The 115,343-nt window shown below is 45.4% G+C and carries 78 protein-coding genes, 2 tRNA genes and 1 rRNA gene; 68 read left to right on the forward strand and 13 right to left on the reverse strand.

Annotated features, from left to right (window positions below):
- Positions 1-168 precede the first annotated feature (168 nt).
- From rrf to der, 6 genes are all read left to right on the forward strand, one after another.
- A 5S ribosomal RNA gene (gene rrf / locus AAE250_RS19155) occupies positions 169-279 on the forward strand.
- Between the two features lie 159 nt (positions 280-438).
- Positions 439-1,023 (forward strand): YceD family protein, encoded by a 585-nt coding sequence (locus AAE250_RS19160; RefSeq protein WP_294599358.1) that lies wholly within the window; start codon positions 439-441, stop codon positions 1,021-1,023.
- 12 nt (positions 1,024-1,035) lie between these two features.
- The gene (gene rpmF / locus AAE250_RS19165; protein ID WP_002562387.1) at positions 1,036-1,221 is read left to right on the forward strand and encodes a 50S ribosomal protein L32; all 186 of its coding nucleotides are present in this window, start codon (positions 1,036-1,038) and stop codon (positions 1,219-1,221) included.
- A 125-nt stretch (positions 1,222-1,346) separates the two neighbouring features.
- Positions 1,347-2,354, forward strand: a complete 1,008-nt coding sequence (locus tag AAE250_RS19170) for a beta-ketoacyl-ACP synthase III (RefSeq protein ID WP_294599356.1) — start codon at positions 1,347-1,349, stop codon at positions 2,352-2,354.
- Positions 2,355-2,437: 83 nt separating this feature from the next.
- Positions 2,438-3,319: a GTPase Era gene (era, locus tag AAE250_RS19175; protein WP_294599353.1), complete on the forward strand. Its 882-nt coding sequence runs from the start codon at positions 2,438-2,440 to the stop codon at positions 3,317-3,319.
- A gap of 48 nt (positions 3,320-3,367) precedes the next feature.
- The gene (gene der, locus AAE250_RS19180) at positions 3,368-4,681 is read left to right on the forward strand and encodes a ribosome biogenesis GTPase Der (protein WP_294599350.1); all 1,314 of its coding nucleotides are present in this window, start codon (positions 3,368-3,370) and stop codon (positions 4,679-4,681) included.
- A 391-nt stretch (positions 4,682-5,072) separates the two neighbouring features.
- Here der and AAE250_RS19185 read toward each other — a convergent pair whose 3' ends face one another.
- The gene (locus AAE250_RS19185; protein ID WP_294599347.1) at positions 5,073-5,843 is read right to left on the reverse strand and encodes an ABC transporter ATP-binding protein; all 771 of its coding nucleotides are present in this window, start codon (positions 5,841-5,843) and stop codon (positions 5,073-5,075) included.
- 47 nt (positions 5,844-5,890) lie between these two features.
- Positions 5,891-6,634, reverse strand: a complete 744-nt coding sequence (locus AAE250_RS19190; protein ID WP_294599343.1) for an MlaE family ABC transporter permease — start codon at positions 6,632-6,634, stop codon at positions 5,891-5,893.
- Positions 6,635-6,710: 76 nt separating this feature from the next.
- Here AAE250_RS19190 and lptB point away from each other — a divergent pair, with 76 nt between their 5' ends.
- Positions 6,711-7,466 carry an LPS export ABC transporter ATP-binding protein gene (gene lptB / locus AAE250_RS19195; RefSeq protein ID WP_294599339.1) on the forward strand — a complete coding sequence of 252 codons (756 nt, stop codon included), beginning with the start codon at positions 6,711-6,713 and terminating at the stop codon, positions 7,464-7,466.
- A gap of 75 nt (positions 7,467-7,541) precedes the next feature.
- Here the strand turns inward: lptB and AAE250_RS19200 are convergent, their stop codons facing one another.
- The gene (locus AAE250_RS19200) at positions 7,542-7,790 is read right to left on the reverse strand and encodes an RNA recognition motif domain-containing protein (RefSeq protein WP_294599336.1); all 249 of its coding nucleotides are present in this window, start codon (positions 7,788-7,790) and stop codon (positions 7,542-7,544) included.
- A gap of 432 nt (positions 7,791-8,222) precedes the next feature.
- Between AAE250_RS19200 and tig the strand changes: the two genes are divergently transcribed.
- From tig to AAE250_RS19290, 18 genes are all read left to right on the forward strand, one after another.
- On the forward strand, positions 8,223-9,578 hold the full coding sequence (gene tig, locus AAE250_RS19205; RefSeq protein WP_294599332.1) for a trigger factor: 1,356 nt from the start codon (positions 8,223-8,225) through the stop codon (positions 9,576-9,578).
- 132 nt (positions 9,579-9,710) lie between these two features.
- Positions 9,711-10,373, forward strand: a complete 663-nt coding sequence (gene clpP / locus AAE250_RS19210; protein WP_294599329.1) for an ATP-dependent Clp endopeptidase proteolytic subunit ClpP — start codon at positions 9,711-9,713, stop codon at positions 10,371-10,373.
- Positions 10,374-10,375: 2 nt separating this feature from the next.
- Positions 10,376-11,620, forward strand: a complete 1,245-nt coding sequence (gene clpX, locus AAE250_RS19215) for an ATP-dependent Clp protease ATP-binding subunit ClpX (RefSeq protein WP_294599327.1) — start codon at positions 10,376-10,378, stop codon at positions 11,618-11,620.
- A 174-nt stretch (positions 11,621-11,794) separates the two neighbouring features.
- Positions 11,795-13,978 carry a DNA helicase RecQ gene (recQ, locus tag AAE250_RS19220; protein ID WP_294599325.1) on the forward strand — a complete coding sequence of 728 codons (2,184 nt, stop codon included), beginning with the start codon at positions 11,795-11,797 and terminating at the stop codon, positions 13,976-13,978.
- Between the two features lie 330 nt (positions 13,979-14,308).
- Positions 14,309-16,639: a Kelch repeat-containing protein gene (locus AAE250_RS19225; protein ID WP_294599323.1), complete on the forward strand. Its 2,331-nt coding sequence runs from the start codon at positions 14,309-14,311 to the stop codon at positions 16,637-16,639.
- Positions 16,640-16,896: 257 nt separating this feature from the next.
- Entirely contained in the window at positions 16,897-19,596 is a 2,700-nt protein-coding gene (locus AAE250_RS19230; RefSeq protein ID WP_294599322.1) for a GH116 family glycosyl-hydrolase, read from the forward strand.
- Between the two features lie 149 nt (positions 19,597-19,745).
- Positions 19,746-22,877, forward strand: coding sequence for a SusC/RagA family TonB-linked outer membrane protein (locus tag AAE250_RS19235; protein ID WP_294599320.1), 3,132 nt, complete (start codon positions 19,746-19,748; stop codon positions 22,875-22,877).
- A gap of 18 nt (positions 22,878-22,895) precedes the next feature.
- The gene (locus tag AAE250_RS19240) at positions 22,896-24,827 is read left to right on the forward strand and encodes a RagB/SusD family nutrient uptake outer membrane protein (protein ID WP_294599318.1); all 1,932 of its coding nucleotides are present in this window, start codon (positions 22,896-22,898) and stop codon (positions 24,825-24,827) included.
- Positions 24,828-24,848: 21 nt separating this feature from the next.
- Positions 24,849-25,595, forward strand: coding sequence for a DUF3823 domain-containing protein (locus AAE250_RS19245; protein ID WP_294599315.1), 747 nt, complete (start codon positions 24,849-24,851; stop codon positions 25,593-25,595).
- A gap of 94 nt (positions 25,596-25,689) precedes the next feature.
- Positions 25,690-27,441 (forward strand): GxGYxYP domain-containing protein, encoded by a 1,752-nt coding sequence (locus AAE250_RS19250; protein WP_294599313.1) that lies wholly within the window; start codon positions 25,690-25,692, stop codon positions 27,439-27,441.
- A gap of 293 nt (positions 27,442-27,734) precedes the next feature.
- Positions 27,735-29,210, forward strand: a complete 1,476-nt coding sequence (gene guaB / locus AAE250_RS19255; protein WP_342289300.1) for an IMP dehydrogenase — start codon at positions 27,735-27,737, stop codon at positions 29,208-29,210.
- Positions 29,211-29,305: 95 nt separating this feature from the next.
- Positions 29,306-30,865, forward strand: a complete 1,560-nt coding sequence (locus AAE250_RS19260) for a peptidylprolyl isomerase (protein WP_294599309.1) — start codon at positions 29,306-29,308, stop codon at positions 30,863-30,865.
- A gap of 57 nt (positions 30,866-30,922) precedes the next feature.
- Entirely contained in the window at positions 30,923-31,771 is an 849-nt protein-coding gene (locus AAE250_RS19265; protein WP_294599306.1) for a peptidylprolyl isomerase, read from the forward strand.
- Positions 31,772-31,781: 10 nt separating this feature from the next.
- Positions 31,782-33,149, forward strand: a complete 1,368-nt coding sequence (locus AAE250_RS19270; protein WP_294599305.1) for a peptidylprolyl isomerase — start codon at positions 31,782-31,784, stop codon at positions 33,147-33,149.
- Between the two features lie 26 nt (positions 33,150-33,175).
- Positions 33,176-34,891, forward strand: a complete 1,716-nt coding sequence (locus tag AAE250_RS19275) for an OstA-like protein (RefSeq protein ID WP_294599302.1) — start codon at positions 33,176-33,178, stop codon at positions 34,889-34,891.
- A 4-nt stretch (positions 34,892-34,895) separates the two neighbouring features.
- Positions 34,896-35,186, forward strand: coding sequence for a hypothetical protein (locus AAE250_RS19280; protein ID WP_294599301.1), 291 nt, complete (start codon positions 34,896-34,898; stop codon positions 35,184-35,186).
- A gap of 3 nt (positions 35,187-35,189) precedes the next feature.
- Entirely contained in the window at positions 35,190-37,070 is a 1,881-nt protein-coding gene (gene mutL / locus AAE250_RS19285; RefSeq protein WP_294599299.1) for a DNA mismatch repair endonuclease MutL, read from the forward strand.
- Between the two features lie 267 nt (positions 37,071-37,337).
- Complete coding sequence (locus AAE250_RS19290) at positions 37,338-38,534, forward strand: OmpA family protein (protein WP_294599296.1); 1,197 nt, start codon at positions 37,338-37,340, stop codon at positions 38,532-38,534.
- A 97-nt stretch (positions 38,535-38,631) separates the two neighbouring features.
- On the opposite strand, the gene trpS is transcribed toward AAE250_RS19290, so the two are convergent.
- Positions 38,632-39,726: a tryptophan--tRNA ligase gene (gene trpS, locus AAE250_RS19295; RefSeq protein ID WP_294599294.1), complete on the reverse strand. Its 1,095-nt coding sequence runs from the start codon at positions 39,724-39,726 to the stop codon at positions 38,632-38,634.
- Between the two features lie 88 nt (positions 39,727-39,814).
- Entirely contained in the window at positions 39,815-40,456 is a 642-nt protein-coding gene (locus AAE250_RS19300) for an HU family DNA-binding protein (protein ID WP_294599292.1), read from the reverse strand.
- A 334-nt stretch (positions 40,457-40,790) separates the two neighbouring features.
- Between AAE250_RS19300 and AAE250_RS19305 the strand changes: the two genes are divergently transcribed.
- From AAE250_RS19305 to tsf, 14 genes are all read left to right on the forward strand, one after another.
- Positions 40,791-43,109 carry an outer membrane beta-barrel family protein gene (locus AAE250_RS19305; RefSeq protein WP_294599289.1) on the forward strand — a complete coding sequence of 773 codons (2,319 nt, stop codon included), beginning with the start codon at positions 40,791-40,793 and terminating at the stop codon, positions 43,107-43,109.
- A 283-nt stretch (positions 43,110-43,392) separates the two neighbouring features.
- Positions 43,393-43,878: a hypothetical protein gene (locus AAE250_RS19310; RefSeq protein ID WP_294599287.1), complete on the forward strand. Its 486-nt coding sequence runs from the start codon at positions 43,393-43,395 to the stop codon at positions 43,876-43,878.
- A 265-nt stretch (positions 43,879-44,143) separates the two neighbouring features.
- Positions 44,144-47,365 (forward strand): carbamoyl-phosphate synthase (glutamine-hydrolyzing) large subunit, encoded by a 3,222-nt coding sequence (gene carB / locus AAE250_RS19315; RefSeq protein WP_294599285.1) that lies wholly within the window; start codon positions 44,144-44,146, stop codon positions 47,363-47,365.
- A 125-nt stretch (positions 47,366-47,490) separates the two neighbouring features.
- Complete coding sequence (locus AAE250_RS19320; protein ID WP_294599281.1) at positions 47,491-48,054, forward strand: sugar O-acetyltransferase; 564 nt, start codon at positions 47,491-47,493, stop codon at positions 48,052-48,054.
- 126 nt (positions 48,055-48,180) lie between these two features.
- Positions 48,181-48,255 (forward strand) — tRNA-Val (locus tag AAE250_RS19325).
- A 32-nt stretch (positions 48,256-48,287) separates the two neighbouring features.
- A tRNA-Val gene (locus tag AAE250_RS19330) sits at positions 48,288-48,362 on the forward strand.
- Positions 48,363-48,517: 155 nt separating this feature from the next.
- Complete coding sequence (purB, locus tag AAE250_RS19335) at positions 48,518-49,864, forward strand: adenylosuccinate lyase (RefSeq protein ID WP_294599278.1); 1,347 nt, start codon at positions 48,518-48,520, stop codon at positions 49,862-49,864.
- A gap of 142 nt (positions 49,865-50,006) precedes the next feature.
- Positions 50,007-51,512, forward strand: coding sequence for a pseudouridine synthase (locus AAE250_RS19340; RefSeq protein ID WP_294599275.1), 1,506 nt, complete (start codon positions 50,007-50,009; stop codon positions 51,510-51,512).
- A 29-nt stretch (positions 51,513-51,541) separates the two neighbouring features.
- Positions 51,542-52,945 carry an asparagine--tRNA ligase gene (gene asnS / locus AAE250_RS19345; protein WP_294599273.1) on the forward strand — a complete coding sequence of 468 codons (1,404 nt, stop codon included), beginning with the start codon at positions 51,542-51,544 and terminating at the stop codon, positions 52,943-52,945.
- A gap of 151 nt (positions 52,946-53,096) precedes the next feature.
- Complete coding sequence (locus AAE250_RS19350) at positions 53,097-53,588, forward strand: DUF4488 domain-containing protein (protein ID WP_294599270.1); 492 nt, start codon at positions 53,097-53,099, stop codon at positions 53,586-53,588.
- Positions 53,589-53,879: 291 nt separating this feature from the next.
- Positions 53,880-54,341, forward strand: a complete 462-nt coding sequence (gene rplM, locus AAE250_RS19355) for a 50S ribosomal protein L13 (RefSeq protein WP_294599267.1) — start codon at positions 53,880-53,882, stop codon at positions 54,339-54,341.
- Positions 54,342-54,347: 6 nt separating this feature from the next.
- On the forward strand, positions 54,348-54,734 hold the full coding sequence (gene rpsI / locus AAE250_RS19360) for a 30S ribosomal protein S9 (protein ID WP_195358294.1): 387 nt from the start codon (positions 54,348-54,350) through the stop codon (positions 54,732-54,734).
- 192 nt (positions 54,735-54,926) lie between these two features.
- Positions 54,927-55,763 carry a 30S ribosomal protein S2 gene (rpsB, locus tag AAE250_RS19365; RefSeq protein WP_294599262.1) on the forward strand — a complete coding sequence of 279 codons (837 nt, stop codon included), beginning with the start codon at positions 54,927-54,929 and terminating at the stop codon, positions 55,761-55,763.
- Between the two features lie 149 nt (positions 55,764-55,912).
- Positions 55,913-56,905, forward strand: coding sequence for a translation elongation factor Ts (gene tsf, locus AAE250_RS19370; RefSeq protein ID WP_294599259.1), 993 nt, complete (start codon positions 55,913-55,915; stop codon positions 56,903-56,905).
- An 89-nt stretch (positions 56,906-56,994) separates the two neighbouring features.
- Here the strand turns inward: tsf and AAE250_RS19375 are convergent, their stop codons facing one another.
- On the reverse strand, positions 56,995-57,342 hold the full coding sequence (locus tag AAE250_RS19375) for a translation initiation factor (protein ID WP_294599257.1): 348 nt from the start codon (positions 57,340-57,342) through the stop codon (positions 56,995-56,997).
- 111 nt (positions 57,343-57,453) lie between these two features.
- Between AAE250_RS19375 and AAE250_RS19380 the strand changes: the two genes are divergently transcribed.
- From AAE250_RS19380 to AAE250_RS19405, 6 genes are all read left to right on the forward strand, one after another.
- Positions 57,454-59,958 (forward strand): DUF5686 family protein, encoded by a 2,505-nt coding sequence (locus tag AAE250_RS19380; protein ID WP_294599255.1) that lies wholly within the window; start codon positions 57,454-57,456, stop codon positions 59,956-59,958.
- Between the two features lie 105 nt (positions 59,959-60,063).
- Positions 60,064-60,720, forward strand: a complete 657-nt coding sequence (locus AAE250_RS19385) for a redox-sensing transcriptional repressor Rex (RefSeq protein WP_294599253.1) — start codon at positions 60,064-60,066, stop codon at positions 60,718-60,720.
- Positions 60,720-61,337, forward strand: a complete 618-nt coding sequence (locus AAE250_RS19390) for a fumarylacetoacetate hydrolase family protein (RefSeq protein WP_294599251.1) — start codon at positions 60,720-60,722, stop codon at positions 61,335-61,337. Before AAE250_RS19385 ends, AAE250_RS19390 begins: the two co-directional genes overlap by 1 nt.
- An 82-nt stretch (positions 61,338-61,419) precedes the next feature.
- A complete protein-coding gene (ispF, locus tag AAE250_RS19395) occupies positions 61,420-61,908 on the forward strand; it encodes a 2-C-methyl-D-erythritol 2,4-cyclodiphosphate synthase (RefSeq protein ID WP_294599248.1) in 489 nt (162 codons plus the stop codon).
- Position 61,909: 1 nt separating this feature from the next.
- Positions 61,910-62,926, forward strand: coding sequence for a metallophosphoesterase family protein (locus AAE250_RS19400; RefSeq protein WP_294599246.1), 1,017 nt, complete (start codon positions 61,910-61,912; stop codon positions 62,924-62,926).
- Positions 62,927-63,160: 234 nt separating this feature from the next.
- Positions 63,161-64,216: a Gfo/Idh/MocA family oxidoreductase gene (locus AAE250_RS19405; RefSeq protein WP_294599244.1), complete on the forward strand. Its 1,056-nt coding sequence runs from the start codon at positions 63,161-63,163 to the stop codon at positions 64,214-64,216.
- Between the two features lie 24 nt (positions 64,217-64,240).
- On the opposite strand, the gene AAE250_RS19410 is transcribed toward AAE250_RS19405, so the two are convergent.
- The 4 genes from AAE250_RS19410 to AAE250_RS19425 form a co-directional block, all read right to left on the reverse strand.
- Complete coding sequence (locus AAE250_RS19410) at positions 64,241-65,092, reverse strand: exodeoxyribonuclease X C-terminal domain-containing protein (RefSeq protein WP_294599241.1); 852 nt, start codon at positions 65,090-65,092, stop codon at positions 64,241-64,243.
- A 46-nt stretch (positions 65,093-65,138) separates the two neighbouring features.
- A complete protein-coding gene (locus AAE250_RS19415; protein WP_294599240.1) occupies positions 65,139-66,047 on the reverse strand; it encodes a DMT family transporter in 909 nt (302 codons plus the stop codon).
- Positions 66,048-66,068: 21 nt separating this feature from the next.
- Complete coding sequence (locus tag AAE250_RS19420; protein ID WP_294599238.1) at positions 66,069-67,358, reverse strand: ATP-binding protein; 1,290 nt, start codon at positions 67,356-67,358, stop codon at positions 66,069-66,071.
- Positions 67,359-67,448: 90 nt separating this feature from the next.
- The gene (locus AAE250_RS19425; RefSeq protein WP_342289306.1) at positions 67,449-68,483 is read right to left on the reverse strand and encodes a porin; all 1,035 of its coding nucleotides are present in this window, start codon (positions 68,481-68,483) and stop codon (positions 67,449-67,451) included.
- A 310-nt stretch (positions 68,484-68,793) separates the two neighbouring features.
- On the opposite strand from AAE250_RS19425, the gene AAE250_RS19430 reads away from it, so the two are divergent.
- Together AAE250_RS19430 and AAE250_RS19435 are read left to right on the forward strand one after the other, a co-directional pair.
- Positions 68,794-71,076 carry an exo-alpha-sialidase gene (locus AAE250_RS19430; protein ID WP_294599234.1) on the forward strand — a complete coding sequence of 761 codons (2,283 nt, stop codon included), beginning with the start codon at positions 68,794-68,796 and terminating at the stop codon, positions 71,074-71,076.
- 120 nt (positions 71,077-71,196) lie between these two features.
- On the forward strand, positions 71,197-75,216 hold the full coding sequence (locus AAE250_RS19435) for a hybrid sensor histidine kinase/response regulator transcription factor (protein ID WP_294599232.1): 4,020 nt from the start codon (positions 71,197-71,199) through the stop codon (positions 75,214-75,216).
- 24 nt (positions 75,217-75,240) lie between these two features.
- On the opposite strand, the gene AAE250_RS19440 is transcribed toward AAE250_RS19435, so the two are convergent.
- Complete coding sequence (locus AAE250_RS19440) at positions 75,241-76,656, reverse strand: alkaline phosphatase (protein ID WP_294599229.1); 1,416 nt, start codon at positions 76,654-76,656, stop codon at positions 75,241-75,243.
- Positions 76,657-77,036: 380 nt separating this feature from the next.
- Between AAE250_RS19440 and AAE250_RS19445 the strand changes: the two genes are divergently transcribed.
- The 14 genes from AAE250_RS19445 to AAE250_RS19510 all read left to right on the forward strand — a co-directional run bounded on the left by AAE250_RS19445 (position 77,037) and on the right by AAE250_RS19510 (position 99,069).
- Positions 77,037-80,237 carry a SusC/RagA family TonB-linked outer membrane protein gene (locus AAE250_RS19445; protein WP_294599227.1) on the forward strand — a complete coding sequence of 1,067 codons (3,201 nt, stop codon included), beginning with the start codon at positions 77,037-77,039 and terminating at the stop codon, positions 80,235-80,237.
- Between the two features lie 11 nt (positions 80,238-80,248).
- Positions 80,249-81,994, forward strand: a complete 1,746-nt coding sequence (locus AAE250_RS19450; protein ID WP_294599225.1) for a RagB/SusD family nutrient uptake outer membrane protein — start codon at positions 80,249-80,251, stop codon at positions 81,992-81,994.
- A gap of 198 nt (positions 81,995-82,192) precedes the next feature.
- The gene (locus AAE250_RS19455; RefSeq protein ID WP_294599223.1) at positions 82,193-86,329 is read left to right on the forward strand and encodes a glycoside hydrolase family 2 TIM barrel-domain containing protein; all 4,137 of its coding nucleotides are present in this window, start codon (positions 82,193-82,195) and stop codon (positions 86,327-86,329) included.
- A gap of 178 nt (positions 86,330-86,507) precedes the next feature.
- Positions 86,508-90,530 carry a glycoside hydrolase family 2 TIM barrel-domain containing protein gene (locus AAE250_RS19460; RefSeq protein WP_294599221.1) on the forward strand — a complete coding sequence of 1,341 codons (4,023 nt, stop codon included), beginning with the start codon at positions 86,508-86,510 and terminating at the stop codon, positions 90,528-90,530.
- Between the two features lie 111 nt (positions 90,531-90,641).
- Positions 90,642-91,715: a tRNA 2-thiouridine(34) synthase MnmA gene (mnmA, locus tag AAE250_RS19465; protein WP_294599218.1), complete on the forward strand. Its 1,074-nt coding sequence runs from the start codon at positions 90,642-90,644 to the stop codon at positions 91,713-91,715.
- Positions 91,716-91,738: 23 nt separating this feature from the next.
- Complete coding sequence (locus tag AAE250_RS19470; protein WP_294599216.1) at positions 91,739-93,106, forward strand: S8 family peptidase; 1,368 nt, start codon at positions 91,739-91,741, stop codon at positions 93,104-93,106.
- Between the two features lie 17 nt (positions 93,107-93,123).
- Positions 93,124-94,359, forward strand: coding sequence for an exodeoxyribonuclease VII large subunit (gene xseA, locus AAE250_RS19475; RefSeq protein ID WP_294599215.1), 1,236 nt, complete (start codon positions 93,124-93,126; stop codon positions 94,357-94,359).
- Positions 94,360-94,430: 71 nt separating this feature from the next.
- Positions 94,431-94,835: a hypothetical protein gene (locus tag AAE250_RS19480; RefSeq protein WP_294599212.1), complete on the forward strand. Its 405-nt coding sequence runs from the start codon at positions 94,431-94,433 to the stop codon at positions 94,833-94,835.
- A gap of 62 nt (positions 94,836-94,897) precedes the next feature.
- Positions 94,898-95,305 (forward strand): hypothetical protein, encoded by a 408-nt coding sequence (locus tag AAE250_RS19485; RefSeq protein WP_294599210.1) that lies wholly within the window; start codon positions 94,898-94,900, stop codon positions 95,303-95,305.
- Between the two features lie 54 nt (positions 95,306-95,359).
- Positions 95,360-95,572 carry an exodeoxyribonuclease VII small subunit gene (xseB, locus tag AAE250_RS19490; protein ID WP_294599207.1) on the forward strand — a complete coding sequence of 71 codons (213 nt, stop codon included), beginning with the start codon at positions 95,360-95,362 and terminating at the stop codon, positions 95,570-95,572.
- 52 nt (positions 95,573-95,624) lie between these two features.
- The gene (locus AAE250_RS19495; protein ID WP_294599204.1) at positions 95,625-96,644 is read left to right on the forward strand and encodes a branched-chain amino acid aminotransferase; all 1,020 of its coding nucleotides are present in this window, start codon (positions 95,625-95,627) and stop codon (positions 96,642-96,644) included.
- Between the two features lie 131 nt (positions 96,645-96,775).
- Positions 96,776-97,534, forward strand: a complete 759-nt coding sequence (gene trmB / locus AAE250_RS19500) for a tRNA (guanosine(46)-N7)-methyltransferase TrmB (RefSeq protein WP_294599201.1) — start codon at positions 96,776-96,778, stop codon at positions 97,532-97,534.
- Positions 97,535-97,861: 327 nt separating this feature from the next.
- Positions 97,862-97,990 (forward strand): iron-sulfur cluster assembly protein, encoded by a 129-nt coding sequence (locus tag AAE250_RS19505; RefSeq protein ID WP_446715776.1) that lies wholly within the window; start codon positions 97,862-97,864, stop codon positions 97,988-97,990.
- A 2-nt stretch (positions 97,991-97,992) separates the two neighbouring features.
- Positions 97,993-99,069, forward strand: coding sequence for an Mrp/NBP35 family ATP-binding protein (locus AAE250_RS19510; RefSeq protein WP_342289302.1), 1,077 nt, complete (start codon positions 97,993-97,995; stop codon positions 99,067-99,069).
- 82 nt (positions 99,070-99,151) lie between these two features.
- Here the strand turns inward: AAE250_RS19510 and AAE250_RS19515 are convergent, their stop codons facing one another.
- Positions 99,152-101,194, reverse strand: a complete 2,043-nt coding sequence (locus AAE250_RS19515; RefSeq protein ID WP_294599196.1) for a TonB family protein — start codon at positions 101,192-101,194, stop codon at positions 99,152-99,154.
- 79 nt (positions 101,195-101,273) lie between these two features.
- A complete protein-coding gene (locus AAE250_RS19520) occupies positions 101,274-101,636 on the reverse strand; it encodes a BlaI/MecI/CopY family transcriptional regulator (protein WP_294599193.1) in 363 nt (120 codons plus the stop codon).
- Between the two features lie 639 nt (positions 101,637-102,275).
- Between AAE250_RS19520 and AAE250_RS19525 the strand changes: the two genes are divergently transcribed.
- From AAE250_RS19525 to AAE250_RS19555, 7 genes are all read left to right on the forward strand, one after another.
- Complete coding sequence (locus AAE250_RS19525; RefSeq protein WP_446715775.1) at positions 102,276-102,827, forward strand: RNA polymerase sigma-70 factor; 552 nt, start codon at positions 102,276-102,278, stop codon at positions 102,825-102,827.
- 66 nt (positions 102,828-102,893) lie between these two features.
- The gene (locus AAE250_RS19530) at positions 102,894-104,096 is read left to right on the forward strand and encodes a FecR family protein (protein ID WP_294599190.1); all 1,203 of its coding nucleotides are present in this window, start codon (positions 102,894-102,896) and stop codon (positions 104,094-104,096) included.
- A 158-nt stretch (positions 104,097-104,254) separates the two neighbouring features.
- Positions 104,255-107,572 (forward strand): TonB-dependent receptor, encoded by a 3,318-nt coding sequence (locus AAE250_RS19535; protein ID WP_294599188.1) that lies wholly within the window; start codon positions 104,255-104,257, stop codon positions 107,570-107,572.
- A 25-nt stretch (positions 107,573-107,597) separates the two neighbouring features.
- Positions 107,598-109,394 (forward strand): RagB/SusD family nutrient uptake outer membrane protein, encoded by a 1,797-nt coding sequence (locus AAE250_RS19540; protein WP_294599185.1) that lies wholly within the window; start codon positions 107,598-107,600, stop codon positions 109,392-109,394.
- A 37-nt stretch (positions 109,395-109,431) separates the two neighbouring features.
- Positions 109,432-110,277, forward strand: coding sequence for a discoidin domain-containing protein (locus tag AAE250_RS19545; RefSeq protein WP_294599182.1), 846 nt, complete (start codon positions 109,432-109,434; stop codon positions 110,275-110,277).
- A 141-nt stretch (positions 110,278-110,418) separates the two neighbouring features.
- Positions 110,419-111,090 carry a zinc finger Ran-binding domain-containing protein gene (locus AAE250_RS19550; protein WP_294599181.1) on the forward strand — a complete coding sequence of 224 codons (672 nt, stop codon included), beginning with the start codon at positions 110,419-110,421 and terminating at the stop codon, positions 111,088-111,090.
- A gap of 373 nt (positions 111,091-111,463) precedes the next feature.
- A complete protein-coding gene (locus tag AAE250_RS19555) occupies positions 111,464-115,321 on the forward strand; it encodes a TIM-barrel domain-containing protein (protein WP_294599179.1) in 3,858 nt (1,285 codons plus the stop codon).
- Positions 115,322-115,343 lie beyond the last annotated feature (22 nt).

Here is a 115,343-nt window from a genome sequence, read left to right on the forward strand (position 1 = left end):
TGACGTTGATAGGATGCAGGTGTACAGGTGGTAACATCATAGCCGAGCATTACTAATTGCCCGTTCACTTTTTGTCTTCCGGGTATGGGGGATATATACGTTCAGCAAGAGCTTTACTTCAGTTATAGCTTATAATTTATAACTGTTCTTACATCATGTCTACCTTATTCAGGTGACTATAGCACCGGGGTTCCACCTCTTCCCATTCCGAACAGAGAAGTTAAGCCCGGTCACGCCGATGGTACTGCGTAACAGTGGGAGAGTAGGTAGTCGCCGTTTTAGAGAGAAGCCTCCATATCGATTGATGTGGGGGCTTTCTTGTTTTGCTACAGTTCAATATCTGGCGATTAAGCATAAAAAAATGAATATTTTACCCTAAATGCTACATTATGAGGATAATTATTCGTATCTTTGTCGCCCGAATAAACTAAAGAAGCTTTGGGAAAGTTTGATAAATACAAAATAGACTTGAAAGGTATGCAGGCAGATTCATCTAAGTATGAGTTTGTACTGGACAACCTTTTCTTTGCCAATATTGATGGGCCGGAGGTTCAGAAGGGTAAAGTCAATGTGGTATTAGTTGTAAAGAGAACATCTCGTGCTTTCGAATTGAACTTTCAGACAGACGGTATAGTGTGGGTACCATGCGACCGTTGTTTGGACGATATGGAACAGCCTGTCAGCTCTACTGATAAGTTGCTGGTAAAGTTTGGCCATGAATATGCCGAAGAAGGTGATAATCTCATTGTCATCCCCGAAGAGGAAGGCGAGATTAACGTGGCCTGGTTCATGTACGAGTTTATTGCTTTGGCCATACCGATGAAGCATGTACATGCTCCTGGTAAGTGTAACAAAGCGATGAGTAGCAAGCTGAATAAGCATTTGCGTACCACTCCCGATGATGAAATGTCGGAGGATAGCTTTGCTGCTCCGGAGGAAGAAAGTGAACTGATGAATGAAGAAACCGAAATGCCGGTTGATCCGCGTTGGGACGAATTAAAGAAAATATTAGATAACAATTAAAGATTAAAGAAAATGGCACATCCTAAGAGAAGACAGTCAAAAACAAGAACTGCAAAGAGAAGAACTCATGATAAAGCAGTAGCTCCTACACTGGCTATTTGCCCGAATTGCGGTGAATGGCATGTATATCATACTGTATGTGGCGCATGTGGTTACTACAGAGGTAAACTTGCTATTGAAAAGGAAGCAGCTGTATAAATTGCAGGCAGTTTGACTAAAACTTATACTTAAATATCGGGCGTCTGAAAAGATTTGTACATTGAATGAGCAAACCTTTTTAGACTACCGTTGTTTAAGTATTCCTATACGTAAACAAGATTTTAATGGAAAAAATAAATGCAGTAATTACAGGAGTCGGAGGATATGTACCGGATTACGTCTTGACAAACGACGAAATCTCCAAAATGGTAGATACCAATGATGAATGGATTATGACCCGTATCGGAGTAAAGGAAAGACGTATCCTGAATGAAGAAGGATTGGGAAGTTCGTACATGGCGCGTAAGGCTGCAAAGCAATTGATGCAACGTACCGGTTCCGATCCCGATGATATCGATTTGGTTATTGTCGCTACTACTACTCCTGATTATCATTTCCCCTCTACTGCTTCCATTTTGTGTGATAAGCTTCGGCTGAAGAATGCATATGCTTTTGACTTACAAGCAGCCTGCTGCGGTTTTCTCTATGTAATGGAGACAGCGGCCAACTTCATACGTTCCGGAAGATATAAGAAGGTTATCATTGTGGGAGCCGACAAAATGTCGTCGATGGTGGATTATACTGAACGCGCTACTTGTCCTATTTTTGGTGACGGTGCTGCCGCTTTCATGTTAGAGCCGACAACGGAAGATGTAGGTATTATGGATGCTATCTTGAGAACAGACGGTAAAGGGTTGCCGTTCCTGCATATGAAAGCAGGCGGTTCTGTTTGCCCTCCTTCTTATTTCACGGTAGACAATCACATGCATTACATCTATCAGGAAGGCCGTACGGTGTTTAAATATGCGGTATCCAACATGTCGGATGTCAGTGCTGCTATTGCTGAAAAGAATGGCTTGACAAATGAAACTATCGACTGGGTGGTTCCTCATCAGGCAAACCTCCGCATTATCGATGCAGTGGCAAACCGTTTGGGAGTTCCTCATGAGAAGGTGATGATTAACATCGACCATTATGGTAATACAAGTGCCGGTACACTTCCACTTTGTATCTGGGACTTTGAAGAAAAACTGAAGAAAGGCGATAACCTTATCTTTACGGCATTCGGCGCCGGTTTTACTTGGGGAGCCGTTTACGTGAAGTGGGGATACGACGGAAAGAAACAGCAGTAACGGTTGTTGCTGAAAATATACGATAAAAACGCATCCTATTTCGATTCGATGCGTTTTTTTGTCTCAATTCAAATACTAAAGTCATGCATAAAGCAGGTTTTGTGAACATCGTGGGGAATCCCAATGTAGGTAAATCGACATTGATGAATGCTTTGGTAGGTGAGCGTATTTCCATCGCCACCTTCAAAGCCCAGACTACCCGTCATCGGATTATGGGTATCTATAATACGGACGATATGCAGATTGTATTCTCGGATACACCGGGAGTGCTGAAGCCTAACTATAAGTTGCAGGAGTCTATGCTGAATTTCTCTACTTCGGCACTGACGGATGCAGATGTATTGCTGTATGTGACGGATGTGGTTGAGACGCCCGACAAGCATAATGATTTTGTAGAGAAAGTGAGCCGCATGGAGGTTCCGGTACTGTTGCTCATCAATAAGATTGATTTGAGTAATCAGGAGAAGCTTGTGGAACTGGTAGAGGCATGGAAGGAACTGCTTCCGAAAGCAGAGATTATTCCTATTTCGGCCACCACGAGGTTTAATGTGGATTATGTGATGAGACGGGTAAAGGAACTCTTGCCCGATTCACCGCCTTATTTTGATAAGGACCAGTGGACCGACAAACCGGCACGTTTCTTTGTGACTGAGATAATCCGTGAGAAAATACTATTGTACTACGATAAGGAAATACCTTATTCGGTAGAGGTGGTAGTAGAACAGTTTAAGGAAGAAGCGAAGAAGATACATATCAGCGTGGTGATTTACGTGGAGCGCGATTCGCAGAAAGGTATTATAATAGGCAAGCAGGGAAAGGCTTTGAAGAAAGTCGCTACCGAGGCTCGCCGGGATTTGGAGAAGTTCTTCGGGAAGACGATTTTCCTGGAGACATTTGTGAAGGTTGATAAAGACTGGCGCAGTTCGGACAAGGAATTACGCAATTTCGGTTATCAGCTGGACTAAGAGTTATTCATACGACTGTGACAGTCGCAAAAACAAAGAGTGTGAACTATGGGAAATTTAGTTGCAATCGTAGGACGTCCCAATGTGGGAAAGTCTACATTATTTAATCGTCTGACCAAAACACGTCAGGCAATTGTGAACGAAGAAGCGGGAACAACCCGCGATCGTCAATACGGCAAGACCGAATGGTTAGGGCGTGAGTTTTCAGTAGTGGATACCGGTGGATGGGTAGTGAATTCCGACGATATCTTCGAAGAAGAGATCCGCAAGCAGGTGCTGATGGCAGTAGAAGAAGCTGACGTGATTCTGTTTGTGGTGGATGTGATGAACGGAGTTACCGACCTCGACATGCAAGTAGCTACTATATTGCGCCGTGCCAATAAGCCGGTGTTACTGATTGCCAATAAAACCGATAACAATGAGTTGCAATACAATGCCCCTGAATTTTATAGTTTGGGCTTGGGCGATCCTTATTGTGTCTCGGCCGTGACTGGTAGTGGTACGGGAGATATGATGGACCTTATTGTCAGTAAGTTCAATAAAGAATCGGATGAGATTTTGGATGAGGATATTCCCCGCTTTGCAGTAGTAGGACGCCCGAATGCCGGAAAGTCTTCCATCGTCAATGCTTTTATTGGAGAGGACCGTAATATTGTGACGGAAATAGCAGGAACTACGCGTGATTCTATTTATACCCGCTATAATAAATTCGGCTTTGACTTCTATTTGGTAGATACTGCGGGTATCCGTAAGAAGAATAAGGTGAATGAGGATTTGGAATATTATTCTGTAATCCGTTCTATCCGTTCCATTGAGAACTCAGATGTTTGTATCTTGATGCTTGATGCTACGCGAGGTGTGGAGAGCCAGGATTTGAATATCTTCTCTTTGATTCAGAAGAATGCCAAAGGCTTGGTAGTAGTGGTGAATAAGTGGGATTTGGTGCAGGATAAGACTGTGAAAGTAATGAAGACTTTTGAGGATGCCATCCGTAACCGTTTTGCCCCGTTTGTGGACTTCCCCATTATCTTTGGTTCGGCAACGACCAAACAGCGTATCTTGAAGGTCTTGGAAGAGGCGCGTAATGTATACGAGAACCGTATGGTACGTATTCCGACTGCTCGTCTGAACGAGGAAATGCTCCCGCTGATCGAGGCGTATCCGCCTCCTTCAATCAAAGGCAAATATATCAAAATAAAATATATCACGCAGTTACCTAATACTCAAGTACCTTCGTTTGTATATTTCGCAAATCTTCCTCAGTATGTGAAAGAGCCGTACAGACGTTTCCTGGAGAATAAGATGCGCGAGAAATGGAATTTGACCGGAACACCGATTAATATTTATATCAGGCAGAAGTAAGAGATGAATAAATATGTAGGAAATGCTTTAAATGTTAAAAGACAAGAATTTTATGTTTAAACATTTCGTAGAAGATTTAGCAGTGAACCAAAAGCTAAAACAGCCCTAGGCATGGTGTTGGACGGGGTTTTGAGGGGAATAGTTATTGTTGAGTAATTCCTCTAAATTTCTGTTCATTATAGCTTTCTGTGGTTTTTTTTATTGCATAGTTTTATGTACCTTTGCCATGTAATTGAAATTGTGCTTCATGCTTTTAATGAAGCAATGAAGACAATCAAAATATATCGTGATGATATAAGTCAATTCTATTAACTGGTTTTATGAGGATGAGACATCTGGAACGTGTGTTCCGGATGTCTCTTTTTATAGGGGTAGGGAAGACTTCAGGCTGTTAGCCTTCAATGTTTTGAAGCTCTACTTCTCTTACCTTTTGGAATAAGTCTGAAGCAAAGACGAAATTGTTCAGGCGTTCGTTGGTGGAGGTGAAGATATCGTCTTTACTGCCTTCCCACTCTTTGCAACCTTCGTAAATGTAGATAATCTTTTCGCCGATACCCATTACGGAGTTCATGTCGTGGGTGTTGATGAGGGTAGTCATGTTGTACTCTCGGGTGATGTCCTGCACCAGTTCGTCGATGACAAGTGATGTTTTGGGGTCCAGGCCGGAGTTCGGCTCGTCGCAAAACAGGTATTGAGGGTTCAGGGCAATGGCGCGGGCAATGGCTACACGCTTCTGCATACCGCCGCTGATTTCTCCGGGAAATTTATCTTTGGCTTCAATCAGGTTGACGCGTTCCAGACAGAACATGGCACGGCGGGTACGGTCGCGCAGAGTGTCGTTGCTGAACATGTTCAAAGGGAACATGACATTGTCTAGTACTGTCATGGAGTCGAATAAGGCGGCGCTTTGAAAAATCATTCCCATTTCCCGGCGGAGCGCTTTCTTCTCCTTTTTACTCATGGCAAGAAAGTTACGGCTGTCGTATAGCAGTTCTCCTCTGTCCGGCGTTAGCAGCCCTACGATGCACTTCATCAGTACAGTCTTTCCTGAACCACTCTGACCTATGATTAGATTGGTTTTCCCATTTTCGAAAGTGGCATTAATATCTTTCAGTACCTCTTTTTCTTCAAATGACTTATAAAGTCCTTTCAGTTCGATCATTCTTTGTTTAATTAAGAATTGAAAATTGAGAATTTTGAAATTTCTCCTTATCCCATCAGCAACTGCGTCAGTATCAAGTCGGCAAACAAGATAAGTACGCTGCTGCATACTACGGAGTCGGTGGATGCTTTTCCTACTTCGATGGACCCACCCTCGACCGTATAGCCGAAGAAGGCCGATACGCTGGCAATGATGAAGGCAAAGAACAGGGACTTGATGATACCGCACCAAATGAACCATTCCACAAACATGTATTGCAGACCGTATTCCAAATCGACAGCCGACATGATACCGCCAAACCAGCAGGTACAGAAAGCACCAATGATGCCGGCAAATATACTGAACGTTACCATCAGCGGAATGGTTGTCACCATAGCTGCAATTTTAGGTAGAATCAAGTAATTGGCAGAATTGACTCCCATGATTTCAAGTGCATCTATCTGCTGGGTTACCCGCATGGTGCCTAGCTCGGAAGCAATGTTGGAACCGACTTTTCCCGCAAGAATCAGACACATGATAGAGGATGAGAACTCCAGCAGCATAATTTCGCGGGTAACATATCCCACTGTCCAACGGGGCATGAAAGGACTTTCGATGTTCAACTTGATCTGTATGGTGATTACGGCTCCGATGAAGAACGATATCAACAATACGATGCCGATAGAATTTACACCGAGCTGTTCTAACTCGTTGACATATTGGCGGAAAAACATACGCATACGTTCGGGACGGGCAAATACACGGCCCATCAGTATGATATATCTTCCCACTGTTCTGAATGCTTTAATCATAACTCATAAGTATTTGTGTGCAAATGTACATCATTTCAGCTTATTTTTGCTACATTTGCGGCAAAATAACGCAAGTATGGAAGAAAGCAGAATGGTGCTTCGCACGGAAGATTTGGTTAAAAAGTACGGTAAGCGTACGGTGGTGAGCCATGTTTCCATTGATGTGAAGCAAGGTGAGATTGTAGGGTTGCTGGGACCGAACGGTGCCGGTAAGACAACCTCGTTCTATATGACCGTGGGGCTGATTACTCCGAATGAGGGCCGCATCTTCTTGAATGACCTGGATATTACGAAATATCCGGTGTATAAGCGTGCGCAGACGGGTATTGGCTATTTGGCACAGGAAGCATCCGTGTTCCGCCAGATGAGTGTGGAAGATAACATTACATCTGTGCTTGAAATGACTGATAAACCTTTGGAGTATCAGAAGGAGAAACTGGAAAGCTTGATTGCTGAATTTCGTTTGCAGAAGGTGCGAAAGAATAAAGGTAACCAGTTGTCCGGTGGTGAGCGCCGTCGTACGGAGATTGCCCGCTGTCTTGCCATCGACCCTAAGTTTATTATGCTTGATGAACCTTTTGCCGGAGTCGACCCTATTGCCGTAGAAGACATTCAGCAGATTGTGTGGAAGCTGAAGGACCGTAATATCGGCATTTTGATTACCGACCATAATGTACAGGAAACATTGAGCATTACCGACCGTGCCTACTTATTGTTTGAAGGTAAAATCCTTTTCCAGGGTACTCCGGAAGAGCTGGCCGAAAACAAGATTGTGCGTGAAAAATACTTGAGTAATAGCTTCGTACTTCGTCGGAAAGACTTTATGAAATAGTGGCTCTTTCGTTCAGCCATTCCTATAATAAAAAAAGACCGCTTTTGGCGGTCTTTTTTTCATTCTCCTTTATAATTAGTATTTCGGAGGTCTTGCTTCTTTCACTACCATTTGGCGTCCGAAGAATTCGGCTCCATCCAGTTCAGAAATAGCTTTGGCTGCAGCAGCGCCGTCTTCCATTTCTACAAAAGCGATGCCTCTGAAACGTCCGGTTGCGCGATCATTGATAAATTTGATAGAAGATACTGCACCGTAATCTTCCATGACCTTCTGCAGGTCACCTTCCTTAACGCGGTAGTTAAGGTTTCCAACATAAATGTTCATAATGAAAAATGATAAAATAAATAAATGAATAAAACTCTCTTGGAAGGTGGGCTGAATAATAAAAGGATTAAAACGACAGAGAGTTTACAAAAACGTTTTTTGAACGGAAGTAAAAACTATGTAATAGAAATCGAGAAACTAATGCACCATCATTCCGCAGCAAAGAAACATATAATATTCCGATTAACAATGTTTTTCAGCAATTATTTTTTCATTTTTCTTTCGAATATGGGCTCAAGGTCTTTAAATAATTACTATTTGTTTTTCAACTGATGACAGAATCCGGTTTGATTCTGTCAGGTTATGTGTTGTATTTGTAGGATGCAGGGAAATAATTCGGCAATGTTTTTTGATAATTGAAAGAATAACGCTAATTTTGCACCCTCATTTGAGATATGGAATAAAGTATAAATCAAATAAATAATTGTCAGAATGAACGTTTCATTGCAAAACATTGACAAGGTAAGCGCATTGCTTACTGTAAAGCTTGAGAAAGCAGACTATCAGGAAAAGGTAGACAAATCATTGAAAAATTTCCGTCAGAAAGCTCAGATCCCCGGTTTCCGTAAAGGTATGGTGCCGATGAGCCTGGTTAAGAAAATGTATGGTAAGTCAGTAATAGCCGAAGAAGTTAACAAGCTGCTTTCCGATGCAGTATATAAGTATATCCAAGACAACAAAGTTGAAATACTGGGCGAACCTCTGCCGAACGAAGACAAGCAGCAGGAAATCGACTTCGATACAATGGAAGAATTCGAATTCTTGTTCGACATTGCTCTGGCTCCTGAATTCAAGGCTGAGGTCAGTGACAAAGATAAAGTAGACTACTATACGATTGAGGTAACGGAAGATATGGTGAACAACCAGATCAAAGCTTATACTCAACGCAATGGTAAGTACGATCAGGTGGATGTTTACGAAGATAACGACATGCTGAAAGGTTTGCTTGCCGAACTCGATGAAGAGGGTAATACAAAAGAAGGCGGCGTTCAGGTGGAAGGTGCCGTTATGATGCCGTCTTACATGAAGAATGACGAACAGAAGGCTATCTTTGCCGGTGCAAAGGTGAATGATGTACTCGTATTCAACCCGTACACTGCTTGGGATGGAAACGATGCCGAACTGTCTTCTTTGCTGAAGATTGAGAAAGAGGCTGTTGCAAATATGAAATCTAATTTCAGCTTCCAGGTAGAAGAGGTTACCCGCTTCGTACCCGGCGACTTGACTCAGGAAATCTTTGACCAGGTATTTGGTGAAGGTGTAGTGAAGACCGAAGAAGAATTCCGTGCCAAAGTGAAAGAAGCTATTGCCGCTCAGTTTGTTGCCGACAGCGACTATAAGTTCCTGATCGATGCACGTAAGGTGTTGATGGAGAAAGTAGGTAAGCTGGAATTCCCGGATGCACTGCTGAAGCGCATCATGCGTCTGAACAACCCCGATAAGGATGAAAAGTTCGTAGAAGACAATTACGACAAGAGCATCGAAGAACTGACCTGGCACCTGATTAAAGAACAGTTGGTGAAAGCTAACGATATCAAGGTTGAACAGGAAGATATCACCAATATGGCTAAAGAAGCTACCCGTGCACAGTTTGCACAATATGGTATGATGAGCGTACCCGATGAAATTCTGGAAAACTATTCCAAAGAAATGCTGAAGAAGAAAGAAAGCATCGAAGGCTTGGTAAACCGTGTTGTTGAAGCCAGATTGGCCACAGCACTGAAGGCTCAGGTGAAACTGGACAATAAGACAGTTTCAATGGAAGAGTTTAACAAGATGTTTGCATAAGACTTTGCCAGCCTGCGGCTAAATTTTATAAAGAAACACAGAGTTTGACAAACTATAACTCTGTGTTTTTTTGTGTCTCTGTGTTCTTTTTCGTTTCTTTGCAACTATATTAAATTTAAAAACAGCAAGAAAATGGATGAATTTAGAAAATACGCCACCAAGCATTTAGGTATGAACAGCTTGGTGCTGGACGATGTGATTAAGTCACAAGCCGGTTATTTGAATCCCTATATCCTTGAAGAGCGTCAGCTCAACGTTACACAGTTGGACGTATTCTCCCGCCTGATGATGGACCGCATCATCTTCCTCGGTACGCAGATAGACGACTATACTGCCAATACATTGCAGGCGCAGTTGCTTTATCTGGATTCGGTAGATCCGGGTAAGGATATCTCTATCTATATCAACTCGCCGGGCGGTTCGGTATATGCCGGCCTGGGTATTTACGATACCATGCAGTTCATCAGCAGTGATGTAGCCACTATCTGTACGGGTATGGCGGCCAGTATGGCAGCTGTGTTGCTGGTAGCAGGTGCCGAAGGCAAGCGCTCTGCATTGACCCACTCCCGCGTGATGATACACCAGCCGATGGGTGGTGCGCAGGGACAAGCTTCGGATATTGAGATTACAGCACGTGAAATCCAGAAGTTGAAGAAAGAACTTTATACTATTATCGCCGACCATTCTCATACTCCTTTCGACAAGGTATGGGCTGATTCAGACCGTGACTATTGGATGACGGCTCAGGAAGCCAAAGAATATGGTATGGTAGATGAAGTGTTGATTAAAAAATAAATATGGCAGATTCAAGAAAGAATAAAAACAGATGCAGTTTCTGCGGACGCTCTGAAGATGAAGTCGGTTTCCTCATTACGGGGATGAACGGTTACATCTGTGATAGTTGTGCTACCCAGGCCTATGAGATTACTCAAGAGGCCTTGGGGGCGAACAAAAAGGGCGGTGCCACGAAGCTGAATCTGGAAGAACTTCCTAAACCCGTAGAGATTAAGGATTTTCTTGATCAGTATGTCATTGGTCAGGATGACGCCAAACGTTTCTTGTCGGTATCGGTGTACAACCATTATAAGCGTCTGCTCCAGAAAGACGGTGGAGATGATGTGGAAATTGAAAAATCCAATATTATTATGGTAGGTAGTACAGGTACGGGTAAGACGTTGCTGGCACGTACCATCGCCAAACTGCTGCATGTACCTTTTACGATTGTAGATGCAACGGTGTTGACCGAAGCCGGTTACGTGGGTGAGGATATTGAGAGTATTCTGACCCGTCTGTTGCAGGTGGCAGATTACAATGTACCCGAAGCCGAACAAGGTATTGTGTTCATTGACGAAATAGACAAGATTGCCCGTAAGAGCGATAATCCGTCTATCACCCGTGATGTGAGCGGTGAAGGTGTACAGCAAGGATTGCTGAAACTTCTGGAAGGTTCAGTGGTAAACGTTCCGCCACAAGGTGGACGTAAGCACCCTGACCAGAAGATGATTCCGGTAAATACCAAGAATATTCTGTTCATTTGCGGCGGTGCTTTTGATGGCATCGAGAAGAAGATTGCCCAACGCCTGAACACCCATGTGGTGGGATATAGCGCTGTACGCAATACGGCTGTTATCGATAAGAATAATATGATGCAATACATTGCTCCTCAGGATTTGAAGGCATTCGGACTGATACCCGAAATCATCGGCCGTCTTCCGGTATTGACCTATTTGAATCCTTTGGACCGCGCAGCACTGCGTGCTATTCTCACGGAGCCGAAGAACTCTATTATCAAGCAATACATCAAGCTGTTTGAAATGGATCATGTGAAGCTTACTTTTGAAGATGCTGTATTTGAATATATCGTTGATAAAGCGATTGAATACAAGTTGGGTGCCCGTGGTTTACGCTCTATTGTGGAGACAATCATGATGGATGTTATGTTCGAAATCCCGTCCGAACACAAAGATAGCTTTGTGGTGACACTGGATTACGCAAAACGCCAACTTGAAAAAGCAAATATGGCAAGACTACAAAGTGCTTAAAATCAGATGGTAATACAGAGTGAAACCGACTTTTTTGTTTTTTATTGAAAATATTCGGCGGATTATGCTTGAAATTTAAGAAGTTGTTTATAACTTTGTTAGAGCTCTTCATTCGAAGATATACCGAAGGGCAACTATTTAAAGTTAACTCAATAAACAACAACCTAATGAATCATGGCAGGGAAGAAGACTAATTTGACAGACCAGCTGAAGAAATACTTCGGGTTCGACACTTTTAAAGGAAATCAGGAAGCAATCATACAGAATCTGTTGGCAGGTAACGATACTTTCGTGTTGATGCCTACTGGTGGAGGTAAGTCCTTATGCTACCAGTTACCTTCTTTAATGATGGAAGGCACGGCTATTGTAATCTCTCCTCTGATTGCTTTGATGAAGAACCAGGTCGACGCGATGCGTAACTTCAGTGAGGAAGATGGAATAGCTCATTTCATCAATTCTTCCTTGAATAAAGGTGCGATAGATCAGGTCAGGTCCGATATCATCAGTGGTAAAACGAAGTTACTTTATGTAGCTCCGGAATCGTTGACGAAAGAGGAGAACGTGGAATTTCTGAAGACGGTAAAGATCTCTTTCTATGCCGTAGACGAAGCCCACTGTATCTCTGAGTGGGGGCATGACTTCCGTCCGGAATATCGCCGTATCCGTCCTATTATCAATGAAATTGGAAAAGCTCCGTTGATAGCGTTGACTGCGACTGCTACGCCTAAGGTACAGCATGATATCCAGAAGAACCTGGGTATGGTGGATGCGCAGGTGTTCAAGTCGTCATTCAACCGTCCGAACCTCTATTATGAGGTACGCCCTAAAACAACTAACGTAGATAAGGATATCATCAAGTTCATCAAGAACAATCCCGAGAAATCAGGCATCATCTATTGCCTGAGCCGGAAGAAAGTGGAGGAACTTGCTGAAATCCTGCAGGCAAACGGCATCAATGCCCGCGCTTATCATGCCGGTATGGATTCTGCCACACGTACACAAAACCAAGATGACTTCCTGATGGAAAAAATTGATGTGATTGTGGCTACCATTGCTTTCGGTATGGGTATCGACAAGCCTGACGTACGTTATGTGATCCATTATGATATCCCCAAGAGTCTGGAAGGATATTATCAGGAGACCGGACGTGCCGGAAGAGATGGAGGAGAAGGACAGTGTATTACTTTCTATACCAACAAGGACTTGCAGAAGCTCGAAAAGTTCATGCAAGGCAAACCTGTGGCAGAGCAGGAAATAGGCAAGCAGCTTCTGCTGGAGACTGCTGCGTATGCCGAATCGTCTGTATGTCGCCGAAAAGCATTGCTTCATTATTTCGGTGAAGAGTATACAGAAGAGAATTGTGGTAATTGTGACAACTGTTTAAACCCCAAAAAACAAGTGGAAGCTCAGGAATTATTGTGTACCGTGATTGAAGCTATTCTCGCGGTGAAAGAGAATTTTAAAGCGGACTATATTATAGACATAATACAAGGTAAAGAAACTTCGGAAGTGCAGGCACATCTGCACGAAGACCTCGAAGTGTTCGGCTCGGGTATGGGCGAAGAAGACAAAACATGGAATGCTGTTATCCGTCAAGCTCTTATCGGCGGTTATCTGAGTAAAGATGTCGAAAATTATGGTTTGCTGAAAGTGACGGAGGAAGGTAAGAAATTCCTCAAGCATCCAAAGTCGTTCAAGATTACAGAAGACAATGACTTTGAAGAGGTGGAAGAGGAAGCACCGGCACGCGGCGGTGGCGCCTGTGCGGTAGACCCGGCACTCTATTCTATGCTGAAGGATTTGCGTAAAAAGCTATCCAAGAAGTTGGAAGTTCCTCCTTATGTCATCTTCCAGGATCCTTCTTTGGAAGCGATGGCAACTATTTATCCGGTGACATTGGATGAATTGCAGAATATTCCGGGTGTAGGCGCCGGCAAGGCGAAGCGTTACGGAGAAGAATTCTGTAAACTCATCAAGCGTCATTGCGAGGAAAATGAGATTGAACGTCCGGAGGACTTGCGTGTACGTACTGTAGCCAACAAATCTAAGATGAAAGTAGCTATTATCCAGGCTATCGACCGCAAAGTTGCATTGGATGATATCGCTTTGTCTAAAGGTATCGAGTTTGAGGAACTGTTGGACGAAATAGAGGCTATCGTTTATTCCGGAACTAAGTTAAACATCGACTATTTCCTGGAGGACATCATGGACGAAGATCATCTGCTCGATATCTACGATTACTTCAAGGAGTCTACTACCGATAAGATTGATGATGCGCTGGATGAGTTGGGAGACGACTTTACAGAAGAAGAAGTCCGTTTGGTGCGCATTAAGTTCATTTCCGAGATGGCGAACTAAAGAGTTAAAATACATTTTTGTTAAAACCGGGCTTATCTTCCATAAGTCCGGTTCTTTTATTCTATATTTGTCTGATTAATAAATAGACTACTACATGACAGGAAAATGAGAGTAAGAATAGGATTTTTCATAATATTACTTTGTTTTTTTTGCTTGCGAGGCAATGCGCAAGGGATCGAGTTCAATACGTTTGAATCTGAAACCATACAAAAGACAAGCTATTCTGTATTTGATGAAAATCCTCTGACCTTTAAAGGAGACTTCTCTATTTCATACGACCTGGCAATTCAGGATTACGGTTCTTTCGGGTATATTTTCCGTTTAAAAGATTTGAAAACTGAGAAGAGCGATATCTATAGTTTCGTATTCTCTTATGATAATGATGAGCGGAGTTATCTGAAGTTCAATATAGAGGCTAAAGAATGTATAATAGTAGATACCTTACATAACAAGACTCTTGGTGCCCGGCGCTGGATACCCGTGAAAATATCATTTTTCCTTAAAGCAGATTCGGTATGCCTCGCTATTGACCGGCGGCAATATAAATCAGGAGGGCTGGGCATGCCTGGAGAGATGACGCCTTCCATCATGTTCGGCAGCAGTAAGTTTTCCGAAGAAATTCCTTCTTTTGCCATTCGGAACTTAGTCATTTCGGATGCTACCCAGGAAATAGAGTTTCCCTTAAATGAAAGTACCGGTACCTCTGTACACGATAAGCAGGGAAAAGTACGTGGAAAAGCAATTAACCCTATCTGGTTGATTAATAAATCTTATTATTGGAATTTGCTTCACGAGCAAGTGTCCGAAACTACAGCTGGCTATAATTATGATTCCCGATCTGATAATTTTGTCTATTTCAATAAAGACTCTCTTTATACTTTGGATATACGCCGGAATATTTGGGAAGGTGACGTACACCGGCCTCTTCCGATGAAGATGTATTTGGGCACAAACTTCTATCATCCTGATACTCATTCTGCCTATATCTATGAAGTGGACAACCATCTGGACTCCTGCACCATCTGCTCTCTGAATGTGCTTACGGGAGAGGTAGAGAAGGTCGATGATAAATTCTTGTCTTCACAGCGGCATCATCATTCTTCCTATCTGGATACGATTCAAAACAAGTTTTACATTTTTGGAGGCTTTGGTTCTCGCAAGTACACCAATACTTTGGAAGTGTATGATTTGAACCGGAAAGCGTGGAATACGGTTAATCTGAAAGGAGATTTTGTTGCTCCCCGTTTTTTCTCTTCTATGGGGGCTTTGAACTCTGATGAGTTGCTGTTGTTTGGAGGAACCGGCAATAATAGCGGAGACCAGAGTCTCGGAAAGATATATTATTATGATCTTTATAAAATAAGCCTGAGAGATTCGACTATACAGAAAGTACGAGATTTTTCATATCATGGAACTCAGATTGTTCCGGTGAGAAACCTTCTCTTATCCGACGACAAGACGGCTTTCTATACATTGTGCTATCCTATGCAGGAGGCTTCTTCTCACCTGCAGCTATATAAGTTTTCTTTAGAAGATGATTCTTATGAGGTGCTGGGCAATTCCATTCCGATGGAATCGAAAGCTATTTTATCGAATGCCAACCTTTACTATAACAATAAAACGAAGGAGTTCTATTGTTGCACGCAAGAGTTTGACGAGCATGGCGGTGAGTCTTCTGTTACCCGGTTTTATTCTTTGGCAGCACCGGCTATTGCCGAGAATGCGCTGTTGTTATATTCTGCAAAAGAGACATTTCCTGTAGGGGTTGTTCTTGTAACTGTTGTTATAGTATTGGTGTTGATTATAGCTGTGGTGATTTATCTGAGAAAGAAGAAAGCAGGGCGGCAGATTCCCGAAACAATATCCGATCTTGAGGGTGTGCATATTCAAGCTAAAGATAAAAGTGCATCACAGGCCAATGCGTTGTACTTGTTTGGTGAATTCACAATGCTTGATAAGAAGGGAAGAGACATAACCCATCTGTTCAGTGCCAAAATAAAACAGTTATTCCTGCTTACTTTTTTAAACGGTATAGGAAATAAAGAAGGTATTACTTCGACCTACATCTACGGGTTGTTATGGCCTGAGAAAGAACTAAGCAGTGCCAAGAACCTGAAAGGCGTTACGATAAATAGATTGAGAAAGATATTGGATGACCTGGAAGGCATTGAACTGGTGTATACTAATAGCCGCTATTCTATCAAACTGTCGGAGAACTTTTACTGTGATTACCAGAAATACCTTGAACAGATAGATAAAATCAGGCAAAGTGACGCATCGCAGGAAGTCAGTCAATCCTTAATAGAAATATTATCACGTGGGAAATTTCTGAAGTCAGTTGATGAATCCATGTTCGACAGCTTTAAGAGTGAACAGGAATATGAGCTGCACAAAATATTGATGATCGAACTGAACAACCTGTACACCAAAGGTGCGTACGAGCAGGTGGTTCAATCGGCAGAGATTTGGTTGAGGTTCGATTCTTTAAGTGATACAGCTTTATGGTATTTGCTGAATGCTTATCATAAACTAAAGAAAGAGGATCAGGCCATGAAGAAATACTATTTATATATTGCAGAATATAGTAAAAGCATGGGGAATAACTATCCGCATTCTTACTCTGATATTATTCACAATGATTTAAGGATGAACTTTCAATAATTGAAAAGGCAGGGCGGATTACCTTCAATTGCAGGTCTCTATCTTTGAGACCTTTTTTTATGCTCACTTTTTTATGTCATAGAGCATGAAATTGCTTGATTAACCAGGTAATTAATGAAATAACTCTTAGAATTAACCTCCGATTAACCCTGATGTAATCGCTATTGTAATCTATCAGCATCTATTTTTGCTTTCGTAGCGATAACGAAAGTAGAACAGATTCATAACTTCTATTATTAATCTTAAAAAACACATGTATGAGTAAAAGAACCTTTGTTTCTTTAGCTTTTTGCCTCGCAGGAGTATTTGCTTTACACGGGCAGGAAGAAAATCAAAACAATTATGGTGTCGACGAGGCTAACACAAAGTTCAACCTTCAAAGTGGAGTGTTAGGTGGAGAAACCAATTATGACTACCTTTCATTAAAAGACCATGAAGACACAAGTGGAGTGCCATTGGGAGGTATCGGGGTAGGTAATATTAATTTTGCCCCGAGTGGCAAGTTCACCAGAATAGGAATAAACAATATCCATACTCCTATAAAGCGCTCGGAATATTCTTTCTTTTCTTTGTGGACACGTAAGGGCGACGAACAGGAAGCTGTCCGCCTGGTCAGAGACCACCGTACTCTGTATGGAATGAAAGGGGTGGAACATACTCAATATAAAGGTTTGTTTCCCACGGCGGAGCTGAGTTATGAAAATAATAATCTGAAGGTGGCGCCCGTTATCCGTGCCTATTCAGGGTTGGTGCCGCACAATGTGAAGGATTCTTCTTTGCCGGTAGTATGGTTTGAGGTCGATCTGTTATCTCAGGAAGATATGGAGGCTGCACTGGCTTTCTCTTGGGAAGATTTCATCGGACTGTTCAGTGACCCGAGAAGTTTGGACGGGTTTGATAACGGTCAGTTATTGAGCGAAGGAAGAGCTAATATAAATAATGGAGAAAACTGGCCCTTGCGCGAAAAGGCTAAAACTTATGTGGAACCCTATCAGTTGGAAACCCTGAAAGGGCTGATACAATATGCTGCGGGCAGTCTGCAACCTCGTAAGCTGACTTTCCAGAATTATGTGAACCAGGTTGTGGTTGCAGTAGAAGGTGAAAAGAACGTATCTTATCTTCCTTCCTGCTCTGCCAATTCCGATGCATGGGAACAGTTCCGAACAAACGGGGAATTTACTTTGCTGCCTGCTAAGGAGGTGTTGACAGAGCAGTCACAGTCCTCTTCCGCATCCGTACTGGCTGTTAAGACACAGCTAAAAGCCGGACAAAAGAAAACAATCCGTTTTATGCTTGCTTGGTATGCTCCCGAACTTCATATTGATGCGGCAGTTGCTCCGATAGGTAGCTACTGGCCGTGTGGAGCCGATTATAATAAGTACTATCATAATTATTTCAAGACCATGGATGCTATGTTGAGCTATGCTGCCTCCAACAGAGCAAGAATAGCCCGGCAAACTACGGAATGGCAGAAGCCGGTTCTTGAAAGTACCCTTCCGGATTGGTATAAATTCAAATTGATCAATAGCGGATACGTCATTTATACCAATATGGTGCTTACCAAAGGAGGTGATGTCATGGTCAACGAAGGAGCTATGGGTGGCTTTGCCGGAACAATGGACCAACGTCTGAGTTCACATCCCTTCTATCAGAAATTCTTTACCCAACTGGACCGTTCGGAGATGGATATTTTTGCAGATGCTATGGACCCGGAAGGATATATACTCCACTTTATCGGACATTACTATGTAGGTATGGGCACTATCGGCGGACGTGTACCGACCGAGAAGGGGTGGATGCTGGACAATGCTTCCGGTTGGATTATCCAACTCGTGAAGGATTATGAGCAGACCGGCGATACCGAGTATCTGAAGAAACACCTGACGGGCATTAAGCGTGCCATGAAGTTTCTGTATGGCCGCATGCCTGCGGGTAGTACGATTCCTGTCGGCCCCACTACTTATGACGATTTTTCTCATCCTCCCTTGTATTCTTATTATGCAGGTGTATGGCTGGCTACGCTGAAAGCTTATGAAGCTGTAGGAGAAGCGGTTGGAGACAAAACAATTGTAGAACAGGCGCAGCAGCAGTTTGCCACCTCACAGAAAGAAGCTATTCAGAAATTGTGGAACGGACGTTTCTTTGCTTATGGTTGTGAACCGGATGGTTCCAAAAGGCTGGATAATGTGTTGTTTACCGGTCAGTTGGCAGGTCAGTTCCTGAGCCGCTATTGTGGATGGGGAGATGTTTACCCGATGGATATTGTGAAAGCATCCATTGTATCCCAGTGCAAAATATCTCTTTCCAAGTCTCCCGATTATTATGCCAACAAGGTGTGGGATATTAATCTGAACCGGGGTATCGATAACAGAGGTTCACAATGCTGGCCTTTCTACTTGGAAAGCTATACAGCCCTGGCCGGTATGCAGGCCGGATTCTACGACGATGCTATGGACATCATGAAGCATATCCAGCTGGTGCACTTGCGCAAAGGCTGGACATGGACACAGAACTTATGGAATCCCAGTGATATAACCTATATGACGGCTCCGGTAACTTGGTTCTCTACCGACGTGCTGGCTGGTGCCGGTGTCAATATTCCCCGGAAGGAATTGCGTCTTGCTCCTGTTGTAACCGATGACGAGGCAGTCAATATCCCTCTGTTCTATCCGAACTTCTGGGGAGTGCTGACTGCCGATCCTCAAACGAAGTCCATCACTTTCAGAATTACGAAGAAGTATGGTAAGGAACGAATCTCCTTCAATAAAGTGATATCGGAACCTGCCGGACTTCCTTCCTGCGAAAAGAGACAAATTGAAATTAAAGAATTTGTAGTTGAAGAGGGAAAGATATTGGATTTGAGTTCGTATTGGGACCGTATTATCGACAACCGCCTGGAAGCCCCTGTGCTTCCGCAGGCGGATAAACAAGACTTTCGTTACGTAACAATAAAATAAGAATGTTAACCCTAAAATAGAATGCCTATGTTAAGAGAGAAGATGAAATGAGACCCCACACCGTATCCACTGCAAAGTTGGATACGCAATATCCAGAGAATTTTTATGTAATTGTATAGTTAAAATCTTTTGTTAATATGATAAAACACATGAATCATTTAGCACGTACCCTGTTAGGGTGCATCATGTTATTGTGTACTACAATGGCATATGCACAACATGCACAATTTAAAGGGCAAGTGATTGACCAGGAAGGCAATCCGTTGGTTGGTGCAACTGTTGTGGTGAAAGGAGCTAATAATAAGAATGCTGTGGCAGACCTGTCCGGTGAGTTTGTATTGCAAAACCTGGAGAAGAATGCTGTTCTTCAGATATCTTATATCGGTTTCCAGACTCAGGAGATCAAGGTAGGGAGTGAAAATCCTATTAGAGTGATACTGAAAGAGGATGAAGCTGTTTTGGGCGAAGTCGTAGTTGTGGGATACGGTACCCAGAAAAAGCAAACGCTGACAGGAGCCATCTCTACTCTTAGTGGTGAAAAGGTGCTGAGCACCAAAAGTACCAGTGTTGCACAGAGCCTGCAAGGAAAGATTGCCGGTGTGCAAATCCGCCAGCAGGACGGTCAGCCGGGTTCATTCAGCTCCATGGTACAGATACGTGGCTTTGGCAGTCCGTTGTATGTTATTGACGGAGTAGTCCGTGACAGTGGTGACGGTGGATCTGAGTTTCAGCGTATGAATCCGGAAGACATTGAAAACATCTCTGTTCTTAAAGACGGTGCTGCAGCTATCTATGGTATGAATGCCGCCAATGGTGTGGTAATCATTACCACAAAGAAAGGAAGAAAAGGAAAGGCACGTTTCAATTATAACGGTTCGTTTACGGCTATCTTCCCGACTTCTATGATGAAGGTTATGAATGCTGCGCAATACACGGAAATCTCTAACGAGCTTTCAATGAATGCCGGTACGGGACCTAATATCACTCCGGAGGAACTTGCCAAATGGCAAGCAGGAGGTGCCGGTTACGAAAGTACGGACTGGCTGGATGCGGTGTTCAAAAATAGTGCAGGCAGCCAGCAACATACCCTTTCAGTAGAAGGCGGTAGTGATAAGATGACCTATTATGCCAGCTTCGGTTACGCCCACGATGGTGACTTGACAAGAGGAGGCGACTTCAACTACGAGAGATACACCATGCGCAGTAACTTTACAGCCCAGTTGTCCAAGTACCTCAAGGCAGAAGTCAACGTGTCCGGAAGATATGATATGACGCATGCTCCCATTCAGGGAATCTTCGACTTGTTGTTCAAGTCAACATTGATGCGACCGACGTCGGGAGTGTATGCTAATAATAATTCCGAATATTACAATGCAGCTTATCCTTTCCTGGATAACCCGGTGGCTGGAATGAATGGTGACTTGACAGGTCTGAATACGAGCAGAGGACGCAGTTTGCAGTCATCCGCATCATTGACCTATGATGTCCCTTGGGTAAAAGGCTTGAAAGCTAAGCTGATGGCTTCTTATGATGCTAATGATAGCCGTACGTCACACGAAAGAAAGCTTTACCAACTTTACAGCTATAATTCACAGAGCGGTGCGTATGATGTATCAAAAACGATCAATGATCCGAGTAGTTTGTACGTGAGTGTGAATAATGGTAACAACCTTAATATTCAGGCTCAGTTATCCTACAGCACTACTATTGCACAAGACCATAATATCTCTTTGATGGCTACATACGAGATGAACCACGGTTGGAATGATAATATGTCTGCTACCCGTGAATATGAGATTTATTCCAAACCGATTCTGGACTTGGGTTCCCAAAGCAATATCCAGAATTCAGGCAGTTATGGCGAAACGGCTAATATCTCTTATTTGGGACGTCTGAACTACGATTATAAAAGTAAGTATTTGCTGGAAGGAGCTTTCCGTTACAATGGTTCCTACCGTTATGCACCGGGCAAACGCTGGGGCTTCTTCCCGGTAGTAAGTGCCGGTTGGAGACTGTCTGAAGAGTCTTTTATCAAAGATAATATACCGTTTGTCAGCAATCTTAAGTTAAGAGCTTCCTATGGAGAAACCGGTATCGACGCAGGTAATGAATTCCAATTTATCGAAGGCTTCACGATGGGCTCGAAGGGATATGAATTTGTTGACGGTGTACAGACCAATGGAGTCCTCACTCCGGCACTTATCAACAAGAACCTTACCTGGATTACGACGCGCACCTATGACCTTGGTATGGACGTAACCTTGTGGGATGGCTTGCTGGACTTTACATTCGATGTTTATCGCCGCGACCGCGACGGCCTGCTGGCTACCAGAGGCAGTCAGCTGACCAATACCTTCGGTGCTTCCCTTCCCGAGGAGAATCTGAATGCCGACCGTACGGAAGGTATTGAATTTACTCTTGGACATCGGAATAAGATTGGAGAGGTTTCGTATGGTGTACAGGGAAACTTCAACTTCGCCCGTAGCAAGATGACCCGCCAGATACATGGTGAATACGAAAGCAGTTGGGATGTATGGAGAGCGGCTACTGAAGGCCGGTGGAACGGCATCGGCTGGGGATATACCACCGCAGGCCAGTTCCAGAACTACGACCAGATTTATAATGCACCCGTACAAAGCGGAGACAGAGGTAACACTATGATTCTGCCGGGCGACTATTATCTGAAAGACGTGAATGGCGACGGTTATATCGATGGCAATGACTTGAAGCCCAAATTCTATGGTCTGAATATGCCGGCTCTGAACTATGGTATCACGCTGACTGCCGGATGGAAATGGTTCGACTTTATGGCTTTGTTCCAGGGAGCCTCATGCTATTCTATCCAGATACCCGACAACTTACGTAATTATGCCCCTTGGGAAGGTAACTCATCCGCTTACCTGTATGACAGATGGCACAGGGAAGACCCGTTCGATGCGAACAGTGCATGGATTCCGGGAAGATTCCCCTCTGCCCGTGTAGCCAACTACAACCCGATGGGTAACAACGCACAGGAGACAGACCGGAATACGGTGGATGGAAGCTATCTCCGCCTGAAGAGTATAGAAGTAGGTTATACCCTGCCGCAACGCTGGATCACCCATGTCGGTTTGGAGCATCTGCGTGTGTACGTCAATGCGTATAACATCTTCACATTCTGTGATTCTTATCTGAAGAAAGACTTGAAGCTGGACCCGGAGAAAACCGCCGGACAGGATAACCGTATGATGAACTATCCTCTGTCTTCTTCAATCAACTTCGGTGTAAATGTCAGCTTCTAATATTAAAACACATTGGATATGAAAAATATAAAATATTACTTGATAATAGCTCTTTCGGCTGTATTTACGTCATGTACGGGCTTGCTGGACATTGAACCTAATAATAAGTTGACTCCTAATGAGCTGTTCAACAACCCTAACGGCGCCAAAGCTTTTATGGCGACTATTTATCGCGATTTGCCCATCGAGGACTATATGTTCATGCCGGGTACCAGTGGCGAAGGCGGTTTCAATAACCCTACCGGAAACATCGGTCTGCTGTGGTATGCCAATATCTGTGAAGAAGCTGTTCAGAGCCAGTGGGGCGAACAATCTCCGGGCTACGTTATCCGTGCAGATTACTTTAATCATGGATATGAAACGCTTCGCAACATCAATTTGCTGAAAAGCATCATCCCTACACTGGACATCCGCGATAGTGAAAAGAAAGAGTTGGAGGGAGAGGCTGCATTTATGACTGCTTATGTCTATTTCTACCTGGCCGAAAAGTTCGGTGGAGTTCCTCTTATCAAGGAACTGCAGGAGTATGACCCGGCCAATCCTGGTGCTCTGGTCGTTCCGCGCAGTACAGAGTTCGATACGTGGGACTATGTGATGCAGCAATGCGACCTTGCCGCCGCGCAACTTCCGTCGGAGCGTTCGGACAGACGGGCAACCAAATGGGCTGCGTTGGCTTTGAAGTCACGTGCAGCTCTATATGCCGCTTCTATTGCAAAGTTCGGCGAACTGGCACCGATGGAAGGAGAGGCTGTAACGAAGGGGCTTGCCGGAATGAAGCCCACTGACGCTGCTTATTTCTACCAGCATTGCATCGATGCTTCCTGGGCCATCATGACCGAATCGAACCACAAACTCTATAAACCCAATCCTGCCAATCCGAAGGAAGCGGAAGAGAACTATCGCAGTATCTTTATTAACCCGAATCAGACCGATGGCGAAGCTATCTTCATTAAAGGTATCGTGAAAGAGGGTTCCGAGTTTGCCAGCAGTCTGAACTACTTTATCGAACCTTATCAGACACAGGGACAAGGCAAAATGTCTCCCGCCCTTAACCTGGTAGATGCTTATGAGGACTATACCGACGCTCCGGGTGTCCGCTCGGATGCCAAAGTGAAGACGCGTGTCAACGACAACTTCTCCAATGCAGGTTTTGATAATGGCTATAATGACTACATCAAGGTGAACAAAGATACTCCTTACGACTTGTTCAACGGCGTGGCCTATGGCGACGAGAAGAAGGCGAAAGATGCCCGTCTGTGGGCTTCCATCATCCTGCCCGGTACGGAATGGAAAGGTACTAAGATTGTGATGCAAGGTGGTGTGATTGAGCCGGACGGCACCGAAATGTATCGTGTACCGGCTACAGTGACCGGGAAAGACGGTAAGACTTACTATTCCCTGGGCGGTGAGAAGCATCAGGTTTCCGGTTTCTGGCCGGGCGACGGTACTCATTCCATGTCGGGCTTCCTGATGAGGAAGATGATTAGCGAAAGCATGCCGGCGCAATACCATAAGACTACGCTGGATTACATCGTATTCCGCTATGCAGAAGTTCTGTTGAACTACGCGGAAGCTGTGTTCGAGAGTGGACTGGGTGATAGGGCGGCTGCCGTTAAGGCACTGAATGATGTCCGCAGAAGGGCTGCTCATACAAATGAAATCGACTTGACAAGAGAGAACGTCAGAAACGAACGCTTTGTGGAACTTGCTTTCGAGAACATCCGTATCTGGGACTTGCGTCGTTGGAGAGTACTGCACACAATCATGAACAACTTCTCTCATGACATTCTGGTTCCGATGCTGGATTTGCGCGATGACAATCCTTCGATGATCTTTGTGCGTAAAACCACAATGGGTGCAAGCCTGAACGGTCCTAATAATTATTCCATCTCCGAATACTACGAAGATGTGCCGCGTAATGCAATTAACCAAATGATTCAGAATCCTTAATCTTTTTAATTACTACAGAATATGAGAAAGATAAAATACATGATAGCCGGGATCGGCGCAGCACTCATCATGGGAAGCTGCGAACTTGATAATTTTGATGGCCCGGATGCACAAGTATACGGTGCGGTGATTGATGCGGAAACAGACGAACTGATTCAGCAGGAAATCGGTACGAGCGGCGATGCAGCCACCGTGCAGGTCATAGAGTATGGTTATGCCATTCGCAAGGTGCAGCAATGGAAGCTCATGGTGAGCGGAGAGTACAGGAACAATCTTGTTTTCTCCGGTACGTATGATGTCATTATGAACAACGGAAACTTCGTGAAGCTGGATACGATTAAAGGTTACCGGTTCCACAAGGGAGAAAATCAGCTCGATTTCAGGGTGATTCCGAACATCCGTATCAGAGAGGCAGCTGTGAAGAAAGAGAATAATGCCATCGTGGCTACCTTCAAGTTGCAGTATGGACACAAGGTGGGCAAGGCCGAGAAGATTGCTTTGTTTGCCCAGTCGGACAAGAACCCATCCAATTCTTTCAACCTGGCGCGTATAGAGACTAATATCGAAGGAGATGATATCAACTTTGAGAGCAATAGCCAAAACGCCGGTAAAGTATTTACCTTGACTTTAGACCTGAATTCCGACGAAGGCAAGAAGCTGAAGGCCGGACAGAAGTACTTCTTCCGTATCGGTGCTTTGCCGAAGGACTTGGGCGAAGGGGTACAAGCCAAGTATAATTATTCTTCGGTATTTGAAGTACAGTTGTAGTTCATAGACCGGTTTATATTTTCAATAGGAGTTTTTTTATAGTGTCTCTTCTCTCCCTTGCAGAGGGAAGAGACCTTTTTTATCAATTCAGACTATGAGATTTTTTATATGTTTCTTGTTGCTTCTCAGTGGCTTGAAGATGGCGGCTGCAGATAAAGAGGAGTACTACGTGCCCGAAATGAAGGTTAAGCCGGCGCGGTATTGGGCTTGCACGGGGGTGATTTCTGTGAGTAGCCGTAACAGTGTGGACGAGACAGACAAAATGCGCGGATTGCAATACCACCTGCTGTGCCAGTCTTTGGCCGGTTTGGCCAATCGTGCTGTAGATGAGGGTAAAAGCAAAATAGCCGTTTGGCTGTACGATCGCGACAGGAGAGATTCCTATGAACTTTCCGAACAGGCTTTGGAAGACATGGGAGTCCATAAGCAAGGTATGCAGAACGGGCTTGAACTGGCTTGCAACACCTATGCGCCATCCGATGGTATGGCCGTCCAACTGAAGAACTTGTTCGACGGCTATGTGCTGACGGATGTGAGGAACAATCCGGAGAGTGCCGTTGTGGCCGCTGTGGCTTCACACGTCTGTAATGCCATCATTGTAGACGTGCGCGATAAGGATTATTATGAAGCAGCGGGCTACAGGATGAAGTACGACGCTACGGCAAAGACTACGGCCGATGCCTGGGCAGAGTTTAAGGATCAGTGCAGCAACGAAGCCCTGGTCATCATGCCCGCCCTGACGGGCGAGTTACGCGAGTTTGCCATTAAGAACCGCCTGTTTGTCCTCAATCTGAACAGAAGCTCCCAGTCTCCTCCTCAGGAGAAGAACACGCAACTGCTGAAGGAGATACTGGCATGGCTGAAGCCGAATGCACCCGTATTCGGTTGGGAACAGAATGTAGGCGAAGATGAGTTCGTAGGCCCTGTGTCCGAGAGCGGCCACCCCATGGTGCCTTGCGATTGGAGTTACAACCATTCCCTTACTTCTTTGCTCTATACGGAGCGGCAAGAATCGGCCTTGGCAAAAGTCATCGATCCCCGCTCTCTGAATTTCGGCGAGAAGAAGAACTATGTTTCCTTCTTTCTTTCCGATGGCGACAACATACAGTGGATGATGCAGAACTTTGCTCCCGATTACTATAATGTGCCCGAGGCTGACGAAGTCAGCATGACCTACGGGCTTCCGGTGTCTACGCTTGCCATGATGGCGCCTGTCTGGCTGAAGTCCCTGATGAATCGGCAACCCCGCAATTGCTCTGTGATGGAGACGTTGGGCGGCGGTTACTATTATGTAGATACATACAGCCGTAACGGGCATCGCGCGGAGAATCTGCAAGTCGTGGCCGAACGTCTGGCAGCCCACATGCGCCGGCATCGTGTCAGGTTGCTGGGTGTAATGGCTATGGACGTAAAGTCGGATGCAGCCAAAGAGGCTTTTCAGGCTTATGCCGATGCCAACGACCAGTTGGAAGGCATCATTGCTTTGCAGTATTCCCCCTACGCCGGGGGCGAAGGCGAGGTGTTCTGGGTGACGAACAAAGCGGGTTATGATATTCCCGTCATCACTACCAAGTACTCCATCTGGGACCGGGTGCACGAGTACGAAGGCTCCCCGTCGGCCATTGCCTCCAAGCTGAAAGCCGGGGCGCAGGAAGAAAGCTTCTCGGCAGTGTGTGTACATGCTTGGAGTCATTTCGGAGGCATCCGGGGAGCCGGCGCCGCCAAAATGTGCGCCGAGCAGCTCGATGAACGCTTCCGGGTAGTGAATATGCAGGAGCTGGTGTGGCGCTTGCGTATGAGCCGACATCCCGAGCAGACGCAAGAGTACTTGAATAATACCTATTAAGGAGGATTGATTGAGCCTGACTTCAATATGAAGGATACCCATCAGCGAAACAAAGCATGTATTATTGCAAGGTTCTGCAAAGGTGTTGCAGCGATGCTGCAAATGTGTTGCAGTAACGCTGCACGGGTATTGCAGTGATGCTGCAAATATGTTGCAGTGACGCTGCGAAGTGTAACAGTGGTACTGCAAAATGGAGTAGTTACTATTTTATATACAAAAAAGTATTCATAGCTTTTCCTGTCTTGAATAAAAAGCGTATATTTGCACGCAATAAATTTTAAACGCATAGCCCTATGTCATTTATTGCTGATAAGATTGTAATGGATGGGTTAACGTACGACGACGTATTGTTGATTCCCGCTTATTCTGAAGTACTGCCTAAAACTGTCGAACTCTCGACAAAGTTTTCACGAAACATTGAGTTGAAAATCCCGTTTGTAACTGCTGCGATGGATACGGTTACCGAAGCGAAAATGGCTATTGCCATTGCCCGTGAAGGTGGTATCGGTGTGATCCATAAGAATATGTCTATTGAAGAACAGGCACGTCAGGTGGCCATTGTGAAGCGTGCGGAGAACGGTATGATTTACGACCCGGTGACTATTAAGAGAGGTTCTACCGTGGCAGATGCCCTGGCCTTGATGGCTGAATATAAAATCGGTGGCATTCCGGTGGTAGATGATGAAAGATACTTGGTGGGGATTGTCACCAATCGTGACCTCCGTTTCGAAAAAGAACACAGCAAACGTATCGATGAAGTGATGACGAAAGAAAACATCGTTACTACAAATCAGACTACGGACTTGGAGGCTGCCGCACAAATCCTGCAGGAGCACAAGATTGAGAAACTCCCGGTAGTGGATAAGGAAAACAAACTGGTAGGCTTGATTACCTATAAAGACATTACCAAAGCTAAGGACAAACCGATGGCTTGTAAAGACAGCAAAGGGCGCCTTCGTGTTGCTGCCGGAGTGGGTGTAACGGATGATACGCTGATTCGTATGCAGGCATTGGTAGATGCCGGAGCAGATGCTATCGTAATTGATACGGCTCACGGACACTCTGTCTATGTGATTGAGAAACTGAAGGAAGCTAAGAAGCGTTTCCCGAATATTGATATTGTGGTAGGTAATATTGCTACCGGAGAAGCTGCAAAAGCATTGGTCGAAGCCGGTGCTGATGGTGTGAAGGTAGGTATCGGCCCGGGTTCTATCTGTACAACCCGTGTGGTTGCCGGTGTAGGTGTTCCCCAGCTTTCTGCCGTATACGATGTGGCAAAAGCATTGAAAGGTACTGGAGTTCCTTTGATTGCCGATGGTGGTCTGCGCTATTCGGGCGATGTTGTGAAGGCTTTGGCTGCCGGTGGTTACAGTGTAATGATCGGTTCGCTGGTTGCCGGAACGGAAGAATCTCCGGGTGAAACGATTATCTTCAATGGCCGTAAGTTCAAGTCATATCGCGGCATGGGCTCTTTGGAAGCGATGGAACATGGTTCCAAAGACCGCTACTTCCAGAGCAGCACGAGCGATGTGAAGAAACTGGTACCCGAAGGCATTGCTGCCCGCGTGCCTTATAAAGGAACTTTGTATGAGGTGATTTATCAGTTGACCGGTGGCTTGCGTGCCGGCATGGGATATTGCGGTGCTGCTAACATTGAGAAGCTGCACGATGCCAAGTTTACCCGCATCACAAATGCCGGTGTACTGGAAAGTCATCCGCACGATGTAGCCATTACCAGCGAGGCACCTAATTACAGCCGTCCTGAGTAAAATAGTAACAAAATAAAAGTGAATGCCCGAGAAGAGATAGCCTCTTTCCGGGCATTTTGTTTATATTTGCACGGGCATACAAATAAATAGGATGTATGATGTTTATGGTTAGACTGTTTTTCACCTTTACCCTTCTTTGGTTCGGATTGGCGGCTTCGGCGCAACACGACCCGGTGCTGATGCGCATCAATGGAAAAGAAATTCTTCGCTCGGAGTTTGAGCGTGCATATCATAATGACAATCCCTCTGCCAATGCGGATCGTAAGGCATTGAACAATTATGTCGATTTGTTTGTGAACTCCAAACTGAAAGTTGCGGCTGCTGAAGCTGCCGGAATCGATACCACCCGTGCTTTCCGGGAAGAGTTGGATGATTACCGCCGTCAGTTGCTGAAGTCTTATCTGACGGATGAAGAAGCTGCGGAGCGTGCTGCCCGGCAATCCTACGATAAAATGAAATCCGGCCAGCGTACGGGGCAAGTACGTGTACAGCATATCTTTAAATACCTCCCTCAGAATGTTACCAGCCATGCGTTGCGTGAAGCCGAATCCAGGATGGATTCTATTTATGCGGCACTCCGGCAAGACGGCACCGGAACGCGTTTCGACGCATGCGTCAAGTTATTCTCCGATGAGAAAGAGCCCTTCTGGGTGAGTCGGTTGCAGACACCTGTGGAGTTCGAAGACGTAGCTTTCGGCTTGAAGGCCGGAGAGATTTCACGTCCGTTCTTTACTCCCCAGGGCATCCATATCGTCAAAGTCCTTGAGCAGAAAGAATTGCCGCCTTTTGAGGAAGTGAAGAGCGACATCATCCGTCGCCAGACGCACCGTTATGAAATGGATAAAGGTACACAGGCGCTGGTCGGAAAGCTGAAAGAGGAGTATCACTATACGCCGGATAAAGCAGGCATCGATGAACTGGTGTCTAAAGGGAGCACTACCCGAACATTGTTTACACTGGGCGATAAAGCATATACCGGAAAAGACTTTGCACGTTTTGCTGCTGCCCACCCCGAAGGGGTACGCCGGCAGTTGGACGGTTTCATCACGAAGTCGGTCCTTGATTATGAGAATACCCGTCTGGAACAGAAATATCCTGAGTTCCGCCAACTGGTGCAGGAGCACCGCGACGCTCTGCTGCTTGCTGAAATCACGAAACGTGAGATGGGCGAACGCAGTGCGTCGGATGAGGCCGGGCTGAAAGCCTATTTTGAAGCACATCGCTCGGATTATCATTGGGAAAAGCCACGCTATAGAGGCATTGTACTGCATTGTGTTACCAAACGTGTGGCAAAGCAGGTACGTAAGTTCCTGAAGCAACTTCCGGAAGACGAGTGGATGGATGCCATCCGTCTGACTTTCAATGCTGGCTCCGAACCAAAGGTACAAGCCGAACAAGGATTGTTTGCTCCCGGCGATAATGCTTATGTAGACGATCTGGTCTTTAAAGGCAAGGACGCAGCTCCGGTTTTGTCATTCCCTTTTACCGCTGTTTTAGGCGAAAAGCAGAAAGGGCCGAATGAATATCAGGAGGTGCGCAGGCAGCTTGCAGCCGACTATCAGAACCATTTGGAAAAGTCTTGGATGGCAAAATTGCGTGCTGCCGGTAAGGTTGAAATTGACCAAGAGGTTTTAAAAACCGTTAATAATCAATGATGCAACCGATTAAAACACTATCTTCGTACCTCAAAACAAAGTAAATATCAGTTGGTGATGCGAACAACCTGCTTGGGGCTTTTGATTTTCCTTCTCTGTGCGGCGTGCAGCGAGCAGTACGACCACAAAGGGCGGACACCGTTAGTGGAGTTGGACGGCAATTTCCTTTACCGGGAAGATTTGCAATCGGTACTTCCTGCCGGTTTGTCCAAGGACGACAGTTTGTTGTTTGCAGAACATTATATCCGTAATTGGGTGGAAGATATTTTGCTGTACGACAAGGCACAGAGCAATATCCCCAACAACGAGGAAATAGATAAACTTGTAGAGAATTATCGCAAGGCATTGATAATGCATACTTACCAACAGGCTTTAATACATCAACGGCTATCAGAGGAGATTTCAGAACAAGAATTGACGGAGTACTACGAAAAGAACCAAGCGCTCTTTAAGGTGGAACGTCCGTTGATGAAAGGCTTGTTTATCAAGGTGCCTTTGACGGCTCCGCAATTGGCCAACGTCCGGCGTTGGTACAAGTCGGAAACCCGTGAAGCCGTAGAGCATCTGGAGAAGTACAGTTTGCAGAATGCCGTGAAGTATGAGTACTTCTATGACAAATGGGTGCCGGTATCGGAGATGCTGGATGTAATGCCGCTGAAGGTGCCCGATGTAGAAGGATATCTGGACAAGAACCGCCATGTGGAGCTAAAGGATACGGCTTTCTACTATTTTTTGAATGTGAGCGATTATCGCCCGGTGGGGGAGCAGGAACCTTATGAGTTTGCCCGCACCCAGGTAAAGGACATGCTGCTGAACGTGAAGCAGGTGGAATTTATGAAGCAGGTAAAAGACGACTTATACCAGCGGGCGGTGAAAAGAGATAAGATTAAATATTATTTAGAATAAGACACCAAGAATGAAAAAGTGTATGAACTTTAAGCTTGTAATTTTATTTGCCTTGACGCTATTAGCCGGTTCTACCGTTTATGGACAAGACAACGTGATTGACGAGGTAGTGTGGGTAGTAGGTGACGAGGCTATACTGAAGTCCGAAGTAGAGGAGGCACGCATGAATGCCATATATGAAAATCGTAAATTTGACCGTGATCCTTATTGCGTGATACCGGAGGAAATAGCCGTGCAGAAGTTGTTCCTTCATCAGGCTGCGCTCGATAGTATCGAGGTATCCGAGTCTGAAGTTATCCAGCGTGTGGACTATATGACGAACATGTACATCGCCAACATCGGTTCGCGCGAGAAGATGGAGGAATACTTCAATAAGACTTCCAGTCAGATTCGCGAAACGTTGCGCGACAATGCCCGCGAAGGTTTGAAGGTGCAGAAGATGCAGCAGAAACTGGTCGGAGAGATTAAAATTACCCCTGCCGAGGTGCGCCGCTATTTCAAGGACCTGCCGCAAGACAGTATTCCTTACATCCCTACCCAGGTGGAGGTGCAGATTATTACCCAGCAGCCCAAGATCCCTTTGGACGAGATAGAAGACGTGAAGCGTCGTCTGCGTGAATATACGGAGCGCGTCAACAATGGGGAGAGCTTCTCCGTGCTGGCCCGCATGTACTCCGATGACCGCGGTACTGCCATCAACGGTGGAGAGATGCCGTTTACCGGACGTGGTTATCTGGACCCTGCTTTTGCCAATGTTGCCTTCAACCTGCAAGACCCGAACAAGGTATCCAAGATTGTTGAGTCTGAATATGGTTTCCACATCATCCAGCTGATGGAGAAGCGTGGCGACCGTATCAAGGTACGTCATATCTTGTTGAAGCCGCATGTGCCCGAAGAAGCGCTGACAGCGGGTTGTGCACGTCTGGACTCCATTGCCGACGATATCCGTAGCGGTAAGTTCACTTTCGAGGAAGCTGCTTCCGTGCTTTCTCAGGACAAGGATACACGCAACAACCACGGTTTGCTGCCCAATCCCAATACGAATACTTCCCGTTTCGAGATGCAGGAACTGCCGCCCGAGATTGCCAAAGTGGTAGATAAGATGAAGGTGGGCGAGATTTCCGAGGCATTCACCATGATTCCGCAGAAGACCGGAAAGGAAGAGTGTGTAATTGTGAAGTTGAAGAGCCGCACAAACGGCCATAAAGCAACGATAGCCGATGACTATCAGAACCTGAAGGAGATTGTGATGGAGAAACGTCGTGACGAAATGTTGGACAAGTGGATCCGTGAGAAGCAGAAACACACCTACGTTCGTATCAAGGACGGTTGGAAGAATAACTGTACATTCAAGTATCCGGGCTGGGTTAAAGATTAATCCGGCAGGATTTACATCGATTTTGTATGCAAAAGAAGAATACAAGAACTCATTTCTTGAACAAGCATAGATACCTCTTGGCAGGTATTCTATGCTTGTTTGGCATCTGTCTGCTCAGTGCCCAGGACAAGAAGAAAGCTGCTGATGCCCCCAAAAAGACAGAAGCAGTACAGCAGCAGAAAAAAGATACGCTGGGAAAGAAGAAGACCCGTGTCGACTTGCTGTATGCCGACGAGGCGCAGGCCGACAAGCAGCTGCGTCCCGATGTGCAGGTGCTCATCGGCTCCGTGAGGATGAAGCACGACAGCATGTATATGTTCTGTGACAGTGCTTTGATTTTCGAGAAGATCAATTCAGTCGAAGCATTTGGCAATGTGCGTATGGAGCAGGGCGACACGCTGTTTATCTACGGTGACTATCTGTACTACGACGGCATGTCGCAGTTGGCCATGTTGCGCGAGAACGTGCGTATGATTAACCGTAATACGGAGCTGACGACCGATAGCCTGAACTATGACCGCCTGTACGATATCGGTTACTACTTTGAAGGCGGTACGCTGACCGACGAAGAAAATGTGCTCACCTCCGAATGGGGAGAATACAGCCCTGCCACCAAGCTGGCCGTGTTCAACCATCATGTGAAACTGGTAAATCCGAAGTTCGTGCTCACTTCCGATACCTTGAAGTACAGCACAGAAACCAAGATTGCCACCATCCTGGGTCCGTCCAATATCGTGAGTGATGAGAACCATATCTATTCCGAGCGCGGTGAGTACAACACCACTACCGAACAAGCCGAGCTGCTGGACCGTTCCGTACTGACCAATGACGGCAAGAAGCTGACCGGCGATAGTCTTTTCTATGACCGTAAGCTGGGGTATGGCGAAGCCTTCGACAATGTGCAGATGAACGACACTGTCAACAAGAATATGCTTACCGGTGATTACTGCTTCTACAATGAACTCAGTGGGAGTGCTGTAGCCACCAAGCGTGCCGTAGCCATCGACTACTCGCAGGGCGACAGCCTGTTCATGCACGGCGATACCCTGCGTCTGGTTACCTACAATATGAATACCGACTCCATGTATCGCGAAATGCGTGCCTATCATAAGGTGCGTGCCTATCGTACGGATGTGCAGGCCGTATGCGATTCGTTGGTATATAACTCCAAGGACTCTTGCATGACAATGTATACCGACCCCATCTTGTGGCACGGAGAACAGCAATTGCTGGGCGAGGAAATAAAAATCTATATGAACGACAGTACCATCGACTGGGCACATATCATCAACCAGGCTTTGACTGTGGAGAAGAAAGACAGCATCCATTACAACCAGGTATCCGGCAAAGAGATGAAAGCTTACTTCATAGATGGCGATATGCGTCTGGTAGAAGTGAATGGCAACGTGCTGGTAATCTATTATCCGGTGGAAGAGAGGGACAGTTCGTTGATTATGATGAACTACTCGGAAGGCGGACTTCTGAAGATGTATCTGAAGGAGAGAAAGATGGAGCGCGGAGTCTTTATCGGCAAAACCACCGGTACGGCTTATCCTTTGAGCCAGATACCGCCTGATAAAAGTAAACTGCCTTCTTTTGTCTGGTTCGACTATATCCGTCCGCGCGATAAGGACGATATCTTTGAGTGGCGAGGCAAAAAAGCAGGCGAAGTATTGCAGAAAAGTGACCGGAAACCCGTAACTTCGCCAAGAAACATGCATATTAAACGAAATACAAAGTAGCGCTATGGGAATGTTTACAATGCGGAAGCCCCGCGGCTTTAATCATCGCTACATCTATGTGGATGAGCGGAAAGAGAAGTTGGCGAAGATGGAAGAAAACGCCAAGCGTGACTTGGGTATGCTGCCCGAGAAGGAATTTTCTCCCGAAGATATCCGTGGAAAGTTTATCGAGGGAACTACTCATCTGAGACGTCGCAAGGAGAGCGGACGCAAGCCTGTGCATTTAGGAATTATCCTGGCTGTCATTGCCGTGCTGCTCTATTTGTGGTATGCCATCACTAACGGAATTATTTAAACTATGAGCGATATCATTCATTTGCTGCCCGATTCGGTTGCTAATCAGATTGCTGCCGGAGAGGTGATACAGCGTCCGGCATCTGTTATCAAGGAATTGGTGGAAAATGCAATTGATGCCGAAGCACAAGAAATACATGTATTGGTAACCGATGCGGGCAAAACCTGCATCCAGGTGATAGACGATGGAAAAGGCATGTCCGAAACGGATGCGCGCCTCTCCTTCGAACGTCATGCCACCTCCAAGATACGCGAGGCGGCCGATCTGTTTGCCCTTCGTACCATGGGATTCCGTGGCGAAGCCCTGGCTTCCATTGCCGCGGTGGCGGAAGTCGAGTTGAAAACCCGTACTGCCGATGAAGAGCTGGGTACGCGGCTGGTGATTGCCGGTTCCAAGGTAGAGAGCCAGGAGGCTGTCTCCTGTCCTAAAGGGAGCAATTTCTCTATCAAGAATCTGTTCTTTAATATCCCTGCCCGCCGTAAGTTCCTGAAGGCAAACTCTACGGAGTTGAGCAACATCCTTACGGAGTTCGAGCGTATTGCATTGGTACATCCCGATGTGGCTTTCTATCTGTATAGCAACGATACGGAACTGTTCAACCTGCCCGTCATGCCTCTGCGCCAGCGCATCATGGCTGTATTCGGCAAGAAGCTGAACCAGCAGTTGCTGTCGGTGGATGTGAACACGACTATGATTAAGATTTCCGGTTTTGTGGCCAAGCCGGAGACGGCGCGCAAGAAGGGTGCCCACCAATACTTTTTCGTAAACGGGCGCTACATGCGCCATCCTTACTTCCACAAGGCGGTGATGGATGCTTACGAACAATTGATTCCTGCTGGTGAACAAATCTCCTATTTCATTTACTTTGAGGTAGATCCGGCCAATATCGATGTGAATATCCATCCTACAAAAACTGAAATAAAGTTTGAGAACGAACAGGCCATCTGGCAGATACTGTCGGCTGCGGTAAAAGAGTCTTTGGGCAAGTTCAGCGCTATTCCTACGATAGATTTCGACACGGAAGACATGCCGGATATCCCTGCCTTTGAGCAGAGCCGTCCGATAGAGCCCCCGAAGGTGCATTATGATACGGACTTCAATCCGTTCAAGACGTCTTCTGCTTCTTCTTACGGGGGCGGTGGAAGCTATTCCCGTCCGAAGGTGGAGTGGGAGGGACTTTATTCCGGGTTGGAGAAAGCCAGCCGGATGAATGAGCCTGTGGTGGAAGAACCTTTTGTTGAAGATGTACCACCCGTTGCTGCTCCGGCAAGTGAGGCAGATGAAAAAAGGAACCTTTACAGTAGCGAAGCAACCTTTGAGAAAGGTGCCCAACATCTTCAGTTCAAGGGACGCTTTATCCTGACTTCCGTAAAATCCGGTTTGATGCTGATAGACCAGCACCGGGCACACGTACGGGTTTTGTTCGACCGCTATATGAGTCAGATCAGCCAGAAACAAGGCGTGTCACAAGGTGTTCTGTTCCCCGAAATCATTCAGTTACCGGCTTCGGAAGCTGCCGTGCTCGAAAGTATTCTGGACGATTTATCGGCGGTAGGTTTCGACCTCAGTCCGCTGGGAGGTGGTAGCTATGCCGTCAATGGAATTCCTTCGGGCATAGAGGGACTGAACCCGGTGGATTTAATACGCAATATGGTGCATACTGCCATGGAAAAAGGCAATGATGTGAAAGAGGAAGTGCAAACCATCCTTGCCTCTACCTTGGCCCGCGCCGCTGCTATTGTCTACGGCCAGGTACTGAGTAACGAAGAAATGTCCAACCTCGTAGATAACTTATTTGCTTGTCCTTCTCCCAACTATACGCCGGACGGACGCACCGTGCTGGCGACGATTAAGGAGGAGGAAATCGAGAAGCTATTCAAGTAATAATTGAGCGCACCAAAGCCTGAAAGGCTTTCATCTATCAGCCCAGGGCAACACCCTGGGTAATAATGCATCTCTATCTTTGCGCCCTGAAAGGGCAAAAGCTTGTGTATAGTTTCTTATGCCCCTTCAGGGCGTAAGGTGAGGGGACGCTCTTAACTTTCTCTTTCTTATCTTTTTCTCCTTTTTTGAACATTTTACTTTTATCGGTGTTAATTACTCAGTTTGAATGATAACGAATTTAATTTAACCACTTAACGATTAAAGTATATGAAAAAGATTCTAATGTTGCTGGCTGTTGCCGGCTTGTCTTCTGCTGCTATGGCGCAGCAGGGAACAGAAGTTGTAGAAGAGGAAGTTGGTGTTATCCAAGTTCAGGATAAGTATCAAGTAATTACTAATCCGTTTTGGAGTAACTGGTTTTTCTCTATCGGCGGCGGTGCCGAAGCAACTTTCGGAGATAATGATAAAGCAGGAAGTTTTGGCAAGCGCATCAGCCCGACACTGAACTTCTCAATTGGTAAATGGTTCACTCCCGGACTGGGATTACGCCTTCAATATAGCGGCCTTCAAGCCAGAGGCTATACGTACGATGCAGGTGCAGACTACGTAAGAGGTACACAAATGAAGGACGGTTACTATAAACAACGTTTCGACTACATGAACCTGCACGGCGACGTGATGTTCAATCTGAATGCTCTTTTCGGAGGATACAATCAGCATCGCGTGTATGAAATTATTCCTTATTTAGGTGCCGGTTTCACCCACAACTATACGAAGCCTCACCGCGAAGCACTGGCTGTGAATGCCGGTATCATCAACCGTTTCCGTATTTCGAATGCAATAGATATTAATCTCGAACTGAGCGCAATGGGTGTTGAAGATAAGTTTGACGGTGAAGTTGGCGGCGACCATGGTTATGATGGCGTGCTGAGTGCAACCGTCGGTTTGACATACCGTTTCCCGGCCCGTGGGTTCCGTCGTCCGATGCCTCAGTTGATTTCTCAGGTAGAGTTGGCTGCCATGCAGGCACAGTTGGCCGAAATGGGTGCTGCCAATCAGCAGTTGCAGAATGCATTGGTTGCTGCACAGAATCAGCCGGTAGCCGAAGTTTCTGAAACGGAAGTGATCGTTCCCGATCCGGATATTGCACCGCGTACCGTATTCTTCAAGATTGGCTCTGCCGAGGTTTCTCCGCGTGAAGCGATGAACTTGTCTTACTTGGCCGACCAGATGAAGGAATTCCCGAATGCGACTTATACCGTGAACGGTTATGCAGACTCTGCAACCGGTACTCCGTCGTTCAATCAGGAATTGAGTTTGAAGCGTGCACAGGCCGTTGTCAATGTATTGGTAAAACAGTATGGCATTTCTGCCGACCGCTTGAAGATTGATGCAGGAGGTGGTGTCGATAAGTTCGGACAACCGATTCTGAACCGCGTGGTATTGGTGAAGTCAGCTAATTAAACTGCGGAAGTAATAGAAAAAAGGAGGATGTGTTGTTGCCGACACATCCTCCTTTGGTATTGGATAAACCTTAATCCGCGTTTAAAAAATAAATTGGTTATTCTCCGCTAAACTTCTTCACCTGCTCCGCAATCAGCTCTGCATCATCAAAGTAGTTTATCTTCATTGCCTTGCGTACATCGTCCAGCGTTGCAGCGGCAGCCTCGCGGGCTGTGTCGCAGCCCTTCTTCAACATTTCGTAGATACCCGGAATATCCTTCTCAAATTCCTTGCGGCGGTTACGGATCGGCTCCAACGTCTCTTGCATCACCTCATTGAGGAATTTCTTCACTTTCATATCGCCCAGGCCACCACGCTGATAGTGCGCTTTCAGTTCATCCAGGTTCGGATAATCGGGCAGATAGCGTTCAAAGTGTTCTTGGCAGCAGAAAGCATCCAGATATGTAAATACGGTATTTCCTTCCAGCTTGCCCGGATCTTGTACGCGCAAGTGGTCGGGGTCGGTGTACATGCTCTTCACCTTCTTCTGTACCTCGTCGGCAGAGTCGGAAAGATAGATGCAGTTGCCGAGGCTCTTGCTCATCTTCGCCTTTCCGTCCGTTCCCGGCAGGCGCAGGCAAGCAGCATTTTCGGGCAGGAGAATTTCCGGCTCCACCAGCGTCTCACCATATATATAGTTGAAGCGGCGGACGATTTCGCGTGCCTGCTCCAGCATCGGCTCCTGGTCTTCGCCTACGGGTACCGTCGTTGCCCGGAAAGCGGTGATGTCCGCAGCCTGGCTGATGGGGTAAGTGAAGAAACCTACGGGGATGCTTGTCTCAAAGTTGCGCATCTGTATTTCGGTCTTTACCGTCGGGTTGCGTTGCAGGCGGCTCACGGTCACCAGGTCCATATAATAGAATGTCAACTCACAGAGTTCCGGTATCTGAGACTGGATGAAGATGGTGCTCTTCGTCGGGTCCAGCCCGCAAGCCAGGTAGTCCAGGGCTACCTCGATGACGTTCTGGCGTACCTTTTCCGGGTTGTCCATATTGTCGGTCAACGCTTGCGCATCGGCAATAAAGACAAATATTTTGTCGTACAGTCCTGAGTTCTGCAACTCTACTCTTCTTCTCAATGAGCCCACATAGTGTCCTATGTGCAGGCGTCCTGTGGGGCGGTCGCCCGTGAGGATGATTTTTTCTTTTGCCATATCTATATTTATTTTTTTCTTGTCTACTTCTAAGCAGTTTGCAAAGATACTATTATTTTCATCTATAGCGAGTGGTGTTTCTGTCTTTTTAAAGATTTCCGGCTTCCTCCCTCTTTATATATACTTTGTGGCTCCCATACCCGCTGGTTCCGATGCCCGTCCCCGGAGTATGCGCCCATTTCCGCAGTTCCACGGTGGCGGTGGCTCGTACTAATCCCGTCAGCTGCTGGTAACCTCTGACGGTGAGGTAAGGATGCTCGTTCAGATACTGCTGCGCAAGGGATAATCGTTGTTCGGCAGTGTATTTATTTGATGAGCACGCGGGCTTCCAGGGGGCGCGTTGCAGGTGACACCATTCATTGGTTTCTTTTAACAATGCTTTGTCCACGCGGAAGTTCACTCCACCTACGTAGATACTTTTGGCATTTCGTTTGGTGGCGTTCTCTTCCGGCTTTTCCCGTTCTTTATCCGGAAACAGCGCCAGCGTCGGGGTGAATACGCCTAGACCTTCTATTTTTACTGAACGCCCCAATCCCATTTCGTGTGCCAGTGCTTCGCCCAGTTCGCAAATCACTCCTTCGGTGACTCCTTTGGAAAAAGCGCACTTCATGGCGATGTATTCGGCGAGCTCGCGGGTACTGGTTTGTCCCGTCATCACCATCTGCGGATAGGTGATTGTTTCGCCCGTTCCTTTCAGGTCGGGCATTTTTTTCATTACATAGTTGGGCATTGCTTATTCTTACTTTGGTTCATACGATGTTTAGTTGTTTTCCTTGCAATGCAAACTTGTCTGCTTCGCAAGGAAAACTTAGAATATAACCTTTATTCCTAAGAATATAGCTTTTATTCTTAAGAATAAAGCTTTTATTTCTAAGAATAAAGGTTATATTCTAAGTTACGATAGGCACAAAGGTAACTCTTTGTTGCGGGGAAAACAAGTTTTGTTCCTGTCTTTCACATTTTTGCTTCTTCCTTTTTTCTTTTCTGATATCTTTCGATAATTTTGCGCCTTATTATACTCCTATTTGAGTATTTAACACTTTACTAAACACACATAAATTACTATGAAACGAGTAATCCTGACAGCCGTCGGACTGGTTGCACTCATAAGTTTGAATGCGCAAAACATCACCGGAAAAATAGTAGACGAACAAGGCGAGCCGATGGGTTTTGCCAATATCGTCGCCCTCTCTTTGCCCGACTCGGCTTTTGTGTCGGGCACCATTTCGAAAGAAGACGGAACATTTGCCTTTGACGTGGAGGAGAAGGCACAACTGCTACGCTTCACTTCCATCGGTTACGATACGTACTACGCACCGCGCAAGTCCGATATGGGTACCGTCAATCTGCAACCTTCCACTGAAATGCTGGGTGAAGTGGTGGTGAAGGGTACACTCCCCAAAACCCACATGAAAGGCGACGCCATGGTGACGGGCGTGGCGGGCACCGTGCTCGAAAAGGCAGGAAGCATGGAGCAATTGCTGGACCGCATCCCCAATGTGACGGCCTATGGCGGTGAGATAGAAGTCTTTGGCCGGGGAACGCCCGAAATCTATATCAACGGACGGAAGATGACGGATGCCATGGAACTGGAACGACTTAGTTCCGATAATATCCGGAACGTGGAGGTTATCACCAATCCGGGTGCCCGGTACAGCGCCAGCGTGAAGAGCGTTATCCGCATCACCACCAAGCAGATAGAGGGTGAGGGATTCGGTTTTGATGCCCGTGCCATCTTTAATTATAGCAACTACACGCAGTGGGACGAAACGGGACGTTTTAATTTCAACTACCGCAAGGGCGGTTTCGACCTTATCGGTATGCTTTATATGTCGAATACCACAGCTTGTGACTACAAAACGCTGAAACAATATACCTATTTGGACAATACGTGGGAGCAGACCAATGAAATATACGGTGAGACTCCCCGTACAAACCCGTATGGCAAGCTGGGCTTGAACTATATGTTCAATCCCAACCACTCCATCGGAGTGAGTTTCAGCTACGACCGTTATCCGGGCGGTGACTCCTGGATGGATTTGGCGAGTACCGTTGTCCGCGACGGGGAGCTTGTAGAAAACTCTACCAGCAATCTGACGCAAAATGAACGGGAGACTATTATGCAGGCGAATCTTTATTATACCGGCAAGATAGGCGAATGGAGCATCGACTTTAATGCCGACTGGTACTGGAATAAAGACGATTCGCCCATCTCTACCGCAGAACAATATCAGGAAGTAGGGGGTACGCCGGAGAATCAGACCATCGATACCAAAACCTTGAAGCGAAGCCAGTTGACGGCTTCCAAACTGGTGTTGTCTACTCCCCTGTGGGAGGGCAAGCTGGACTTCGGAGGCGAGTATTCTTACTCCAAACGCAAAACTACTTACACGGTGCTGCCTGTGGGCTTTATCGACGACGACCGCAGCCGCATCCAGGAAGGTATGGCTTCGGCATTCGTGGAGTATGCCCGGCAGATAGGCGCCGTGCAGTTGCAGGCAGGTTTGCGGTATGAGAATATCAATTTTGACTATTACGAGGATGGAAAATACTTGCCCGAGCAGAGTCGTGTATTCAATAATCTGTTCCCTACCGTTTCGCTCTCTACTACGCTGGGAGACGTTGATTTCCAGTTGGGCTATGCTACCGACGTCAATCGCCCTTCTTACTGGCAGTTGAGAAGCAGTGTGCTCTATGCCAACCGCTATACGTACGAAACGGGTAATCCCTTTCTGGTGCCGCAAATCAATAATAACGTCAATTTCGGTGTGGCCTGGAAGTGGTTCAGCATGAATGCTGTTTATTCGCATATCAGTGACCCTATTACCAGTTATAGCGATACTTATAAGGATGAGCCGAGTATGACATTGTTGCAAACCATCAATGGCAGTGCTTACGACCAGGTGAATGCGTCGGTTACCTTCCAGCCCAAGGTGGGCATCTGGAGCCCTTCGCTCACAATGGCTGTGACGAAGCAATGGTACGACATGGAGGTGCATGGAGGCAAGTCCGTCAGCAATCCTATGGGTACGTTCCGTTTCAACAATACATTCGATACGAAGTGGGTGATGCTCTCCATCCTGATGAATGCTGCCACCGAAGGAAATACGGAGAATATAAGAATGGAGAAGGGGATGTTCCGCACAGACCTCTCGCTGTACAAAGCGTTCTTGAAAGACCGTCTTTCTGTTCAGTTCGATGTGCGCGACCTTTTCCGGAGCGGGCAGGTACCAGTTACTATTTACTCGGGCACCAAGCATAGCATGTACTTCTCACATAAATCGGAGCGCGAAATGAGAATCACGCTGCGCTACAAGTTCAATGTGTCGAAGAGTAAATACAAAGGAAGCGGAGCGGGGCAGGAGCAGTTGAGACGAATGTAAAGAATGCATTCATATTGTGATGAAATATGCCCTATTCTGAAATAAGCTATGTTAAAAAACTGATTAGGAGATGATTTTTGTTTGGCGGATGTGTTGATGTATTGATGTATTGATGTATCTTTGTAATATGAAAACTTCTCCTTACCCCCAAGATACATTAGTTATCAAGAAACCGTCTAAGGCTCTTGTTGACTTGATGGACAAACTGAGAGATAGAAAAATGTCTCGGTTGGAAGAACTGCGCAATAAAAAAGACTTCTACTTTTCAAATAAAAAATAATCAATGAAGATTACATATCCTATCAGTACGGATGATGGCGATGGATATCTTGTGCTGATGGAATCCTTTGAGAAATCTGTGTTGCCGGATGATATTATAGAGGCATTAGGTAATGTGGAGATTGTAGATGTTACTTTGGAAAGAGTTTCCGGGGCACATGCGACGCCACCCAGTATATTATTTGAGATATCTAACTTTATTGCAGGCTTTCTGCTGGATAATGAAAATACTATCCTCTATTTCTATTGTGATGATATGCACGATATTGCCAGGCGAGATCAAAGTATGACACCACAAGAATTCAGGAGTCATTTGTTTTCTAAGATGTTTGACCGATATACGTTTTCCCATAATATGGTCAGGTTTATAAATACTTCATTAAGAATAGAATCAGATAGAGATGTTTATATACACTTAATCGCAAGGGAATCGCATTTGTCTTATGTCAATGCTATCAAGTCTGCTATTACCGAAATGTCTTTAAAGTAATCCTGAAAAATCCTTTCCCGATTATTTGTTCTTTTCGTAAATAAGTCGTTACTTTGCAAAAATTTTAAAACGACTATGCAACCGCAGGAAATGAGAAGCAAATATAATCTCCGTTCGAATGAATATCATTCGGGAGCCGTTGATTTCTCTTTTTCCGAAAAAGATATTTTTAGTTCTTTGGTAATGCGTTAATCCTTTATTGGGTAACGCATTTTTTTTGTGCCGGAACGTGAAGGAAGAAACTTATAGACAACAACAAGAGAATATGGAAAAGAATTTAAAGAAAGTGCTCGTTTTGGGCTCAGGTGCGCTCAAGATCGGTCAGGCCGGAGAGTTTGACTATTCCGGTTCGCAGGCATTGAAGGCTTTGCGTGAAGAAGGTATCGGTTCCGTTTTGGTGAACCCCAACATTGCTACTATCCAGACGTCGGAAGGCATTGCCGATAAGGTTTACTTCCTGCCGGTGACTCCCTATTTCGTAGAAGAAATCATCAAGAAAGAACAGCCCGACGGCATTCTGCTGGCTTTTGGCGGACAGACGGCACTGAACTGCGGTACGGAACTCTACCTGAACGGCATCCTGCAGAAGTACGGTGTGCGCGTGCTGGGTACTTCGGTAGAAGCCATCATGTACACCGAAGACCGCGATCTCTTCGTGAAGAAGCTCGACGAAATCCCGATGAAGACTCCCAAGAGCCATGCCGTAGAGAGTATGGAAGATGCACTGGCAGCCGCTCGCGAAATCGGTTATCCGGTGATGGTGCGTTCCGCCTACGCTTTGGGCGGACTGGGTAGCGGTATTTGTCCGGACGAAGAGGCTTTCATCAAGCTGGCCGAAAGTTCTTTCACCTTCTCCAAACAAATCCTTGTAGAAGAATCGCTGAAAGGCTGGAAAGAAATCGAGTTCGAGGTGATCCGCGATGCCAACGACCACTGTTTCACCGTGGCAAGCATGGAGAATTTCGACCCGCTGGGCATCCATACCGGCGAGTCTATCGTGGTGGCTCCTACCTGTTCGTTGAGTGACGAGCAAGTGAAGATGCTTCAGGAACTTTCTGCCAAATGTATCCGCCACTTGGGCATCGTGGGCGAATGTAACATTCAGTACGCCTTCAACGCCGAGACCAACGACTACCGCGTGATTGAGGTGAACGCCCGTCTGTCCCGTTCTTCCGCACTGGCTTCCAAGGCTACCGGCTATCCGCTGGCATTTGTGGCCGCCAAGATTGCGCTGGGCTATACGCTCGACCAAATCGGCGAAATGGGAACCCCGTACTCTGCTTACGTAGCTCCTCAATTGGACTACCTGATTTGTAAAATCCCTCGCTGGGACTTGACGAAGTTTGCCGGCGTCAGCCGCGAAATCGGTTCGAGCATGAAGTCGGTGGGCGAAATCATGTCCATCGGACGTACCTTCGAGGAAATCATCCAGAAAGGTCTGCGCATGATAGGCCAGGGTATGCACGGCTTCGTGGGCAACGAAGACCTGGAATTTGCCGACCTGGATTACGAACTGTCTCATCCTACCGACCTGCGCGTCTTCGCCATCGCTGAGGCTTTGGAGAAGGGTTACACCATCGACCGCATCTTCGAACTGACCAAGATAGACCCTTGGTTCCTGGGCAAGTTGAAGAACATCGTGGACTACAAGCAGAAACTTTCTCAATATAATAAGGTGGAGGACATCCCCGCCGACGTGTTGCGCGAAGCCAAAGTGCTGGGCTTCTCTGACTTCCAGATTGCCCGCTTCGTGTTGAAACCCGAGGGCAACATGGAGAAGGAGAACCTGATTGTTCGCGCCCGCCGCAAAGAGTTGGGCATCCTCCCTGCCGTGAAGCGCATTAACACCATCGCCAGCGAGCATCCCGAACTGACCAACTACCTCTACATGACCTACTCCGCGCAGGGTTACGACGTGAATTATTATAAGAACGAGAAGTCGGTCATTATCCTCGGCTCCGGCGCCTACCGCATCGGTTCTTCCGTAGAGTTCGACTGGTGCTCGGTGAACGCCACGCAGACGGCTCGCAAACTGGGCTACAAGTCCATCATGATAAACTACAACCCTGAGACGGTTTCTACCGACTATGATATGTGCGACCGCCTCTACTTCGACGAGCTCTCCTTCGAACGCGTGCTTGACGTCATCGACCTGGAACAACCGCGCGGCGTCATCGTCTCCGTGGGCGGACAGATACCGAACAACCTCGCCATGAAGTTGCACCGCCAGGCAGTGCCCATCCTGGGTACTTCGCCCATCTCTATCGACCGTGCCGAGAACCGTAATAAGTTCTCTCACATGCTCGATCTGCTGGGCATTGACCAGCCTGCATGGCAGGAACTTACCAGCCTGGACGATGTGAAAGGCTTCGTTGAGAAGGTAGGTTATCCCGTCCTGGTGCGTCCGTCGTATGTGCTTTCAGGTGCAGCGATGAACGTATGCTACGACGAAGAGGAACTGGAAAACTTCCTGAAGATGGCTGCCGAGGTATCGAAAGAATATCCGGTAGTGGTGTCTCAGTTCTTGCAGAATACCAAGGAAATAGAGTTCGACGCTGTGGCACAGAACGGCGAGGTGGTGGAATATGCCATCTCCGAGCACGTTGAGTTTGCCGGTGTGCACTCCGGCGACGCTACGCTGGTGTTCCCGGCACAGAAGATTTACTTCGCCACGGCCCGCCGCATCAAGAAGATCAGCCGCCAGATTGCGAAGGAACTCAATATCTCCGGTCCGTTTAATATTCAGTTCCTGGCTCGCAACAACGAGGTGAAGGTGATTGAGTGTAACCTCCGTGCATCGCGCAGCTTCCCGTTTGTCTCAAAAGTGCTGAAGCGCAACTTCATCGAAACGGCTACACGCATCATGCTCGACGCTCCTTATACGCGTCCCGACAAGTCGGCGTTCGACATTGATTGGATCGGCGTCAAGGCTTCGCAGTTCTCTTTCTCCCGCCTGCACAAGGCTGACCCGGTGCTGGGCGTAGACATGTCGTCTACGGGTGAAGTGGGCTGCATCGGTGATGACTTCTCCGAGGCATTGCTGAATGCGATGATTGCTACGGGCTTCAAAATTCCCGAGAAGGGCGTGATGTTCTCTTCAGGTGCCATGAAGTCGAAGGTGGACTTGCTGGATGCCAGCCGCATGCTGTTTGCCAAGGGTTATAAGATTTATGCCACGGCAGGTACGGCTGCTTTCCTCAATGCGCACGGCGTGAATACTGAGGCCGTCTACTGGCCCGATGAGCGTGCTGATGCCGAGAACAACGTGATGAAGATGATTGCCGAGCATAAGTTCGACCTGATTGTCAACATCCCGAAGAACCACTCGAAGCGTGAGTTGACGAACGGCTATAAGATCCGTCGCGGTGCCATCGACCACAACATCCCGTTGATAACGAATGCCCGCCTGGCGAGCGCGTTCATCGAGGCGTTCTGTGAGATGAAGCTGGAGGATATTCAGATTAAGAGCTGGCAGGAATATAAGTAAAGCCGGTTTAGATATGAAATTGAATAAGGAGGATGCCCGCGCGGCGTCCTCCTTTTGTTTATAGAAAACAGAGGACTTTTGGCTTTTTATCCATATCTTTGCCTCATTGTTATAACAGAATCCTTATGAACGAAGTCGAAAAAATGCGTAGCTCCCAACTGGCAGATATGGCCGCTCCGGAGATACAGGTAAAGTTTGAACACGCCAAGAAGTTACTGGCAAAGATGCGTATGTTGAGTACTTACGATGAGGCCTATCGGGGATTGCTGGAAGATTTGGTGCCGGGTATTCCTGCTACCTCCATCATCTGCCCGCCTTTCCATTGCGACCATGGCGACGGCATCCGCCTGGGCGAACATGTCTTTGTTAATGCCAACTGCACTTTCTTGGATGGAGGCTACATCACTATCGGCGCCCATACGCTGGTAGGCCCCTGTGTGCAGATTTATACGCCCCATCATCCTATGAACTATATGGAACGTCGTTCGGAAAAGGAATATGCCTATCCGGTGACGATAGGCGAAGATTGCTGGATTGGCGGTGGTGCCATCATCTGTCCCGGAGTGACGATTGGCGACCGTTGCATCATCGGTGCCGGCAGTGTAGTGACCAAAGATATTCCGTCCGACAGCATCGCTGTTGGTAATCCGGCCAAGGTAATCCGAAAAAATATTGCAAAAGAGGAATAAGCTAATTGCTTGAAAAACAATGCAGGTTGCTGTTTGATGAAAAAAATATTGCAAAATAGAGTGCAAAAGTTTTGGTAATGTCAAAATAAGCTGTACCTTTGCATCGCTTTTGAAACGGAAGTGTACGGGCGTTTAGCTCAGCTGGTTCAGAGCATCTGCCTTACAAGCAGAGGGTCGGCGGTTCGAATCCGTCAACGCCCACACAAAAATCCAAGCACTTTCGTTCTCCAAAAGGGCGTTTAGCTCAGCTGGTTCAGAGCATCTGCCTTACAAGCAGAGGGTCGGCGGTTCGAATCCGTCAACGCCCACTATAATTTAATATATGTATGAATAGCCTTGCAAGTGATTGTAGGGCTATTTTTTTATCTGTTAACGTCCTTTCTTAACTTTATTATCACTTTATACCTTATTACTCAGAAAAAAACAGTAATTTTGCAGTCCGATAATTATCAAAATACGACGTATGAAACTTGATTTACTTACCGCAATTTCTCCGATTGACGGTCGATACAGAGGCAAAACTGATGCTTTGGCTGCTTATTTCTCAGAATTCGCGCTGATAAAATACCGTGTGCAGGTGGAAGTGGAATACTTTATCACACTGTGCGAACTGCCTTTGCCGCAGTTGAAAGGTGTGGATAAGGCTGTGTTTGAAACCTTGAGAAACATCTACCGCAATTTCTCCGAAGCCGATGCTCAGCGTATTAAAGACATTGAGAGCGTGACGAACCACGATGTAAAGGCTGTGGAATATTTCCTGAAAGAAGAGTTTGATAAGCTGGGTGGAATGGATGACTACAAAGAGTTTATCCACTTCGGACTGACTTCGCAAGATATCAATAATACTTCTATTCCTTTGTCCATAAAGGAAGCATTGGAACAAGTTTACTATCCTCAGATTGAAGAACTGATAGCTCAGCTTCGCACGTATGCAGAAGAGTGGGCAGAGATTCCGATGCTTGCCAAGACGCATGGACAACCGGCTTCCCCGACACGTTTGGGAAAGGAAGTCATGGTGTTTGTGTATCGCCTGGAACGGCAGTTGGCTGCGTTGAAGGCTTGCCCGGTGACGGCGAAGTTTGGTGGCGCTACCGGAAACTACAATGCTCATCATGTGGCTTATCCTGAATATGACTGGAAGGTATTCGGTAATAAGTTTGTCGCTGAAAAGCTGGGGTTGGAACGTGAAGAGTATACTACTCAGATTTCGAACTATGATAATCTGTCTGCCATCTTCGATGCCATGAAGCGCATCAATACGGTGATGATTGACATGAATCGTGACTTCTGGCAATATATTTCGATGGAATACTTCAAGCAGAAGATTAAAGCCGGTGAAGTAGGTTCCAGTGCTATGCCGCACAAGGTGAATCCGATTGACTTTGAAAATGCAGAAGGTAACCTGGGCATAGCGAACGCTATTCTGGAGCATTTGGCTGTGAAGTTGCCGGTATCACGTTTGCAACGCGACCTGACCGACTCTACTGTGCTGCGTAATGTAGGTACACCGTTCGGACACATCGTAATCGCTATCCAAAGTTCCTTGAAAGGTCTTCGCAAGTTGCTGCTGAATGAGCCGGCTATTTATCGCGATCTGGATAACTGCTGGAGTGTGGTGGCCGAAGCAATTCAGACCATCCTGCGCCGCGAGGCTTATCCGCATCCTTATGAGGCATTGAAGGCTTTGACGCGTACCAACCAGGCTATTACGGAAGCTTCCATCAAGGAGTTTATCGAGGGGTTGAATGTGAGTGAAGATATAAAGAAAGAATTGCGTGTAATTACTCCTCATACGTATACGGGAATTTAAGCAAATGCAAAACCGCCGGAAGAGCGTTCAACCTTTTAATCCGGCGATTGTTTATAGACTACTAAATAAATTTGTAATTTAGCTATAATAGAGAAAATGAATGGCCGTGAGGCCAAGGTTTAATTTTATTCGAATAAAAACAATGAGTACAGAAAACGAAACTTGGCGTGATGCTTCATCCTCAGAGGAGAACTCTGCTGCCGGCCGTGATGGTAACCAATTTAACAAAGAAGGAGGCTACAGCCGTCCGTCTTACAACCGTGAAAATGGCGATCGTCCTTATCGCCCGAGATTTAACAGTGAAAACGGCGAGCGTCCGCAGCGTCCTTACAACAGTGAACGCCCTTATCGCCCGCGTTTTAATCCTAATGCAGAAAATGGTGGCGACCGCCCGCAGCGTCCTTATAACAGTGAACGTTCGTATGGCAGCAGTGACCGTCCTTATCGTCCGCGCTACAACAGCGAAGGTGGCGACCGTCCGCAACGCTCTTACAACAACTCCGGCGACCGTCCTTATCGCCCGCGCTACAATAGCGAAGGTGGTGACCGTCCACAGCGTCCTTACAACAGTGAACGTTCGTATGGCAGCAGTGACCGTCCGCAACGTCCGCGATATAATAGCGAAGGCGGCGATCGTCCGCAGCGTCCTTACAATAGCGAGCGCTCCTCTTATGGCAACAGTGACCGTCCTTACCGCCCGCGCTATAACAGCGAAGGTGGCGATCGCCCGCAACGTCCTTATGGAAACAATGGAGGAGGTGACCGTCCTTATCGTCCGCGCTTCAACTCGAATGGTGGCGGAAGACCCGGTGGATACGGAAACAGAGATAGTTACAGTCGTCCCATCCGCCGCACGGATGATTACGATCCCAATGCAAAGTACAGCAAGAAGAAACAGATTGAATACAAAGAACAGTTTGTTGATCCGAACGAGCCGATCCGCTTGAATAAGTTCCTGGCCAATGCCGGTGTATGTTCTCGCCGTGAAGCTGATGAATTTATCACTGCCGGAGTTGTTTCGGTAAACGGAGAAGTGGTTACTGAATTGGGTACCAAGATCAAGCGTGGCGATGAAGTGAAGTTCCACGATCAGACGGTGAGCATCGAACGTAAAATTTATGTTCTGCTGAATAAACCGAAAGATACGGTGACGACTTCGGATGATCCACAGGCACGTCGCACGGTGATGGATCTGGTGAAAGGCGCTTGTGACGAACGCATCTATCCGGTAGGCCGTCTGGACCGTAATACTACGGGTGTGTTGTTGTTGACAAACGACGGTGACTTGGCTTCCAAGCTGACGCATCCCAAGTATCTGAAAAAGAAAATATATCATGTACACTTGGACAAGAATCTGACAAAAGCCGATATGGAGCAGATTGCAGCCGGCATTCAGCTGGACGACGGAGAAATCCATGCAGATGCCATCAGCTATACGGATGACTTCAAGAAGGATGATGTAGGTATCGAAATCCACTCTGGCAAGAACCGTATCGTGCGTCGTATCTTCGAATCGCTGGGATATAAGGTTATGAAGCTGGATCGTGTGTTCTTTGCCGGTTTAACCAAGAAAGGCCTGCGCCGCGGCGAATGGCGTTACCTCACGGAACAAGAGGTGAACTACCTGCGCATGGGTTCTTTTGAGTAATATATATAATAAGGTATAATAACTGTTTTATGGAAAAGATTAGTAGAACAAAGATTGTTGACCTGTTGAAGCGCGAAGATTTTGGCGCTATGGTCAACGTGAAAGGCTGGGTTCGCACCCGCAGAGGTAGTAAGCAAGTAAACTTTATCGCGCTGAATGACGGTTCTACAATAAATAATGTGCAGGTGGTAGTAGATTTGGGCAACTTCGATGAAGATATGCTGAAGGACATCACTACCGGTGCTTGTTTGAGTGTGAACGGCGTGCTGACGGAATCGGTAGGTTCCGGACAGAAAGCCGAGATACAAGCCCGTGAAATAGAAGTGCTGGGAACTTGCGACAATACATATCCGTTGCAGAAGAAAGGACACTCCATGGAGTTTCTCCGCGAGATTGCCCATCTGCGTCCCCGTACCAATACATTCGGTGCAGTGTTCCGCATCCGTCATAACATGGCGATTGCCATCCATCAATTCTTCCATGAAAGAGGTTTCTTCTATTTTCATACGCCTATCATCACGGGTTCCGACTGCGAAGGCGCCGGCCAGATGTTTCAGGTGACAACGAAGAACCTGTACGACTTGAAGAAGGACGAGAACGGTTCCATTATTTATGATGACGACTTTTTCGGAAAGCAGGCAAGCTTGACGGTTTCCGGACAGTTGGAAGGTGAGCTCGCTGCTACGGCATTGGGTGCCATCTATACATTCGGTCCTACGTTCCGTGCCGAGAACTCCAATACTCCCCGCCACTTGGCAGAGTTCTGGATGATTGAGCCGGAAGTTGCGTTCAACGATATTACGGACAATATGGATTTGGCGGAAGACTTCATCAAATACTGTGTGCAGTGGGCTTTGGACAACTGTGCCGATGATGTGAAGTTCCTCAACGATATGTTCGACAAGGGCTTGATTGAACGTCTGCAAGGCGTATTGAAGGAAAGCTTTGTTCGTTTGCCTTATACGGAAGGCATCAAGATATTGGAAGATGCCGTTGCTAAAGGACACAAGTTTGAGTTCCCGGTATACTGGGGAGTCGACCTGGCTTCAGAGCACGAGCGCTATCTGGTGGAAGACCACTTCAAGCGTCCGGTTATCCTGACTGACTATCCGAAGGAGATCAAGGCGTTCTATATGAAGCAGAATGAAGACGGCAAGACCGTGCGTGCCATGGACGTGTTGTTCCCGAAGATTGGTGAAATCATTGGCGGTTCCGAGCGCGAATCCGACTACAACAAGCTGATGACGCGTATCGACGAACTCCACATCCCGATGAAGGATATGTGGTGGTATCTTGATACCCGTAAGTTCGGTACATGTCCTCATTCCGGTTTCGGTCTGGGATTCGAGCGTCTGTTGCTGTTCGTGACAGGTATGACGAATATCCGCGACGTGATACCGTTCCCGCGTACTCCGCGCAACGCAGAATTTTAATCATTCTGAAATAAAATACTTCTAAAAAAGAAGTCCGCACAAACTTTGCGTTGTGTGGGCTTTTTTTATGCCCAAAAGTGTTATTTTCTCAAAAGAAATCTTTATATTTGTGACACATGGAACGGCATAACCTAATCAATACCATATGAATATGAAACGGAAGTATTTCTTTACCATGCTTGCAGCGATGCTGCTTGCGGTAGCAGGAGCCAAGGCGCAGGAAAGTGCAAACTTTAAACCCGCCGATTTAACAGGTATCTGGCAGTTGTGCCACTATGTGTCCGAAATTCCGGATGTTCCCGGAATATTGAAGCCGAGCAATACATTCAAAGTCTTGAGTGATGACGGCCGTATCGTCAACTTTACAATTATTCCCGGTTCGGATGCCATCATCACGGGCTACGGTACTTATCGGCAGTTGACGGACAATTCTTATAAAGAAAGCATTGAGAAGAACATCCATCTGCCCATGCTGGACCATAAGGACAATGTACTGGAATTTGAAATGGGTGAAGACGGGGTGATGTATCTGAAATATTTCATAGCCAAAGATTTGAATGGGAATGAATTGAATACCTGGTTTCACGAAACATGGAAACGGGTGAACATGCCGGCTAAATTTCCCGAAGATCTTGTTCGGTAACGGTAAATATATGCTCTTATCCTGAAGAGGAAGAGCGGTCGGAATAGTCCTCTGGGGAAGTGTAAACTACCTCGGAGGATTACTTTTTTTATTGTATATCAGCCGGGTGGCTTCCTAAAAAAAAGAAGAAAATCTTTGCCAGTTATTAGAAAAACCGTACCTTTGCAAGCCGATTATTATCTCAAAAGGATAAGCATTTAATTCATAGCGAGTTAATCATCCATAGTCCGGGACGGTTGGCTTGTGGTGAAGAGAATATTTTAGTAGTAACATTTAAAAAAACAATTAAGAGTGGATACTTTAAGTTACAAGACCATTTCTGCAAACAAAGCTACAGTGACTAAAGAATGGGTCATTGTTGACGCTACAGACCAGGTTTTAGGCCGTCTGGGCGCAAAAGTTGCGAAACTGTTGAGAGGAAAGTATAAACCAAACTTTACCCCTCACGTAGATTGTGGCGATAATGTAATCATTATCAATGCCGACAAAGTAAAATTAACCGGTAACAAGTGGAATGACAAGGTATATCTGTCATATACAGGTTATCCCGGCGGTCAGAGAGAAATCACTCCTGCTCGTTTGCAGGCAAAACCGAACGGTGATGACAAGTTGCTGAGAAAAGTAGTAAAGGGTATGCTGCCTAAGAATAAATTGGGCGCTAAATTGCTGAGCAATATGTACGTATATGCCGGCAGCGAGCACAAACACGATGCTCAGAGCCCGAAAATGATTGATATTAACGCACTTAAATAAGAGATAATGGAAGTAGTAAATGCATTAGGCAGACGTAAACGTGCAATTGCACGCATTTTCGTAAGCGAAGGTACTGGAAAGATTACTATTAACAAGAGAGACCTCGCAGAGTACTTTCCATCAACTATTCTTCAGTATGTAGTTAAACAACCGTTGAACAAGCTGGGTGTTGCTGAAAAGTACGACATCAAGGTTAACCTCTGCGGTGGTGGATTCACCGGACAGTCTCAGGCTTTGCGTTTGGCTATCGCCCGTGCACTGGTGAAGATGAATGCTGAAGACAAGGCTGCTCTCCGCGCTGAAGGCTTCATGACTCGCGATCCGCGTTCTGTTGAGCGTAAGAAACCGGGACAACCGAAAGCACGTCGTAGATTCCAGTTCAGTAAACGTTAATCAGTTTGAGTTAACAAGTGGACAAGTTAACGAGTGGGCAAGGTTTTGTCTCGCCAACTGTCAACTGATGACCGCGTAAACTGAACAGCGTTTAGTATCTAAACTACCGGGACTCTTCATTTGGACAGGCTACCCGGCGGTTGGTTTAGAAGAAACAAAAAAGAAAGTAAACGAATTAAAGATTAAAACAAAATGTCAAGAACAAATTTTGATACATTATTGGAGGCTGGTTGCCACTTCGGTCACTTGAAAAGAAAGTGGAACCCGGCAATGGCTCCTTACATCTTCATGGAGCGCAATGGTATTCATATCATTGACCTCAACAAGACGGTTGCTAAAATAGACGAAGCTGCTGAAGCTTTGAAGCAAATCGCTAAATCAGGAAAGAAAGTCCTGTTTGTTGCTACTAAAAAACAAGCTAAGCAGGTGGTTGCCGACAAGGCTGCATCTGTAAATATGCCTTATGTAATCGAGCGTTGGCCGGGTGGTATGTTGACTAACTTCCCGACTATCCGTAAGGCTGTGAAGAAAATGGCTACTATCGACAAATTGACAAGCGATGGTACTTACTCAAACCTTTCTAAGAGAGAAATTCTGCAAATCTCCCGTCAACGTGCTAAGTTGGACAAGACTTTGGGCTCAATTGCTGACCTGACTCGTCTGCCGTCTGCTCTGTTCGTGATCGACGTAATGAAAGAGAACATTGCAGTTCGCGAAGCTAACCGTCTGGGTATTCCTGTATTCGGTATCGTTGATACGAATTCTGACCCGACGAACATTGACTTCGTAATTCCGGCTAACGACGACGCTACCAAGTCAGTAGAAGTTATCCTTGACGCTTGCTGCGCTGCTATGCAGGAAGGTCTGGAAGAACGCAAAGCTGAAAAGGTAGATATGGAAGCTGCCGGCGAAGCTCCTGCCAACAAAGGCAAGAAGAAAGTTGCGAAAGCAAGACTCGACAAATCTGACGAGGAAGCAATCAATGCAGCAAAGGCTGCTGCTTTCATGAAGGAAGACGAAGAGGCTTAATTATATAAGTAGCTGGTAGTAAGTAGTTGGTAGTAAGTAGAGGATGCTCTATTTGCTGACTTAGGTAAGCAGTACATTCCCCTACTTGCTACTAACTACTGACTGCTAACTACTTTTTTTATTAATTCTAAAATATAAAGGAAAATATTATGGCTGTAACAATGGCTGATATAACCAAGCTCCGCAAGATGACCGGTGCTGGTATGATGGATTGCAAGAATGCTTTGACTGAGGCAGAAGGCGATTTCGACAAGGCAATGGAAATTATCCGTAAGAAAGGACAGGCTGTTGCCGCTAAGCGTTCAGACCGCGAGGCTTCTGAAGGTTGCGTTTTGGCTAAGACTACCGGTGACTTTGCCGTTATCATAGCTTTGAAGTGCGAAACTGACTTTGTAGCTCAGAATGCTGACTTCATCAAACTGACTCAAGATATTCTGGATCTTGCTGTAGCTAACAAGTGCAAGACATTGGACGAAGTAAAAGCGCTTCCGATGGGCAATGGTACTGTACAGGATGCTGTAGTTGACCGTAGCGGTATCACGGGTGAAAAGATGGAACTTGATGGTTACATGACCGTAGAGGGTGCACAAACTGTTGTTTACAATCACATGAATAGAAATGGTCTTTGCACCATCGTTGCTTTCAACAAGGTAGTTGACGAGCAGTTGGCAAAGCAAGTGGCTATGCAGATTGCTGCCATGAACCCGCTTGCAATTGACGAAGACGGCGTTTCTGAAGAAGTGAAGCAGAAAGAAATCGAAGTTGCCATTGAGAAGACAAAAGCAGAACAAGTACAGAAGGCTGTAGAAGCTGCTCTGAAGAAAGCAGGTATCAATCCTGCTCACGTAGACAGCGAAGACCACATGGAAAGCAATATGTCCAAAGGTTGGATTACAGCTGAAGATGTAGCAAAGGCAAAAGAGATCATTGCTACCGTTTCTGCTGAAAAGGCTGCACATCTGCCCGAGCAGATGATTCAGAACATTGCCAAGGGTCGTCTGGGCAAGTTCTTGAAAGAAGTTTGTTTGCTGAACCAGGAAGACATTATGGACGCTAAGAAGACAGTTAGAGAAGTGCTGAAAGAAGCAGATCCTGAACTGAAGATCGTAGACTTCAAGCGTTTCACTTTGCGCGCTGAATAAGTTTCTGTTCTGATAGAAATAAATGTAAAAACGGTCGCACGGAATTATCCGTAGCGGCCGTTTTTCGTATCCGTTTCAGAAGGGATAGATTATCCTATCGGTTTGGTTTGCGTATATCCTTCTTTTTTAAGCAGTTCCAGTACTTTTAACTTGAAGTCACCTTGCACGATGATTTCCCCGTCCTTGGCACTTCCGCCTACACCGCATTTGCTTTTCAGTAACTTTCCCAGTTCCTTCAGGTCATTGTCCGTGCCGACGAAGCCGGTGACGAGGGTAACGACTTTGCCGCCCCGGTTCTTGCGGTCCAGTTGTACGCGCAGGCGTTGCTGTGCAGCCGGAAGTGTGGTTTGTTCCTCATCATCTTCCATCTCGTAACCATAATCCGGGTTGGTGGAATACACTATATTCAGCCGGTCTTTCCAATCATTATTCTTCATATTCTATTTATTTAGGAAGATCAAAAGTAATATTTTGCCCGGAATCTTGCAATCTTTTGGTACTTTTGTCGTCCAATAAGAAGATGAATACTACATTAAAATGTAAAAAGCATGAAAAGATTTATCTGGCTATTCTTTTTGAACTTCATAACTATTCTTTCTTTCGGGCAAACCTTCAAAGGCTCCGTGGTCGATGATGCCGGCAATCCGATTCCCTATGCCGCCCTTTATCTGCGCGAAACCAAGTCCGGCTTTACTACCGATGAGCACGGACGCTTTCAGACCAAGCTTTCTGCCGGACAATATACCTGCGATGTATCTTCGCTGGGGTTCACTTCCCAAAGCTTCTCTTTCCGGATGCCTGAACACGATTATGAGAAGAACATCACCCTTGCCGAGCGTGTCTATTCCCTGCCGGAAGTCAATATAGTGAAAGGTGGCGAGGACCCTGCCTATGCCGTGATGCGTAAGGCCATAGCACGCGCTTCTTATTATCGTACCCAGGTAAAAGGCTTTACCGCAGGGACTTATCTCAAAGGCACGGGGAAGGGGACAGCTATCCCCGCTATACTGAAACTCTCCAAAGAGGTGCGGAAAGAATCGAAAGAGCTGCTGGGAAAGCTGTTTTTGCTGGAAGAGCAACAGATAGTGACCTTCAAGGCGCCCAACGTTTGGAGCAAACGCGTCCTGGCATCCAAGAACTCCTTTCCGGAAGAATTCCAGATTGATATGGGGCTGACTACAATCAACTTCTATGCACCGGAAGTCTTCGGCAAGGTTTCCCCGTTGAACCCCAAAGCCTTCTCGTTCTACCGCTTCAGACTGGACGGCTATTTTATGGAAAACGGGCGGATGGTCAATAAGATACGCGTCATCCCCAGACGTGCGGATGCCCGACTGATGGAGGGAGATTTGTTTATCGTCGAAAATTTGTGGTGCGTCTCCGCCATCGATGTCAACGTGCGGGGCAGTGGAATGAAGGCGAAGGCCAAAGTCATTTGCAAAGAAGTGCAGCCGGATATCTTCCTGCCGGTTTCTACCACGATGTCCACTACTATCGACGCCATGGGCTTCAAGGCCGAAGCGTCCTACCTGGCAGCCGTGCACTATACCGATATAAAGACCGACGTGAAGCAAGTGCCGAAAACTACCGAACCGGCGAAAGCCTCTGAACCGGCAAAGAAGGTGCTGGCCGATGCCACGCCCCCGAAGCAACATAAATACGAACGGCCTGCAAGGCGCGTAAGGGCAAATACGCAGATAGATTCGCTGGCCGACAAGAAAGATGCTCTTTATTGGGACACGGTGCGCAGCGTTCCCTTGCGGCAGGAAGAACTGCAAAGCTATCAGTACAAGGAAGTGAAGACTCTGCAAAAAGACTCTTTGGATAAGATAAACCCTCGTAAACCGGGAGGCGAAGGCGGTGTAGTGAGCACTTTTCTGTTTGGAAAGACCTTCACCACCCACAATAAAAAGGCTTGGCTGACACTGTCGAACTTTACCTCCTATATCCCCGAATATAACTTCGTCGACGGCTTCTGGCTGGGGGCAAAACTGAAGATGGGTATTGACCTCTCCTCCTCTTCCTCGCTTCGCTTTACACCTTCCTTCTACTATACCACCGCCCGCAAGGACTGGGTGGGGCAGGGCGAGTTGACTTTGGATTATGCTCCCCGGCGTTTGGGCCGTTTGTCATTTGCGGGAGGTACCACCTCTGCCGATTATAACGGCGAGAGTGGTGAGTCACGCCTGATAAACGCCTTTTCCAGCGCACTGTTCGGGCACAATCATATCAAGTTCTACAAGCAGACATTCCTCACTGCCAGCCATGCCATAGAGCCCCTCAACGGATTGCTCTTTTCCTCCTCCCTCTCCTGGCAGCGCAGGAGTATGCTGGACAACCATATTCACCATAGTTGGTTCAAAAGAACAGCCGAACCGAACATCCCGGAAAACCGCTCCTTCTGCCCGATGCCCGGTAATGATCTGCTGAAAGCCTCGTTCGGCTTGGAGTACACCCCGGCGCACTATTACCACATGTCCCAAGGCAAGAAGGTGTACGAAGATTCCCGCTATCCCACTTTCTCCGTGCAGTACGACCGTGCCTTCCCCGTGGACGGCAGCCGTTACCTCACTTCCTACCATCTGATGCAGTTCTCCGCCAGGCAGAAGGTAGAATTCGGTATGTTCAACCGCCTGCTATGGTCGGTCAATGCAGGTTCGTTCTGGGATGCAAAGCACCTGCAATTCCCCGACTTCAAGCACATTGCATCCACCGACCTTTGGGTGACGGAACGCTCGTTCGACGTCGGCTTCAACCTGCTCGATAACTATGCTTTGTCCACCAACACCCGTTGGGCGCAGGCCAATGTCTCCTGGTACACCCCCTATCTGCTTCTCAAGCAGCTTCCTTTCCTTTCGGACAAGCTCTTCGACGAAGCGTTGCACCTCCGTTCCATCGCTCTTTACAAGCAGCGTCCCTATACCGAAGTGGGTTATTCGGCAGGCTTGCCGGGCGTGGCGCGTATCGGTGTATTTGTGGGATTCGAGCGCCTGAAGTACCGTTCGGTGGGAGTTTCCCTCAGTTTGCCTTTGCTGCAATCTGCGTCCCGATAGTAGTTTTGTGGAATTTATGTTAAGCTTTTAATCCATCCGTACGTCGGATTAGAAAAAAAACTGTATTTTTGTCAATCTCAAAATCCAGAACTTAAATAAAAGGCTATGAGCAGTTCGTTACAGAAAAAAGAAACCATGAAGGTGCCGGAACCCACCTTGCGCCGTCTTCCGTGGTACCTTTCGAATGTAAAGTTGCTGAAACAGAAAGGCGAGCGCTTCGTATCGTCCACTCAGATATCCAAGGAAATCAATATCGATGCTTCGCAGATAGCGAAAGACTTGTCGTACGTCAACATCTCCGGCCGTACGCGCGTGGGCTACGAGGTCGATACACTGATTGCCGTGCTGGAAGACTTCCTGGGATTTACCAATATACATAAAGCTTTTCTATTCGGTGTGGGAAGCCTGGGAGGCGCCTTGCTGCGCGACTCCGGTCTGAGCCACTTCGGCCTGGAGATTGTGGCGGCGTTCGACGTCAACCCGGAGCTGGTGGGCACCATGCTGAACGGCATTCCCATCTACCATTCCGACGACTTCAAGCAGAAGATGCAGGAGTACGACGTCAACATCGGTGTGCTGACAGTCCCCATCGAGATAGCGCAGCAGATTACGAATACCATGGTGGAGGGCGGCATCAAGGCCGTGTGGAACTTCACCCCGTTCCGTATCCGCGTACCGGAGAACATTGTCGTTCAGAATACTTCCCTCTATGCCCATCTGGCAGTGATGTTTAACCGGTTGAACTTTAACGAAATCAAGTAATGAAGATTATTGCTGTAGGAATGAACTATGCCCTGCATAACCAAGAGCTGGGGCACACGCAGGAAAACAAAGAACCTGTCATCTTCTTGAAGCCCGACTCGGCCCTGCTGAAGGACGGGAAACCTTTCTTTATCCCCGATTTCTCCAACGAAGTACATTACGAAACGGAAGTTGTGGTACGCATCTGCCGTTTGGGAAAGAACATTGCGCCGCGCTTTGCGCATCGCTATTACGATGCAGTGACGGTGGGCATCGACTTTACGGCACGCGACTTGCAACGCCGGTTCCGCGAGGCAGGCAATCCGTGGGAGCTCTGCAAGGGGTTCGATAACTCGGCAGCCATCGGCACGTTCGTTCCTTTGGAGCAGGCAGGCGGCGATGTGCAGAACCTGGACTTCCGCCTGACGATTGATGAAAAGGAAATGCAACACAGCAATACTTCGAACATGCTCTTCAAAGTCGATGACATCATTGCTTACGTCAGCCGCTTCATGACGTTGAAAATCGGTGACTTACTGTTTACGGGTACGCCTGCGGGGGTAGGTCCCGTCAGTGTGGGGCAGCATCTGCAAGGATATCTGGGCGCGGAGAAAGTGCTCGACTTCCACATCCGTTAGTAATCTTCAGTTTATTTTTTGTTGTCACTTCGCTTTTTTTCCGTACTTTCGTGTATTCATAATATTAAATAGGATAAACAATATGAAGATACGCGTAGGTTTTGGCTTCGATGTCCACCAGTTGGTGGCGGGGCGTGAACTTTGGTTGGGTGGCATTCGCCTGGAACATGAAAAAGGCTTGTTGGGACATTCGGATGCGGATGTGCTTATCCACGCCATTTGCGATGCGTTGCTGGGTGCGGCGAATATGCGCGACATCGGTTACCACTTCCCCGATACGGCAGGCGAGTTCAAGAATATCGACAGCAAGGTGCTGCTGAAGAAAACCGTAGCACTTATCGCAACCAAAGGCTATTCCGTCGGCAATATTGATGCTACCATCTGCGCCGAACGCCCCAAGCTGAAAGCCCATATACCGGAAATGCAACGTACCCTTGCCGCTGTGATGGGGGTTGATGAAGATGATGTTTCCATCAAGGCCACTACTACGGAGAAGCTCGGCTTTACCGGCAGGGAAGAGGGGATCTCGGCGTATGCAACGGTGCTGATTTCTAACTTAAAACTACTATAGTATGAAGAAAATCTCTTTAACCCTTTGCCTGGCGTTCTTTTCCGCCTTGTTCTGCCGGGCACAAGTATCTCCTTTGCAGTTCAACAAGAACGGTGAGTTTAAAATCGTTCAGTTTACAGATGTTCATTTCAAGTATGGCAACCCGGCTTCGGACATAGCCTTGAAACGTATTGGCGAGGTGCTCGATGCCGAACACCCCGATTTGGTCATCTTTACGGGCGATGTAGTCTACGCCGCCCCTGCCGATACCGCGATGCGTACCGTCCTTGCCTGTGCTTCCGACCGTAAAATCCCTTTCGTCGTAACCTTTGGCAACCACGACAACGAGCAAGGCAAAACGCGTGCCGAACTCTACGACGTCATCCGCTCCATGCCTTTCAACATCCAGCCCGACCGTGGCGGTGTGGAATCTCCCGACTATATCCTCACCTTGAAATCCTCGGATAGCAAGAAAGATGCCGCCCTGCTCTATTGCCTCGACTCCCATTCCTATTCCCAACTTCCCGATGTGAAAGGCTACGACTGGCTCACCTTCGACCAAATAAACTGGTATCGCCAGCAAAGTGCCGCCCACACGGCAAAGAACGGCGGACAGCCTCTGCCTGCTTTGGCTTTCTTCCACATCCCTCTGCCCGAATACAACGAAGCCGCTTCCGATGAAAATGCCATCCTGATAGGCACGCGTATGGAAAAAGCCTGCGCTCCGGCACTGAATACGGGTATGTTCACCGCCATGAAAGAAGCCGGCGACGTGATGGGCGTTTTTGTAGGTCACGACCACGATAACGATTACGCCGTCATGTGGAAAGGCATCCTCCTGGCTTACGGCCGCTTCACCGGCGGAAATACCGAATACAACCATCTGCCCAACGGTGCCCGCGTCATCGTAATGAAAGAAGGTGCCCGTACCTTCACTACCTGGATTCGTACCAAAGGCGGTGAGATTGTGGACAAGACCGTATATCCCGACAGTTACGTAAAGGATGATTGGCGCAAGCGCCCATTGGTAACGGAGTAGGAACACTATTCCTTATGATGCACAAGATGGCATCTTATGTTGCTCAAGATGGCATCTTGTGTAGCATAAGATGCCATCTTGTGCAATGGAACTCTTACTCTTCTCCCCGCCAGCAATATTGCATAAGCATCAGCACACTGCTGCTTCTTCCCACCAACACTATTATTCTCGCTCCATAACACTGCTTTGCTGCATAAAATTACTAATTTTGTGAGCAGTAAAAGAATATAAGTTATGGATAAGATTAGAACCGGATTAGCTGCTTACGGAATGTCGGGCCGCGTGTTTCATGCCCCCTTCATCTCCACCAACCCCCATTTTGAACTGACTGCCATTACGGAGCGCAGCAAGGAACTCTCCCGCGAGAGATACCCCGACGCCCGCATCGTCCGCAGTTTCGACGAACTTATTGGCCTGGACGAACTAAACCTGGTCGTAGTCAATACTCCCGACTGTACACATTATGAATATGCCCGTCGCGCCCTCCAAGCCGGCAAGCACGTCATTGTAGAGAAACCTTTCACCACTACCGTGGCAGAAGCGGAAGAACTTGTAGCGCTTGCCGCCGAAAAGGGATTAACCCTAAGCGTCTATCAGAACCGCCGGTGGGACTGCGACTTCCTGACCGTGAAGGACATTCTCGCTAAAGGCCTGCTGGGACATCTGGTAGAATTCGAATCCACCTTCCCCCGCTATCGCAACTTCATCAAACCGAATACCTGGAAAGAAACAGGCACCAACGGCGGAGGCCTGACCTACAACCTGGGCGCCCACGTCATAGACCAAGCCGTGCAACTGTTCGGAATGCCCGAAGCAGTGTTTGCCGACATCTCTACCTTGCGCGAAGGCGGTAAAGTAGATGATTACTTCATCATCCATCTCCTGAAACCCTCGAAAGCGCCGGAAGTAAAGATTACCTTGAAAAGCAGTTATCTGATGTGCGAACCCGAACCCCGCTTCGTGCTCCACGGCCGCGAAGGCTCTTATGTGAAGTACGGCCTCGATCCCCAGGAAGCAGCCTTGGTGGATGGTTTGCTGCCCGATACCCCGCATTGGGGCGAAGAAGACAAAGCTCTTTGGGGATTGCTCCATACCGAGAAAGACGGCAAAGTGGTTCGCGAATCCTATCCGAGCCTCCCCGGAGACTATGCAGCCTTTTACGAAAATATCTACCGGCACATCTGCCAGGGAGAACCTTTGCAGAGCGATGCCCGTGAGGTAATCGGCGTTATCCGCCTGATAGAGGCAGCATGGGAGAGCAGCCGGACGCAGAGCGTTGTCCGTATCTGAAAAGCATTGCCGGGCGGCGGCGCTTTATGCCATCTTGATGTACGATAGCCGCGTGTACTTCATATTTCCTATCGTATAGGTACGTGCTACGCGTGCCGATGCTATTTCCACCGTTTCCCCTACTTGGTAAGCATGTTCCACGGCAGGCAGTTGGCACGAGTCTCTGCTTGCCGTTCGTGCGTTTATGCGGCAAGTCACGAAGTTGCCGACGGAATCCCGCAGCTTCAGCACTTGCCGTACATAGAAATAAGGAGTGTTTCCCTTTACCTGCGTCTTGTACGGATTGTCCTCCACCCGCACGCTGAGGACGGTGAGCGTGAGGTTTTCTACTTTATCGCCTACTTTTCCCAGGAAGCGCCCGCCGACGTTGGTCTGGTGCGCCTTTCTCCGTTGCACGTCCAGGTAGACCGAGTGATAGATTTTGGCTATCTGCATGAAGCGTTCCTGCTTGGGGATGCGGGGCTGGAACTTGAAAGCTATCCACGTGAGGTAGGCTGGGTCTATGCGGAGGATTTCGTGCAGGAAGTGTCCGCGGTATTTCCCGAAGGAAACGATATCGTCTCCTTTGCTTTGCATTCTTTTGGCATTGTACTCCACGAGTATCAGCCGTCGGGTGGAGTAGAAGCAGAGCGTGCTTGCCATCCGCAGTGTTTCGTTGATGTCGGTGGAGAGGTCGCAGATGTAGAAGATGGACTGCCGTTCGGGCAGGGGAGAATAAATCCACAAGGAATATCGGGGGTGCTCCGGGCGTGGCAGGACAACAAGATAGGTGCCTTCCTCTTTGAAAGAGGCTCTGCCTTGATTGTACGTGTTTAGTTTACTATACAATAAGTCTTGTTCTGCCTGGGATATACCCGGAATAAGCGGATTAGCCATGCACTGAATTTAGTTTTTTCAAATATACGTTATTTGAAACTTAAATTCAAACTTTTCGGTGGAAATGTTTACCGGGCGAGACGAAATACTGGTTGAAGACAATGCCCGATACTATCAATGCCAGGCCGGCGTAGGTAGTTGCTACAATCCGCTCGTTCAGTATGATGGCGATAAAAAACAATGACAGAAAAGGGGCAAGGTAACACAACTGGTTAATCAGTGCCGGATTGGACGTCTTGCGTATGGCCAGTCCGAAGCATAGGAAAGATATCCCCATCTCGAAACAACCTACATAGATGCCTGCCAGGACGCCCGGTAGGGTGGAGAGGTGTACCTCCATTCCGCAAGCTCCTGCCAGCAGATAGACGGTGCCGAACAAGAAACTCATGAAGAGCGTGACGCTGCCGTCGATCTTATCTTTCAGTTTGTTATTGACGATCCAATAGGATGCCCAAAGGAGGGCGCTTAGTGCTGCCAGGAGCAGTCCGTAAAGAGAAATGCCTGTGTCGCCGATGTTGCCGCTTCCGATGGAAATCAGCGCTACCCCGCCAAGGGAAAGGAACATGCCGATATACTTCTTGGGCGGGATGGGCTGGTGGGCGAATAATGCCAGCAGAACCAGCAATACAATGGGCCAGGCGTAGTTGATGGGCTGCGCCACTTGTGCCGGAAGCAGTGCATAGGCTTTGAAGAGTACCAGATAGTAGGTCACCGGGTTCAGCAATCCCAGGAAGGCGAAGAGTCCCCACTGCCGGGGTGTGAGCCGGGCTATCAGTTTCCACTTCTTCTGGAAGGTTATCAGAAGGGTAAATATCAGCAACGTGGTACAACTGGCTATGAGTAACATCTCGTAGTGAGTGAGGTACGTCAGGGCTATCTTGAAGGAGGTAGCTACTGTGGACCAGCTAAGCACGGCTATGCATGCATATAGGATGGCTTTGGTGTCGTCTTTCATACTATTTGAATTTGTGTAAGATTAGAAACAGAATGCTGCATAGAGGGGGACATTTTCCATCCATTCCTGGTCCCGATAATCAGACATGGAAAGGCGCAGTCCTTTCAGTCCCGGATTATCTTGTACGAACTGTCGCAGGGAGCGGGCACGCACGTTTTCTTCTGCTTTCACTTCCACCGGAATTACGCGCGAGCCGCGTTGCAGCAAGAAGTCTATTTCTCCATCGGACCGTTCACTGCTCCAATAATAGATAAATGTATCAGGATGACCGATAAGCTGTTGTAATACAAACTCTTCGGTAAATGCACCTTTAAACTCTTCAAACACATTGTTGCCTATCAGTATCTGGTCGGCAGGAACTTCGCTCATGCATGCCAGTAAACCACAATCGAGCAAGAATAGTTTGAAGGCCGACAAGTCTTCATAAAATTTCAACGGTAGCTTAGGAGTGCTGACGCGAGGTATCTTATAAACAATGCCACAGTCTATCAGCCACTGAATAGCCAGCTCAAAATCGGCTGCACGCGCGCCCTTTCTCATTGCACCATAAATAAACTTCTTATTCTCCCGGGCAAGTTGCGAAGGAATGGAATTCATTACCATATTGATACGTACCACTTCATTGGCAGGCGCATGTTTGGAGATGTCTTCCCGATAGGCAGTCAAGATGTCCTGCTGCAATCTCCTGACTTCCTGTAGATCTTGCTGCTCTATATATGAACTTACTACGCCGGGCATACCACCCACGTAGTAATATTGCCGTAGAAGTTCAATAAACTTTGTGCGCATGGTACTTATCAATTGCCAATCGTGACTTTCGAGCAATGTTTTCCACTGTCCGTTTCCTTGCGCTTCGAGGAATTCTCCAAAATCCATCGGATATAAATCAATCATATCGACTTTTCCTACCGGAAAAGATGTACCTGGATGCAATGCTATACCTAACAATGAACCGGCTACCATCACATGATATTCTGGAGCGTCTTCACAGAAATACTTCAATGCACCGAGTCCGCGCTTCACTTCCTGTATCTCGTCAAGAATGATAAGCGTCTCGCCCGGCATAGCTTTTATCCCGGAGATGGCTTGTAAAACAAGCAGGATGCGGTTGATGTCATAATCGTTCTCGAACAGATGGGCTACACGAGGCTCATTGTCGCAATTGACATAGATAAAGTTGCGGTACTCATTTTTCCCGAATTCTTTCATAATCCATGTCTTTCCTACCTGCCGGGCACCTCGGAGAATCAGAGGCTTTCGATTACTGTTTTCCTTCCATTTAAGGAGCTCTGTATATACCTTTCGCTTCATAATACACTTTTTCGGAGATAATATAGCGACAAATATACACTTTTTCGGAGATAAAATGATAGAGGCAGCACACTTTTTCGGAGATAGTGATTAGAAGCGCACCATCAATTCCAGCACTATCTTGTCTTGTTCCGATTCTTTAGCAATGCTGTTCTTGGCATAGAAATATTTCTCGTAATTCAACCGCAAGTCTGTGCGGAAGGCTTTGCTGAGGCTGAAGGTGATGCCGCCCGTCAGGCGTTGGCGTTTGTAGTCGGTGACAATCAGTTCGCCTGCTTCATTGGTTGCTTTAGCATCGCTTTGGTCGGTCATCATGTCGTAGCGAAGCAGGAAGGACATTTTGTTGAATACTTTTCGTAGTGGCAGGTCGTAGTTGATGAAGGTGTTTACGGCTTGCACATCGCCGAAGGCATCGTCGGAATATTGCTTGTACAAATATTCTCCTTCGATGTGGAAGCGGTTGAATTCGTAGTAGGCGCCGATGTCATACGACTGCATCCGTACTGCTTCCGGCTTGATACTCTGTATGCTCAATGTCAGATTCAAGCCTTTGGTGAAGAGGAACTGGGCTTTGGCAGAGTAGTTTACCTCTTTGTGCCATTCTTTCTGGTTGGTCAGCCCGGAGCCGTTGAAGATACCGCCTTCTACGGTGATGGGCAGGTCGGTGTCGAAAGTATATCCCAAGGTGACGCCGACGTCGCGTACATTACCCACTTGTTTGGCAATGAACGAACGGTTGGGGAAGTATTGTTGGTGCGGGGAGCGGTGGGCATCAATGGTGAAGGGGACACGCATTTGTCCGGCGGTAACTGTCAAGCCTTTGGAGGGGAAAAGGCGGGTATAGGCATCCAGCATCTTGATTTGCCCTTCGTCCGAGAGGTCGATCTCGGCCTTGTAGGCAACGGTGGGCAGTACATTGCCGGTGAAGCTGACGCGGGCATTGCGGACTTCAAAGCGTCCGGCACCCATAGTGGTCTGATACTCATATTTGGAACGGATGGTTCCGTGAATCTCCGGCAGGTAGTCTTTGGTTTCCAGATTTTCTTTATCAATTTTCTTTCCGTCTTCGTTACTGGCAGACTCTTGGGCATTTACGGCCAATGGCAGTAATGAAAGGAGCATCATCAACGTGTATTTCTTCATAATCTGTTGTTGTCGATTCATTTATCGGCGGCAAAGGTCGGGTGTATATGTTATATCTTTATGTCATATTTGTTGCATTACTGTTACAGAGGCTTTGGTGCCGTCACCTGAAATAGGGTATCGTTTTAATCTTTTACGGTTCGTTTTTGTTGCGCTTGTATTGTAATGTGCTGATTTGTAGGTGTGTACTTGCGGATGGACAAATGTGCCATATTGTAAGAGCAATGAAATAGTCCTATCTTTGAGATAATAAATCTTCCAAAGAAGAACTGATAATAAAATGCTGATGCTTATGAGAAAACACTTGCTTTTGGCCGGAATGGCTTTTGTGTTGGGCAGCGTGTCTGTGCATGCCCAGGAAATACAGCCCGTAAAGGCTGTGCCTTACGAATGGAAAAATGTTCCGATAGTAGGGGGTGGTTTTGTAGATGGTATCATCTTCCATCCCACTGCCCCTGGTGTGCGCTATTGCCGTACGGATATGGGAGGTGCTTACCGATGGGATGCTGCTGCTGAACGCTGGGTGGCTTTGCAGGATTGGGTCAGTCTGGACGAAAGCAATCTGCAGGGGGTGGAGAGCATTGCTATCGACCCGCAGAACCCAAACAACGTGTACCTTGCCTGCGGAACTTATACCAGCAGTTCCAACGGTGCCATCCTTTATTCTTACGATGGCGGTAAGACCTTTACCCGCGTAGACATTCCTTTCACTATGGGGGGAAATGAAAACGGACGCGGAAATGGCGAGCGCATGATGGTAGATCCGCAAAACGGAAATATCATTTATATGGGAACCCGTCTGCATGGTTTGTGGCGCAGTACTGATAAAGGGCAGAGCTGGGCACGGGTAACCTCTTTTCCCGATGTCACCGAGGCATTCAATCCTGCAGACCGTGCCAGTTGGGGAAACCGTGGAAGTGGCATTATTGCCGTGGTGTACGATGTACAAGGCGCTGCTGATGCACGCGGCACACGTGACATTTACGTAGCTGTTTCGTTGATGGGCAGAGACAATCTCTTTGTGAGCCATGATTACGGTGACAGTTGGCAGCCGGTTGAGGGACAACCTGTGCAATATCGTCCTACCCACATGATTCTTTCGGGCGACGGTCAGCTGGTGCTGACTTATGGAGACACCCCCGGACCGAGCCAAATGGCGGACGGCGGCGTGTGGAAATACGACATTGCGAAGAACAAATGGACGGATATCTCTCCCGTCAAACTGAAAGCGGGCGAGAAAGCCGGTTTTGGTTATGCTGCCGTGTCTATCGATGTTCATAATCCGAAGCATCTGATTGTGAGCACCCACAGTCTGGGAGGCAAGCACGGCTATGATAGTGATGAAATGTTCCGTACTACCGACGGAGGCAAGCACTGGAAGCCGATTTTCAAGACCGGCTATGAGTACGATTATACCAAAGCTCCGTATGTAAAGGTAGCCCCTCTGCACTGGATGTTCGATATTGAAATAGATCCTGCCAATGCGGAACATGCCATCTTCACGACCGGTTTCGGCGGATGGGAGACGTTCAATCTTTCGGCTGTAGAGCGTAAAGAACCGGTGAAGTGGAGCATCATGTCTCAAGGCATCGAAGAAACCGTACCCCTTGAACTCTATGCTCCCGAGAAGGGTGCCCGCCTCATTTCCGGTATTGGCGACTATGGCGGCTTTACTCACTTCGACCTGAACAACCCCGATCCGCTGGGCAGTCATGGCAAACCCCACTTCGGCAATACGAACGGTGTGACCGGTGCCTGGCAAAAGCAAAGCCTGATAGTCAGAGTAGGTACTTTGTTCGGCCATCAGCCGGGTGGACGTACCATCTCTTATTCGGAAGACGGTGGAAAGACTTGGGCAGTATGTGCCTCCGTCCCCGTAGACAAAGCCCGCAACGGCCATATCGCCGTATCAGCCGACGGCGCCTCCTGGATATGGACGCCCGATCATTCGGATGCTTACCTCACCCGCGACAAAGGTACCACCTGGCAACCTTGTCAAGGTTTGCCCAAAAATATGCGCACCATTGCTGACAAGATGAACCCCAGGTGCTTCTATGCCGTAGATGCCGTTAGCGAAATCTTATATAGTAGCGAAGATGGTGGTGCTACTTTCCGTGCCGATACCTTGAGCTTGACTGTAAAACGTGCTGTTCGGCGTGGTGGTGCTGCCTCCGGTATGAACAGAGGTGACCCTCGTGGCGGACAAGACCGCATCTATTCCACTCCCGGTTATGAGAAGGATTTGTGGATCGCTGCCTACGACGGCCTTTATCATTCTACTGCCAAGGCGGGCTTTGATTTTCGGGCTTTGGATAAGGTTCGCACGATCTATGCCTTTGGTTTCGGCAAGGCAAAGCCGGGAAGTAATTATCCTGCCTTATATATAATAGGTGTTATCAACGGGCAGTACGGCTTCTTCCGTTCCGACGATGCCGCCGCTTCCTGGGTACGTATCAATGATGATGCCCACCAATACGGATTGGTTCTCCACATCTGCGGAGATATGCAGGAGTATGGACGTGTATACATAGGTACGCATGGCAGGGGGATTGTGACGGGAGTGCCTGCTATGTAAAAGATATTGGTAGAATAGGATGTAAAATAGAAGACTTGATAATAAACATGCCTTTTGTAGGAGTAATATTGTTTTTTCCTTACTTTTGTGTCCACATCAAAATGGAAAACACGAATAGTGATGAAAAAACAAATTATACTCCTGTTTCTTTCAATATTTAGCCTGTTGCCGGCTCATGCCGAATATTTCCGTAATCTGAGCTTGCAAAATGGATTGTCTCAACCTTCCGTGCTGAGTATCGCTCAGGATGGGCTGGGACGAATGTGGTTTGGGACTCAGGAGGGCATCAATATGTATGATGGGGAACAAATTACCTACGTTAAGGGTACCATCGGCAATGCGCAAGGAGATAGCCTTTGGATAGGGAATTATGTTCCTTTTATTGCCAGTGATGATAAAGGCAACATCTTTTTCATTGCCGATAATAATTTGTTTGGTTATGATATTCATACTTCTACATATAGGCAGTATACGGCAGGTAGCAGCACTACTGCCTTAGCTGCCTATCAGAATGAAATATGGTATACTCGGAGCGATTCTCTTTTTACCTATGATTGCCAGCAAGATCGTTCCTGTTTTAAGCTGGCATTTCCTTCCCGGACTATCAATGCCTTGACCGTCAGTGAAGCCAATATCTATGTAGGCATGATGGATGGACTCTGTGTCATTCCCCGGAATGACACCTTGAAACCTCATTTTATGTTGGAAGATACTGACATATATAGCATTTTTGAATCTTCGGACAGGGAGGCTTGGATTGGTACGCGCATGCAAGGGCTATATCGACTGAAGGATAATGTGTTGCAAAAAGTACCTCATACTCCTATGAGCAATGTGGGTATTCGTAATCCGCAAGTACGGGCTTTTGTAGAAGATGATGAGCATAATATTTGGTTTGGAACTTTTGCGGGATTGCAGAAGTTCGATATTGGTAAGCAAATCTATACTTTGATACAAATTCCGCAATATGTAGGAGGCCTGAATCATCCATCTATCTTTTCTCTTTATAAGGACCGGCAGGGGACTATCTGGATCGGTAGCTACTATGGAGGGGTAAACTATTTCAGCCCTGACCGTAGTGGAGTTGTACACTATGATTATCAAACGGGTAATCTCTCGAATTTGTACTATTCTTACATCGGTGAGATGGTAAAAGATAAGCATGGTAATTTGTGGATCAGTACTGATGGGGGAGGCCTGAGTTGTGTAAATGAAAGTTGGGAGTTACTGCATCAGTTTGCGGCAGGTCGTCCAAACTCTATTTTATATAACAATATAAAAAGTATCTGTTATGACAGCAAGAATGATTACTTATACATAGGAACTCATTTGGGAGGGCTGTCCCGTTATGATATTCAAAAGAAACAGTTTTATAATTATCAGCAAAATCAATTGGGAGACACTTTGTCGCCACGCAATTTTATCTATCAGGTAAAGATGTGGAACGAGAAACTTTATCTTTCTTCCCGTGAAGGTGTTTTCCGGCTCGATCCTGCAACCAATCATTTCACATTCTTATTTAAGCCTCATTCGTATTGTACTAACTTCGATATAGACAAAGATGGTAATTTTTATGCCAACCAAGCAGATAAAGTTATGATTATTTCTTTATCCGATTTGTCACAGAAGCACTTCCTGCGGTTACAAGACATGGGGTATAAAGGTGGTATTGCACGTATTCGGGCAACGAAGGATGGCGCCTATATTTGTACGTTAGGAAGTGGTTTGCTATTTTATGATAAGAATACCCGAAAGGTAACTGCTTATAATATAAATAATAGCACATTACCCAGTGATTACTGTTATAATATAAAGCAAACCACAAGCAATAAGTTAATCCTTACCGGAGATCGTGGAATCACACTTTTCGATCCGGCTGAACAGACTTTTATAAGACTGGGACAGAAAGAGATTTATCTGAGGGCTCCTATTATCCGTGACTGTGGTATTTACGTATCTGGGGATAATAAAATTTATATTGGCGATACAAAAGGCGTTACGCTTCTGACTGAAGACGAGTTTCAAACTTCTCAGGTAGAGATAAGCTCTCTTTATTTTTCTACTCTTTACATTGATAATAAGCAGGTACAGCCATCTCCTGAAGGAAAGATACTCACTGAAGCTCTTCCTTTTACAAAAGAGTTGAGTCTGGACTCGGAACAGAATAATTTGCTTATAAGGTTTGCGCATTCTGACTATCAGAATAAACATGCGCAGCAAGGGTTTGAATATAAACTGGAGGGTTTGGATAAGTCTTGGACTTATACTCCCGTTCCTGAAGCCAGATATACAAACCTCGATCCGGGTAACTATACGCTGTATGTACGTATGGCGCATGCTGCCAACCAACCCCCAATTCAGTTGGCCATTCATATTGCTACCCCTTGGTATGCTACTTGGTGGGCATGGATACTCTATTTGATCACAGCCGGTTCGGTCATTGTGTATTATGCCTGGAATCGGATGGCAAAACTTACTTTGGCGCAATCTTTAGAAAAAGAACGCATTGAAAAGCGCCACATTGAGGAGTTGAATCAGGCTAAATTGGTATTCTTTACAAACGTCAGTCATGAGTTCCGTACTCCGTTGACTTTGATTGTCAGTCATATTGATACTCTATTGCAAAATCAGTTACTTCCTCCGCAGGTCTATAATAAAATACTGAAAATGAAGCAAAGCGCTCAGCAGATGGCTAACCTTGTGTCCGAACTGCTGGACTTCAGGCGTTTTACACAGAATCGTTTCACATTGCAAATGGGCAAACGGGATATCGGCAAATTTCTGAAAGAAATATTTCTTTCATTCAGTGACTATGCACATCAATCTGAAATCTGTTATAACTTTGAGTGTAATCCGGTGGAAATACTATGCTGGTTTGATGCCAAACAGTTGGAAAAGGTCTTTTTTAATTTGCTTTCGAATGCCTTCAAGTATACTCCCAACGGTGGAGAAATTGGAATAACGGTAACAACGGATAATGGTAATGTGAAAATACAGGTTTATGATACCGGTTGTGGAATCTCCGACTCAGATTCGGTACATATCTTTGATCGGTTCTATCAGGGGGAAAATCAGAAAGGAAGTGAGCAATCGCCGGGAACAGGAATCGGTCTGGCATTGACCAAGAGTATTGTAGAGAAACATCATGGAACAATCACTGTAGAAAGCGAAGTTGGCAAGGGGAGCACCTTTACTGTTATTTTATCGCTGAATATGAATGTTTATCAGAACGATGAGCATGTTCAGTTTGTAGATAATGTTTCCGAAGTAATTATGACTGCCGAACCGTTGCCGGAAGAAAAGGCGATGCTTTTGAAGGATACTCCAATGTCTGAAAACAACTTGTTGCAAGGTGAGGATAAAGAAAATGACCGGAAGTTATTATTAGTGGAAGATAATAAAGAGTTGCTGCAGATACTGCAACAACTCTTTGCACCTTTCTATCAAGTCTATCTGGCAAATAACGGTAAAGAAGGACTTGCTTTAGCTTACGAGCATAAGCCCAATTTGATTATATCGGATATTATGATGCCTGAGATGAGTGGTACCGAAATGTGCTTGCAGATAAAGAATAATATTGATTTATGTCATATTCCTATTATTCTGCTTACCGCACTCAATACCACAGAACAGAACATCGAAGGGTTGAATCGCGGAGCGGATGATTATATCAGCAAACCTTTCAATGCGCAGTTACTGCTGGCAAGGGCCAATAATCTGGTCAGAAACCGCTTGTTGATACAACATCAGATACGCAAACAACCTTTATCAGAAATAGATTTGACCAGTATCAATCCACTCGATCAGGAGATGTTGCGTAAAACTTCGCAGATTATTGAGGAGCACATTGATGATCCGGATTTCGATATACCGGAATTGTGTAAGGGAGTCGGTATCGGACGTTCATTGCTTTATTCTAAATTTAAGGCACTTACTGGTATGACTCCCAATAACTTTGTTCTCAATTACCGTTTGAAGCATGCTGCAACTCTTCTTCGTCAATATCCTGATTTGCCGATTTCCGAAGCCAGTGACCGGAGTGGATTCAGTTCACCGGTATATTTCAGCCGGTGCTTTAAGAACCAGTATGGATGTACTCCGCAGACTTACCAAAGAGGAGGTGCTTCAAAAGAACTTTGAGCTTCCGGATATTAATAGAGGATATTATTCTTGTATGTATCCGGCAGCCTGGGCTATTTTTATCGGTATTTGAGTGTTGTCTATGCGCCCTTGGAAAAGGTCGGCACCTGCACCGATGGCAAATACGGGAACATATCCGGCAGAATGACCTCCGCTGGTCCACCCAACAAGAGCAATTTCATTGATAATGCGCTTTGCTTCAGAGGCGATAGGCTCATCTTGTGCATATTCACTGCTTACCTGTTTCATTTCCTGGTTCTTCAGGCTTTTGTCGTAAACAGTTTTCAGGCGGGCTTCTTGCTGCTCTGTCAGTTCTACTTTCTCCCAAAAACCGAAATTATCTTTCAATGCTTGTTGGATGGCTTCCCAACTTACTTGGTTGTTTGTCTTGGTACGCATTTCGTTTACTATTCGGGTAAAGCCATTTTCGCTGACTTTTTGGTTTTTCAATACTTGCAGGTTTAGGTCGTAAGTACCGGTGCCTAACACAAAACCACCGGTCTCATGGTCGGCTGTGACAACAATCAGTGTTTCATCGGGATGTTGTGAGTAAAACTCGTAGGCTGTCTTGATGGCACTGTCGAAATCGATTATCTCATGAAATACGGTTGCCGCATCGTTGCTGTGGCAGGCCCAGTCAATTTTCCCACCTTCTACCATTAGAAAGAATCCCTTTGATGGATCTTTAGACAGGAAATTGATGGCAGAACGGGTTATGTCCTGAAGGGTCAGACCTCCTTTTTTGCGGTCGATAGCATAAGGAATGGAAGCATATTCATGGTTTGAAGCTTCTTCGGTTTGGAGCATAATCATTTTATCGGCTTTCTTACTCTTTTTTAGATAATCTTTATAGCCGCGTGCAATAGTGTAGCCGTTCTTATCAGCCATTGTATATAGATTTTCGGCCGGAGGGTTGTCGGGATCTGTTACGTCCCGGAAATCGGAACCGGCATAGAAGTCAAAGCCTGTCTTGTATAAGTCTTTTCCAATTTCGTGATAAAGCGTACGTTTGGCTGCATGTGCGTAGAAGGCACCCGGAGTAGCATGGTTGACTGTGACACTGGTAGCTATGCCTACCCGGCAACCTTTGTTTTTTGCCCATACAGCTACACTATTAACTGGAGTTTGTTGGTCTTTCAATATACCGATGGCACTGTTTTTGGTTTTATATCCGGTAGCAAGTGCTGTGCCGGCAGCTGCTGAGTCAGTGACTCTGTTTGTACCGGAATTGGTGAGCGCAACGGTAGAGTAAGGAAATTGAGTAAACAACAAGGGTGAAATCCCCATTTTCTCTTCCAGTTCTGCACGATAAATCTCTGTACCTTGTACTTGGTTGACACCCATACCGTCACCAATAAAGTAGAATACATATTTAGCTTGTTGTGCATAGATGCAAACCGACAAGACTAATAGGAATAATAAAGATGAAAGTTTTCTCATAATAATTATTTTTTTAGTGAGTATAGTTCTTATCTGAAGGATATGCTTGGCGTTGCAATATTAGTGCATATTGATAAAACTGAATTGTACAATTGTACAGAATACATAGGAGTATTGTCGAATGAATTATTCTTATATTGAAAAATAGGTCTACCTTTATAATCTGTATGTACGTAATAGCTTGTATTATGCTGTAATGAAAGTGAAATAGATGTTACACTGAAACACGGATGAAACGTCTGACTATTAAAATTTTCCTGGATTCTATTAAAATTGTCCACGGATAATTTTAGTAGTCACTTCGGACAAAATATATAATTGTGGATGGATTAAAAGCCGTAAACTTGCAGCGTTAAAAACAACTAATCTTTAAAATACTTATGAAAAGGAATGTCAAACATTACGGCTCTCTTTCCAAAAGAATGGTGTTGGGAGCATCTTTGGCCTTAATTGCTACCGGATCAATATGGGCTACTGGAACAGGAAACAGTTCCATATCACCCCATGCTGATATAGTGGAGAGCATCACACAGCAAAAAACGATCAAAGGTAAAGTCGTGGATGTGCTTGGAGAACCGATTATCGGTGCCAATGTAATTGTTAAAGGTACTACCAACGGGTTGATTACAGATGTAGATGGAAATTTTACACTTACTAATGTAGCAACAGGCAATGTGATTCAGATTTCATACATTGGGTATCTGCCCCAAGAAGTGAAAGTCACCGGTGATATGACCGAACTGAAAGTTATCTTGAAAGAAGATGCTCAAGCATTGGATGAAGTTGTTGTAGTAGGATATGGCTCGGAGAAGAAAGTAAATCTGACCGGTTCTGTAAATAACATCAATATGGCAGACCTGACAGAAAGCCGTCCTATTACGGATGTATCACAAGGTCTGGCTGGTATGGCTGCCGGTGTTCAGGTAACGTCCAGTTCCAATAAACCGGGAGAAAACACGGCATCTATCATGATTCGCGGTCAAGGAACATTGAATAATTCGGCGCCTTTGGTTATCATTGATGGAGTGGAAGGCTCACTGAATAGTGTACAACCTCAGGATATTGAAAATCTTTCTGTTTTAAAAGATGCTGCGTCTGCTGCCATTTATGGTTCGAGGGCTGCCAATGGTGTTATTTTGATTACTACCCGTACGGGTAAGCAAGGCAAAGTAAAGGTAGAATATAACGGTTACCTTTCATGGGAGTCGGTAGGGAAAACTTTCGATTTGGTTTCCAACTATGCAGACTATATGGAGTTGATTAATGAAGGACTTACAAATTCTAATCTGCCTACGACCTATTCTGCAGGTTCCATTAAGCAATGGCGTGAAAATGCAGGGAAGGACCCTTTGAAATATCCGAATACTGATTTAATGGATGCTATGTTTCAGACGTCATTAAGTCAGAATCATAATGTATCGCTTAGCGGCGGTTCGGACAAGATCAGATTCTATACCTCATTCGGTTTTTTGGATAATCCCGGTGTTATGGAGAATTCGGGCTATAAGCGGTCGCAAGCACGTGTCAACTTGGATGTAGACGTAGCTCCCTGGTTGAAAGTTGGTACGAATGTAAACGGATATGTTGCTTTTACAGAACAGGGCACGGATAAGATGAAAGATATATTTACGTATGCTGCTGCCACTTCGCCGGGTATGGTATTCCAGGCGCCTGATGGCAGGTTCGGTGCAACCAACAATGGTGAAGACGATCCGCAGAATGCTGCCAATAATCCACTTTATCGTTTGTATAAAACGGATGGTGAAAATCAGGACAGATACATCAAAGCCCGTTTCTATGGAACATTGAATCCGGTGAAAGGCCTGACATTGACCGGTTCGTTCAACTATATGCTGCGTAATAAAACAAGTGAATCCAAACCGGTTTTTATCGAACAGTGGAATTTCCTGAATGAGACTATTACTTCTACCGGTGTAGGTAAAACCTCTTTCATGAACAGTGACTATAAATGGAATGACTATCTGATGGATGTTACTGCCACTTATCAGAATAAAATTTCCAAACTGGATTACAGCATTATGGCAGGTGGAAGCCAGGAACTGTTTCGATACAAATGGTTCAAGACCACTAAACAGGATCTGATTGATCCGGGGTTGGGATCACTTGATGGTGCTGTAGGTGCGGCAACTTCCTCTGGCAATACGGTAGAGTGGGTGATGCGTTCTTACTTCGGCCGTATCAAATTGAACTGGGATAACAAATATCTGGTTGAAGCAAATCTCCGTGCCGATGGTTCTTCCCGTTTCCTGAAAGGTAATCGTTGGGGATATTTCCCATCTGCTTCTGCAGCTTGGAGAATCAGCGAAGAAGCTTTTGTGAAGGATTTTGCCGAAAAGGTAACACTGAGTAATTTGAAACTACGTGCCTCTTATGGTATGCTGGGAAATAATGCATTGAGAGCTAAAAACTCTGATATTGAAGGCAACTACGATGCGCAAGCCTTATATGGAGCATCTAATTATGTATTGAACGGCAATGTTGCTACCGGTTTAGCTATGTTGGCTATTCCTAATGGAAATCTGACTTGGGAGAAAACAAAGATATTCAATGTCGGACTTGATTTTGGTTTCCTGAACAATCGTTTGACCGGTACACTGGAATATTTCCATAAGAAGACGGAAGACATCTTGATAGACCTTCCTGCTCCGCTGGTAAACGGAAATGCATCCATTCCCAGACAAAATGCTGGTGTTGTAGTGAACAAAGGTGTGGAAATCAGCTTGGGCTGGCAAGATAAGATTAAAGACTTCTCTTATTTTGTGAATGGAAATGTGACTTTCATTAAGAATAAAGTGACTAAATTCAAAGGTAGCGAAAGTGCTATCACAAATGCCAATATGATTAAGGAAGGTTATGCTATCAATGTACAATATGGCTATGTGGTAGATCGTATCGTGCAGACAGAAGAAGATCTGGCTTTTGTGCAGAAGCTGATTGACAATACGCCGATTGATCCGGCTACGGGTAAGCCTAAAAAAACATTCCCTTCAAATACACCGGGATTGGGCGATTTACTATATAAGGATTTGAATAATGATGGCGTTATCAATGATGATGACCGTACTGTCATTGGTAATGGTGCTACTCCTAACTGTACATTCGGGTTGAATTTGGGAGGTGCCTACAAAGGCTTTGATTTTTCTGTTCTTCTGCAGGGAGTTACCGGAGTAGAGACGTATTGGCTGGATAATTATTTCCGTCCCTCGGTTCGTCATAGCTATCAGTTGAACAAGACAATTGCAGACGGCCGTTGGCACGAAGGTATTACGCCGGGTACAGCCAAATATCCACGTCTCCTGGAATTTAACGACAATCGTAATACTTTGATCAGTGACTTTTGGGTACAAGATAGATCTTTCCTTAAGATAAGAAATATCCAGTTAGGATATAGCTTTACGAAAAAAGCATTCCCATCTTTGCCGGTAGAGCGAATCCGCATCTATGGTAGCTTGGAGAACTTTTTTACATTCACAAAATATGATGGTTTGGATCCTGAGGTAGATGGTGTAGACTATCCTGCCATGAAACAAGCAGTCATTGGTATTAATCTTTCATTTTAAACTGATGCTTTATGAGAAAATATAAATTACTGATAGGTGCACTTCTAGCATCTATAAGCTTGAACAGTTGTTATGATTTGGACAAGTACCCGGTTGACCAAATTAGTGATGGAATCTTTTGGAAATCGGAAACACATGCCAAACAGGGTATGATGGGAGTATATTCAGCTATGCAGGCAGACCATGCTTTTGGATTGAAGTTCACTTTTGATAGTATGTCCGATATTGGCACCGGTTTTGGTGATGAAGCTTATAGTGATGTCATTACAGGTGTGTATACTGAGAGATCCGGTTTTGTCGAAAAGAAGTGGCAGTCGCTCTTCGATGGTGTAATGAGAGCCAATCTGGTAATACGGAAAGTTGCAGAAGTAGAGAGTATGAGTGAAGAGCTGAAAAATCAGTATGTGGCTGAGGCTAAGTTCATGCGTGCATTATTCTACTTTGAATTGTATAATTTCTATGGAGCGCTGCCTTTGTACGATGAGTCTGTCAATCTGAGTACAGACTATAATAACATGAAGAAGCCTAGAAACTCAAAAGAAGATGTATTGAAGTTCATACTTGATGACCTGGATTATGCTGTAACGCACAATTTGCCTGTACATTGGGAGTCGTCAGAATATGGTCGTGCCACTTTGGGAGCTGCTTATGCATTACGTGGAAAAGTATATCTGTATATGAAGGAGTATACAAAAGCTGCTTCGGATTTTGAAGAAGTTATTTTGGATAAGTCAGGTAAGGGATATAACTATTCATTATATGATGATTATGCTAAATTGTTTACACCGGAAGGAGATGAAAGTAGCGAAATGATTTTTGCTATTCAGAATTCAGGTGGTGTGGGTAAGGATTATGGTATGCCGATAGCTTTCTATATGGGAAATCGGGCTACTTATGGTAGCGACTGGGCCTCAGCATTACCTTCTTCTAAGTTGGTGGATATGTATGAATACAAGGATGGACGTCCTTTTGATTGGGAAGAGGTCATTCCGGGTTTTACTGCTAACCTTGAAGTGAAAGATAAAACTTATGTATGTACATTGACTAAAGGTGGAAAGGCAATAGATGCATATCCCGAAAATAGGGAAAAATTGCTTGCTATGTATCCGCTACGTGATCCGAGAATGATGCAGACTGTTATTATGCCGTATACAACGTATGATGGCTGGGTAAACGAAGCTCCCAAGACTTGTGAGTTTGTGATTGCTCGGAATGAGACTCCCAATGAGGTGAACGGATTTATTCGTGTAGGTACAAACAGAAGGGAGTCTTACATTTTCAGGAAGTTCGTCCCGGTAGGCAATATGAATGGAGAAATTAATAACAGAGAAGATACTCCTATCAACTTCCCATTGATCCGTTTGGCAGATGTTTATTTGATGTATGCTGAATGTAAGAATGAACTGAATGATCAAGCTACAGCTGTTGAATATATCAATAAGGTACGTCAACGTCCTTCTACTAATATGCCTGGCATTAATAGTGGTGCTGCTTGGTTGAAAGCTTCAAACAAAGAGGAAGTTTTCGAACGCATCAAACATGAAAGAGCTGTTGAACTTATTGCCGAAGGACACCGTTGGTTTGACCTTCGCCGTTGGGATATTGCCAAAACTGTACTTCCCGGTGATGTTTATGGTGCAACCGGTCAAAGAATGATGACACGCTCTTTCAATGACAGAGATATGTTGTGGCCAGTACCAGGAGTCGAAATCGAAAGAAACCCGGCTCTGAAACCGAATAATCCGGGATGGGATTAATGGTAAAATCAAAAATTAAACTGATTCAGAAAAAGAGCTTATAAAATAGGTATTCCTTATACATTTTCTCTTTCTAAGCGAGTGAAGAATCTGTAAACTCATGTTTGTATGCAGATTCTTCATTTCGTTTGGGGCGGTGTTGTCGTTTATCTACTGCTTTTGCAGTCTTATCTATTGTTTACTATAAAATAAATTGCTATGATAAAGCATATTGGAATATTTATATGTTTATTTTTTTTAGGAAGTAATGTGCTGGCACAAAATGCTTCTCAAGTAATAAGGTTTGGGGTGTTTGCAGATACCCAGTATGCAGATTGTCCTTCGGAAAATTCACGCTTTTATAGACAAGCTCTGCAGAAACTGGATACTTGCATTGATTATTTCAATCAACAGAATGTTCAGTTTATTGTTAATCTGGGAGATATTATTGATCGGAAGAACAGTGACTTGGAAGTGATAAAATCTCATCTGGCCCGGCTTAATAATAAGATTTATAATATAACGGGTAATCATGATTATAAGGAAGTAACGGATAACTCTCTACTTTATCGTCAATTGGATATGCCTTCAGAGTATTATTTCTTCAAGAAACAAAATTGGATATTCATAATGCTGAATACCAATGATATTTCGGCTTATGCTAATGTTAAGGGGACTGAGAAAGAACAAGAACTGAATGCAATGTTGGAAGAAATAAAGCGTACAGGCGGAAAACAGGGATATCGATGGAATGGAGGAGTTGGCAAGAAGCAGATGAAATGGCTGGATAATTTGCTGGCTGAGTGCGAGAAGAATGGAAATCATGTTTTGATTTTTACGCATCATCCTCTTTATCCTCAAAGTGAATTTACTGCTCTGAATAATATGGATATATTGCATACTATTTCAAAATATCCATGTGTGAAAATGGTCCTTTCAGGACATCATCATGCCGGAGGATTCGGTAGTTATAAAGGAATTCCGATGATTACTCATGAAGGGATGATTGAAACTGAGCAGCAGAATGCGTATTCTATTATAGAGATTACTCCAGACTCTATTTTGGTGAAAGGACATGGAAGAGTTCCGTCTCGTTCATTTAAGTATTCTAAGCTACCTTATTGGAAAGATATTCAGACCACTTCCGTAAATACAGAAGCACCCCGGACTTCTTTTATGACCTATGCTGACCGTTCACAAGCACTGATCGGGAAATTTGAGAATAGTTCGTACTATCAGCTTCTGAATGGCATTTGGAAGTTTTATTATGCAGAATCTTACAAGGATCTTCCTGCTGATATTACTGATGTATCAACAAATATAACGGATTGGCATGATATTAGAGTACCAGGAAATTGGGAAATACAAGGTTATGGTACTGCGATTTATACCAATCAGTGCTATGAATTTCAAACCAGTAATCCGCAACCGCCACTACTGCCTGAACAAAATCCGGTAGGTGTCTATCGGAGGGAATTCATAATACCGACTGATTGGGATGGACGTGATGTTTATCTACATATTGCCGGTGCTAAATCCGGTTGTTACGTTTATGTCAATGGAGAAGAAGTTGGTTACAGTGAGGATTCTAAGAATCCGGCAGAATATCTGATTAATCAATTCTTGCGACCCGGAAAGAATGTACTTACATTGAAGATTTACCGTTGGAGTACCGGCTCTTATTTGGAATGCCAGGATTTTTGGCGCATAAGCGGCATTGAACGTGATGTTTTTCTATACTCGCAACCCAAAACCTCAATTAAAGATTTTCGTGTAACTTCGACTTTGGATGACAGTTATAAGAATGGTATCTTCCGGTTGGCTGTTGATATGAGAAACCGTGGAGATAACAATACAGTTATGACTGTTGGCTATGAATTAATAGATCGGTCAAATAAGGTTGTGGCTTCTGAAGAGAAAAATATAAGTGTACAGGCAGGAAAGGTGGAAACCATTACTTTTGGAGAGTTGTTACCGGATGTACAAACTTGGACGTCAGAGTCTCCTGATCTTTATAGATTAGTCATGACTGCCAAAGAAGACGGGAAGGCAACAGAATTTGTTCCGTTTAATGTTGGTTTCCGCCGTATCGAGATTAAAGAAATAGAACAGAAAGCAGAGAATGGCAGGAACTATACAGTTCTATTGATTAATGGGCAGCCGCTGAAACTGAAAGGAGTGAATATTCATGAACATAATCCGGAGACGGGACATTATGTCACGGAAGAACTGATGCGTAAGGATTTTGAATTAATGAAACGCGCCAATATCAATACTGTTCGTTTGTGTCACTATCCGCAAGATCGCCGTTTCTATGAATTATGTGATGAATATGGATTTTATGTGTACGATGAGGCTAATGTCGAAAGTCACGGGATGCGTTATGATTTACGACGGGGAGGCAGTCTGGGGAATAATCCCGAATGGTTGAAGCCTCATCTGTATCGTACCATCAATATGTTCGAGCGTAATAAGAACTATCCTTCTTTGACCTTCTGGTCATTGGGAAATGAAGGCGGTAATGGATATAATTTCTATCAGACTTATCTGTGGATAAAGCAGGCTGACAAGAATATAATGAATCGCCCTGTGAACTATGAACGTGCACAATGGGAATGGAATACAGATATGTATGTTCCGCAATATCCAACGGCTGCCTGGTTGGAAAGTATTGGAAAGCAAGGCAGTGACCGTCCGGTTGTGCCTTCCGAGTATGCTCACGCTATGGGTAATTCTACAGGAAGCCTCTGGGACCAATGGAAAGCAATTTATAAATACCCTAATTTGCAAGGCGGTTATATCTGGGATTGGGTAGATCAGGGAATTCTGACTCAGGATGAAAATGGGTATCCCTTCTGGGCCTACGGTGGCGACTTTGGAAAGGATATGCCAAGTGATGGCAATTTTTGCTGTAACGGCATTGTTAGTCCAGACCGTACTCCCCATCCTGCTTATAATGAAGTGAAGTATGTACACCAGGATGTAGCTTTTGAAGCTACAGATTTGGCTAATGGTAAGTTTATAGTCAAGAACCGTTTCTACTTTACAAATTTGAAGAAGTATGCAATTAGCTATAAAGTGAAGGAAAATGCCAAAGTTATTCGTAGTGGTAAAGTCTTTCTGGACATCATTCCTCAAGGAAGTAAGCCGTTGGAAGTAAATGTAAGCGGACTAAAGCCCAAATCGGGAACAGAATACTTTATAGATTTCAGTGTAGTAATTACCGAACCGGAGGCGTTGCTCCCCATTGGGTATGAAATAGCTAAAGAGCAATTTCGTTTACCGATAGAGTCATTGGCACGTACCTATAAAATGAATGGGCTTGCTCTTAATGCTAAAGAGGAGGGAGAGGTGTTAGAGGTAATTTCGTCCAAAGTGCATTTTGTATTCAATAAACGAACGGGTTTGGTCACATCCTATAACGTAGATGGTACTGAATACTTTAAAGATGGCTTTGGCTTTCAGCCTAATTTCTGGCGTGCACCTAATGACAACGATTACGGAAGCCAAATGCCTGAGCGTTTACAGATATGGAAGCAAGCCGGTAAGAATTTTAAAATAGCAGAAGCCGATGCCAAGGTGGAAGGTAAGGATGTGATTATTACAGTTAAATACTTGTTACTTACCGGAAATCTGTACATTGCTACTTACCGTATTCATCCCTCAGGAGTGATAAAAGCAGATTATACTTTTACTCCTACAGAAATGAATGCTGCTAAGACCGAAGTTTCTGAAGAAACATTGGCAGCGACCTTTACTCCGGGAAATGAAGATATCCATAAAAGGCCGTCACAACTGATTGTGCCTCGTATAGGTATACGCTTCCGTCTTCCGGTAGAAATGAATCAGGTTACTTATTTTGGACGAGGTCCTGAAGAGAATTATATTGACCGTAATGCCGGAGTAACTGTCGATTTGTTTAAAAGTACGGCGGAGAATATGTACTTCCCGTATGTACGGCCTCAAGAAAATGGGCATCATACCGATACGCGTTGGCTTACTTTGAGAAAGAATAACAAAAGGGGGATTACTATTTATGCAGACAAGACTATTGGCTTTAATGTTTTGCGTAATCCGATTGAAGATTTTGATGGAGAAGAAGCTGCTCAGAGAGATTATCAGTGGCTTAACCGGAATGAAGAAGAACTGAAGCATGATATTGTTGCTGCAAAGAATGTAAGACCACGCCAGACACACGTAAATGATATAACTCCCCGAGATTTTGTGGAAGTTTGCGTTGATATGAAGCAAATGGGTGTTGGAGGGTATGATAGTTGGGGGGCTATGCCTGATTCACAATATCTTATTCCTGCTAACCAAGAATATAAATGGGGAATTACTATTGTTCCTATGTAATAATTGTCATTGCAAAATACTTCATTTTTAGTAAAGGCATGCAAAAACGCATGCCTTTTTTCTTTTTTCTCTCTTAATAATGTACTTTTGCAAAAAACATGATTAAAATCAATTTGTGATGTTTATTCCTAACATCAACCTTATACTAAATATCTAACCTAATAAACGAAATCTATTTATGAAGAAAATTTTTAGTACATTATTCTTGTGTGGTTTTATTTTGTCGGCTTCAGCGGGGAACGGAGATCTTTTAAAAGGCTTCCAATATGCTTCTGCTGAGACACCCGACGGTAAAGAGTGGGAATCTCCTGAGCGTTTGGCCTTGAATAAAGAACAGCCCCATGCCATCTTTTACTCTTTTGCCGATGTGACTGCAGCCCGGAAAGTGCTGCCCGAAAACAGTACTTACCGGATGAGCCTCAATGGTGAATGGAAATTTTATTGGGTACCCGAACCGGAGAAACGTCCGAAGGATTTTTATCGGACGGATTATGATGTTACCGGTTGGGACAACATCCCCGTTCCTTCCAATTGGAATATTTACGGACTTCAGAAAGATGGAACGCAGAAATACGGAACTCCCATTTATGTGAACCAACCCGTTATCTTTCAGCATAAAGTGGCTGTGGACGATTGGCGGGGAGGAGTGATGCGTACGCCGCCCGAACACTGGACTACCTATAAATGCCGCAATGAAGTCGGGTCTTATCGCAGAGACTTTACCGTTCCCGAGGACTGGGAGGGGCGCGAAGTCTTTATCAATTTTGATGGTGTGGATTCCTTCTTCTATTTGTGGATAAACGGGCGTTATGTAGGCTTTTCCAAGAACTCCCGCAATGTGGCGAGTTTCAACATAACTCCCTATCTTGTAAAAGGTAAGAATGTGGTTGCTGCCGAAGTGTATCGAAGCTCTGACGGCTCATTTCTGGAAGCGCAAGACATGTTCCGTCTGCCGGGCATCTTCCGCACGGTAGCATTGACTTCCACTCCTAAGGTACATGTACGCGATTGGGTTGTTATACCTGATTTGAATGCTACTTTTGATGAAGGCACCTTATCTATTAAAGCCGAGATCCGCAATTTGGATAAAAAAGAAGCCAAAGGATATAGTATGGTTTACTCGCTTTATGCCAATGAGTTGTACTCGGACGAGAACACATTGGTAGCATCCGGCGCAGCTACTGCAGCGGTAGACCCGATAGGAAAAGGTGAAATAATATCATGCCAGGCAGTGCTGACTCAGAAAGCTCCCCGATTGTGGTCGGCAGAACAACCTTATCGCTATACGTTGGTCGGCGAATTGAAAGATAAGAAAGGACGCACAGTGGAAACCGTTTCTACTTATGTCGGTTTCCGTAAGGTAGAAATAAAAGATACTCCTGCTTCTGCCGATGAGTTTGGTTTAGCCGGGCGTTACTACTATATCAATGGCAAAACAGCCAAGCTGAAAGGTGTCAACCGCCATGAAAGTAATCCTGCTTTGGGACATGCCATTACCCGCGAGCTAATGGAAAAAGAGGTCATGCTGATGAAACGTGCTAATATCAACCATGTCCGTAATTCACATTATCCGGATGATCCGTATTGGTATTACCTCTGCGATAAATATGGCATCTACCTGGAAGATGAAGCCAATATTGAATCGCACGAATATTATTACGGCAAAGCCTCTTTGTCTCATCCTGCCGAATGGGAGAATGCGCACGTGGCTCGCGTGATGGAAATGGTACATAGCAATGTCAATCATCCATCCATTGTTATCTGGTCGTTGGGCAATGAGGCGGGACCGGGTAGAAACTTCGTATCGGCTTATAATGCACTGAAAGCGTTCGACCTTTCCCGTCCCGTTCAGTACGAACGCAATAATGACATTGTTGATATGGGTTCCAATCAGTATCCTTCTATAGCATGGGTACGTGAGGCCGTAAAGGGTAAATATGACATTAAGTATCCCTTCCATATTTCAGAATACGCTCACTCTATGGGGAATGCCTGCGGTAATCTGATAGATTATTGGAATGCCATTGAATCGACCAACTTCTTCTGCGGTGGTGCCATCTGGGACTGGGTGGACCAGTCAATGTACAACTATACCCCGGACGGTAAACGCTACTTGGCTTATGGCGGTGACTTTGGTGATACGCCCAATGACGGACAATTTGTAATGAATGGTATTGTATTTGGTGATCTTGAACCAAAGCCCCAATATTATGAGGTGAAGAAAGTATATCAGCACATCGGTGTCCGTGCACTGGATGTGCAGAAAGGGGAGTTTGAAATCTTCAATAAATACTATTTCAAGGATTTGTCCGATTATCAGGTACGCTGGTCATTGTCCGAAAATGGCAAGGAAGTGCAGAGCGGCTTACTTCCTATGAGGCAAGTCGCTTCCCGCAGCCGGGCAACAGTTCATGTCCCTTACGATTATCAGGCGCTGAAGCCGGAAGCTGAATATTTCGTTAAAATCCAATTCCTGCTGAAAGAGGCTGCACCCTGGGCTGAAAAGGGCTATGCTATGGCCGAAGAACAGATCGCTTTGAAGCAGGCAACGACTTTGCCTGGTATGCATGCCGTGACGGCTACCGCCGGTAATTTGGTGATGGATAAGGACGATGCCCGTTTTACCACTATCAAAGGAGATGGTTTTGAAGCCCGTTTTGACATGCAGGCAGGTACAATCTACAGCTTGAAGTACAAGGGAGAGACTGTAATTGCCGACGGCAACGGTCCGCAACTGGATGCTTTCCGTGCTTTCACAAACAATGATAATTGGGCTTACGCTGCCTGGTTTGAGAACGGACTGCATAATCTGAAGCATAAAGCTACTCAAAGTAATGTGATGCAACGTGCCGATGGAGCAATCGTATTGTCATTCACTGTTGAGTCGCAGGCGCCGAATGCCGCCCGCATTCTTGGCGGAACATCCAGCGGTAAGAATAAGATTGAAGAACTGACTGAACAGAAGTTCGGCGAGAACGACTTTAAGTTTACCACCAATCAGGTATGGACAATCTATCGTGACGGTTCCATCGAATTGCAGTCGGGCATTACCTCCAACCGCCCCAATCTGGTATTGCCACGTTTGGGTTACGTGATGAAACTCCCCGGGAAATATGAAAACTTCACTTACTACGGCCGTGGACCTATTGAAAATTATCCGGACCGTAAGACGGGGCAGTTCATTGAAATTCATCAGAATAAGGTTGCCGATGAATTCGTCAATTTTCCTAAACCGCAGGATATGGGTAACCATGAAGAGGTACGTTGGTGTGCACTGACCGATAACGCAGGCAGTGGGGCACAATTCATTGCTTCCGGTCAGATGTCTGTGGCTCCTTTGAAATATTCGGGGGTAGATATGGTTCTGGCAGGACATCCTTACCAACTTCCGGCGGCTACCGATACTTATTTGCATTTAGACCTGGCCGTTACAGGTTTGGGTGGAAATAGTTGCGGACAGGGTGCTCCGCTGGTCGAAGACAGAGTTTTTGCCGGGCAGCACTTCTTCGGATTTATCATTCGGCCGGCTGCGCAAGACTTGTCGTTGGCTGCGCAAGTCATGGCTGACGGAGAAATACCATTGAATATTGTCCGTGATAAAGCGGGCGAGGTGACGATTGTTTCTCCCCGTCCCGATGCTGATATCTGCTATACGATGGGGAAGAGCAAAAAGGTACAAAAGTATGTTGCACCTATTCCTATGCGCGAAGGCGGTGTCATTACGGCTTGGTTCAAGTCCACACCGGACATTAAATCTACGCAAGCTTTCAATAAAATAGAGAAAGTGCAGGTCGAAGTAGTGAATGCCAGCAGCCAGGAAACGGGTGAAGGCGATGCCGCTAACCTAGTGGACGATGATCCAAGTACCATCTGGCACACTATGTATTCTGTTACGGTAGCCAAATATCCGCATTGGGTTGATTTGGATGCCGGAGAAGTGCGTGCTATCAAAGGATTTACCTATTTACCCCGTCAGGATGGTAGTAATGGTAATATAAAGAACTATAGTATCCAGGTCAGTACGGATGGAAAGACTTGGAGCGAACCGGTGGCACAAGGCAGCTTTGAGAATAATCTGAAGGAGAAGACGGTACATTTTGATAAGCCGGTCAAAGCACGCTTTATCCGCTTTACTGCTCTTAGTGAACAAAACGGTCAGGATTATGCTTCGGGTGCCGAGTTGTCAATCTTAGTGGAATAAAATAGAAAAAAGATAGTGTTTAAGTGAAGGCATGCTAAAAAAGGCATGCCTTTTCTATCTCTTCTCCCCGAAATCATGTATTTTTGCAAACTAATGAATCGGTTTCTAACTATGGACGTATTTGAAAAACGGGTACTGGTGGGCATGAGCGGTGGTATAGACAGTACCGCTACTTGCCTGATGTTGAAGGAGCAAGGCTATGAGATAGTCGGCCTCACTATGTGGGTATGGGGAGATGAACCGGTGGAAGCCAGGCAACTCGCTGAGAATATGGGCATCGAGCATTACATTGCCGATGAGCGTGAAGCCTTTCGTAAAGTAATCGTTCAGAATTTCATTGATGAATACCGTCAGGGGCGGACTCCCAATCCTTGTGTGATGTGCAATCCGTTGTTTAAATTTCGTATTCTGACGGAGTGGGCAGATCGGTTGAACTGCAAGTATATTGCTACGGGACACTATACGCGGCTGGAAGAACGAAATGACAAAATCTATATCGTTGCCGGAGATGACGACAAGAAAGATCAGTCTTATTTCCTTTGGCGATTGGGTCAGGACGTACTGAAACGTTGCATTTTCCCTTTAGGAACATTTACGAAAGTGCAGGTGCGCGAATACCTGCGTGATAAAGGATATACCGTCAAGGCGGAAGAGGGGGAAAGTATGGAAGTCTGTTTCATCAAAGGAGACTACCGGGACTTTTTGCAGGAACACTCTCCGGAGATAGATCGGGAAGTCGGCCCGGGGTGGTTTGTCAATTCGGAAGGAGTGAAATTGGGTGAGCATAAAGGCTTTCCTTATTATACCATCGGGCAGCGCAAAGGGCTGGAAATAGCTCTGGGAAAACCTGCTTATGTGCTGAAAATCAATCCACAAAAGAATACTGTAATGTTGGGTGATGCCGAACAACTGCTTACGAAATATATGTTGACCGAGCAGGAAAACTTGGTCGACGAGCAGGAATTTTTTGAAAGCCGTGAACTCACCGTACGCATCCGCTATCGCAGTAAACCGATTCCTTGTACTGTGAAGCGTTTGGAAGACGGACGTTTGCTGGTACATTTCCAAACGGAAGCATCTGCCATCGCTCCGGGACAATCGGCTGTCTTTTATATCGGTAAGCGGGTGCTGGGCGGTTCGTTCATTGCTTCGCAGCGGGGAATAGGAATGTATATAGAGAATTAATATAGCGAATTAAGAAATAAAAGATGAAGAAACTGTTTTTCCTTTTAGGCTTTGCTCTGCTTGCAGTTGGGGCATCGGCACAACAAGACACTTTAAAGTATCGTATCAGTCTGAAAGACAAGGCTGCTACAACGTATTCACTAAAGCACCCGGAAGCTTTTCTGTCCCAGAAGGCTATTGAACGCCGCCGGAAGCAGCATCTGCCTATAGATTCTACCGACCTGCCGGTATGTCGCAAATATATAGACGAGATACGCAGACAGGGGGTAAACATCGTGGTTGCCGGGAAGTGGGAGAACTTTGTAACAGTTTCTTGCAATGATTCTACCCTGATAGACCGCATTGCCGCACTGCCTTTTGTCCGTGAAACGGAGAAGGTGTGGATAGCTCCTGCCGGAGATAAACCGTCGATGTCGACTCAGCGCGACTCTTTGGTGAATACCCCGACTGTACATCCTGACAGTATCTATGGTCTTGCCATCAACCAGATACAGCTGAGTAAGGGTGATAAGTTGCATCAGGAAGGCTTTAAGGGGCAGGGGATGACGATTGCCGTTATTGATGCCGGATTCCATAATGTCGATAAGATTGCTGCGATGCAGAATATCCGTATATTGGGGACAAAGGATTTTGTGAATCCGCAGGCAGATATTTTTGCGGAAAGCAGCCACGGCATGATGGTACTTTCTTGTATCGGAATGAATCAACCCGGTATCATGACCGGTACGGCGCCCGAAGCTTCTTTCTGGTTGCTTCGCAGTGAGGACGAGTATTCCGAGCACTTGGTAGAACAGGATTATTGGGCGGCAGCGGTAGAGTTTGCCGACAGTGTAGGTGTGGATGTGCTCAATACTTCATTGGGGTATTATACTTTTGATGATAAATCCAAGGATTATAAATATCGCGAGTTGGATGGACACCATGCATTGATGTCCCGTCAGGCATCGCGCATTGCTGATAAAGGCATGGTGCTGGTGTGCAGTGCAGGCAATTCCGGCATGAGCTCCTGGAAGAAAATTACTCCTCCGGGAGATGCTGAAAATGTGTTGACGGTGGGGGCTATTGATAAAGAAGCACTTTTGGCTCCTTTCTCTTCTATCGGCAACACGGCGGATAACCGGATAAAACCGGATGTGGTTGCTGTCGGCTTAGGTTCTGATGTGATGCGCACGGATGGTAATCAGGGAAAGGCAAACGGGACTTCTTTCTCTTCACCTATTATGTGTGGCATGGTGGCTTGTCTGTGGCAGGCTTGCCCGACGTTGACAGCTAAAGAGGTGGTGGAATTAGTACGTAAAGTTGGCGATCGCGTTGACTTTCCTGATAATATCTATGGCTATGGAGTACCGGATATGTGGAAGGCGTATGAAGAATATAAAAGTAGTAAGTAGTTAGTAGTTAGTAGTAGGTGGATGCTTTATCACTATATGATCTGAATGCGCTGGTGCGCCGCAGCATTGAACAATGCCTGCCCGATGAATTTTGGGTACAGGCAGAGTTGAGCGATGTGCGCACCAACAGTACGGGGCATTGCTACTTGGAGTTCGTACAGAAAGATCCTCGCAGCAATAATCTGATAGCCAAAGCGAGGGGTACAATCTGGGCGAATGTATTCCGTTTGCTGAAACCTTATTTTGAGGAGGCTACGGGGCAGGCATTCGTTTCGGGCATTAAAGTTCTGGTGCAAGTCACTGTGAACTTTCACGAACTTTATGGTTATAGCTTGACGGTGCAGGACATTGATCCTACCTATACGTTGGGTGATATGGCCCGCCGCCGCAAAGAAATTTTAAAGCAACTCGAAGAGGAAGGGGTACTTACTCTTAATAAGGAGTTGGAGATGCCTCGCTTACCACAACGCATTGCTGTTATTTCATCTCCTACAGCAGCGGGATACGGCGACTTCTGTCATCAATTGCAGAATAATCCACGCGGCTTCTACTTCTATACCGAACTGTTTCCTGCATTAATGCAAGGCGATCGTGTAGAAGAATCTGTTCTGTCTGCGCTCGATAAAGTGAATGCCCGCTTGACAGAGTTTGATGCTGTTGTCATTATCCGGGGAGGGGGTGCCACTTCCGACCTCTCCGGTTTCGATACCTACCTGCTTGCTGCCGCGTGCGCACAGTTTCCCTTGCCTATTATCACCGGCATCGGGCATGAACGTGATGACACAGTACTCGATTCTGTAGCTCATACCCGTGTCAAGACACCTACCGCTGCCGCCGAGTTCCTGATAGACTGCATGAACGATGCTGCAGATGAATTGGAATTGCTTGCTACCCGTTTGCAAGAATCTGTCCGAAACCTTTTGTCGCAAGAACATCGGAAACTTACTGCATATAGAAACCGCATTCCTTCTGCCGCTTACCGGCGGATATCAGATGCAAAACTTGCACTGCTCACTGCACGGAGAGATATTGCACAAGCAGTTACTTCTTCTCTTTCCCGTCATCGCCATCGTCTGGAACTATTGCAACAACGGTTAACGGACGCTTCACCGGAGAAACAGCTGGCTCGTGGCTATAGCATTACTTTGAAGGATGGTAAAGTAGTGAGACATTCCGGAGAAATGAAAGAAGGTGATAAAATCGTAACTCGTTTATATCAAGGAGAATTGCTGTCTATCATACAAAAAGAATAATGCTTTGTTTATGCAGTATCTTTTAGATGTGTGCATTTACTATACATAGTTTAACTCTAAAATATGGTACAATGAAAACATCGAAATTATTAGCAATGCTATTTTCTTTTTTAATGGTAACCGTTTTTTCTTCGTGTTCTGACGATGAAAGTGGTATGGTTAATTCCTTGCAATTGAAGGGCATATGGTTTGTAACAGAACCCGTACTTGCAGATGATTATGTCACTTCCTACACCTTTGAAACGGATAAAATTTGCTCCATTTATACCGGGAGTCCTGTTTCAAATGGAGTTCCACTACAGCGTACTTACAAAATCACTAAGGGCGGCAGTATTATCACCTTTTTTGATGAAGATGGAAACCGTACAGAACAATACCAAATTCTAAAACAGACCTTCGATAAGATGGAATGGAGGAATATAACTCCCAAAGATGGTAATTCGGACAAATGCCTTGAAAAAGCGAAATCGCAATAATATGAGTAAAAGTCTGTGAGATAGAAAACCACAAATAATATAACTTCAAAAACCATGTTAATATGAAAACGCAGAAATTGTTAGGAGTCTTTTTATTGTTCTTATTTGCACTCAGTTTTGGTGCATGCAGTGACGATGACGAAAAAGAGGGTGTACTTGATTATTCTCAATTGGACGGAACTTGGGAGGTGACGGTACCGGTACTTGACTTCGATGCTGTAGAACGCTATGCCTTTAATACTCAAAGTCGGACATGTGAGGCTCTTCTTACGGGGCCGTCAATCTATGGAACGCCTCGTCATTATAAGTATGTGATTGATCTGGAAACCAATCATATAACTTTGACTGATGAGGAGCTTCAGAAGATAGAAGTATATGAGGTTCAAAAATTGACAGCTAAACAGATGAACTGGAAGAATCTGCTGCATGAAAAAGAGGGCTCCGATAAGCAGCTTGTGAAGAAGAAGTAACATGTAATTCGCTGATATTACTTTGGATAGTATTAATAAATAGAATAACATCGTATGGTAACCAAGAAACAAGAAACCTATTCCCAAGCCATGGCGCGCCTGGAAAAGATTGTCGGTCAGATAGACAATAATGAGTTGGAAATTGATGCATTGTCCGAAAAAATAAAGGAAGCGAACGAGATTATTGCGTTTTGCAGCGATAAATTGACCAAAGCAGACCGGGAAATTGAAAAATTACTGTCAGAGAAGCGGGAATCTGAAGAATAAAAGCTACTTTTGTTGCAAAATGTACGTAATGAAGTAACTAATACTTTGAGATATGAAAGAACTGGATTGGGCTAATCTGCCGTTCGGATATATGAAGACAGATTACAATGTGAGAATTTATTATCGTAACGAACAATGGGGCGAAATGGAAGTTTGCAGTGAGGAAACTATCCCTATGCACATGGCTGCCACTTGTTTGCACTACGGTCAGGAGGCTTTTGAAGGCTTGAAGGCTTTTCGTGGTAAGGATGGCAAGGTACGTATTTTCCGTCTGGAAGAGAATGCGGCCCGTTTGCAGTCTACTTGTCGTGGCATCTTGATGCCGGAACTGTCTACAGAACGTTTCAAAGAAGCCATTCTGAAGGTGGTGAAGCTGAATGAGCGTTTTATTCCGCCTTACGAATCGGGCGCTTCTTTATATATCCGTCCGTTGCTGGTGGGTACCGGAGCACAGGTAGGTGTACATCCTGCTAAAGAATATCTGTTTGTGGTATTCGTAACGCCTGTAGGTCCTTACTTCAAAGGCGGTTTCTCAACCAATCCGTATGTCATCATCCGCGAGTTCGACCGTGCTGCCCCGCTGGGTACCGGTACTTATAAGGTGGGTGGTAACTATGCTGCCAGCCTGCGTGCCAACAAGAAAGCACACGATTTGGGCTATGCTTGCGAGTTCTATCTCGATGCCAAAGAGAAGAAATATATGGACGAATGTGGTGCTGCCAACTTCTTCGGAATCAAGGATAATACCTACATCACTCCGAAATCCAGTTCCATTCTTCCCTCCATCACCAATAAGAGCCTGATGCAATTGGCCGAAGATTTGGGTATGAAGGTAGAACGCCGTCCGGTTCCTGAAGAAGAACTGTTGACGTTCGAAGAAGCCGGTGCTTGCGGCACAGCTGCCGTTATCAGTCCTATCGAACGCATTGACGATGTGGAAAACGGTAAGTCTTATGTGATTTCAAAAGACGGAAAGCCGGGACCCGTTTGTACGAAGTTGTACAACAAGTTGCGTGCTATCCAGTATGGTGACGAGCCCGATACTCACGGTTGGGTAACTATTGTAGAATAATACATTACTGAATATTTAGGCACGGATTACACGGATAAACACGGTTATTGGTATATGGCATAACCGTGTTTATCCGTGTAATCCGTGCCTAAAATAATATTATAAGTCAAGCTTTCTTTTAATACACGTAAATGGGAAAGAATAAGTTAGAGAAATTCGCCGATATGGCAAGCTATCCGCACGTTTTCGAATATCCGTATTCAGCAGTAGACAATGTTCCGTTTGAACTGAAAGGAAACTGGCATAAGCAGTTCTTCAAGAATGACAATCCTATTGTTCTGGAGCTGGGTTGCGGCAGGGGAGAATATACCGTCGGGCTGGGACGCATGTTTCCGGACAAGAATTTTATTGCTGTCGATATAAAGGGCGCCCGCATGTGGACGGGGGCTACCGAATCTTTGGAGTCGGGCATGAAGAATGTCGCTTTCCTGCGTACGAATATCGAAATCATCGACCGCTTTTTTGCTTCGGGTGAGGTCAGTGAGATATGGCTCACTTTCTCCGATCCGCAGATGAAGAAAGCTACCAAGCGGCTTACTTCCACCTATTTTATGGAGCGTTACCGCAAATTTTTGAAAGACAATGGCATCGTTCATCTGAAGACGGACAGTAACTTTATGTTCACCTATACCAGGTATATGATTGAGAAGAACCGTTTGCCGGTAGATGTGATGACAGAAGATTTGTATCATTCCGGCATGGCCGATGAAATTCTCAGTATCAAGACTTATTATGAACAACAGTGGCTGGATCGTGGTTTGAACATTAAATACATCAAGTTCCATCTTCCGCAAGAGGGAGAATTGCAGGAGCCTGATGTGGAAATAGAACTGGACGAGTATCGCAGCTATAACCGCAGCAAGCGTAGCGGACTGCAAACGAGTAAATGATAATATAGCGCAGCCAAGCCTGAAGGGCTTTCATCTATCAGCCCAGGGCAACGCCCTGGGTTTAAGAACACCCCCCTGACCTTACGCCCTGAAAGGGCATAAGATTGTATAGCAGGCTTTTGCCCTTTCAGGGCGCAGAGATAGAAGCACATTCTTACCCAGGGCGTTGCCCTGGGCTGGTAGATGAAAGGCTTTCAGCCTAAGGATGCGCAAACATACCAAAAGGAAATTTTGCCGGGGCGCTGCGCCCCTAAATTCCCATTTGTACGAAACAGATTATGAACTAAAACTAAAATTAATATTATGACTCTCTATCCTAAACTGATTATGGATGCACTGGCAACAGTGCGTTATCCCGGCACCGGAAAGAACCTTGTTGAGGCCGGGATGGTGGCCGATAACTTGCGTATCGACGGGATGAAAGTCAGTTTCTCGCTGATATTCGAGANAAACTGATTATGGATGCACTGGCAACAGTGCGTTATCCCGGCACCGGAAAGAACCTTGTTGAGGCCGGGATGGTGGCCGATAACTTGCGTATCGACGGGATGAAAGTCAGTTTCTCGCTGATATTCGAGAAGCCGACAGATCCGTTCATGAAATCGATGTTGAAGGCGGCTGAAACAGCTATACATACTTACGTGTCTCCCGAAGTGGAGGTAGTTATCACTACTGAAAGCCGTCAGGCGCCACGTCCTGAGGTGGGAAAACTGTTGCCTCAGGTGAAGAATGTGATCGGTGTTTCCTCCGGTAAGGGTGGTGTGGGTAAATCTACGGTAGCTGCCAACCTTGCCGTATCTTTGGCAAAACTTGGCTATAAAGTAGGTTTGCTGGATGCCGATATCTTCGGTCCTTCCGTACCAAAGATGTTCCAGGTAGAAGATGCCCGTCCGGTTGCAGAAAGCATCGGTGGACGCGATTTGATTGTGCCGATTGAGAAATACGGCATCAAACTGCTTTCTATCGGTTTCTTTGTCGATCCCGATCAGGCAACGTTGTGGCGCGGCGGTATGGCAAGCAATGCCTTGAAGCAGCTGATTGGCGATGCCAACTGGGGCGATCTGGATTATTTCCTTATCGACCTTCCCCCCGGAACGAGCGATATCCATCTGACGATTGTACAGACATTGGCGCTGACGGGTGTGGTCGTTGTCAGTACGCCGCAAGCAGTGGCTTTGGCCGATGCACGCAAAGGCATCAATATGTTTACCAACGATAAAGTGAATGTGCCCATCCTCGGCCTGGTAGAAAACATGGCCTGGTTTACACCTGCCGAACTGCCGGAGAACAAATACTACATTTTCGGCAAAGAGGGTGCCAAGAATTTGGCTGAAGAGATGAATGTGCCATTACTTGGTCAGATTCCTATTGTGCAAAGCATCTGCGAAAGCGGTGACAAAGGTACCCCGGTTGCTTTGGATGAAAATACAATGACCGGACGCGCATTCTTGCAACTGGCTGCCGCTGTAGTTCGCCAAGTGGACCGTAGAAATGTAGAAATGGCGCCGACGCAAATAGTAGAGGTGCATAAATAAGAGAGCAACAAAATCGATAAATTTGAAAAGGAGCAAATGCCACAAAAGCATTTGCTCCTTTTCTCTTCAAGAAAGAATAGATTTATTGTCGTGGAGTATTTATTACTTTTTGAATGTTCGGATCCGTATTTCCCGGGCCTAAGCGGAACATAACGGGTATGGTATATTTCACGTTTACCGCTTGTCCCCTTTGCATGCCGGGTTTCCATTTGGGCATGATGGTGGTCATACGGATAGCTTCAGCATCCAGTAACGGGTCGATACCGCGAAGTATCTTCGGTGCGATGATGTCTCCGTCTTTGCTGACAACGAATTGTATGGTAACCCTTCCTTGTGTTCCGGTCTTTTGTGCCTCTACCGGATATTTTATATTCTTGGCTAGAAATTCCATTAATGCCCCCATGCCACCGGGAAACTCCGGCATGACATCTACTACTTCAAAGATGGGTTCTCCCGACTCCGTGGTTGCTCGGGCAACGCTGACAACCTCACCTATGTTGTTTGTAACCGGTGTTTTGTCTTCCGACAAGCGAAATACTACAGGAACTGTATATTTCACCCGTACCGCTTGTCCGCGCTGTGTACCGGGTTTCCACTTCGGCATGGAGCTTATTACACGGATCGCTTCTTTGTCCAGTAAAGGCTCAACGCTACGAATCAATCTTGCATTGCTGATGCTACCGTCTTTCTCTACAACAAATTGTACGGTAACTCGTCCTTGCATACCTTGCTTCATCGCTTCTTCCGGGTATTGGAGGTTCTCGCTGATGTATTTCATCAATCCCGACATACCGCCGTCAGCAAACTCCGGCATGTGTTCCACTACTTCAAAAATAGGATTGTCGGGAGTGCCGGTATCACTTTGAATCACATCCTCCCACTTGTCAGGGTAAGTGATTATCCAGTTTTCACGTTCTGCTGCCGACAGGTCTTTTCCTCTGAAAGAGATTGCTTTTTCTTTGCCTCCATCCTTATAGAGGAAGAGTATGGGTGCTTCCGCAACGGTTTGGAATTCGAAACTGCCGTCGGATTCGGTAATGACTCTTTCGCGCATGTATTTCATGTCACTGAGTATTTGCACGCCTTTCAGCGGTTTTCCGTCTTTGTCTACTACCTTGCCTTTGTAAGTCATCACTTTCTTGTCCTGTTCCGGTTGGGGAGTTGCTTGAGGCTCTTGAGCATTCCGTATCGGTTGCTCAATTTTGGAATCTACGGCCTCTATGACTTCGGTTGCAATCTGCTTAGTAGTGCGTGCCACTGCTTCGATGTTGCTGATAATCATAAGTAAGGCTGCCAAGGGAAGGAACATCAGGTATTTGGTTCTTCCTATTTCTCTTGTTCTCTTTTTGTTCATCATCTTGATGCGTTTTTTTAATGGTAAAACATTGAAACTGTTATAGATAGTTGCTGCAGCCTTATGATGTGACAGTCCTAACAGATGATACTGATAGGTTTTGGAATCGTAGCCGTTCTCCAGTACGCGGGCATCGGCCATATATTCCAGATTGGTGCGGATTTCCCGCTTCATGAGCCAGGCAAACGGGTTGAACCAGCATAGTGTGCATGCCAATTCACTGATAATAACATCAATGGAGTGCCATTGCCGGGCATGTGTCTGCTCATGAGTCAATATTTCGTTAAATTCCTCTTCGGTGTGCGAAGCCGGATGAATAAAAATCCAGTGGAAGAAAGAGAAAGGTCCGTCTGCTCGGGGTAGCAAGTGAATGGTTGAGTCGCCTATTTGTACCTTGCGGCATCGGCAGGCCAGACGAATAATGCCTGCCAACTGTACCATGAAGCGTGTGACCAGGAGAGCAACAATTACCCAATAGGCAATACCTGCATATTCAAGGATAATGCTTTTCCAGTCGGTCGTGGTAACTTCAGGGGTAAAAGTGAATTCCGGCAGCACCACGCTGGCATAAAGATCTGCCATTGCCACCATCGGCTCTTGTGCCGTTACCCACGTTTGTATGTTCAGCAACGGAACGGCGGCAGAGATGGCAAAGAAGCATAGCATAGCCGTTCTGCGCCAGCCAAAGAATGTATCTTTGTAGAAAAACAGCCGATAGAACGCATAGAACAGTGCTATCGCTACATTCACTTTCAGAAAATAGGCTAACATAATCTTTTATTTTAAATTTCCGATTTCAGACTTCTGACTTCAGTGACATCCTTCTGCATAGCATAAATCTGAAATCCTTTCACTCTTTTCCTTTCTCAATCATATTTATAATGTCTTTCAGGTCGTTGGTCGAAATCTTTTGCTCCTTGGCAAAGAAAGAAACCATCTCCTTGTACGAGTTTTCAAAATAATTGCGCACAAAGCCGCTCATGAAAGTGCGTTTATATTCACTTTCGCGAATCAGCGGAGTGTACTGATACGTGTTTCCTACGCGGGTGGCATGGACGTATTGTTTACGTTCCAGATTTTTCACGATGGATGCTACGGTAGTGTAGGGGGGCGCCGGCTTAGTGTATTTGGCAACAATGTCCTTCACGAAGCAATCGCCCAGCTCCCAGATGTATAACATCACTTCTTCTTCTTGTATCGTTAATTTTTCCATGGATAAAGTATTTAAATGAATTCATTGCAAAGCTACGAATAATTCGTAATTAATCAAGCTTTAATGAGTTAAATGGTGTGAAAGGCTATTTGCATGTATTCTGCTGCAGGTTTGTTGCCCTGCGTTTATCTATTAAATGGGTACCGGATTTCAGCTTCTCAAATAAAAGTTGCAGCCTGTTTTGCCCTCATACCCTCATAAAAGCTCTGCATCCCTTTATTCATCGGCATTTGAAGTATGAGAGCAACTATGAGGGCACTATGAGGGTAAGCGTTTACTCTCATAGTGTCTGTTATCTTCATCCCTTATGTGTGATGTGTAAAGGCCTAATGTTTGTTCTGTTCATCCCTATTGTTTATTAAGAGCTCACTAATGTGAACATATATATTCATATCTGTGAATATAATTATCTACATTAGTGAACAAATTTATTCATAGCAGTGAACACCTGACAAACAAAAGGACTTAGCAGAACAAACATTAGGGGATAAACTGATAAAGCCTTGTCCTTTATAGAATAAAGCCTTGCATTCAAAGGCAGAAAGTAATATATGCTTTATAAAACATAAAAAAATAATGCGGAAGCCATGCTTTAAAAAATATATTTCAATAACTTTGTTTCCAATACACGTAGTAATAATGAGTTGTACTAATATGCATCGCCAAAATCAGACAGACTATATGGACGAACGTTCTTTCAAACGTTTTGTCGAATCATATTCGAACGATCTGCTTTATTATGCGCGCTATCTTGTCCATTCTAAAGAGGAAGCAGAAGAGATTGTGAGCGATGTATTCTTTGAGGTTTGGCAGAATAGAGACAAACTGCATGAGATAAGAAACGAAAAAGTATGGCTGCTGACCATTACCCACAATAAAGCGGTTTCTTATCTGCGGAAGAAGGAACACTCAGTTTCTTCTGTTTCATGGGATGAGGTAGGCAGCTATACCATGCCTGTTGACCTGCAGACTCCCGATTCGCAGCTGATCAGCCGGGAAGAGATGAACCGGATTAACGCTGCCATCAACAACTTGCCACCCCGATGCAGGCAAGTCTTTATATTAGCTAAGATCGAAAAGCTGCTTTATAAGGACATTGCAAGCATTCTCGACATTTCCGTCAAGACCATTAACGTGCATATAGCCAAGGCTTTAGAACAGATATCGGAGGCTTTGGAAAAAAAAGTTTGAAAAAAAACGTTTTCGATATAGGAGATTTATTTTAAAACTGCGTCATATTAATATACTGTCATAGTAATGGAAGATAATAAAAGAAAAGACAAGGCTATTTACGACTCGCTGGCATCCTTCTTGGATGACCGTTCTGCGACTCCCGATGGGAACGCTCCCCAACCGGAAGAAGAGGAATTGCAGAAACTGGTTTTCTTGTGGGACGAATGCAATCCGCCTGAGGCTGATACTGAAGGAGTGTGGGAGAAAACACTTCGGAAGATTCAGAGCGAGGGAACACCGGAAGTCGTTCGCGCTAAGAAACGTCCGGCCATCTTGCCTGCATGGGCTTTGGTTGCGGCATCGATAGCGCTTCTGATAGGGTTTGCTTATTTCTTCCATCGAGGAGAGGCAATAGAAGATGAAAAGGCAAAGATGGAGCAATTAATGCTTGCTGCTACGGCCGACGATGACGTGAAAGAAGTTACACTGGTAGTTTCGGATAAGAAGAAAATAGAAATAGCCAATAACTCCAAGGTAGCTTATACACCGGGCGGACAGGTGCAGGTAAACTCCACCAAAGTAGATGAGGAGGCCGTTGCGGAAGAAACGACTGCAACGGAAAAGAAAGAAGAGGTTGCCGAAGAATACAATCAGATTATTGTTCCCAAGGGACGGCGTTCTATGATTGTGCTTGCCGATAATAGTAAGATATGGATAAACTCCGGCAGTAAAGTGATTTATCCGCGTTCTTTCAAAGGTGAGAAAAGGCAGATTTATGTAGAAGGTGAAGTTTACCTGAAAGTGGCGCGTAACGAAGCGATGCCTTTTGTTGTAAATACGTCAGCCTTTGAAGTAGAGGTATTGGGAACATCTTTCAATGTTGCCGCTTATAAAAATGCTGCCGAGGCATCTATTGTGTTGGTAGAAGGTGCGGTGGACGTGAAAGACTGCTCTGAACGGCATGTAAGGATGAATCCTAATGAACGGGTGGAGCTGAACGAGGCGGGCATTTCGAAAAAAGAGCATGTGGATGCATCCGAGTTTATATATTGGGTAGACGGTATATGGGTATTGAAGGGCAAACCATTGAAGGAAGTGCTTCAATATCTTACCGAATATTACGGACAAAAAGTTTGTTGTTTACCCTCTGTTGAGGACGAACCTTTTTATGGAAAACTTTTCCTGAATGAGGAACTGAATAAAGTATTGGAATCAATCAAGCAAACATTACCTGAGGCATTTGCCACCCGGGAGGATGTGGTTTATATAGATAACAGCAATTATTGAAAAGTATAGTGTTAACCTTAAAATGTAGAGAAATGAAGAGACTTCAAAAAGAGTAAAACAATCTTATTAAAAAGTAGTCGGACAATACTACCAATATTGCCCGACTGAAAATGATTTTAATTAGACCTATTTTTAGTAACCAAAATCAGTACGAAAGTATGAAAAAGAAGACGACTTCTAGTCGGATGAGGGGGTATTTTATATCTCTTTATCTATTAATTAGTGTTTTTTTAGTAATGGAGGGTACCTTGTTCCCCCTTTATGCCGCAGATTATCGCGGCTCTGAAAACGAACAAAGAGTAACAACCGCACAGACGGTGAAAGAAGTGTTCAGTTATATTGAACAGAACAGCAACTTCGTCATTCTGTATTCCAAAGGAACTTTATCGGAATTGGACAAAAAGGTTTCCATCAATATGAATGGAAAGAAGGTGGAGGATATTCTGAAAGAACTTTCCTCGGCCACCGGTCTGGAGTACAAGATCAACGACCGACAGATTACCGTGGCAAGAAAAGCTCCGGCACCACAGCCGCAGCAGAGTAATCCTGAAATTAAAGTAACCGGACAGGTGTTTGACGAAAACGGTGAAACGATTCCGGGAGCTAATGTTACGGTAAAAGGTAATAGCGGAATTGGAACGGTGACCGATTTGGATGGTAATTTTACTTTGAGTGTCCCTCGTGGCTCAGTTTTGGTCGTGTCATTTATCGGATATGTATCACATGAGTATACTGTAAAAAATGCAGAGAAGATGGCCGTAAAACTAGTGCCTGATTCTCAGGCATTAGAGGAAGTTATTGTCGTTGGTTATGGAATGCAACGTAAAAGTTCTTTGACTGGCTCTGTTACTGCTATAAAATCAGAAAAGCTGAAAGACGTTACTACTCCCAGTGTAGCTGATATGCTGCAAGGTAAAGTTGCTGGTGTGGCTGTATCACCTGTCTCTGGACAACCGGGTGCTGGTGTTAGCGTCCGCATTCGTGGTACCGGTTCTATTGAAGGAAATAAAGATCCGTTATGGGTGATTGATGGTGTGGTAGGTAATGCTGTTGCTGAACTTAACCCGAACGATATAGAAACTATTTCTATTTTAAAAGACGGTTCAGCTACTGCACTCTATGGTTCCCGTGGTGCTAATGGTGTAATCCAAGTTACTACTAAGCGTGGAGTGGCTGGTGCTTCTTCTGTTGATGTATCTGCCAAATTCGGTGTGTCTACCTTGCAGAAAGGGAAACTTAAAATGATGAACGGTGCAGAATATTATGATTACTTGAAAACAGCCTATGAGAATGCAAATAAGGAATTGCCATCCTATCTTCAACCTTATTTGAGGAATCAGAATTTTGATTGGTGGGATGTTGCCACCCAGAATGCTCTTACACAGAACTATAACATAGCTTATAGATATGGAAATGATAAGATTAAATCGTATATATCTGCTGATTACTATAATGAAGAGGGTGCCATTAAAGGATTTGACTATGATCGTTTCACGTTGAGAGTTAATACAGACTATGTGGTTAATCCCAAATTGACATTGAAAAGTAAGATATCGGCTAGCTATAAAGAAACATTTTCTCAAGAACATTCATTGAGTTATTATGGTAATTCTCCTTGGGATTCTCCATACAACTCTAAAGGTGAATTGAAAACAGGTAGAGAAGGTACTCCTTCAGCTGAGGATGCGGCTACGGCCGATCCGCGTGATTATTGGTACTCTGATGGCGGATATAACTATTTGTCTGAAATAGATTTGTATTGGAATAAACAACGTACTAATGCGGTAGATCTTGGAGTAGGCTTTGATTACAAGATTTTTGATTTCCTGACTTTTGAATCCAATAACAAATTCGGATTCAGAAATAGTTATTATGATAACTATGTAGATCCGCAAAGTACATCTGGTACTTCTCTAGGTGGCTCTATTAAAAATAGTTATGTCACGAGCCGTTCCATTTATACCAGCCAGATGCTACGCCTTCTGAAGACATTTAATGAGGTACATGAAATTAATGCTTTTTTAGGGTACGACTACGATGAGTATCGCTACTTTGATGGGGCTGGTACTGCTTATAATATCTATCCGGGAGCTGAGATTTTGAATGCTGGTTCTGGAGATCCGAAAATTTCCGGTAGTAAATGGGAAGAAAGGAATGCAGCTTACTTTTTCAATGGTAACTATGCTTATGATGGTAAATATCTTTTCCAAGCGTCGTTTCGTGTAGATGGGTCTTCTCGCTTCGGTAGTAATAAGCGTTGGGCGCCTTTTTGGTCAATTGGTGGCGGATGGAATATACATAAAGAAAATTTTATCAGTCAACTAAGTTTTGTAAATGAATTGAAAGCTCGTATATCTTATGGTATTACCGGTAATTTACCGGCACAAGCTTATGCGTGGGCTACCCCATTTTCAACTACTGCAAATTATGCTAATGAGATTGCATTCTTATCCAACTATATGGGAAACCCTGACTTGTCATGGGAAGAAACAGCTACATTGGACTTCGGTCTTGATATCCGGTTGTTTGACAGAGTTGGCATCACTTTCGATACTTACCTCAAGAAAGTAAAGAATTTGATTTATATGAAGCATTTGAGCGCCGTGACAGGATATAACCGTCAGTATGCTAACGATGGTAAATTGGAGAATAAAGGATTTGAAATAACCATCACTCCTGAGATTATCCGAAAGAAAGACCTTTATTGGGACGTAAGTTTCAATTTAGGATACAATAAAAATAAGATAACTCATTTGCCGCCGGGTGGAGGCGATTTGACGATGCAAGCTGTTGCTGTAGGATATCCTTACCTCAACTGGTATATGAGAGAATGGGCTGGAGTAGATGCTATGACTGGAACTCCGTTATGGTTCAAAGTGAATGAGGACGGGCAAAAAACTGTAACTGGCAATTGGAATGAAGCGACAAAAGTTTTATTGGATTCATCACCTTCTCCAAAATTTACAGGTGGTATTAATACGAACTTTAGCTGGAAAGGATTTTCATTCAATGCAAACTTTATCTTTAGTGCCGGAGCAAAAATTTATAACGGCAGACGTGCAGGGTCATTAGACCGTGATGCTGCACGCGAAACTCAGCCTCCAATGAAGTTGGCTAATGGATGGAACAGATGGGAAAAACCGGGTGACATAGCAACACATCCACAATTACTCATCAATGGTAATAATAATGCAGATGGGGAGTCAACCCGTTATTTGGAGAACGGTGATTTCTTTAAATTAAAGTCTTTGTCTGTTTCCTATAGTCTGCCGGAGAAATGGATAAAACCAGCCGGATTGAAAACTGCACGTATCATTGTAGGTGGTGAAAATTTGTTTACCATCACTAAGTTCTCTGGCGATGATCCCGAAATCTTGTTATCTTCAAGATTTAGTGGTACAACCAATTCGGATGACCAATCACAGCTTTATCCTACAGTAAGACGTTTTACGGTGGGAGTAAATGTTAGTTTCTAATTATAACCTAAAAAACGATAGATATATGAAAATAATATATGCATTAAGTACCTTCTGTCTGTCGCTTGCGTTAGCGGGATGCAGTTTGGACGCAAAGATGTACGATGGAGTGATGACAGAGGATGTAGATGCCCGTAATATCACTGAAATATCTCATGGCACTTACCGTATGTTGAAGAACGATAACGGTCTGATTGATGCCGGTACTTTCTTTTGGAATTATGGTGCTGACGATTTGTCATGGGGGGGAACTTCAACAGACCTTAAATTCAAGATGTACGATTATACCAGAGGTGGCTTGGCCACAAACAGTATTATTGAATACTGTTGGGAACTTGGTTACCGTGCTGTCGGGAACTGCAATCTTGTCATAGAATTGGTAAAAGGTCTTGGTAATGAAAGCACGGCTGAACATATAGTAACTATGGGTGAAAACTATTATCTGCGCGCATTATGTTACTTCTTGTTGGTCAACGAGTTTGGTCAGCCTTATTCCAATAATCCTACACAGAATCCGGGAGTACCGTTGAAACTTACAAGTGCTGCGGATGATATCCCTCGTAGCCGCGCTACGGTTGCTGAAGTTTATAATCAAGTTGTAAATGATTTGAAAGATGCAATCACGTATATGACTTTACCCAACGGAATGTCTCCTAAGAAAAATATCTATGCCACTAAAGAAGCTGCACAAGCATTGCTGGCGAGGGTATATCTCTATATGGAGAATTATGACGAAGCATACAATATGGCTGATGCGGTCATTAAATCCGGTCGGTTTGAGTTGGAAACCGGAAACCGCTACGCCACTTATCCGCAAATAGTTCCTGAAGATAATAAGGAAACAATTTTTGCCATACGTCGTACTAAACTAAAAGATGATGCCGGTTCAAGTCGTATAGGTGGTTTGTATATCAGAGTCGATGATAGTGGTTGGGAAGAAGTTTATGCTTCGTCAAGATATTTGGAATTACTAGAACTACACCTTAATGAAAAGGACATGCCTTTGGATTTGCGTAGCAAGTTCATTAGCAAACGCTATGTAGAAGATGGAGTAACAGACTATTCTCTTACAGGATATCCTGATAAAGAATATACAAACTGGACCTTTGCCTATGGCCTCAAACAATCTAACTCTATTCACTATGTATACAAACAACTGTCAATAACGAAACAAGCAGACGGTAGTTTTCGTATGAGTGATACAGATGCAGGTAACTTTCAAAGCCCTGTCATTCATGCTGAACCATACAATTTGGGCACTCGCTATTATGTAGTAGGAAGTGATGGTCTCAAGTATTACGGTCGTATTGAACCTAAAGTATTTGATGCTAAAACTAAGAATAATAAAGTGGAGGATTTCTTGGTATATCCTATCAACAAATGCTCTTACCAGGAGCAGACTACGCATCTGTGGTCGCCGGTCATCTCACGCTTAGCAGAAATGTATTTGATACGTGCTGAAGCTAATGCAGAACGTGGTCAGGTGCAAGCGGCACTGGATGATGTAAATGTGATTCGCCGCAGGGCTGGCATTCCGGAGTGGACTATTGCAAGTATGGCTACAGCAGAAAATGGTCAACCTAAGGATATTAAGAAGATTGTGGAAGAAGAGCGTATGCTGGAATTGGCATGGGAAGGGCACCGTCGTTTCGATATTTTCCGTAAACGTCAAACGCTGGATAGAAGATATCCGGGTGGTCATACTATGCAGAGTGCCGGTGATCAATTCTTATTGGTTCCTTACAACTCGCCTGCTGTATGTGAATATATTCCGACGCTTCAGTTCGATGCATATCCTTATGAATTAGAGCAGAATCCTTAATTTAAACTGAATTAATAACTTTAAAACAGATATACAGATGAAAAAGTTATCATATTTACTATTGTTTCTTTTATCAGCCATCGTGTGTGGATGCTCTGAAACGGAACAACCGTATGTAGGTTACATTGTTATCGAACGTGCCGTACTGGATGCATCGGCTAACTCAACTACAACAATAACTGCAGAAACCGATCTTTCTTCTCCTATTATTATGGAGTTGGAAGAAGGAGCAGACTGGTGTACAGTAACTTCTAAAGGTAAGGAAATTACCATAACTGCTAATTCGGCCAATACGGACAGCAATTATAGAACTGCAACTGTCAATGTCAGATGTGGTTATCGTGAGACCAGTTTCACGGTTTTACAGAAGTATGACGGTCAGGAATATCTGCAATACGATTGGACTCGCTGGACTGCTACCGGTAATGGTGTTGAATCCAGTGATGGTGGCGGTTATCCTAGTCTTTTCACGGAAGACCGTACAACATTTTGGCACAGCCAGTATTCCGGTAATCCTCCTTCACTTCCCTATTGGATAATTGTTGATATGAAGGAAGTCTTGGATATTGCAAAGTTTGATATTGGTAGAAGACATTATGCACCTAGCGGTGCAAATTATGCTACCGTAAAAACGATGAATATTTACGCTAGCACAGATAATGAGAATTTTACTCAAGTAGGTAGCTTTACTTTCCAATTGCCATGGACGGCACCTGATGGGACGGTAGTTACTGGTGCAACCAGTCCGTTAATACCGGGTTATGAAGAAGTGATACCATCACAACCGGTAACGGCACGCTATATAAAGCTTGAAATTACAGAGACCAATATGTCAAACAATGCTTGCCAGGTATCTTATTTCAAAGCATACGAGAAAATTTAAAGCTGCAATTCAGGCTAACCTTAAATAATAAATTATCTACGGAGGATGTCTTGAAAATAACTTCCGGCATCCTCCTTTTTGTTTGCTTAAAGGAAGATAGGACATAAAGGGATAGAACCCAATAACCTTAAAAATAAAGTCATGAAAAAGTATTATTTTATTTATTTGTTCTTCTTGTGTCTCATCACTACAAGTTGTGAGAATACAGTTCTTGAAGAAAATATTTCGGCTACACAATTGATAACTCGGAGTATTCCTAATGATTTCACCGATTACAATACTTATTTTTTAGATCTCTCTTCTATTGATAATGGATATGGAACAGAAAGTATGACGGGAACTTTAAAATCATACGGCAAAGAAGTAGAGTATCATTTTGCCTTATTTTGTGCTCTGACAGGTGATGTGAAATGCAAAATGGAAACGTCTGATGGTGATATAATTTATAATGGCCAAGCTCCTACTAAATCTATTTATGGCATAAGTGGGCAGATGGTTAGGTTTATTCACAAGAATCATTATCCAAATGGAGAAACTTATATTACTTTTAAAATAGAAAGAGGCTCTTCTAGCACTTTCAAAGATGCTGAAGCCAGACTTTTAGTGGAAAAGGTTGTATATAAGGGTGAACAGGTAACAACAGAACTGGATGGTTGCCAAGATATGTATCTCCGGATGACAGTCCGTGGAGAGCCTGGTTCCGGTTATCCAGACTCTGGTTCACCGGCTTATCACTGGACGTGTAAGAAATGTAACTTCTCCAACAGTATAAATACTCAGACCTGTTTGAATTGTGGTTCTAAGAAGCCCTAACTATATGTCTGAGTCTTTAATAACATAATTCTTTTAACCTTAATAATAATTTTCTATTGACCTTACATCAATCTCTGTGAGAAACTATACCTTATTCTGGTTTTATTCCTCTCCTCTTTGCATTTTGCAAAGCAGGAGAGGAAGTGCCGGAAACGTTCCCTTTATAGAAGTCGATAGTAATTCTATTATTGATAATATGCAGTGTGAAGTAATATCAGCAACAAATTGATCAGGTAAAAGCAGAAATTGTCTCTGAAAATTATCCCAAACCGGAACATTGTAATATCTTTGCAATAAAAGATGATAACATATCTGATTACAGGTAATAATCAATAACGTAACTTCTAACCAACATTAATATAAAACGTAAAGTATGAACAATCTATTTACTAACCTCGGAAGCTGGAAGGCAATGTCATTTGCTTTCGTCCTGCTTTTCCCTTCTCCTTATCTGGCAACGCAAGCTGTATGCGGAGAGAAGAACAGCGTTGAGGCAACACAGCAGATTCCCAGAATCGTCGGTGTGGCGAAAATCAATCCCACCACAGTTGAGGTCTTGTTCTCGGACAATCACCGTATGACCCTCGACTTCTATGGAGAAAACATCTTCAGAATGTTTCAGGACGACGACGGCATTCTCCGTGATCCGGAGGCAGAGCCTGAAGCAAAGATCCTGGTAAACCAACCTCGCAAGAACGTAACACAACTCGATGCGAAAGACACGGCCGGAGCCGTAATCATCTCTACCGGGAAGATTGAAGTGCAGATAGACAAGGCTACCTCACTGATGAAAGTTGTCAATCTGGTAACCGGTAACACTGTAATGGAAGCAGCAGCCCCCATACTTTTTGAGAAAGATAAAGTAACCGTAACCCTGAAGGAAAATCCACAGGAATATTTCTATGGCGGCGGCGTGCAGAACGGACGCTTCTCCCACAAAGGCAGAGCCATTGCCATCGAAAACCAGAATAGCTGGACAGATGGCGGCGTGGCATCGCCCAATCCTTTCTACTGGTCGACAAACGGCTATGGCTTGATGTGGCACACTTTTAAAAGAGGTGTTTACGACTTCGGCCGAGAAGAAAAAGGCATTGTGAAACTCTCTCACCAAACAGACTATCTGGACCTCTTTATCATGGTCAATGACGGTGCAGTACCTCTGCTGAACGATTATTACCAGCTTACCGGAAATCCGGTGCTGCTTCCTAAGTTCGGTTTCTATCAAGGTCACCTCAATGCCTACAACCGCGACTACTGGACGGAAGATGAAAACGGAATCCTTTTTGAGGACGGAAAGCGTTACAAAGAAAGCCAGAAGGAAAACGGTGGCATCAAAGAATCGCTGAACGGAGAGAAGGATAACTACCAGTTCTCCGCCCGTGCCGTGATAGACCGCTACAAACAACATGACATGCCTCTGGGCTGGCTGTTGCCTAACGATGGCTATGGAGCCGGTTACGGTCAGACGGGAACGCTGGACGGTAATATCCAGAACCTGAAGAGCCTGACAGACTATGCCCATCAGAATGGTGTGGAAATCGGTCTTTGGACACAGTCCGACCTGCATCCCAAAGCCGGTGTGGAAGCTTTGCTCCAAAGAGACATCGTGAAAGAAGTAAGAGATGCAGGCGTGCGTGTCCTAAAGACGGATGTGGCCTGGGTAGGTGCCGGTTACTCGTTCGGCTTGAACGGCATCACGGATGTGGCACAAATCATGACGTATTATGGAAACGATGCGCGTCCGTTCATCATCAGCCTTGACGGCTGGGCGGGCACACAGCGCTACGCCGGAATATGGTCGGGCGACCAGACGGGCGGTAACTGGGAATATATCCGTTTCCATATCCCGACCTACATCGGTTCGGGCCTTTCGGGAAATCCCAATATCACTTCGGATATGGACGGCATCTTCGGCGGAAAGAACCTCGTTGTCAATACACGAGACTTCCAGTGGAAGACTTTCACCCCCATGGAACTGAATATGGACGGCTGGGGAGCAAACGAAAAATATCCTCATGCTTTGGGCGAACCTGCCACTTCCATCAACCGCTGGTATCTGAAGCTGAAGTCGGAAATCATGCCGTATGCTTATAGCATTGCCAAGGAAGCCGTGGACGGTCTGCCGATGATTCGTGCCATGTTCCTGGAATATCCCAATGCCTACACGCTGGGCAAGGCTACGCAATATCAGTATCTCTATGGTCCGTATTTCCTTGTAGCCCCTGTATATCAGTCTACCAAGGCCGATGAGCAAGGCAACGACATCCGCAATGGCATCTATCTGCCCGAAGGCGAATGGGTGGACTACTTCTCGGGTGACGTATATCAAGGCGGATGCATCATCAATAATTACGCTTCACCGCTTTGGAAACTCCCTGTCTTTGTGAAGAACGGAGCCATTATCCCCATGACGTCCCCCAATAACAACGTCAAAGAAACAGACAAAAATTTGCGTATATACGAACTTTATCCTTACGGACAGAGCTCATTCACCGAGTATGATGACGATGGTATCTCTGAAGAGTACAGAGCTGGCAAGGCAGTAACTACCCTGATAGAATCGAATGTCGGACCTAAAGGCGATGTTACCATCACCATTCATCCGGCTCAGGGAGACTTTACGGGTTTTGTAAAGGAGAAAGCCACCGAACTGAGAATCAACGTTACGGAGAAACCCAAGAAACTCGCTGCCACTATCGGCAAGAGCAAGATTAAGCTTACCGAAGCCGGTTCTTTGGAAGAGTTCCTTAAAGGCGAAAACGTTTACTTCTATGATGCTGCTCCTAATCTGAACAAATTTGCTACCCAAGGCAGCGAGTTTGCCAAGGAAATCATCACGAAGAATCCTCAACTGCTGGTCAAGCTGGCTCCTGCCGACATCACTGCCGGACCAACTACACTGAATATTCAGGGATTCGTATTTGCTCCGGCTGACAAGTACAGAGTGTCTTCCGGCATGCTGACTGCTCCCAAGGCACAGATCACCGATGAAAATACGAAGGCTTATACTTTGAACCCGACTTGGGCTAAGGTGGACAATGCCGACTTCTACGAGATAGAATTCGATGGCATGCTTTATTCTACCATTACGGATACGGAACTTTTGTTCGAGGGACTGAAAGCAGAAACTGCATATTCTTTCAAGATTCGTGCCGTGAACAAGGATGGTGTTTCCGATTGGGCTGAGTTTGGTGCAACAACCAAGCAGAATCCGCTTGAATTTGCCATAACAGGTATTGTAGGAGAAACTACAGCCAAGAACCAGGGCCGTTCACTCAGAAGATTGTTCGACTTTGAAGAAGGAGAACTGTGGCATACGGCATACAATGAAAAGGCCGTTCCGTTCGACCTGATTATGGACTTGAAGTCTATCAACCAGGTAGATAAGTTCCACTACATGCCTCGCGACAATGCCGGAAACGGAACATTGCTGAAGGGTACGGTTTACTACAGTATGGATAAGGAGAACTGGACAGAAGCCGGTCCGTTCGAGTGGAAGCGCGACAATGAAGTGAAGGTATTCTCGTTTGGTCAGAAACCGACTGCACGCTACATCAAGATAAGCGTCAGCGAAGCGGTAGGCAACTATGGCTCGGGTCGTGAAATCTATGTGTTCAAGGTGCCTGAAACGGAAAGCTATCTGCCGGGCGATATCAACCATGACAGATTGATCGATGAAAACGACTTGACTTCGTATATCAACTATACCGGATTGAGACAAGGCGATGCTGACTTTGAAGGTTATATCAGCCGGGGTGACCTGAACGCTAACGGATTGATCGATGCTTACGATATCTCTGCCGTAGCTACGCAACTCGAAGGCGGCGTAGAAGGTGGAAAGGTAGAGAAAGCAGACGGAACCATCGGCATCAGCACTGCGAAACGTACTTATGCTAAAGATGAAACAGTTGAAATCCTCGTAAAGGGTACGGGGCTGCGTTCGGTGAATGCACTCAGTTTTGCGCTTCCTTACGATCCTGCCGATTACGAGTTCGTAGGCATAGAGTCGAAAGGCATGAAGGAAATGAGGAATATGACGAACGACCGTTTGCACACGAATGGCGTGAAGTCTCTGTACGTTACCTTTGTGAATATCGGCAATCGTGAAACGCTGGAAGGTGACGCTGACTTGCTGGTCATCCGGTTCAAGGCTAAGCGGAATGTGAAGTTCAATCTTCAGGCAACCGACGGATATCTGGTGGACAAGCAGATGGGAGTTCATCAGTTCTGAAAAAATATTCATTCATTATTAA

The sequence above is a fragment of the Bacteroides sp. GD17 genome (genome assembly GCF_038448625.1).
In the GTDB taxonomy this organism is placed as follows: Bacteria; Bacteroidota; Bacteroidia; order Bacteroidales; family Bacteroidaceae; genus Bacteroides.

Excerpts from the sequence above, each read along its gene's own strand:
- clpP (WP_294599329.1), top strand. The coding sequence starts at position 9,711 with ATGGATGAATTTAGAAAATACGCCACCAAGCATTTAGGTATGAACAGC.
- rpmF (WP_002562387.1), top strand. The coding sequence starts at position 1,036 with ATGGCACATCCTAAGAGAAGACAGTCAAAAACAAGAACTGCAAAGAGA.
- xseB (WP_294599207.1), top strand. The coding sequence starts at position 95,360 with ATGGTAACCAAGAAACAAGAAACCTATTCCCAAGCCATGGCGCGCCTG.
- AAE250_RS19550 (WP_294599181.1), top strand. The coding sequence starts at position 110,419 with ATGAAAAAGTATTATTTTATTTATTTGTTCTTCTTGTGTCTCATCACT.
- der (WP_294599350.1), top strand. The coding sequence starts at position 3,368 with ATGGGAAATTTAGTTGCAATCGTAGGACGTCCCAATGTGGGAAAGTCT.
- rpsB (WP_294599262.1), top strand. The coding sequence starts at position 54,927 with ATGTCAAGAACAAATTTTGATACATTATTGGAGGCTGGTTGCCACTTC.
- AAE250_RS19485 (WP_294599210.1), top strand. The coding sequence starts at position 94,898 with ATGAAAACGCAGAAATTGTTAGGAGTCTTTTTATTGTTCTTATTTGCA.
- tsf (WP_294599259.1), top strand. The coding sequence starts at position 55,913 with ATGGCTGTAACAATGGCTGATATAACCAAGCTCCGCAAGATGACCGGT.
- AAE250_RS19260 (WP_294599309.1), top strand. The coding sequence starts at position 29,306 with ATGATGTTTATGGTTAGACTGTTTTTCACCTTTACCCTTCTTTGGTTC.
- AAE250_RS19275 (WP_294599302.1), top strand. The coding sequence starts at position 33,176 with ATGCAAAAGAAGAATACAAGAACTCATTTCTTGAACAAGCATAGATAC.
- AAE250_RS19250 (WP_294599313.1), top strand. The coding sequence starts at position 25,690 with ATGAGATTTTTTATATGTTTCTTGTTGCTTCTCAGTGGCTTGAAGATG.
- AAE250_RS19495 (WP_294599204.1), top strand. The coding sequence starts at position 95,625 with ATGAAAGAACTGGATTGGGCTAATCTGCCGTTCGGATATATGAAGACA.
- recQ (WP_294599325.1), top strand. The coding sequence starts at position 11,795 with ATGGCAGGGAAGAAGACTAATTTGACAGACCAGCTGAAGAAATACTTC.
- lptB (WP_294599339.1), top strand. The coding sequence starts at position 6,711 with ATGGAAGAAAGCAGAATGGTGCTTCGCACGGAAGATTTGGTTAAAAAG.
- trpS (WP_294599294.1), bottom strand. The coding sequence starts at position 39,726 with ATGGCAAAAGAAAAAATCATCCTCACGGGCGACCGCCCCACAGGACGC.
- era (WP_294599353.1), top strand. The coding sequence starts at position 2,438 with ATGCATAAAGCAGGTTTTGTGAACATCGTGGGGAATCCCAATGTAGGT.
- AAE250_RS19230 (WP_294599322.1), top strand. The coding sequence starts at position 16,897 with ATGAGTAAAAGAACCTTTGTTTCTTTAGCTTTTTGCCTCGCAGGAGTA.
- AAE250_RS19415 (WP_294599240.1), bottom strand. The coding sequence starts at position 66,047 with ATGAAAGACGACACCAAAGCCATCCTATATGCATGCATAGCCGTGCTT.
- rpsI (WP_195358294.1), top strand. The coding sequence starts at position 54,348 with ATGGAAGTAGTAAATGCATTAGGCAGACGTAAACGTGCAATTGCACGC.
- AAE250_RS19455 (WP_294599223.1), top strand. The coding sequence starts at position 82,193 with ATGATAAAGCATATTGGAATATTTATATGTTTATTTTTTTTAGGAAGT.
- AAE250_RS19520 (WP_294599193.1), bottom strand. The coding sequence starts at position 101,636 with ATGGAAAAATTAACGATACAAGAAGAAGAAGTGATGTTATACATCTGG.
- carB (WP_294599285.1), top strand. The coding sequence starts at position 44,144 with ATGGAAAAGAATTTAAAGAAAGTGCTCGTTTTGGGCTCAGGTGCGCTC.
- asnS (WP_294599273.1), top strand. The coding sequence starts at position 51,542 with ATGGAAAAGATTAGTAGAACAAAGATTGTTGACCTGTTGAAGCGCGAA.
- AAE250_RS19405 (WP_294599244.1), top strand. The coding sequence starts at position 63,161 with ATGGATAAGATTAGAACCGGATTAGCTGCTTACGGAATGTCGGGCCGC.
- AAE250_RS19390 (WP_294599251.1), top strand. The coding sequence starts at position 60,720 with ATGAAGATTATTGCTGTAGGAATGAACTATGCCCTGCATAACCAAGAG.
- AAE250_RS19265 (WP_294599306.1), top strand. The coding sequence starts at position 30,923 with ATGCGAACAACCTGCTTGGGGCTTTTGATTTTCCTTCTCTGTGCGGCG.
- AAE250_RS19245 (WP_294599315.1), top strand. The coding sequence starts at position 24,849 with ATGAGAAAGATAAAATACATGATAGCCGGGATCGGCGCAGCACTCATC.
- AAE250_RS19545 (WP_294599182.1), top strand. The coding sequence starts at position 109,432 with ATGAAAAAGTTATCATATTTACTATTGTTTCTTTTATCAGCCATCGTG.
- AAE250_RS19170 (WP_294599356.1), top strand. The coding sequence starts at position 1,347 with ATGGAAAAAATAAATGCAGTAATTACAGGAGTCGGAGGATATGTACCG.
- AAE250_RS19400 (WP_294599246.1), top strand. The coding sequence starts at position 61,910 with ATGAAGAAAATCTCTTTAACCCTTTGCCTGGCGTTCTTTTCCGCCTTG.
- AAE250_RS19300 (WP_294599292.1), bottom strand. The coding sequence starts at position 40,456 with ATGCCCAACTATGTAATGAAAAAAATGCCCGACCTGAAAGGAACGGGC.
- AAE250_RS19445 (WP_294599227.1), top strand. The coding sequence starts at position 77,037 with ATGAAAAGGAATGTCAAACATTACGGCTCTCTTTCCAAAAGAATGGTG.
- AAE250_RS19305 (WP_294599289.1), top strand. The coding sequence starts at position 40,791 with ATGAAACGAGTAATCCTGACAGCCGTCGGACTGGTTGCACTCATAAGT.
- trmB (WP_294599201.1), top strand. The coding sequence starts at position 96,776 with ATGGGAAAGAATAAGTTAGAGAAATTCGCCGATATGGCAAGCTATCCG.
- AAE250_RS19240 (WP_294599318.1), top strand. The coding sequence starts at position 22,896 with ATGAAAAATATAAAATATTACTTGATAATAGCTCTTTCGGCTGTATTT.
- AAE250_RS19530 (WP_294599190.1), top strand. The coding sequence starts at position 102,894 with ATGGAAGATAATAAAAGAAAAGACAAGGCTATTTACGACTCGCTGGCA.
- AAE250_RS19515 (WP_294599196.1), bottom strand. The coding sequence starts at position 101,194 with ATGTTAGCCTATTTTCTGAAAGTGAATGTAGCGATAGCACTGTTCTAT.
- AAE250_RS19555 (WP_294599179.1), top strand. The coding sequence starts at position 111,464 with ATGAACAATCTATTTACTAACCTCGGAAGCTGGAAGGCAATGTCATTT.
- AAE250_RS19450 (WP_294599225.1), top strand. The coding sequence starts at position 80,249 with ATGAGAAAATATAAATTACTGATAGGTGCACTTCTAGCATCTATAAGC.
- AAE250_RS19340 (WP_294599275.1), top strand. The coding sequence starts at position 50,007 with ATGAGTACAGAAAACGAAACTTGGCGTGATGCTTCATCCTCAGAGGAG.
- AAE250_RS19430 (WP_294599234.1), top strand. The coding sequence starts at position 68,794 with ATGAGAAAACACTTGCTTTTGGCCGGAATGGCTTTTGTGTTGGGCAGC.
- AAE250_RS19270 (WP_294599305.1), top strand. The coding sequence starts at position 31,782 with ATGAAAAAGTGTATGAACTTTAAGCTTGTAATTTTATTTGCCTTGACG.
- ispF (WP_294599248.1), top strand. The coding sequence starts at position 61,420 with ATGAAGATACGCGTAGGTTTTGGCTTCGATGTCCACCAGTTGGTGGCG.
- AAE250_RS19190 (WP_294599343.1), bottom strand. The coding sequence starts at position 6,634 with ATGATTAAAGCATTCAGAACAGTGGGAAGATATATCATACTGATGGGC.
- AAE250_RS19425 (WP_342289306.1), bottom strand. The coding sequence starts at position 68,483 with ATGATGCTCCTTTCATTACTGCCATTGGCCGTAAATGCCCAAGAGTCT.
- AAE250_RS19420 (WP_294599238.1), bottom strand. The coding sequence starts at position 67,358 with ATGAAGCGAAAGGTATATACAGAGCTCCTTAAATGGAAGGAAAACAGT.
- mutL (WP_294599299.1), top strand. The coding sequence starts at position 35,190 with ATGAGCGATATCATTCATTTGCTGCCCGATTCGGTTGCTAATCAGATT.
- AAE250_RS19200 (WP_294599336.1), bottom strand. The coding sequence starts at position 7,790 with ATGAACATTTATGTTGGAAACCTTAACTACCGCGTTAAGGAAGGTGAC.
- AAE250_RS19310 (WP_294599287.1), top strand. The coding sequence starts at position 43,393 with ATGAAGATTACATATCCTATCAGTACGGATGATGGCGATGGATATCTT.
- AAE250_RS19540 (WP_294599185.1), top strand. The coding sequence starts at position 107,598 with ATGAAAATAATATATGCATTAAGTACCTTCTGTCTGTCGCTTGCGTTA.
- AAE250_RS19290 (WP_294599296.1), top strand. The coding sequence starts at position 37,338 with ATGAAAAAGATTCTAATGTTGCTGGCTGTTGCCGGCTTGTCTTCTGCT.
- mnmA (WP_294599218.1), top strand. The coding sequence starts at position 90,642 with ATGGACGTATTTGAAAAACGGGTACTGGTGGGCATGAGCGGTGGTATA.
- AAE250_RS19470 (WP_294599216.1), top strand. The coding sequence starts at position 91,739 with ATGAAGAAACTGTTTTTCCTTTTAGGCTTTGCTCTGCTTGCAGTTGGG.
- AAE250_RS19320 (WP_294599281.1), top strand. The coding sequence starts at position 47,491 with ATGAACGAAGTCGAAAAAATGCGTAGCTCCCAACTGGCAGATATGGCC.
- AAE250_RS19385 (WP_294599253.1), top strand. The coding sequence starts at position 60,064 with ATGAGCAGTTCGTTACAGAAAAAAGAAACCATGAAGGTGCCGGAACCC.
- AAE250_RS19235 (WP_294599320.1), top strand. The coding sequence starts at position 19,746 with ATGAATCATTTAGCACGTACCCTGTTAGGGTGCATCATGTTATTGTGT.
- tig (WP_294599332.1), top strand. The coding sequence starts at position 8,223 with ATGAACGTTTCATTGCAAAACATTGACAAGGTAAGCGCATTGCTTACT.
- AAE250_RS19185 (WP_294599347.1), bottom strand. The coding sequence starts at position 5,843 with ATGATCGAACTGAAAGGACTTTATAAGTCATTTGAAGAAAAAGAGGTA.
- AAE250_RS19535 (WP_294599188.1), top strand. The coding sequence starts at position 104,255 with ATGAAAAAGAAGACGACTTCTAGTCGGATGAGGGGGTATTTTATATCT.
- AAE250_RS19280 (WP_294599301.1), top strand. The coding sequence starts at position 34,896 with ATGGGAATGTTTACAATGCGGAAGCCCCGCGGCTTTAATCATCGCTAC.
- AAE250_RS19350 (WP_294599270.1), top strand. The coding sequence starts at position 53,097 with ATGAAACGGAAGTATTTCTTTACCATGCTTGCAGCGATGCTGCTTGCG.
- clpX (WP_294599327.1), top strand. The coding sequence starts at position 10,376 with ATGGCAGATTCAAGAAAGAATAAAAACAGATGCAGTTTCTGCGGACGC.
- AAE250_RS19375 (WP_294599257.1), bottom strand. The coding sequence starts at position 57,342 with ATGAAGAATAATGATTGGAAAGACCGGCTGAATATAGTGTATTCCACC.
- guaB (WP_342289300.1), top strand. The coding sequence starts at position 27,735 with ATGTCATTTATTGCTGATAAGATTGTAATGGATGGGTTAACGTACGAC.
- AAE250_RS19380 (WP_294599255.1), top strand. The coding sequence starts at position 57,454 with ATGAAAAGATTTATCTGGCTATTCTTTTTGAACTTCATAACTATTCTT.
- AAE250_RS19525 (WP_446715775.1), top strand. The coding sequence starts at position 102,276 with ATGAGTTGTACTAATATGCATCGCCAAAATCAGACAGACTATATGGAC.
- purB (WP_294599278.1), top strand. The coding sequence starts at position 48,518 with ATGAAACTTGATTTACTTACCGCAATTTCTCCGATTGACGGTCGATAC.
- AAE250_RS19440 (WP_294599229.1), bottom strand. The coding sequence starts at position 76,656 with ATGAGAAAACTTTCATCTTTATTATTCCTATTAGTCTTGTCGGTTTGC.
- AAE250_RS19460 (WP_294599221.1), top strand. The coding sequence starts at position 86,508 with ATGAAGAAAATTTTTAGTACATTATTCTTGTGTGGTTTTATTTTGTCG.
- AAE250_RS19510 (WP_342289302.1), top strand. The coding sequence starts at position 97,993 with ATGGATGCACTGGCAACAGTGCGTTATCCCGGCACCGGAAAGAACCTT.
- AAE250_RS19435 (WP_294599232.1), top strand. The coding sequence starts at position 71,197 with ATGAAAAAACAAATTATACTCCTGTTTCTTTCAATATTTAGCCTGTTG.
- AAE250_RS19410 (WP_294599241.1), bottom strand. The coding sequence starts at position 65,092 with ATGGCTAATCCGCTTATTCCGGGTATATCCCAGGCAGAACAAGACTTA.
- AAE250_RS19480 (WP_294599212.1), top strand. The coding sequence starts at position 94,431 with ATGAAAACATCGAAATTATTAGCAATGCTATTTTCTTTTTTAATGGTA.